The organism is Paenibacillus sp. FSL F4-0100 (assembly GCF_037993005.1).
GTDB lineage: Bacteria > Bacillota > Bacilli > Paenibacillales > Paenibacillaceae > Paenibacillus_AQ.
The window spans coordinates 3,163,600-3,278,942 of record NZ_CP150303.1; the positions used below are offsets into that span (position 1 = coordinate 3,163,600).

Annotated in this window: 111 protein-coding genes and 9 pseudogenes (1 of these 120 running past the window's edge); 97 read left to right on the top strand and 23 right to left on the bottom strand. The window is 45.5% G+C overall.

The window, feature by feature from the left end; translation table 11 throughout:
* Positions 1 to 1,448: 1,448 nt before the first annotated feature.
* The 4 genes from MHH48_RS14305 to MHH48_RS14320 all read right to left on the bottom strand — a co-directional run bounded on the left by MHH48_RS14305 (position 1,449) and on the right by MHH48_RS14320 (position 3,619).
* On the bottom strand, positions 1,449 to 2,267 hold the full coding sequence (locus MHH48_RS14305) for an SDR family oxidoreductase (RefSeq protein WP_076326328.1): 819 nt from the start codon (positions 2,265 to 2,267) through the stop codon (positions 1,449 to 1,451).
* A 14-nt stretch (positions 2,268 to 2,281) separates the two neighbouring features.
* Positions 2,282 to 2,656 (bottom strand): MerR family transcriptional regulator, encoded by a 375-nt coding sequence (locus tag MHH48_RS14310; RefSeq protein ID WP_256720859.1) that lies wholly within the window; start codon positions 2,654 to 2,656, stop codon positions 2,282 to 2,284.
* Between the two features lie 238 nt (positions 2,657 to 2,894).
* Positions 2,895 to 3,236: a hypothetical protein gene (locus MHH48_RS14315; protein WP_256720860.1), complete on the bottom strand. Its 342-nt coding sequence runs from the start codon at positions 3,234 to 3,236 to the stop codon at positions 2,895 to 2,897.
* A gap of 191 nt (positions 3,237 to 3,427) precedes the next feature.
* On the bottom strand, positions 3,428 to 3,619 hold the full coding sequence (locus MHH48_RS14320) for a hypothetical protein (RefSeq protein ID WP_179090745.1): 192 nt from the start codon (positions 3,617 to 3,619) through the stop codon (positions 3,428 to 3,430).
* Positions 3,620 to 4,044: 425 nt separating this feature from the next.
* Between MHH48_RS14320 and MHH48_RS14325 the strand changes: the two genes are divergently transcribed.
* The 8 genes and pseudogenes from MHH48_RS14325 (at position 4,045) to MHH48_RS14360 (ending at position 14,923) form a co-directional block, all read left to right on the top strand.
* Positions 4,045 to 5,781, top strand: a complete 1,737-nt coding sequence (locus MHH48_RS14325; protein ID WP_076326329.1) for a sensor histidine kinase — start codon at positions 4,045 to 4,047, stop codon at positions 5,779 to 5,781.
* A gap of 19 nt (positions 5,782 to 5,800) precedes the next feature.
* Positions 5,801 to 7,372: a response regulator gene (locus MHH48_RS14330; RefSeq protein ID WP_076326330.1), complete on the top strand. Its 1,572-nt coding sequence runs from the start codon at positions 5,801 to 5,803 to the stop codon at positions 7,370 to 7,372.
* A gap of 205 nt (positions 7,373 to 7,577) precedes the next feature.
* Positions 7,578 to 8,465 (top strand): sugar ABC transporter permease, encoded by an 888-nt coding sequence (locus MHH48_RS14335; RefSeq protein ID WP_256720861.1) that lies wholly within the window; start codon positions 7,578 to 7,580, stop codon positions 8,463 to 8,465.
* A 106-nt stretch (positions 8,466 to 8,571) separates the two neighbouring features.
* A complete protein-coding gene (locus MHH48_RS14340; RefSeq protein ID WP_256720862.1) occupies positions 8,572 to 9,336 on the top strand; it encodes a carbohydrate ABC transporter permease in 765 nt (254 codons plus the stop codon).
* A gap of 30 nt (positions 9,337 to 9,366) precedes the next feature.
* Positions 9,367 to 10,761: a sugar ABC transporter substrate-binding protein gene (locus MHH48_RS14345; RefSeq protein ID WP_076326331.1), complete on the top strand. Its 1,395-nt coding sequence runs from the start codon at positions 9,367 to 9,369 to the stop codon at positions 10,759 to 10,761.
* Positions 10,736 to 12,607 carry a beta-L-arabinofuranosidase domain-containing protein gene (locus tag MHH48_RS14350; protein WP_256720863.1) on the top strand — a complete coding sequence of 624 codons (1,872 nt, stop codon included), beginning with the start codon at positions 10,736 to 10,738 and terminating at the stop codon, positions 12,605 to 12,607. The genes MHH48_RS14345 and MHH48_RS14350 overlap by 26 nt, the downstream gene beginning before the upstream one ends.
* A gap of 502 nt (positions 12,608 to 13,109) precedes the next feature.
* Positions 13,110 to 13,280, top strand: a pseudogene (locus MHH48_RS14355) (helix-turn-helix transcriptional regulator); the annotation flags it as partial.
* A gap of 1,424 nt (positions 13,281 to 14,704) precedes the next feature.
* Positions 14,705 to 14,923 (top strand): hypothetical protein, encoded by a 219-nt coding sequence (locus MHH48_RS14360; RefSeq protein WP_076326332.1) that lies wholly within the window; start codon positions 14,705 to 14,707, stop codon positions 14,921 to 14,923.
* An 11-nt stretch (positions 14,924 to 14,934) separates the two neighbouring features.
* Here the strand turns inward: MHH48_RS14360 and MHH48_RS14365 are convergent, their stop codons facing one another.
* From MHH48_RS14365 to MHH48_RS14380, 4 genes and pseudogenes are all read right to left on the bottom strand, one after another.
* Complete coding sequence (locus tag MHH48_RS14365) at positions 14,935 to 15,834, bottom strand: SDR family oxidoreductase (RefSeq protein ID WP_076326356.1); 900 nt, start codon at positions 15,832 to 15,834, stop codon at positions 14,935 to 14,937.
* Positions 15,835 to 15,989: 155 nt separating this feature from the next.
* Complete coding sequence (locus MHH48_RS14370) at positions 15,990 to 16,943, bottom strand: AraC family transcriptional regulator (RefSeq protein WP_076326333.1); 954 nt, start codon at positions 16,941 to 16,943, stop codon at positions 15,990 to 15,992.
* A gap of 203 nt (positions 16,944 to 17,146) precedes the next feature.
* Positions 17,147 to 19,684, bottom strand: a pseudogene (locus MHH48_RS14375) (Tn3 family transposase).
* Between the two features lie 5 nt (positions 19,685 to 19,689).
* Complete coding sequence (locus tag MHH48_RS14380; RefSeq protein WP_076326334.1) at positions 19,690 to 20,616, bottom strand: tyrosine-type recombinase/integrase; 927 nt, start codon at positions 20,614 to 20,616, stop codon at positions 19,690 to 19,692.
* A 146-nt stretch (positions 20,617 to 20,762) separates the two neighbouring features.
* Here MHH48_RS14380 and MHH48_RS14385 point away from each other — a divergent pair, with 146 nt between their 5' ends.
* Complete coding sequence (locus tag MHH48_RS14385; protein ID WP_076326335.1) at positions 20,763 to 21,014, top strand: hypothetical protein; 252 nt, start codon at positions 20,763 to 20,765, stop codon at positions 21,012 to 21,014.
* Complete coding sequence (locus tag MHH48_RS14390; protein WP_076326336.1) at positions 20,980 to 21,240, top strand: type II toxin-antitoxin system RelE/ParE family toxin; 261 nt, start codon at positions 20,980 to 20,982, stop codon at positions 21,238 to 21,240. The genes MHH48_RS14385 and MHH48_RS14390 overlap by 35 nt, the downstream gene beginning before the upstream one ends.
* Positions 21,241 to 21,794: 554 nt before the next feature.
* Here the strand turns inward: MHH48_RS14390 and MHH48_RS14395 are convergent.
* Positions 21,795 to 22,685, bottom strand: a complete 891-nt coding sequence (locus MHH48_RS14395; RefSeq protein ID WP_076326338.1) for a LysR family transcriptional regulator — start codon at positions 22,683 to 22,685, stop codon at positions 21,795 to 21,797.
* 202 nt (positions 22,686 to 22,887) lie between these two features.
* Between MHH48_RS14395 and MHH48_RS14400 the strand changes: the two genes are divergently transcribed.
* The 6 genes from MHH48_RS14400 to MHH48_RS14425 all read left to right on the top strand — a co-directional run bounded on the left by MHH48_RS14400 (position 22,888) and on the right by MHH48_RS14425 (position 29,492).
* On the top strand, positions 22,888 to 23,997 hold the full coding sequence (locus MHH48_RS14400) for an extracellular solute-binding protein (protein ID WP_076326339.1): 1,110 nt from the start codon (positions 22,888 to 22,890) through the stop codon (positions 23,995 to 23,997).
* A gap of 15 nt (positions 23,998 to 24,012) precedes the next feature.
* Positions 24,013 to 25,800, top strand: a complete 1,788-nt coding sequence (locus MHH48_RS14405) for an ABC transporter permease subunit (RefSeq protein ID WP_076326340.1) — start codon at positions 24,013 to 24,015, stop codon at positions 25,798 to 25,800.
* A complete protein-coding gene (locus tag MHH48_RS14410; RefSeq protein ID WP_144023529.1) occupies positions 25,736 to 26,824 on the top strand; it encodes an ABC transporter ATP-binding protein in 1,089 nt (362 codons plus the stop codon). Before MHH48_RS14405 ends, MHH48_RS14410 begins: the two co-directional genes overlap by 65 nt.
* On the top strand, positions 26,821 to 27,447 hold the full coding sequence (locus tag MHH48_RS14415) for a metallophosphoesterase (RefSeq protein WP_076326342.1): 627 nt from the start codon (positions 26,821 to 26,823) through the stop codon (positions 27,445 to 27,447). The genes MHH48_RS14410 and MHH48_RS14415 overlap by 4 nt, the downstream gene beginning before the upstream one ends.
* Positions 27,448 to 27,906: 459 nt before the next feature.
* Entirely contained in the window at positions 27,907 to 28,194 is a 288-nt protein-coding gene (locus tag MHH48_RS14420; RefSeq protein WP_218641292.1) for a hypothetical protein, read from the top strand.
* 230 nt (positions 28,195 to 28,424) lie between these two features.
* The gene (locus tag MHH48_RS14425; RefSeq protein WP_076326343.1) at positions 28,425 to 29,492 is read left to right on the top strand and encodes a nitronate monooxygenase; all 1,068 of its coding nucleotides are present in this window, start codon (positions 28,425 to 28,427) and stop codon (positions 29,490 to 29,492) included.
* A 449-nt stretch (positions 29,493 to 29,941) separates the two neighbouring features.
* On the opposite strand, the gene MHH48_RS14430 is transcribed toward MHH48_RS14425, so the two are convergent.
* Both MHH48_RS14430 and MHH48_RS14435 read right to left on the bottom strand, forming a co-directional pair.
* Complete coding sequence (locus MHH48_RS14430) at positions 29,942 to 31,258, bottom strand: HAMP domain-containing sensor histidine kinase (RefSeq protein ID WP_076326344.1); 1,317 nt, start codon at positions 31,256 to 31,258, stop codon at positions 29,942 to 29,944.
* The gene (locus MHH48_RS14435; RefSeq protein ID WP_256720864.1) at positions 31,251 to 31,952 is read right to left on the bottom strand and encodes a response regulator transcription factor; all 702 of its coding nucleotides are present in this window, start codon (positions 31,950 to 31,952) and stop codon (positions 31,251 to 31,253) included. The genes MHH48_RS14430 and MHH48_RS14435 overlap by 8 nt, the downstream gene beginning before the upstream one ends.
* Before the next feature lie 173 nt (positions 31,953 to 32,125).
* On the opposite strand from MHH48_RS14435, the gene MHH48_RS14440 reads away from it, so the two are divergent.
* On the top strand, positions 32,126 to 32,830 hold the full coding sequence (locus MHH48_RS14440) for a VTT domain-containing protein (protein WP_076326346.1): 705 nt from the start codon (positions 32,126 to 32,128) through the stop codon (positions 32,828 to 32,830).
* A gap of 25 nt (positions 32,831 to 32,855) precedes the next feature.
* Positions 32,856 to 33,377 carry a CDP-diacylglycerol--serine O-phosphatidyltransferase gene (gene pssA / locus MHH48_RS14445; RefSeq protein ID WP_076326347.1) on the top strand — a complete coding sequence of 174 codons (522 nt, stop codon included), beginning with the start codon at positions 32,856 to 32,858 and terminating at the stop codon, positions 33,375 to 33,377.
* A 414-nt stretch (positions 33,378 to 33,791) separates the two neighbouring features.
* On the opposite strand, the gene MHH48_RS14450 is transcribed toward pssA, so the two are convergent.
* A complete protein-coding gene (locus MHH48_RS14450; protein WP_256720865.1) occupies positions 33,792 to 33,932 on the bottom strand; it encodes a hypothetical protein in 141 nt (46 codons plus the stop codon).
* An 840-nt stretch (positions 33,933 to 34,772) separates the two neighbouring features.
* Between MHH48_RS14450 and MHH48_RS14455 the strand changes: the two genes are divergently transcribed.
* The 5 genes from MHH48_RS14455 to MHH48_RS14475 all read left to right on the top strand — a co-directional run bounded on the left by MHH48_RS14455 (position 34,773) and on the right by MHH48_RS14475 (position 41,918).
* Positions 34,773 to 35,849 (top strand): AAA family ATPase, encoded by a 1,077-nt coding sequence (locus MHH48_RS14455; protein ID WP_256720866.1) that lies wholly within the window; start codon positions 34,773 to 34,775, stop codon positions 35,847 to 35,849.
* Between the two features lie 270 nt (positions 35,850 to 36,119).
* Positions 36,120 to 38,180 carry a serine hydrolase domain-containing protein gene (locus tag MHH48_RS14460; protein ID WP_076326348.1) on the top strand — a complete coding sequence of 687 codons (2,061 nt, stop codon included), beginning with the start codon at positions 36,120 to 36,122 and terminating at the stop codon, positions 38,178 to 38,180.
* Between the two features lie 361 nt (positions 38,181 to 38,541).
* Positions 38,542 to 39,207, top strand: coding sequence for an EAL domain-containing protein (locus MHH48_RS14465; RefSeq protein ID WP_076326349.1), 666 nt, complete (start codon positions 38,542 to 38,544; stop codon positions 39,205 to 39,207).
* 728 nt (positions 39,208 to 39,935) lie between these two features.
* Positions 39,936 to 41,384, top strand: coding sequence for an N-acetylmuramoyl-L-alanine amidase family protein (locus MHH48_RS14470; RefSeq protein WP_076326350.1), 1,449 nt, complete (start codon positions 39,936 to 39,938; stop codon positions 41,382 to 41,384).
* Positions 41,385 to 41,402: 18 nt separating this feature from the next.
* The gene (locus tag MHH48_RS14475; protein ID WP_076326351.1) at positions 41,403 to 41,918 is read left to right on the top strand and encodes a GerMN domain-containing protein; all 516 of its coding nucleotides are present in this window, start codon (positions 41,403 to 41,405) and stop codon (positions 41,916 to 41,918) included.
* 404 nt (positions 41,919 to 42,322) lie between these two features.
* Here the strand turns inward: MHH48_RS14475 and MHH48_RS14480 are convergent, their stop codons facing one another.
* The gene (locus tag MHH48_RS14480) at positions 42,323 to 43,177 is read right to left on the bottom strand and encodes an alpha/beta hydrolase (RefSeq protein ID WP_340390685.1); all 855 of its coding nucleotides are present in this window, start codon (positions 43,175 to 43,177) and stop codon (positions 42,323 to 42,325) included.
* A 201-nt stretch (positions 43,178 to 43,378) separates the two neighbouring features.
* Here MHH48_RS14480 and MHH48_RS14485 point away from each other — a divergent pair, with 201 nt between their 5' ends.
* The 3 genes from MHH48_RS14485 to MHH48_RS14495 all read left to right on the top strand — a co-directional run bounded on the left by MHH48_RS14485 (position 43,379) and on the right by MHH48_RS14495 (position 46,512).
* Positions 43,379 to 44,278, top strand: a complete 900-nt coding sequence (locus MHH48_RS14485; protein WP_340390686.1) for a LysR family transcriptional regulator — start codon at positions 43,379 to 43,381, stop codon at positions 44,276 to 44,278.
* A gap of 177 nt (positions 44,279 to 44,455) precedes the next feature.
* Positions 44,456 to 44,923 carry a MarR family transcriptional regulator gene (locus MHH48_RS14490; protein WP_076326587.1) on the top strand — a complete coding sequence of 156 codons (468 nt, stop codon included), beginning with the start codon at positions 44,456 to 44,458 and terminating at the stop codon, positions 44,921 to 44,923.
* Between the two features lie 161 nt (positions 44,924 to 45,084).
* Positions 45,085 to 46,512, top strand: coding sequence for an MDR family MFS transporter (locus MHH48_RS14495; protein WP_076326586.1), 1,428 nt, complete (start codon positions 45,085 to 45,087; stop codon positions 46,510 to 46,512).
* 146 nt (positions 46,513 to 46,658) lie between these two features.
* On the opposite strand, the pseudogene MHH48_RS14500 reads toward MHH48_RS14495, so the two are convergent.
* Positions 46,659 to 46,960, bottom strand: a pseudogene (locus MHH48_RS14500) (transposase); the annotation flags it as partial.
* An 84-nt stretch (positions 46,961 to 47,044) separates the two neighbouring features.
* Between MHH48_RS14500 and MHH48_RS14505 the strand changes: the two are divergent.
* Entirely contained in the window at positions 47,045 to 47,266 is a 222-nt protein-coding gene (locus MHH48_RS14505) for a hypothetical protein (RefSeq protein ID WP_076326585.1), read from the top strand.
* A 575-nt stretch (positions 47,267 to 47,841) separates the two neighbouring features.
* Here the strand turns inward: MHH48_RS14505 and MHH48_RS14510 are convergent.
* Complete coding sequence (locus MHH48_RS14510; RefSeq protein WP_076326584.1) at positions 47,842 to 48,633, bottom strand: AraC family transcriptional regulator; 792 nt, start codon at positions 48,631 to 48,633, stop codon at positions 47,842 to 47,844.
* Positions 48,634 to 48,768: 135 nt separating this feature from the next.
* On the opposite strand from MHH48_RS14510, the gene MHH48_RS14515 reads away from it, so the two are divergent.
* Together MHH48_RS14515 and MHH48_RS14520 are read left to right on the top strand one after the other, a co-directional pair.
* Entirely contained in the window at positions 48,769 to 50,538 is a 1,770-nt protein-coding gene (locus MHH48_RS14515; RefSeq protein ID WP_076326583.1) for a glycoside hydrolase family 2, read from the top strand.
* A gap of 374 nt (positions 50,539 to 50,912) precedes the next feature.
* Positions 50,913 to 52,001 (top strand): alpha/beta hydrolase, encoded by a 1,089-nt coding sequence (locus MHH48_RS14520; RefSeq protein ID WP_083659870.1) that lies wholly within the window; start codon positions 50,913 to 50,915, stop codon positions 51,999 to 52,001.
* A gap of 889 nt (positions 52,002 to 52,890) precedes the next feature.
* Here the strand turns inward: MHH48_RS14520 and MHH48_RS14525 are convergent.
* The gene (locus tag MHH48_RS14525) at positions 52,891 to 53,031 is read right to left on the bottom strand and encodes a hypothetical protein (RefSeq protein WP_179090753.1); all 141 of its coding nucleotides are present in this window, start codon (positions 53,029 to 53,031) and stop codon (positions 52,891 to 52,893) included.
* A 251-nt stretch (positions 53,032 to 53,282) separates the two neighbouring features.
* Between MHH48_RS14525 and MHH48_RS14530 the strand changes: the two genes are divergently transcribed.
* The 23 genes and pseudogenes from MHH48_RS14530 to MHH48_RS14640 all read left to right on the top strand — a co-directional run bounded on the left by MHH48_RS14530 (position 53,283) and on the right by MHH48_RS14640 (position 73,522).
* Positions 53,283 to 53,708 carry a Fur family transcriptional regulator gene (locus MHH48_RS14530; RefSeq protein WP_076326582.1) on the top strand — a complete coding sequence of 142 codons (426 nt, stop codon included), beginning with the start codon at positions 53,283 to 53,285 and terminating at the stop codon, positions 53,706 to 53,708.
* Positions 53,709 to 53,931: 223 nt separating this feature from the next.
* Positions 53,932 to 54,174 (top strand): type B 50S ribosomal protein L31, encoded by a 243-nt coding sequence (locus tag MHH48_RS14535; protein WP_076326581.1) that lies wholly within the window; start codon positions 53,932 to 53,934, stop codon positions 54,172 to 54,174.
* Positions 54,175 to 54,302: 128 nt separating this feature from the next.
* Positions 54,303 to 54,734, top strand: coding sequence for an NAD(P)-binding domain-containing protein (locus MHH48_RS14540; RefSeq protein WP_256720875.1), 432 nt, complete (start codon positions 54,303 to 54,305; stop codon positions 54,732 to 54,734).
* A complete protein-coding gene (locus MHH48_RS14545) occupies positions 54,700 to 55,062 on the top strand; it encodes an NAD(P)-binding domain-containing protein (protein ID WP_256720874.1) in 363 nt (120 codons plus the stop codon). Before MHH48_RS14540 ends, MHH48_RS14545 begins: the two co-directional genes overlap by 35 nt.
* Before the next feature lie 372 nt (positions 55,063 to 55,434).
* Positions 55,435 to 55,767, top strand: a complete 333-nt coding sequence (locus MHH48_RS14550; protein ID WP_076326580.1) for a DUF3024 domain-containing protein — start codon at positions 55,435 to 55,437, stop codon at positions 55,765 to 55,767.
* Between the two features lie 44 nt (positions 55,768 to 55,811).
* Positions 55,812 to 56,624: an ATP-binding protein gene (locus MHH48_RS14555; RefSeq protein WP_076326579.1), complete on the top strand. Its 813-nt coding sequence runs from the start codon at positions 55,812 to 55,814 to the stop codon at positions 56,622 to 56,624.
* Between the two features lie 94 nt (positions 56,625 to 56,718).
* On the top strand, positions 56,719 to 56,868 hold the full coding sequence (gene rpmG, locus MHH48_RS14560) for a 50S ribosomal protein L33 (protein WP_076326578.1): 150 nt from the start codon (positions 56,719 to 56,721) through the stop codon (positions 56,866 to 56,868).
* 139 nt (positions 56,869 to 57,007) lie between these two features.
* Positions 57,008 to 57,715, top strand: coding sequence for a metal ABC transporter ATP-binding protein (locus tag MHH48_RS14565; RefSeq protein WP_076326577.1), 708 nt, complete (start codon positions 57,008 to 57,010; stop codon positions 57,713 to 57,715).
* Positions 57,661 to 58,527, top strand: coding sequence for a metal ABC transporter permease (locus MHH48_RS14570; RefSeq protein ID WP_076326576.1), 867 nt, complete (start codon positions 57,661 to 57,663; stop codon positions 58,525 to 58,527). Before MHH48_RS14565 ends, MHH48_RS14570 begins: the two co-directional genes overlap by 55 nt.
* Complete coding sequence (locus tag MHH48_RS14575; protein WP_076326575.1) at positions 58,514 to 59,698, top strand: metal ABC transporter substrate-binding protein; 1,185 nt, start codon at positions 58,514 to 58,516, stop codon at positions 59,696 to 59,698. The genes MHH48_RS14570 and MHH48_RS14575 overlap by 14 nt, the downstream gene beginning before the upstream one ends.
* 29 nt (positions 59,699 to 59,727) lie before the next feature.
* Positions 59,728 to 59,997, top strand: a complete 270-nt coding sequence (gene rpsN / locus MHH48_RS14580; protein WP_076326574.1) for a 30S ribosomal protein S14 — start codon at positions 59,728 to 59,730, stop codon at positions 59,995 to 59,997.
* Between the two features lie 243 nt (positions 59,998 to 60,240).
* Positions 60,241 to 60,678: a Fur family transcriptional regulator gene (locus tag MHH48_RS14585; RefSeq protein WP_076326573.1), complete on the top strand. Its 438-nt coding sequence runs from the start codon at positions 60,241 to 60,243 to the stop codon at positions 60,676 to 60,678.
* Between the two features lie 64 nt (positions 60,679 to 60,742).
* Positions 60,743 to 61,830: pseudogene (locus MHH48_RS14590) on the top strand (GTP-binding protein); the annotation flags it as partial.
* A 98-nt stretch (positions 61,831 to 61,928) separates the two neighbouring features.
* Positions 61,929 to 62,978, top strand: coding sequence for an ABC transporter substrate-binding protein (locus MHH48_RS14595; RefSeq protein ID WP_076326572.1), 1,050 nt, complete (start codon positions 61,929 to 61,931; stop codon positions 62,976 to 62,978).
* Positions 62,968 to 63,957, top strand: coding sequence for an iron ABC transporter permease (locus tag MHH48_RS14600; protein WP_076326571.1), 990 nt, complete (start codon positions 62,968 to 62,970; stop codon positions 63,955 to 63,957). Before MHH48_RS14595 ends, MHH48_RS14600 begins: the two co-directional genes overlap by 11 nt.
* Positions 63,954 to 64,739, top strand: a complete 786-nt coding sequence (locus MHH48_RS14605) for an ABC transporter ATP-binding protein (RefSeq protein WP_076326570.1) — start codon at positions 63,954 to 63,956, stop codon at positions 64,737 to 64,739. The genes MHH48_RS14600 and MHH48_RS14605 overlap by 4 nt, the downstream gene beginning before the upstream one ends.
* A 14-nt stretch (positions 64,740 to 64,753) precedes the next feature.
* Positions 64,754 to 65,677 carry an AAA family ATPase gene (locus MHH48_RS14610; protein ID WP_076326569.1) on the top strand — a complete coding sequence of 308 codons (924 nt, stop codon included), beginning with the start codon at positions 64,754 to 64,756 and terminating at the stop codon, positions 65,675 to 65,677.
* Positions 65,678 to 65,685: 8 nt separating this feature from the next.
* Positions 65,686 to 67,638, top strand: a complete 1,953-nt coding sequence (locus tag MHH48_RS14615) for a VWA domain-containing protein (protein WP_179090752.1) — start codon at positions 65,686 to 65,688, stop codon at positions 67,636 to 67,638.
* 39 nt (positions 67,639 to 67,677) lie between these two features.
* Positions 67,678 to 71,379, top strand: a complete 3,702-nt coding sequence (locus MHH48_RS14620; protein WP_076326568.1) for a cobaltochelatase subunit CobN — start codon at positions 67,678 to 67,680, stop codon at positions 71,377 to 71,379.
* A gap of 561 nt (positions 71,380 to 71,940) precedes the next feature.
* On the top strand, positions 71,941 to 72,183 hold the full coding sequence (locus tag MHH48_RS14625; protein ID WP_256720876.1) for a tyrosine-type recombinase/integrase: 243 nt from the start codon (positions 71,941 to 71,943) through the stop codon (positions 72,181 to 72,183).
* Between the two features lie 17 nt (positions 72,184 to 72,200).
* Entirely contained in the window at positions 72,201 to 72,311 is a 111-nt protein-coding gene (locus MHH48_RS14630) for a hypothetical protein (protein WP_144023536.1), read from the top strand.
* A 238-nt stretch (positions 72,312 to 72,549) separates the two neighbouring features.
* Positions 72,550 to 73,095 (top strand): hypothetical protein, encoded by a 546-nt coding sequence (locus MHH48_RS14635; protein WP_076326567.1) that lies wholly within the window; start codon positions 72,550 to 72,552, stop codon positions 73,093 to 73,095.
* Between the two features lie 16 nt (positions 73,096 to 73,111).
* A complete protein-coding gene (locus tag MHH48_RS14640) occupies positions 73,112 to 73,522 on the top strand; it encodes a hypothetical protein (protein WP_076326566.1) in 411 nt (136 codons plus the stop codon).
* 242 nt (positions 73,523 to 73,764) lie between these two features.
* On the opposite strand, the gene MHH48_RS14645 is transcribed toward MHH48_RS14640, so the two are convergent.
* A complete protein-coding gene (locus tag MHH48_RS14645) occupies positions 73,765 to 74,787 on the bottom strand; it encodes a hypothetical protein (RefSeq protein ID WP_076326565.1) in 1,023 nt (340 codons plus the stop codon).
* A gap of 415 nt (positions 74,788 to 75,202) precedes the next feature.
* Between MHH48_RS14645 and MHH48_RS14650 the strand changes: the two genes are divergently transcribed.
* Positions 75,203 to 75,367 carry a hypothetical protein gene (locus tag MHH48_RS14650; protein ID WP_179090751.1) on the top strand — a complete coding sequence of 55 codons (165 nt, stop codon included), beginning with the start codon at positions 75,203 to 75,205 and terminating at the stop codon, positions 75,365 to 75,367.
* 302 nt (positions 75,368 to 75,669) lie between these two features.
* Positions 75,670 to 77,466: an AAA family ATPase gene (locus MHH48_RS14655; RefSeq protein WP_076326564.1), complete on the top strand. Its 1,797-nt coding sequence runs from the start codon at positions 75,670 to 75,672 to the stop codon at positions 77,464 to 77,466.
* Positions 77,467 to 79,161: 1,695 nt separating this feature from the next.
* On the opposite strand, the pseudogene MHH48_RS14660 reads toward MHH48_RS14655, so the two are convergent.
* A pseudogene (locus MHH48_RS14660) lies at positions 79,162 to 79,541 on the bottom strand (helix-turn-helix domain-containing protein).
* 179 nt (positions 79,542 to 79,720) lie between these two features.
* On the opposite strand from MHH48_RS14660, the pseudogene MHH48_RS14665 reads away from it, so the two are divergent.
* The 8 genes and pseudogenes from MHH48_RS14665 (at position 79,721) to MHH48_RS14700 (ending at position 87,253) form a co-directional block, all read left to right on the top strand.
* Positions 79,721 to 80,745 (top strand): annotated as a pseudogene (locus MHH48_RS14665) (zinc-binding alcohol dehydrogenase family protein).
* Positions 80,746 to 81,053: 308 nt separating this feature from the next.
* A pseudogene (locus MHH48_RS14670) lies at positions 81,054 to 81,802 on the top strand (DUF3363 domain-containing protein).
* A 186-nt stretch (positions 81,803 to 81,988) separates the two neighbouring features.
* Positions 81,989 to 82,291 carry a metalloregulator ArsR/SmtB family transcription factor gene (locus MHH48_RS14675; protein WP_076326753.1) on the top strand — a complete coding sequence of 101 codons (303 nt, stop codon included), beginning with the start codon at positions 81,989 to 81,991 and terminating at the stop codon, positions 82,289 to 82,291.
* Positions 82,292 to 82,354: 63 nt separating this feature from the next.
* Positions 82,355 to 83,341, top strand: a complete 987-nt coding sequence (locus tag MHH48_RS14680) for a zinc-dependent alcohol dehydrogenase family protein (protein ID WP_340390687.1) — start codon at positions 82,355 to 82,357, stop codon at positions 83,339 to 83,341.
* Positions 83,338 to 83,706 (top strand): antibiotic biosynthesis monooxygenase, encoded by a 369-nt coding sequence (locus MHH48_RS14685; protein ID WP_340390688.1) that lies wholly within the window; start codon positions 83,338 to 83,340, stop codon positions 83,704 to 83,706. Before MHH48_RS14680 ends, MHH48_RS14685 begins: the two co-directional genes overlap by 4 nt.
* A gap of 986 nt (positions 83,707 to 84,692) precedes the next feature.
* Positions 84,693 to 85,529 (top strand): carbohydrate ABC transporter permease, encoded by an 837-nt coding sequence (locus MHH48_RS14690; protein ID WP_340390689.1) that lies wholly within the window; start codon positions 84,693 to 84,695, stop codon positions 85,527 to 85,529.
* A gap of 973 nt (positions 85,530 to 86,502) precedes the next feature.
* Positions 86,503 to 86,685, top strand: coding sequence for a hypothetical protein (locus MHH48_RS14695; protein WP_256720870.1), 183 nt, complete (start codon positions 86,503 to 86,505; stop codon positions 86,683 to 86,685).
* Between the two features lie 247 nt (positions 86,686 to 86,932).
* Entirely contained in the window at positions 86,933 to 87,253 is a 321-nt protein-coding gene (locus MHH48_RS14700; protein WP_076326402.1) for a hypothetical protein, read from the top strand.
* Positions 87,254 to 87,569: 316 nt separating this feature from the next.
* Here MHH48_RS14700 and MHH48_RS14705 read toward each other — a convergent pair whose 3' ends face one another.
* The 3 genes from MHH48_RS14705 to MHH48_RS14715 all read right to left on the bottom strand — a co-directional run bounded on the left by MHH48_RS14705 (position 87,570) and on the right by MHH48_RS14715 (position 89,777).
* Positions 87,570 to 88,841, bottom strand: a complete 1,272-nt coding sequence (locus MHH48_RS14705; protein ID WP_076326403.1) for a site-specific integrase — start codon at positions 88,839 to 88,841, stop codon at positions 87,570 to 87,572.
* Positions 88,842 to 88,919: 78 nt separating this feature from the next.
* Entirely contained in the window at positions 88,920 to 89,333 is a 414-nt protein-coding gene (locus tag MHH48_RS14710; protein ID WP_076326404.1) for an ImmA/IrrE family metallo-endopeptidase, read from the bottom strand.
* A gap of 18 nt (positions 89,334 to 89,351) precedes the next feature.
* Positions 89,352 to 89,777 (bottom strand): helix-turn-helix transcriptional regulator, encoded by a 426-nt coding sequence (locus MHH48_RS14715; RefSeq protein ID WP_076326405.1) that lies wholly within the window; start codon positions 89,775 to 89,777, stop codon positions 89,352 to 89,354.
* Positions 89,778 to 89,877: 100 nt separating this feature from the next.
* On the opposite strand from MHH48_RS14715, the gene MHH48_RS14720 reads away from it, so the two are divergent.
* The 11 genes from MHH48_RS14720 to MHH48_RS14770 all read left to right on the top strand — a co-directional run bounded on the left by MHH48_RS14720 (position 89,878) and on the right by MHH48_RS14770 (position 97,039).
* The gene (locus MHH48_RS14720; RefSeq protein WP_179090747.1) at positions 89,878 to 90,078 is read left to right on the top strand and encodes a helix-turn-helix transcriptional regulator; all 201 of its coding nucleotides are present in this window, start codon (positions 89,878 to 89,880) and stop codon (positions 90,076 to 90,078) included.
* Between the two features lie 309 nt (positions 90,079 to 90,387).
* Positions 90,388 to 90,576: a hypothetical protein gene (locus MHH48_RS14725; protein ID WP_218641294.1), complete on the top strand. Its 189-nt coding sequence runs from the start codon at positions 90,388 to 90,390 to the stop codon at positions 90,574 to 90,576.
* A gap of 2 nt (positions 90,577 to 90,578) precedes the next feature.
* Positions 90,579 to 90,935 carry a helix-turn-helix domain-containing protein gene (locus MHH48_RS14730; protein ID WP_076326407.1) on the top strand — a complete coding sequence of 119 codons (357 nt, stop codon included), beginning with the start codon at positions 90,579 to 90,581 and terminating at the stop codon, positions 90,933 to 90,935.
* Complete coding sequence (locus MHH48_RS14735; protein ID WP_076326408.1) at positions 90,932 to 91,153, top strand: hypothetical protein; 222 nt, start codon at positions 90,932 to 90,934, stop codon at positions 91,151 to 91,153. Before MHH48_RS14730 ends, MHH48_RS14735 begins: the two co-directional genes overlap by 4 nt.
* Before the next feature lie 186 nt (positions 91,154 to 91,339).
* A complete protein-coding gene (locus tag MHH48_RS14740) occupies positions 91,340 to 92,236 on the top strand; it encodes a hypothetical protein (protein ID WP_076326409.1) in 897 nt (298 codons plus the stop codon).
* Positions 92,237 to 92,242: 6 nt separating this feature from the next.
* Positions 92,243 to 92,536: an AbrB/MazE/SpoVT family DNA-binding domain-containing protein gene (locus MHH48_RS14745; RefSeq protein ID WP_076326410.1), complete on the top strand. Its 294-nt coding sequence runs from the start codon at positions 92,243 to 92,245 to the stop codon at positions 92,534 to 92,536.
* 13 nt (positions 92,537 to 92,549) lie between these two features.
* Positions 92,550 to 92,951 (top strand): hypothetical protein, encoded by a 402-nt coding sequence (locus MHH48_RS14750; protein WP_076326411.1) that lies wholly within the window; start codon positions 92,550 to 92,552, stop codon positions 92,949 to 92,951.
* Positions 92,948 to 94,156 (top strand): DUF2800 domain-containing protein, encoded by a 1,209-nt coding sequence (locus MHH48_RS14755; protein WP_076326412.1) that lies wholly within the window; start codon positions 92,948 to 92,950, stop codon positions 94,154 to 94,156. The genes MHH48_RS14750 and MHH48_RS14755 overlap by 4 nt, the downstream gene beginning before the upstream one ends.
* A 94-nt stretch (positions 94,157 to 94,250) precedes the next feature.
* Positions 94,251 to 94,850, top strand: a complete 600-nt coding sequence (locus MHH48_RS14760) for a DUF2815 family protein (protein ID WP_076326413.1) — start codon at positions 94,251 to 94,253, stop codon at positions 94,848 to 94,850.
* 73 nt (positions 94,851 to 94,923) lie between these two features.
* On the top strand, positions 94,924 to 95,091 hold the full coding sequence (locus MHH48_RS14765) for a hypothetical protein (protein ID WP_179090748.1): 168 nt from the start codon (positions 94,924 to 94,926) through the stop codon (positions 95,089 to 95,091).
* Between the two features lies 1 nt (position 95,092).
* Positions 95,093 to 97,039 (top strand): DNA polymerase, encoded by a 1,947-nt coding sequence (locus tag MHH48_RS14770; RefSeq protein WP_076326414.1) that lies wholly within the window; start codon positions 95,093 to 95,095, stop codon positions 97,037 to 97,039.
* 40 nt (positions 97,040 to 97,079) lie between these two features.
* On the opposite strand, the gene MHH48_RS14775 is transcribed toward MHH48_RS14770, so the two are convergent.
* Positions 97,080 to 97,943 (bottom strand): hypothetical protein, encoded by an 864-nt coding sequence (locus MHH48_RS14775; RefSeq protein WP_076326415.1) that lies wholly within the window; start codon positions 97,941 to 97,943, stop codon positions 97,080 to 97,082.
* Between the two features lie 112 nt (positions 97,944 to 98,055).
* Between MHH48_RS14775 and MHH48_RS14780 the strand changes: the two genes are divergently transcribed.
* The 7 genes and pseudogenes from MHH48_RS14780 to MHH48_RS14810 all read left to right on the top strand — a co-directional run bounded on the left by MHH48_RS14780 (position 98,056) and on the right by MHH48_RS14810 (position 104,039).
* Complete coding sequence (locus tag MHH48_RS14780) at positions 98,056 to 100,404, top strand: virulence-associated E family protein (protein ID WP_076326416.1); 2,349 nt, start codon at positions 98,056 to 98,058, stop codon at positions 100,402 to 100,404.
* A gap of 276 nt (positions 100,405 to 100,680) precedes the next feature.
* Complete coding sequence (locus MHH48_RS14785) at positions 100,681 to 100,944, top strand: hypothetical protein (protein ID WP_076326417.1); 264 nt, start codon at positions 100,681 to 100,683, stop codon at positions 100,942 to 100,944.
* Positions 100,941 to 101,222: a VRR-NUC domain-containing protein gene (locus MHH48_RS14790; RefSeq protein ID WP_076326418.1), complete on the top strand. Its 282-nt coding sequence runs from the start codon at positions 100,941 to 100,943 to the stop codon at positions 101,220 to 101,222. The genes MHH48_RS14785 and MHH48_RS14790 overlap by 4 nt, the downstream gene beginning before the upstream one ends.
* Positions 101,219 to 102,599 (top strand): annotated as a pseudogene (locus MHH48_RS14795) (DEAD/DEAH box helicase). Before MHH48_RS14790 ends, MHH48_RS14795 begins: the two are co-directional and overlap by 4 nt.
* Complete coding sequence (locus tag MHH48_RS14800) at positions 102,596 to 103,204, top strand: RNA polymerase subunit sigma-24 (RefSeq protein WP_076326420.1); 609 nt, start codon at positions 102,596 to 102,598, stop codon at positions 103,202 to 103,204. The pseudogene MHH48_RS14795 and the gene MHH48_RS14800 overlap by 4 nt, the downstream one beginning before the upstream one ends.
* A 145-nt stretch (positions 103,205 to 103,349) precedes the next feature.
* Positions 103,350 to 103,433: pseudogene (locus MHH48_RS14805) on the top strand.
* 111 nt (positions 103,434 to 103,544) lie between these two features.
* Positions 103,545 to 104,039 carry a hypothetical protein gene (locus MHH48_RS14810; protein ID WP_076326421.1) on the top strand — a complete coding sequence of 165 codons (495 nt, stop codon included), beginning with the start codon at positions 103,545 to 103,547 and terminating at the stop codon, positions 104,037 to 104,039.
* A 32-nt stretch (positions 104,040 to 104,071) separates the two neighbouring features.
* Here MHH48_RS14810 and MHH48_RS14815 read toward each other — a convergent pair whose 3' ends face one another.
* Positions 104,072 to 104,653, bottom strand: a complete 582-nt coding sequence (locus tag MHH48_RS14815) for a hypothetical protein (protein WP_076326422.1) — start codon at positions 104,651 to 104,653, stop codon at positions 104,072 to 104,074.
* A 148-nt stretch (positions 104,654 to 104,801) separates the two neighbouring features.
* Here MHH48_RS14815 and MHH48_RS14820 point away from each other — a divergent pair, with 148 nt between their 5' ends.
* From MHH48_RS14820 to MHH48_RS14900, 17 genes are all read left to right on the top strand, one after another.
* Positions 104,802 to 105,302, top strand: a complete 501-nt coding sequence (locus tag MHH48_RS14820) for a transposase (RefSeq protein ID WP_076326423.1) — start codon at positions 104,802 to 104,804, stop codon at positions 105,300 to 105,302.
* Complete coding sequence (gene terL, locus MHH48_RS14825; RefSeq protein WP_083659855.1) at positions 105,295 to 106,671, top strand: phage terminase large subunit; 1,377 nt, start codon at positions 105,295 to 105,297, stop codon at positions 106,669 to 106,671. Before MHH48_RS14820 ends, terL begins: the two co-directional genes overlap by 8 nt.
* Positions 106,672 to 106,675: 4 nt before the next feature.
* Complete coding sequence (locus MHH48_RS14830) at positions 106,676 to 108,184, top strand: capsid protein (RefSeq protein ID WP_076326424.1); 1,509 nt, start codon at positions 106,676 to 106,678, stop codon at positions 108,182 to 108,184.
* Positions 108,184 to 109,896: a phage minor capsid protein gene (locus tag MHH48_RS14835; protein WP_076326425.1), complete on the top strand. Its 1,713-nt coding sequence runs from the start codon at positions 108,184 to 108,186 to the stop codon at positions 109,894 to 109,896. The genes MHH48_RS14830 and MHH48_RS14835 overlap by 1 nt, the downstream gene beginning before the upstream one ends.
* Before the next feature lie 26 nt (positions 109,897 to 109,922).
* Positions 109,923 to 110,099, top strand: coding sequence for a hypothetical protein (locus MHH48_RS14840; RefSeq protein WP_179090749.1), 177 nt, complete (start codon positions 109,923 to 109,925; stop codon positions 110,097 to 110,099).
* Positions 110,100 to 110,223: 124 nt separating this feature from the next.
* The gene (locus MHH48_RS14845; protein WP_076326426.1) at positions 110,224 to 110,802 is read left to right on the top strand and encodes a phage scaffolding protein; all 579 of its coding nucleotides are present in this window, start codon (positions 110,224 to 110,226) and stop codon (positions 110,800 to 110,802) included.
* 17 nt (positions 110,803 to 110,819) lie between these two features.
* The gene (locus MHH48_RS14850) at positions 110,820 to 111,773 is read left to right on the top strand and encodes a major capsid protein (protein WP_076326427.1); all 954 of its coding nucleotides are present in this window, start codon (positions 110,820 to 110,822) and stop codon (positions 111,771 to 111,773) included.
* Positions 111,774 to 111,785: 12 nt separating this feature from the next.
* Positions 111,786 to 111,989 (top strand): hypothetical protein, encoded by a 204-nt coding sequence (locus tag MHH48_RS14855; protein WP_076326428.1) that lies wholly within the window; start codon positions 111,786 to 111,788, stop codon positions 111,987 to 111,989.
* A gap of 15 nt (positions 111,990 to 112,004) precedes the next feature.
* Positions 112,005 to 112,256, top strand: coding sequence for a hypothetical protein (locus MHH48_RS14860; protein ID WP_076326429.1), 252 nt, complete (start codon positions 112,005 to 112,007; stop codon positions 112,254 to 112,256).
* Between the two features lie 5 nt (positions 112,257 to 112,261).
* Positions 112,262 to 112,627, top strand: coding sequence for a hypothetical protein (locus MHH48_RS14865; RefSeq protein ID WP_076326454.1), 366 nt, complete (start codon positions 112,262 to 112,264; stop codon positions 112,625 to 112,627).
* Positions 112,627 to 112,947 carry a hypothetical protein gene (locus tag MHH48_RS14870; RefSeq protein WP_218641295.1) on the top strand — a complete coding sequence of 107 codons (321 nt, stop codon included), beginning with the start codon at positions 112,627 to 112,629 and terminating at the stop codon, positions 112,945 to 112,947. Before MHH48_RS14865 ends, MHH48_RS14870 begins: the two co-directional genes overlap by 1 nt.
* A gap of 2 nt (positions 112,948 to 112,949) precedes the next feature.
* Positions 112,950 to 113,333 (top strand): hypothetical protein, encoded by a 384-nt coding sequence (locus MHH48_RS14875; RefSeq protein WP_076326431.1) that lies wholly within the window; start codon positions 112,950 to 112,952, stop codon positions 113,331 to 113,333.
* Positions 113,330 to 113,716 (top strand): minor capsid protein, encoded by a 387-nt coding sequence (locus MHH48_RS14880; protein ID WP_076326432.1) that lies wholly within the window; start codon positions 113,330 to 113,332, stop codon positions 113,714 to 113,716. The genes MHH48_RS14875 and MHH48_RS14880 overlap by 4 nt, the downstream gene beginning before the upstream one ends.
* Positions 113,717 to 113,725: 9 nt before the next feature.
* The gene (locus MHH48_RS14885) at positions 113,726 to 114,172 is read left to right on the top strand and encodes a hypothetical protein (protein WP_076326433.1); all 447 of its coding nucleotides are present in this window, start codon (positions 113,726 to 113,728) and stop codon (positions 114,170 to 114,172) included.
* 54 nt (positions 114,173 to 114,226) lie between these two features.
* Positions 114,227 to 114,544: a hypothetical protein gene (locus MHH48_RS14890; RefSeq protein WP_076326434.1), complete on the top strand. Its 318-nt coding sequence runs from the start codon at positions 114,227 to 114,229 to the stop codon at positions 114,542 to 114,544.
* A 22-nt stretch (positions 114,545 to 114,566) separates the two neighbouring features.
* The gene (locus MHH48_RS14895; RefSeq protein ID WP_076326435.1) at positions 114,567 to 114,893 is read left to right on the top strand and encodes a Gp15 family bacteriophage protein; all 327 of its coding nucleotides are present in this window, start codon (positions 114,567 to 114,569) and stop codon (positions 114,891 to 114,893) included.
* Between the two features lie 40 nt (positions 114,894 to 114,933).
* Positions 114,934 to 115,343: the 5' portion of a hypothetical protein gene (locus MHH48_RS14900; RefSeq protein ID WP_076326436.1), read on the top strand. The gene runs 2,512 nt beyond the window's last position; only the first 410 of its 2,922 coding nucleotides appear in the window; it begins with the start codon at positions 114,934 to 114,936; its stop codon lies off the right edge, out of view.

Sequence of the window (115,343 nt, forward strand, 5' to 3'; positions counted from 1 at the left end):
TCTTCAGTTTAATGTAATCCATCCCTCGGTAATGTCCCCAAGTTCTTGTCAAATCAAAATGACAAGAACTTGGGGACATAAAAAAAACCGCGTTTTCACTAAAAAGCCATCTTTGTGTGGGGACGAGTATACGGCGTCGTTGGCCGAATGCCATCATTAACAATATTTTACTAATGTAGGGTGTCTTGTAGACCGCATCCACGGCTACGGCTGATGGTTTTCGTAGGAACATCTAATAGCTGTGGGCTCTAATGTGCATATCTTAATGAAACACGCCATAGGGGACAGAGTTCGATACCAGCGGAAGCTAACCCTAGCGTTTATGTCTCACCTACGTATTTTCAAAACCAACTTTATTATTTAAAAACGCACGGCTTCACCCCGATACGGGTTAATGCTATTTCAAAACCAGTTTTAATTACTCTTGATGATGGTTATAAATCGGTTGAAACATATGCGTTGGAGCTAATATTTATGAAAAAAATTATGCATCAACCATAATTATATCAGGAGTGTCAGTGCTAGCTTTTAGATTCGGATTGATTTACAAAGATAAGTTGATCAACAAACTTTCTGAATTTAAAAAAAGTGCTGATAAATCATCATGAGTTTTATGTGTGGTAGGAGGAATTTATGTTAAAAAAGTCTATACCTAGTTTGCTTACATTCGCGAACCTGTCATTTGGAGTGATTTCAATACTCGAGATTATAAAACAAAATTACATTGCAAGTGCTGCATATATTATGATTGCCGTTTTAATAGATGATATGACGGGAGAATTGCCAAGCGTTTAAATGTTTGCAGTGAATTTGGAAAGGAATTGGATTCCTTGGCCGATTTGGTCTCATTTGGAGTTGCTCCAGCTTTATTAATATATTACTCAACTTTCGCAGCTCAAATATCCAAACAAACCCATGATATAACTAGGGGAACTAGAGACCCCATCATGGAGTTGACAAAAAACTACTGTTTTGCTCTTCTTAGTTTTGGCCTCTGACATTTCGAGAAATAAATTCATGACTTGTTGAAGCGCGGTCTGGTAATCCAGAGCGCGGAATTCCTCGGCAAAGAGAAGAAAGAGTCCTCCCAGTGTCCGGTCATTGGTAGTATAAATCTTCAGTGCAATACCATACTGACCTACTTACAATAACTCAATCGAAATTCCACATAGTTTAGGTCTGTGAATATGGTCAATGTAAAGCCTTTCTATAATGCTATTCCTTTCATTCGGAATGAGATTTTGTCCTTCAACGTAATTTTTACCAGTAGAGCATATGGAAACATAGGGGGCATCACGCTCCGTACGGAGCAGAGGAATAGCTGGAGGTCACATCAAATGCTTACCTAGTACCACTTTAATTGCAAAGACGAACAGAACTATTTACAAGAAACTGTTCGTCTTTATCCTTGCTACCATGTGATGTACGTCGACATCTTTGCTGCAATATTATGGAATATCAATACCAAAGTTTTGTGCCATATTGCTAATAAATTCATCTTCGTTCAGTTCTTCACGTGCCTTCATTAAGTCTTCGCCGGTATGATATCTCAATTGGCTGGAAGGATCGGTTGCCGCCTTGTAAATCAATTCGGCAACAAGATTCGGAGAATCGACTTGTTGAGGGTCAAACAAGCCTTGATACACTGATCCGATTTTTTGCTCGATTTCACTATAATCCGTCAATTGGGTATCCTGCAGCGGGTCCATAGATCTACCTGCAAAATCGGTATTAGTGCGTCCCGGCTCCACGATCTTTACCCGAATATTGAGTGGGGCTAACTCGTACAATAGAGCTTCCGTAAGTCCGTTTAGGGCAAATTTGGAAGAATTATAAAGAGAAAACAACGGAAGTGCGATTCTTCCTCCCCCGGAGCTAATGTTGATAATAAGTCCCTGACGATTCTTTCTGAAATGAGGCAGGATCGATTTTATTACCTGCATCGGGCCAAAAACATTGACGTTAAACTGTCTTTGGATTTGTTCTTCTGTTGCAGCTTCAAAGATACCAAATGAACCGTAACCTGCATTGTTTACAATCACATCAATATTCCCGAATTTCGTGATCCCTTGCTCAATCGCGTTGTGGATGGATTCTTTGATTTCAACGTCGAGATGGGTGACAAAAATGTTCTCGACCTTGGTAAATTCCGATTCTTTTTCAGGAGAACGCATAGTTGCAATTACATTCCATCCTTTGCGCGCGAATTGTAAGGCCGTTGCTCTCCCGATTCCTGCCGATGCACCAGTAATCAATATAGTTTTCATCCTTAGTTCCTCCTCTAATCCCCTTGTGGGGAAGAATACAACTCGATTTTGTGATTTATGAGTTCCATGCAGCGCGTTAATTGCTCCATTTGGTTTTTGATTCGTGTGTTTTGTTGACGAAGCAGTTTAATCCGCTCGTTTTTAGATTCGTCTCCCTGAATGACGAGTTGCGCGAATTTCTTCATTTCGGCAATACTCATTCCCGTTTCGCGAAGGCGGCAAGCGAATTTGATCCATTCAATGTCTTCGGAATCATAAATGCGAATACCGTTTTCACTACGCTTTACGGGCGGAAAAATACCTTCCTTTTCATAGTAACGAAGCGTGTGAATTGATAATCCAGTCTCGTTGGCGAGTTGACTAATTTGCAGACTCATAAGAAGATCCACATCGGACATTTCTCCTTTCCAATGAAATTAGTTTAAAGCTTACTACCTAGAGCGCACTCTATGTCAAGGCTTTCAGTGGGATAAGACAGAAAGATATTTTCCGAGAGGATTATCCCTAACCGGCCGTCACTACTTGCTCCCATTTGTCATGCTCATTTAAATACCGAGAACAAGGTGAGTTTGGTCTTTTAGATCAATGAGGACGGCGAAAGGAATACATAGACTAAGAACGGTAAGTTCAGTAGTTGAACCGGGAGAACGCCATGCTAAAAAAGTGTTTGGAAATCTGGATGCAGGAGGTAAGGAAGAGCGCTTCAAGCTCATCGAGCAAGCAGCGGAAATAAGACGAATAACCGAACTTTGTCAACACTTTGGTGTTTCTAGAAGCGGCTACTACGCATATTTGAAGTGGAAGAAGAACGACCGGGATGCCGAGGCAAAGCGACTCATCCGAACAGTTTACAAACGCTACGAAGGAAAGTACGGCTACCGGCAACTCCAATTGTTCTTGAGGCAGGATGACCGCGTATGGATGAACCACAAGAAGGTACTGCGCCTCATGCAAAAGCTTGGCATTCAAGCCAGCATTCGCCAAAAACGCCGGTTTAAGATACCAGGCAGCAGAGCGTGTTGCGGGGAATCTGCTTAAGCGTGATTTGCGGCCGGAAAACAAAACCAGAAATGGGCGACGGATGTGACCCAATACCGGGTAGGCGAGCGCTGGATTTATCTTTCGGCGGTGAAAGACTTATTCAATAATGAGATTGTGGCCTACCGACTCAGCGAACGTATGACAACGAGCTGGTTCTCCGAGCGTTCGCCAAAGCATTTGCGAAATAAAAGGACATGACTGGACTGGTCGTACAACAGCGACCAGGGATTCCAATACACGCCCCATGCATACCACGACATGTTGCCTAAGGTTGGTGCCCGAATCAGCATGTCTCGTGGGGGCAATTGCATAGACAACGCCTCCATCGAGAGCTTCTTCTCGCATCTCAAAACGAAGGACCCTACCCTTATAATATCCGAACTCTAGCAGAGGCACAAAGAAAAATTGAGATATACATACGATTTTATAATCGAAGACGACCGCAACGAAAATAAAACAAACTGACGCCGGTACAGTGATATTACCGACGCCAGTTTGCAGCCTAGGTGTTTCTTTTATTATCTCTAAATGGGGTCTTGACCACATTAATAAAAGTGGACATGGGGCATTGGCTTTCAAGAGTGAACAGCCCATAATACAATTACAGACGGAAGTACATTTTGGCATAAGAGGTTTTATTATAGACGGATAATCCAAATCCATGCATAATCAGTTGAAAAGATAATGCATTCATCAACTAAAACGATTTTACTAACATCAGAAGGTGTGATTCTCATTGAGAAGGCTCCGATTTTCCGGAAGAGGCATTAGTCTCACTTATATATTAATCTTTAGTTTTGTATTCATTTCGACCGTTCCTGTCCTATCCACCTCACTCGTAACGTATTACAAAGGCAAGGATATCATAAACAGTAATACATCACAGTACATCATCCAGATGCTAAAGCAAACCAACCGAGAAATTGATCTAATTTTGCAGCAGTTTAACAATGATGCTACATTTTTAATTAATCCCCTAGTTCAAAAAGTGTTAAACGATCAGATGCATAAGGAAATTTTATACCAACAAAAGAAAGCGCTATCAAAGGAGGTTGCTCAGTATAACGTGGCTTCACCCAAAATGTCGGATCTTGGAGTATACTCAATCCAAGGTGTTTTCCTTGTTGGGCTTTCGGACGATTACATGCCTTTGAGCAGGGAACTTATGCATAAAGTTCATGAGCTTGACGGACAAATCAACTGGAGCTTTGCAGGATATAACAACCTTCATGAAGTCCATATTCGAGGGGTCCGATTAATCAAAAATATGCTGGGACCTGAAATCATTCCGATAGGATATTTCACTTTCAAAATGCCTGAGGAGATCATTTATGACTCAATCAAGCAGTTGCAGCTCGGACAAACCGGACAAGCCATTATCGTAGATACCGGTGGTATTGTTCTATCCGGGCAAAATCGGGATTGGGTAGGGCGCCAGCTCGAAGGGAATATTTTGGAGGAGTTGTACGCAGATAGTGAAGGATCATTCATTAGTGAGATTGATGGCCAGACTTACTTTATGGCTTTCCATACATCTGAAGCCACCGGCTGGAAGACCATGGGACTAGTTCCGTTTTATGAAATGACTCCTGGTCTTCAAGGTATTTATAAGAGCACGGTTCTCTATCTTGGAGGATGGATCTTAATCAGTGTCCTGTTGTCCCTGCTTATCACACGTACGGTTGTCACACCGATCAAGCAGCTGATTCGTGCAATGCGCAGTGTAGAGAGTGGTGATTTTAGCATACAGACTCATTTGACTGGTAACAAAGAAGCGCTAATATTAAGCAGCAATTTTAATAAAATGACATCCAGGCTTAAAGAACTGATCAGCCGTGTGTACGAAGGAGAAATTAAAGAGAAGAATGCTCAGCTTCGTGCTCTACAAGCACAAATTAATCCGCATTTTTTATACAACACATTAGACACCATTTATTGGATGCTTTATGTACGGGGACAAGAAAAAATTGGTGATATTGTAGTTGCTATGTCCAATATGCTAAGGTATAGCATCGGAAAAAACGGCCCTACAGTTACATTAAAAGAGGAACTGGACAACCTCTCCAATTATATTCATATTCAATCCACTCGTTATCAAGATCGAATTACATTTAGTTTTGATGTTGATCATTCGCTCGAACAAACTCCAGTTCTCAAATTAATGTTGCAACCGACTGTAGAGAATGCCATAAGCCATGGTCTGGAGCCTAGCATCCGCCAGGGGATCATTCGTACTTGCGTCTACCGATCCGGTAATGAATGTCTAATTGAAATATCAGATAACGGTGTGGGGATTCCCGCTGAGAAGCTTGTCCATTTAATGGAACCGGGATATTTCAGAGAGGGACATGGTATTCAAAATGTTTGCGAGCGCATACGACTCACCTTTGGGGAAGCGTATGGTCTAACCATTACAAGCGTAGAGGGCGAGGGGACGAAGGTCCTTTATAAGTTGCCGCTAAATGAATATTAATGGTAAAGGAGAAAATCTGATGTACTATGACATATTAATTGTTGATGATGAAAGTGCGGCTAGGGAAGGATTGAAAATGATGGTTAGCACCCTGGAACAATGGGTCTGGGCAGGAGAAGCTTCCAACGGAGTTACGGCGATGGAACAAATCAAGCTTTATAAACCCGACCTGATATTATTGGATATCCGTATGCCGGAAATGGATGGCATAACGCTCCTTGAGAACATTAGGGAGCTTGGTCTCGATTCGCTGGTTGTATTGTTAACCGGATATACCGATTTTGAATATACCCAAAAAGCAATTCGCTACGGTGCATTTGACTATTTGCTAAAGCCAACACGGGTACCGGATATCGTCGAGGTCATGAAGAAAGCCCAGCTCCACATCGATCAGCAACGCATTGTAAAACGAGAACATGACATTTCACTTCGTATGGCCGAGGACTACGAGCTAGGGCTATTCGAGAGAAACATGCGGGAAATTATCTATGGAGGGAACTTTGAAGAGATTTCTGATTTTCATTTCTTTTCCTTTTCAGCCTGTGATCGGTTGAAGGTCATTAGCCTTGTTTTGAATTCACCTAATCCTTCCGATCGGGAGTATTGCGATCATGTCCTAAGAAGTGGCCTACACACAAAATTTCATTCCCCTTACTTGGTCTTAAAGGATGGGACGAGCGATTGGGTGATCATTCTGGGGAAGATTGGTGATGAGGACTTTTCTATGGAACTAAATCAGTTTACCGCTATTCTTGAAAGTGAGTTTCAATCCGTAGGGATTTCTAACTGGAGAATGGGGGTGGGCAGGACCTCCGAGTTTAAACAAGTCAACCATTCTTATGAGCAAAGCAAATTTGCTGCTTATTTTACCAGCAAGGATAAACAGGTCGTTTATTATGAAAAGATTTTGGAATCCAATGCCTCGCTGTTTCAACTTCCAATTGAGCTTGAATATATGATGTTACAGCATGTAAGGAAGGGAGAAACGGAAGGGGCGCTTCGCGTATTCTCTGAACTTGAGATCCATTATCGAAACATGACAGTGCGTGAACTTGACAAACGTGCAGCTCTTCTACTGATCCAACTGCATCATGGGCAATCGCAACCTGAGGTCGAATGTCTGACCGCAAACGGTGCTGCCCAAGACGCTTCTGGTGATCATCAGGCTATCCTGAAGCGGCTAAAACTAGGGGTGGAATATTGTGCAGAGCGTGCACGGAGTTATCTCAGTATTCAAATGAATCATGTGATCCAGCGGGTAATCGAGATGATTCATGAACAGTATGCGGAAAATATCAAACTCGGTGACATTGCATGGAAGTTGGGGGTGAATCCAAGCTATCTCAGCACATTGTTCAAACAGGAGATGGGAGTATCCTTCAGCGATTATTTAAGTCACTACCGTATCGAAAAATCCCTGACCCTCCTAAAAGAATCAACGCTAAAGATTTATGAAGTTGCGCAAAAAGTCGGTTATACAGACGGGAGGCATTTTAGCCAGCTGTTTCGAAAAAGCAAGGGAATGACGCCTTTTGAATTTCGCAATCGCAATGGGATATTAATCGAACATAAGGAAAAGATTAATATGTAAATCTTGGGGACCGCTGCATCCAGCAGGGGTCTTGTTTTTTTGTAATTTCATCAAACATAATCCAAGAATCACCTTATTTTTAGACTTTGTCTTCGTTGGTACAATTACTCTCGTAAGGGCTTTCAAAACGATGAGGGTAGGCTTAGCTTCGGTTTGTGGGTCACTTAGACATTTTAAAATGGTTTAATACAAGGGGGGTTGAAATTTGAGTACATGGACACAACGGAGAATCAGAGACAACGCATGGGCGTACCTGTTTATCGCTCCACAGATTTTGGGCTTGCTGATATTTGTTATTGGTCCGGTTGTTTTTGCCTTTGTAATCAGTTTCATGAATTGGGACATCGGTTCTACTCAGGAGTGGGTTGGTATCGACAATTATAGTAAGCAGGTCTCTGATCCGGTATTCTGGAAAGTACTAAAAAACACATCGGTCTTTGCGCTGCTGAACATTCCGCTAACTGTGGTGGGAGCACTGATCATAGCACTTATGCTGAATCAAAATTTGAAGGGGAAAACACTGCTGCGAGCCGCTTACTTCATCCCTGTAGTAACCTCCTCCGTTGCTGTTGCGCTGGTATGGACTTGGTTATACAACCCAAACTACGGGTTAATTAACTCCATTTTAGCTTCAATCGGCATCCAGGGCCCCGGCTGGTTGTCGGACTTGAAATGGGCATTGCCTTCCATTGTCATTATGACGGTGTGGCAAGGCTTGGGGTATAACATGATTTTGTTTTTGGCTGGCTTGCAAGGGGTGCCTTCACAGCTCCACGAAGCTGCAAAGATGGATGGGGCTGGAAGCTGGCAAAGATTCTGGAGAATCACCATTCCCATGATCTCGCCAACAACTTTTTTTGTTGTCATCATGCTTCTAATCGGGTCTATGCAAGTATTCTCCGAACCGTACATGATGACCCGCGGAGGTCCGGCGGATGCGACGAATGTGTTGGTTCTTCATATCTACAATACGGCATTTCAGTTTTTCCGTATGGGAGAGGCATCAGCGATCTCGTTTATCCTCTTCGTCATTATTCTCATTGTGACGCTGATCCAATTCAAATTCGACAAGTGGGTGAATTACGATGTCTGACATTATGCGGGAAAAGCCTATTGAGGCTCCGAGATGGAACGGAGGAAAAAACGAGCTGTTAAAAAGAGCTCTCCTGTATCTCATATTGATCATTGGAGCAATACTCATGGTTATTCCCTTTGTATGGATGGTTTCTACATCACTCAAAGGAGAGGGGGCTGTATTCGAATACCCTCCGAAAGTTATTCCAAATCCCCTTTATTTTGACAATTACAAGCAAGCATGGAGTACACTGCCGATTGGGCTGGCTTATTTGAATAGTTTAAAAATTGCCATTATTGTTACCGCAGGTTCGTTGCTTACCTGTTCGATGGCTGGCTACGCATTTGCCAAAATGCAGTTCGCCGGTCAAAAGTTTCTGTTTATGTTGTTGCTGGCTACCATGATGATCCCGGGGCAAGTGACCTTGATCCCGATGTTTATGTGGTTTAGCAAAATTCATTGGGTCAATACGCATTGGCCGCTTATTATTCCTCCTGTGCTCAGTAATGCGTTTGGTGTGTTTTTGCTGCGACAGTATATGAGCACGATCCCGAAAGAACTGGAGGATGCTGGTAGGGTGGATGGGCTTAATCCATGGGAGATTTACTGGAAAATCGTACTTCCAAATTGCAAGCCGGCATTGGCCGCACTCGGCATTTTTACGTTTATGGGCAACTGGAATAACTTTCTTACGCCATTGATTTATTTGGATGATCAGGAAAAATTCACACTGCCGCTCATCATTTCCTCATTTCAGGGGCTCTACTCAACCGATTGGTCGCTCCTGATGGCAGCATCCTGCATTTCCCTAATTCCGGTGCTTGTAGTGTATATATTTGCCCAGCGCTATTTTATTGAAGGCATTACCCTCAGTGGGATGAAAGGTTAATTCAATTCAGATTAGGAGTGACAATGTCCAATGAATAAAGTGATATCTAAGCTTACACTCATCAGCATGATTGCACTGCTTCTCTTGTCAGGCTGTTCATCTGGCGGATCGTCAGGTAAAGAAAGAACCGGTGAGGAGACGGATAGCGCCGAAAAAATAACGCTTCGAATGTCTATCGTTTCAGGTACAGATGAAATGAAGGCCTGGCAGAGCATTGTAGATGCTTTTAACCAATCCCACCCCCATACAGAAATTAAACTGGAGAGACTCCCTGGCGGTTGGAACGAATATAACCAGAAGATTACAGCCCAGATTGCCGCGGGGAATCCTCCGGATATCGGAAGGGTTGGGGCAGCGTATATGCCCATGTTTTCTTCCAAGGGACAGCTCGAGGACCTGGCACCATATTTAGGCGACTTAAACATGGACGATTATTTCAGCTCTGCATTCGATCAATATAACCAGGATGGCAAGATGTATGGTGTGCCGGTAGGCATCTACACCATGGCCATGTACTACAACAAAGATATGTTCGAAGCAGCAGGTATTCCCCAACCTTCAACTGATTGGAATAAGGCATGGACATTTGAGGATTTAAAAATTGCCGCATCGAAACTTACAAACGGAGAGGGAGCCAACAAGCAGTATGGCGTCTATGTTAATCTCAATCCGGAACGTGCAACCCAATATCTCTGGACAAACGGCGGCGATTTGTTTAATGATGATAAGTCCAAATCAATGGTCAACAGCCCGGAATCCAAGGAAGCTCTAGCCTATCTTCAAGGACTTATCAAAGATGGATATTCTCCAACTCCTGCAGACGCCCAAACGATGCCACCGGACCAATTGTTTCTATCCGGAAAGCTTGGCATGTTAGTTGAAGGACAATGGATGATGCCTGGTTTCAGTGAAATTGACAAATTTAAATGGGGCGTCGCACCGATCCCAATGGGGTCCAGTGGAAAGGCGTGTACACCGAATTTTGTGGATACTTATGTTGTTTACAAAGGGTCGAAGTATGTGAGGGAAGCTGCCGAAGCCATCCAATTTTTTATATCTGAGAAATCTGAAAATATATTGGTGGATAACAATGTCGGTGGAATGCCTGTACTGAAATCTGTTGCAGAGTCGCGGAAGGCAGATATGTTTAATCCGCTGTCGCCCGATGAAAAGGAAGTATGGTTCCAATCCGTTGATTTCTCCAAAGCTATACCATTTACGACGAATTGGCAAGAGGTTGTGGATACGATGATGAAGAAGATGGATTTGGTCGGATTTAACGAGTTAGATGCATCCAAAGCTGCAGATGATTTGGCGCCTGAGCTGGATAAGTTATTGAAAAAAATTAAAAAACAAATTAAAAAACGAACATCATGTATCGGGAAGGAGGGTTTTGGCTGTGCAACGTACATCTATAAATCGTGAACCGCTTGCAGCGACACCATTCATGGAGCTGCCGCTTGGATCCATTCGGCCTTCGGGGTGGCTTAAAGATCAGCTTGAGATTCAAAGTAACGGTTTATCTGGACATCTGGATGAATTTTGGAGCTATGTGGGACCGGAAAATGGTTGGCTGGGAGGTACAGGGGATAGCTGGGAAAGGGGACCGTATTACTTGGACGGGCTCCTCCCGCTAGCCTATCTTCTCAGTGACGAGAAGTTAATTGCCAAAGTTCAGCCGTGGATTGAATGGACTCTTTCCAGCGCCAAAGAGAATGGGCAATTTGGGCCGGAAGGAAATGAAGATTGGTGGAGTCGGATGATTATGCTGAAGGTTCTGATGCAGCACACAGAATATACAAAGGATCCGAGAGTGGAACCATTTATGATTGCTTTTTTTCATTATCAATTACAGGAATTACCTAAACGTCCTCTTTCTGACTGGTCCAAAGCCAGAGGGGGAGAAAATTTGATGTGCGTCCAATGGCTGTACAACCGGACCGGCGAAGCCTTTCTGCTCGAATTAATGGATTTGATCCGTAAACAGACGACCGATTGGACAGGCTTGTATAGAGATTACCCTTATTGGAACCGTCAGACCGCTTTCGACCATCGTGTCCATGTGGTGAACGTCGCCATGTCTTTCAAAGAACCGGCCCTGTCCTATCTCCTTACGAAAGACCCAGAGGAACTAGAGGCAGTCTACCAGGGGATTGAAAGCGTTATGAGGTTTCATGGACAAGTCAATGGCATGTTCTCCGGTGATGAATGGCTGGCGGGAACCCACCCGAGTCAGGGGACAGAGCTGTGTGCCGTGGTGGAGTACATGTTCACGCTGGAGCATCTAATACGGATTACCGGTAACGGAAAGTTTGGAGACATACTGGAGAAAGTTGCGTTTAATGCATTGCCTGCGGCGATCAGTCCTGACTGGAAATCTCACCAATATGATCAACAGGCGAACCAAATCATGTGCACACATGCCAAGCGCTCTTGGACTGAAAACAACAATGAAGCCAATTTATTCGGCATTGAGCCTCACTTTGGTTGTTGCACGGCAAATATGCATCAAGGTTGGCCGAAATATGCCGCAAGATTATGGATGGCGACAGAGGATAACGGTCTGGCTGCGATATCTTATGCCCCCTGTGTGGTCAAGGCTTACGTGGCAGACTGCCAGCAAGTTTCAATTGTTGTGAAGACCGAGTATCCATTTAAGGAGCATATTTCGATGGTCATGGCCATGGACCGTACAGCAGAGTTTTCCGTGAAATTAAGAATACCGGAGTGGTGCACCGCCCCTGTAGTTAATATCAACGGCGAGGAGGTGGAGTCAAACCTGGATCAAGGATTTATGACCCTTCGGCGGAGTTGGTGTGATGGTGATTCGATTACACTTGAATTACCGATGGAAGTCAGAACGGTTACCCGGGCAAACCATGCGATCGGACTTCAAAGAGGGCCACTGATGTATGTGATCCCTATTAAGGAGCGTTGGCAGTTGCATCGCATTTACGAGCCCTATCATGATTGGGAAGTATATCCAGGTTCGCCTTGGAACTATGGATTGAACCTGAATCTCCAGAACCCGGAAAGCTCGATACAGGTCATCATGGACAACGTTGAACGGCAACCTTTTACTGCTAAATTTGCTCCAATTCGGCTAAAGGTGTATGGAAAGCGCATACTGCAGTGGACCATGGAAATGAATTCGGCAGGAACTGTTCCGGTTGGACCCGTGCTAAGCAAGGAACCGAATGAGCTGTTGGAGCTGATTCCCTATGGATGCGCCCGGCTGCGAATCGCCGAATTTCCAGTCTTATCAGAATAAGAGTATGTTATAGGACTATGATCTGTTTAGAGAACAAACTGACAGTGCAGATAATATGTCATGCCTCTCTCTCACCTGCTGCTGCTGCTCTGGGACCTCCTTGTAAGCAAGTGAAATTTGATAGGTATGTTTAAAGAATCAACAGCAATAAGGAAACAACCCTGAGTATTTCTGAAGTGCACCCCCTATAATAGACATTGGAAAAACCCTGGTTTAACCGATGAATTATAGGGGGTGCATTTTTAATAGCGATTAAAGGTCAAAAGTTTAAGACTTATTCAGAGGAATCAAAAATGGAGGCTCTCCGCCTGCATATCGAGGAGTAGTGGACGTATCGGTAGATTACTGAACTCTTAGAGATTCATGACAAGGATCGCGTCAAGAGGTGAAGGCAAAGGAATAAGCGTTAGGTGAGTTTGGACTTCTGGATCAACGAGGAGGTCGCGAGGAATTCATCAAGGACAGCGAAAGCACGGACAACGATCGTTCAACAATTTGTCCAGAACGGAAGCTCGAGATTTTGCCGTTGATCACCAAAGGGGACGGAAACAAAGAGATTCCGAAAAAGCTGTTAGTCTCCGTGAAAACGATGGAGGCCCATAAGACTAAAATAATGGAGAAGCTGAATTTGAAGACCCGTCCGGAGTTCGTGGAGTATGCGCTGGATTTCTGAAGCTCTCTATAGGGGAATTAGCGGTCCTTACTGCTTCATATAGGAAAGTTCCCTGATGAGTTTCAGGGAACTTTCCTATTATATTTGTAAATGATGTTACGTACAATATGACATGGGGATCAATGAAATCAGACATTCATTAGGTTCAGAAAAGGTGATAGAATGATCTAAAAATGCAGCTGCCTCTTCACTGGTGTGGGTCATTATTTCCGCACTGCCGTCGTTTATTCGGAAGGATATTTCCATCCCGGCGGATTGGCTGGCGATACTAACCACAATTCCCGTGGTGCTGGGTTCCATCCTGCGATTGCCACTGGGATATTACACCAGCATCATTGGCACGAATTGTTTTTATCGCCAACTTCATTTTCGTGCTCTTGCCGGTCTATTTTTATGAGCGCAGCCTTGCCCGAAGGAAACAAAGGTCAAGACGCCTCTCATGGAACAAATCAAAAGTGTCTATAAAAAACTGTGGTTTTTCTCATTGTTTTTATTTCATCACGTTCGGTTCATTCGTCACCTTTCCGGTTTATCTGACCAATTTCCTAGTATCGAATTTCGAGCTGGTGAAGGTGGATGCTGGGATGCGGACAGTCGGATGGCTCGCGGATAAGTTCGAACCGTTGTTCCTGTTAATGGGGCGTATTTGTTTGACTTACGAATCGTAGCTATCATATTGGCATTTTCGCCGTCCTTTGGCCTCTTTATACCGTTGAATGCTTAACCATAGCGGTTTGCACCTGACTTGGCAACGGGATCATTTTCAAACTCGTTCCTTATTATTTCAATACGCAGGTGGGAATCGTTGAACGGGTATCGTGTCTATGATGGGCGGCGGTCTTATGCGGTTTCTTCCCGCCTCTGATGCTATCCTTCATTCATTCGGTTACGGGACAGTATTCGATCGGCTTCACGGCGCTTTCCCAAGTAGCGCTGGCAAGCCTTGTGATTATCGTGTGGATTTTTTTTAGGATAAACTTGTCATTTCTTCGGAGGTGTTTAGCTTTACGGGTCAAGGCATCCTCGGTACAGAACTGAGCGGAAAGATTCTTGTCGTGAATCCAGCGTTCACAAGCTAATGGGTTATACGGAGGAAGAAGTGATTGGAAAAAATCCGAGTGTACTGAAATCCGGTCATCAATCAACCAATTTCAATAATAGGATGTGGGTCGAAATCAAGGAGCAGGAAAGCTGGCAGGGGAGATCTGGAGCCGGAGGAAAAGTGGCAGGAATACTTAGAGATGTTAACGATTAATGCGGTAAAAGATGACTCAGGTGAAATTATCCAATGTGTCGGCTCGTTTAGCGATATTACTTATAAGCCTGTGAGCAGCCACCCGGGGGGCGGAGGCCAGAGGCTTAAACATGCATCTCAGTTGCAGGGATAGAGTGGCTATCAGCCGGTTAGAAGGAGGAAAGAACAGATGGTGTTGAATTCCATGATGGACTTGGCTAACGGTAGGCGCTCGGCAGCCCCCGCTCGGGACTTTTACCCTAAAGATGACACCCATGCTGGGTGTACCACGACAAAGACGGCACCGGCGCGCTTGCCCGGTGTCGTCTTTTGGTTCATCAATCGGCTTACGATCTTCCGTAATACCGCCAGCATCTTCAGTAAGGACGGCGGAGCCGGGTTTACTTGACAATCCTCCGTTTACTGGTTGAAGTGCTGACCTTGCTCAAGATCCGCGATGAGTCCAAGGTGTGTGGGCTCCCAGCCTACACGTTCCCGAGTCAGTGCGTTGGAGGACGTGTTGTCGGTCGTCGCGAAGGCGCCGAGGAAGCCGAAGTGGGCGTCTGCCTCCTCGCGGGAAATACTGGCCGTCGGCACGTTCAAGCGGCGGCCGATGACCTCCGCGATGTCGCGTAGCGGCACCCCCTCCTCGCCGACCCCATGGAGGATCGATCCCGCCGGGGCGGACTCCAGCGCTAAGCGGAACAGCCGCGCCGCATCGAGGAGATGGACGGCCGGCCAATGGTTCGACCCGTCTCCGACGTAGGTAGAGACGCCCTTCTTACGGGCAATGCCGATGAGGAACGTGGCGAATCCGGCCAACGTCTCGTTGTGCACGCAGGTGGAGAGGCGAACGATCGAGGACCGCACGCCGCGTCCAGCCAGTGCAAGCGCCACGTTCTCTGCGGCGCCCCGAGGTTCGCTATCGGTAACCGTATCCTGCTCCGTCCCGACCTGACCGGACGGGAGCGCAAAGGAGAGCGTCGCGGTTCCAGAGGTGATCACGAACGGCTTGCCGGTCCCCTCGAGCTCGGCACCCATGGCCTTAACGGCTTGCAGATCGGTCGCGACCCCGCCGGCATAGTCTGAGAAATCATGGACGAAGGCCAGATGAATCACCCCGTCCGCAGCAGCTGCGCCTTCACGCAGGCTGTCGAGATCGTCGAGCGCGCCGCGATGGACCTCGGCTCCGGCCGCCGTCAATGCGGCGGCAGACTTATCCGAGCGGGCGAGGCCGAGCACCTGATGTCCGGCTTCAAGCAGCTCGCGGACCACCGCCTTTCCGATGAAACCTGTTGCACCTGTAACAAAAATTCGCATCTTCAATTCCTCCTTCATGTGGATACCCCCATTATAGGGTCCCCGCCGTCTGACAAGTTGCCTGTTTCGCCCGACTTCTTGCCTGTTTCGCCGGAATAAGAAATAACCCCCCAGCCTGCGGCTGCGGGGGCGAGCGGGTGATTAGCCGATTCGAGTCATTCCTCGAACAATTCCTGTTGACGCAGGCGGGCGATGTCTCGGCCGGGCGGGCTGCCGAAAAAGCGGCTGTAGTCCCGGCTGAATTGGGAAGCGCTCGCGTACCCGACCAGCTGACAGGCGGCCACCGCATCCAGATGGCTCACGGCCATCAAGCGCCTTGCTTCCTGAAGGCGCAGCGTCTTTTGGTATTGCAGCGGGCTCATCGCCGTAACGGATTTAAAATGCTCGCGGAACCTCGATACGCTCATATGGACCAGTCCGGCCAGATCTTCGACCTTTATGGCTTCCGCGAAGTTGCGGCGCAGCCATTCGATGGCCTTGGACACGCGCCGCACCCCCGAGTCGGCGAAGCCCATCTCCGCCACGTAAACCCCAATGGGGCTGCGCAGCAGCCGGATCAACAGTTCCTCCATCGCAAGCGGCGCGAGCCACTCGGCATCGTCTGGATTCCCCAGATAGTCTATCAATCTGATCATCGCGCTTACGAAGTCCAGATCGGCCTCGAACCCATAACCCACGCTGCGCTGCCGAATGGGCGGCAGCCCGCGAGGAAACATCTTCAGCGCCAGCTCGCCGATTCGCTTCGGATCGAGACTCAGTCCGGCTTTGAGAAAAGGCTCGGAAGGACTGCCTTGCAGAACCCGTACCGTGAGGGGAAGGGCAACGGGGAGCATGAAGATGCGCGGCCTGGCGGATACGTAGACTTCCTGCCCGACTGTGAAGGAGATCGCCCCCTGCGCCACGATGCCGAATGAAGGCGTATAGAACGTTTTTGAGCCGGTGCTTGTTGAAGAGTAGCGTACAAGCGTCAAGTCGGGAATGCGCTGGCGAAAGATTCCGTCATGCGGGGTGTAGGTATCGATCAGACGAGCCAATCGGGCCGTTTCCGTTTCAAGACCTTTTTTGTTTTGGGACTCCGTTGGAAGCGAATACGTCTTCGGCATGCTCATACGTTCGAATACATCTCCTTCTGGTAACCGTATCGTTTTGTGATCGTTATCGCGCGGCAGTTTGTTCTTTATTCTGATTGTTCAAATAAGGGGTCGCGCCAACATTTTAACGAAAATATACGTTAAGCCTTCGGACGTGACCGACTTAGCGTTTTTTCTTACTCTAAGCCAAATAGTCCGGTCGGTATTACCCGAACCACCGGTCATTCAACTTCTTGTTGTTTCAGCGGTCGTAATGAATTGAGAGACGTATTCTGCTTGAAATTGAAATTGTATTCGCCCAAGAAATTGATATGCTCCCACCCAAGGGGAGAAATATGGTTTAATAGTTCTTCCTGAAGCTTGCCTTGCTTTTTACGGTGTTCAGTTGCTTGCTGGAGATATACAGTGTTCCAAACGCTAATCGCATTGATGATAATGTTCAATGCACTTGCCCGCTGGAGCTGGTCTTGTAGCGCACGTTCTCGCAACTCACCATGCTTGCCGAAGAAGATGGCTCTGGCCAATGCGTTCATAGCTTCTCCTTTGTTCAACCCCCGATGGATTTTCCGCCGCAGTGCCTCACTCGAAAGGTAATCCAGGATGAAGATCGTTTTCCCAATACGCCCCATTTCACGCAGCGCGGTAGCCAATCTGTTTTGTCTTGCATAGGAACCGATTTTCCCCATTATGAGTGATGCTGAAACGATTCCTTCCCGGATGGAGTGAGCCAGCCGGAGAACATCGTCGTAGTTCTCCTGAATGATTTTTGTATTATACTGTCCGCGAAGCAGTTTCTCCAATTTAGGAAAGTCGGAAGGCTTTCCGATAGCGTACAACTTGTCAGCCAAGTCACGTAATCGCGGCGCAAAGCGAAATCCAAGTAAATGCGTTAAACCAAAGACTTGATCGGTGTAACCGGCCGCATCTGTATAATGCTCCTCGATGGCCAAATCCGTTTCATGATGGAGCAAACCGTCGATGACGTGTACAGCATCCCGAGAGTTCGTATTGATGACTTTCGTGTAGAACGTGGAAAATTGGTCGCTCACGAACCGGTAAATCGTAGCTCCTTTTCCGGTACCATAGTGGGGATTGGCATCTGCGTGAAGTGCCGAAACTCCGATTTGGACGCGCATTCCATCAGATGATGAGGTCGTGCCGTTTCCCCAACATGAGGGCAGCGCCAGTTTGTGGTGAAAATTAACAAGAACAGCCTGTGCTTTGTTCATCCCGTCTTCGTACAGCCGCCATTGTGCTGCATTGGCCATCTGCCGATATGTAATACTTGGCGTGGCTTCGGCCATTTTCGTTAGCCCAATATTCGGCCCCATTGCCATAAGGGTTGCCATAAGGATTGTCGTTTCTTCTTCGTTCGGAGCGCGGTTGCTGGAAGCGTGAATAAATCGCTCATGAAAATTCGTCCAGTTGGCTACTTCCATGAGTAGATCCGTTAGCTTGATTCGTGGCAGCAGCTCGTAGAGGGAAAGGCTGAAATTCTGGGATTCTTCGGGAACATCTTTCTCCAATCGATCGATGTGCAATTTCCCGTTCTCCAAATTAACGCCGTCCAGCTCGTCGATATGGTCCGAAACCCAGTTTAATCTTTGAAGAAGTGATTCAGTCCGTTCTTCAAGATATGCGCCCGACGTTTAGCTTCCTCCACGGATGCGACGAGCTGATCCCACGGCATGATGGCATCAAGCGCAACAAACGGATCAATGCCTTCACTTCGGGCCTTAATAAGAGCTGCCCCAGATCGGCAAAGTGAACAACCTTTTCGTTGATCGATTTACCGTTTTGTTTTTGAAGTTCCTCTTGGGCCTTTCTCCCTTTGGAAAACAGTATCATGATCTGCCGATCATGTATTTCGAAAGCCAGGTCTGTCAAATCCTGAATCAGCTCCAATAGGTACGCTACTAAAATCGCGTACTTTTTCGGATCATTAAAGCGGCGAAAGGAATGAGGTTCGTAACGCGAGCCGATTTTAGAAAACTGCCGCAGCCGGTTCGGATGGATGTCTTTTGTATCCACTTGCAGCTGCAAATCCCGTATGTATTCAAGCTTTTCAATAACCTTCAAAAAAGAATCCGGGGAACCGGTACCAGGAATTTCCCTTAACCATGCCAAATAGGTTTTGCTGCTTTCCGGCATGGAGGTCAAGACGCGATCCAGCTTAGCAATTTGTAATTCTGTCAGTGAGCTGCTGAGCAGCTTGAATATTTTTTCTTCTGTTCGTTTGCGAGTTTCCCAAACTGCTCTTTCAATCGTGGCCATTGAAGGAAGAATGATTTTACGCTTACGTAAATCTTCGAGTGCGAGCTGAATCAGGTGCAAGGGATTGCCGTTTGCCATTGCATGGCTAAAAAGATGTTTACACAATGAACGATACTCGCTCAAGGTAAATGTCTGGTAGCTATACTCCTTCCGGATTTCCTCCAGATGCTCGTATTTCGTGGCTTCTCGTTCGCCGTAAGAAGCAAACGACTCTTCACCGGCGTTGATTGCTTAGCAATATAACGAAGTACTTGAACCGGCACTTCTTTTACGTCATAAAGCGTCCAGCCGAGATAGCGAAGCACGCACAGCTGTACAGCAAAGCCGAGTCGATTATAATCTCTTCGCCGCCGCTGGATGATTTCAAGGTCAAGCTGGGTAAATGTGAAATAGGTGCCCAATTCCCATTAGCCCAGATCAGGCGGTATTTGCAAATATTGCAGCCGTTCCTCCGGAGTTAGCAGTTCCCTTACTCTCGCGTACATCGTTCTCATCTCCTTATTGCCAAGCTATTTTTTTCAACTTCCGATTGCAGATCCGCACGAGTCGCCTTGACGTAAATCATCGTTGTGTCCAGACTATCGTGTCCCATTATTTGCGCCAATCGGTGCAACGGAGTGTTTTCTGCCATCACGTACCCGAACCGGTGCCGTAGATCGTGGGCGCTCAATCCTTCGAGTCGAGCTGCTTTCATGTATTTTTGAATCAAATGGCGTAAAGCACGTTCTGTTAATCGATCGCCCGTTTTCTCAGAAGGAAATAGATAAGGACTGTCAGGAGGAAGGACTACCAGATATTTTTCCAAAGCAGCTCTGCACGTTGCGTTCAAAGGTATTTCCCGTTGTTTATTTCGTTTTCCGGACCGCACCGTAAGCTGACCGCTGCGTTTACCGATTTGAATATCACCAGGAGCCAGGTCGCATACTTCCATAGTTCGTAAACCGGTGTGAAACATCACGATTAGAATCGTCTGATCCCGAAGGGAACCGTCGTGCTCAGCCGCAGCGATCAATGCAGCTTCTTCTTTGTCTGTCATTTGTCGAGGGCTTACCTTTTCTTCGGGAACCAACTTAACCGGCTTTGAAGGGTCGCGGCGAATCCTAGATTCCGACACAGCCCACTCGAAAAAACGTTTTAGGGTTATAAGCCGCCGGTTAATGGTCGCCGGTTTCAATTCCATTACTTTTTGCGCGGCTTCCCGGTATCGTGTTAATGTTGGAGTAGCTACATCTTCAATTCGAAATATAACCTCTTCCTCCTGGTGGTCGGCTGTCTCGAACCAACCGATAAAATGTTTCAAGTCGCTTGCGTACTCTTTTAGTGTTTTGGGATTTAAATCTTCGTGGGTGGTGAGAGCGTGAATGAAGTCTTCAATCATCTGCTCGCCCTGTTTCGAAATCCCGGTCGTCTCTCTCATTAGCAAAGCCTCCAAATCTTGACTTACATTAGCGGACATGGTATTCTCATCTTAATCGAAACATTAGCGGACATCAAGTATATGCTTTGAAAATACCTAACGACCGCTAATCTTTATTAGCGGACATTGCTTAGAGGAGGGTTTCAATGGCAATCAGCAAACGGGAGTTAATAAAATTAATTGAACTTCTTCCAGATGACGCTAACCAATCAGCATATGACTATTTAAAGTATCTATCGATACGCCACCGACCAGACTGGGACGAGATTGCGCAGATGGAACCAGATGATGTTCCTTTATGCGAAGAAGAAGAACGACAACTGAAAGGCAGCTCCGAATTTATGTCATGGGAGGAAGCAATGCGTGAGCTCAACTTACCAACTGACATTAAGTCGTGATGCTGTTAAGTTTATAGCCAAACAGGAAAGAGCAATACAAGAGCGCATTAGAAAAGCGTTAATAGGTCTATCTGTCCGTCCGCCGATAGGTGATATAAAACCACTCAAGGGAAGAGAAAAGCTTTTGCGCCTAAGAGTGGGTACATACAGGGTGATTTTTGAAGTCAATCATACGGAACAAGTGGTTTACATATTGACTATCGATAATCGCGGTGATGTCTATTGACCAACATGATCTGATAAAAAGTGAAGCCGGTTAATCCTTAGAGTAGGAGAAACCGGCTTTTTCATGATCATTATTCGCTTAGCGTATATTTTCGTTAAAATGTTGGCGGGACCCCCAATAGGAATTAAATCTGTTTTAAATGTATTTGAGTATTGTCATAACAATCCGATTGTTTTTAATGACAGAGATGTGGTTCAATGTGCAGCGAACATTCTTCTACTGAACATACAACACATCACTCTGGAGGCTTGGAAGGATGAAAAGAACAGCGATAGATATGGATGAGATCATTGCGGATACCACCGGCGCAGATCATGTAAATTGCTGCCTTGTATATCGTCCCAAATATTTTGGCAAATGAATCATAGGGTTTCTATTAGAACCCACTTTTTTCGCGATAAAGGTCGTGTGAACAACTGGAAAGAAGTGCAGAATTATTTTCTGAAGTAAAGTTAATGAATTGGAAAGGGCTAAAACGATAAGCACGGGAGACAGTTCTGATATTGTCTACCGTGCTTTTTTTGAATCATCCGCTCCCACCCAGAATTAATGATTTAAGACAGTCTGGACGCTATAACCTCCATAAAGCTTTGCATGATAGGACTGACAAGCTTGTTTTTTTCACGAATCATATAGAAACGGCGGCGATAAGACCAATTCGGAATACGATGGACACCCAGCAGCCCATCTGCAGTCTCGCGCTGGACGGAGCTGCCGGATAATATGGCAAAGCCCAGCTGCTGTCTGACGAGCGATTTCATGGCTTCGGACCCTGACACCTCCATGGCGACATCCAGTGTAATAATATGCTCTGCGGCCCACTGCTCAAAAATTTTCCTGCTGACCGATCCCTCCTCATGAGAAATGAAAGGGTAAGCCGACAAGTCATAGGGGGACAAAGTTGCCATGCGGGCGAAGGGATGATCTGGATGAAAGATCACGACGAGATCATCCTCCATAAGAGGCTCCGCAATCAGGTCAGGGTCATCGATTTGAACTTGGGTAACCAGACCAAAATCAAGCTCAAAGCTTTTAATTTTCCCGATAATGACCGGGGCCGGTTTTACGTCCAGCAAGATAGACAGCTGCGGGTTTTGGCTTTTAAGCTCAGCCAGCAGCGGCGGCAAAATGTAGGTAGCCGGGGAATGGGTGCTGCCAATCGTCAGTCTTGCACCCCGCAGATGGCGGAACTCTCCCATTAAGGCTTCAATTTCTTCCGTCTGGGCAATGATGTTAGCTGCATAGTGGTAGAGTGCTTTTCCCGCTGGAGTCAGCTTGATCACATGATAGGACTTGGTAACGAACAGGGGAACTCCTTGTTCTTCTTGAAGCTTGTTCAGATGAAAGGTGACCGTAGGCTGGCGAATGTTCAGCTTTTCTGCAACCAGATAGAGCTTTTGGAGCTTGACTGCCAGTACAAATACTTTCAATTGCTGCAAGTTCATCGTTATATCCCTCCATATCTAAACTCATGAAATAGATTATATCTATCTTTATTTAAGTTTAATAGATTTAATTTAATTAAGAATTGATACTCGCTTAATCCAGGATTGATTTTGAAAGGTTAAATTAGAAGCGTGGCAGGAACATAAAAGAATCGGAGAGAGGAGTCATCTAAATTTTCAGCACAGAAACGGGAGGCTAACCATGACAGCTAATAGAAAGATAGGAATCACATTGGCATTCATATTGTTGATCATTAGCACGATCGCGGCAGGCTGCGGGAATTCAGCCAGCAACGCAACTTCATCAAGTTCCGGATCGGAACAAGGAAATGCGAGTGGACAGCAGTCCGATCCATCCGTCAAAGGAGGGGCGAACGGGGACACAGGAGTAACGATCAAGCTCTATGGCAATGATTTCGTGGATGAAGTTGCGCCGCGATTCACCGAGGATACCGGCTACAAGATGGAGGCCGTTCACTATGGAGGCGGTGAAGCGCTGGCCAAGATCGAAGCCGAGCAGGGAAATCCACAGTGGGACGTTCTTATGATGGACGGACATGGCTCCGTACAAAACCTGGCGGACCGCGGGTTTCTGATGACTGGCTGGGTACCTGACAACATCGGCAATTTGAATGACTTTGGTGCATCGATGGTCCCTAGCAATGATGCTTATTTCCCAATCGGCATGCATGCTTCGGCAGTTATCGCTTACAATAAGAACCTTGTCTCAGAAGCGGACGCTCCGAAAGCATGGGAGGAATTCTTCAATTACAAGGGGCCGGTCGGCCATGCTGATCCGGCGGTTGCCGCACCTGCATACCCGCTCGTATCCTCTTTCTTCTACAAGTGGGGCGTAGAAGAGGCTAAAGCCAAGTATGAGAAACGCTTCAAGGATGGACTGTTTGTTTATCCGAAGAATGGCCCGGTCGGCAAGGCATTATTGAGCGGAGAGATACAAGTAGCGGCGCTGCAGGAAGGTAATGCCTATCAGATGCAGCTTGACGGAGAGCCGGTAGGCGTCATCTGGCCGGATGAGGGAGCACCGGGCAGCCTGCGTGTCATTGCCATTAACAAAGAGACCAAAAACCCGGCAGCCGCAAAAGCCTTTGTCGAATATATGCTTAAGCCTGAGACTCAAAATTATCTGACCTCCTTGTCCAGCAACGAGAGCTTTTTCACTCCGCTTAGCAAAGGCGCAAAGATGCGTAAGGAGAGAAGACAGGATGGAACCTTCCTGTTACCTCCGGCGAGTTGGGCAGGCGAGCATGAGACGGAGATCAAAACCTGGTTTGCCGACCGCAATGTCAATTAGAGAAGGGATAGGCTGATGAGATCGTTAGAGACACGGTTAGGCGGGGGCGTTACCGCCCTCCTCTTTGTTTTTATTTTTCTGCCGCTGTTGGCGGTTATCGTGAATGTCGTCTTTCCGGGTCTGTTTTTCGGACATCTGGAATTTAATAATGTGAGTATTGTACTGGAAATGTTTCACCGACCGCTTTGGAAGCAGTCACTGCTGAATTCGCTGCTGCTTGGGGTCGGAACAGCTACGCTTGGCACACTGATCGGCGGAGCGCTGGCGGTTATGCGGTCGCAGTGGAGCTTTGCGCTCGGACGTTATCTGGACGTGGCGGCTTGGATCTTGCTCATTGCTCCGTCATTTCTGTTGGCACAGGGATGGGTGCTGTTTGCGGGCCAAGGCGGCCTGGCTGCTCAATCGCTTGGGTGGTCATGGGTTCCAGCTATGGTATTTCAGCCTTCAGGGTTGATTGTTATTATGGCGCTAAGCAAGTTTCCGATGGCTTATCTTACGGTGGGGGCGGCTCTGGATTGGAGCGTATCGCAATACGGGAATGCGGCCCGACTGTGCGGGGCAAGACCTTTCACGGTCTGGCGGACGGTGAACCTGCCCTTGTCCGCTCCGGCGTATTTTGCGGGTTGGATACTTGTGTTTATTGATACGATTGGAGATTTTGGTCTGCCTGCGGCTCTGTCTACGACATACCGTTTTCCGACTCTTCCCTATTCGATTTATACGGCGATTTATCAATCGCCTGTACGTTTTGACATGGCAGGCGTGATGGCATTTTATCTGGTCATGATTCTCGGCGCGGCCATGGGTCTGCTTGTACTGGCAATCCGTAAATCCCGCTTCGATTTTCTGAACAACCGAGCGGTTCGGACGATGCCGCGCAAGCCGCGCCATGCCTGGCTACTCAATCTGTCTTCCGGACTTCTGCTTTTGTGCTGCCTCGGTATTCCGGTAGGGACAAGCGTCGCCGTATCCTTTATAAAACGGCTTGGGGAAGGCATTACCCTCTCCAATTTGACACTATCCCACTACGTGGCTGTTCTCGGAGGAGGGGGAAGCGATCATTCGCTGCTGCCGCTTTTAAAGGGTTTTGTTCACTCCCTTACCATTGCCGGGCTGGCAGCGTTATTCAGCATGATCATCGGATTTTTCATTGCGTATGTATTAACCTTTACGTCTTTTAAATTCAAGGGAGCGATTCAAATATTCTCGATCGTATCCCTCGCCGTACCGGGTGTCGTTCTCGGGATCGGATACATCTTCATCTGGAACCAGAAGTGGCTGGAGCCGGTCGGGCTCAACCTATATGGCAAGCCCGCATTACTGGTTATCGCTGCGGTCGCCGGAGCCATACCTTATGCAGTTCGGGTACAGCTTGGTTCATTCGCCAGCCTGTCCTCCTCCATGCTGCGGGCAGCTTCCGTACAAGGTGCTTCTGCTTGGGTGAGGATGGGGACAATCGTTCTGCCGATGGTTAGGCAATCGCTGCTCATTGCAACGTTGGCTGCTTTCGGGACAAGCGTGTTTGACTTGGCGCTGGCTTCCATGCTCCAGCCGTCCAATTATGTGCTGATGTCACTTGTGGTCGACCGTGCTTTTGAATTTTCGCAATACGGCTATGCAACGGCCGCTACGGTGCTGGGCGGAGGGATGACCGTAGTTATTATCGTTACCCTCCAGTGGTTGGGGAAAGCCTTATTTAAGCGCCAGGATGAACGAAAACGAAAAGGAGCTGCATCATTTGAGACCGATTCTGGAATTAACACATATAAGCAAGCAGTTCGGAGCAATAAAGGCTATTCATAAAATTTCGTTTCAAATGAGGGAAGGGGAGCGCATCTGCTTGCTCGGACCGTCAGGCTGCGGCAAGTCCACATTGCTGCAAATGGTGGCCGGTCTGCTGCCAGTAGATGAGGGAGATATCATGATGGATGGACAGAAGGTATCTTCTGCCGTCCGAAACGTACCACCCGAGAAGCGGCCGGTGAATATGGTGTTTCAGGATTACGCGTTATGGCCGCATATGACGATTAAAGAAAATATTGAATACGGTTTGCGCCGCAATAAGGTTCCAACGGTGGAGCGTGCTGCACGCATCACCTCCCTGGCCCGGCTGCTGCATCTGGAGGGGTTGCTAGGCCGGCTGCCTTCGGAACTGTCCGGAGGGCAGCAGCAGCGGGTTGGAATTGCCCGCGCACTGGCTACGCAGCCTCGTATTCTGCTTATGGACGAACCCTTGTCCAATCTCGATGTGAAGCTCCGTACGGAGATGCGTCAGGAACTGGCGCTGCTGCTGCGCGAGATGATGGTAACGACACTCTATGTCACCCATGATGTGATGGAGGCGTTCGCGCTGGCGGATCGAATTCTTGTGCTTCGAGGCGGACAAATCGAGCAACTGGCTGAGCCCCGCGAACTGTTTGAGAATCCGGCAACCCCTTGGGTAGCGGAGCTAATGGGTTATCAGAACAAGCTGAATGCGACGCTGATTCATGCCGATGAAGAGTCCGTGTCCGTACAATTGGCAGGGCAGACCATCCACGGAATTCCCGCTGCGATGCCTCCTGGCGAACAGGTTGGAGACGAGAATGTCCTGGTTATGCTGCATGCTGATGTGCTGGAGACCGGCGCCAGCGATCAGCAGGAGCGTTCTGACGTCAACAGCCTGATAGCCGTAGTCAAACAGTCCATCTATGAGGGCAGCCGCTGGCGGCTACTGCTGGAGACGGCAGACGGGCAGCATATTCATGCCTTGTCTTCGCAGCCGACAGAGAAAGGCAGCCAGCAGCGTATTTCATTTCCTGTCTCGCGGACGCGGATTTTCATATGAAGCCAGGCGGTAGAATACTGGCGGTCGCAGATATTCACGGGCACGGTCTGCTGCTGGAGCAGCTGCTTGAGCACGCAGGGTACCGTCCAGACCAGGACCGCCTCTTTTTACTGGGCGATTACGTGAATAAAGGGCCCGATTCGGAAGGAACGCTTGCTCTTATTGAATCGCTGTGCAAGGAAGGGGCTGTAGCCTTGTCAGGCAACAATGAGCAAAAATGGCTGAACAATGGGATCTCTACCCAATGGACGCCATTTTTACGCGCTCTTCCGTTCTGGAGCAGGTTCGGAGGATACCTGTTTGTTCATGCGGGCATTCGGCCTGGCGTTCCAATCGAACATCAGACCGTCCAGGATTTGACGGAAATCCGTGATCCGTTTTTTGCAGGAAGACTGACAGGCAGAGAAACGGTAGTCTTTGGCCACACACCGGCTTCCAGGCTAGGAGCCTCTCACGGACAGATTTGGCTTGGAGACCGTAGAATTGGCATCGATACGGGTGCGGGGCATGGTGAATATTTGACACTGGTAGACTTAAGCGGCGAGATAGCATATAGCATGCTGGTAACATCCGGTTCCAATAACATTAAGATGTACACTTACAGGAATAGGGAAATTTCCTGACTCATTTGAAAAGGTTAGACGAGTAACGAGACTCATTTAGGGCTGTTTCGAAAGTCATGAATAATGGCTTGGGGACAGCCCTGCTTCTTCTTTAAACATGATCAAACACAAAGAAATTGTTCAAGTGAAATGGATGTGAGACCGGCCGATGTACAAAAGGAACGGCGTCGCTTACTGTGTCACTAGCTACAGTCATCGGATAAAAAGAAGTTGATTGAAATCGGTGCCGGTACGGGCATTGACAGCCTTTTCTTCAAAAACAATGGCATGGAGGTAACAAGGCGTTGATTTGTCCATCGAAATGATTCGATATTGTTAGGAAAGAGGACTTAATGCATTTGTAATGGACTTTTACAATTTAGATTTTGCTGATAGCAATGGAAAACGGCTGATGGACGATGGTTCTTGCCACACTTCAACCTCCCTCATCTTGAACAACGGGTTTTGGATGTATTGAAATTGAAATGTGAACCTACACCGGAATCTGTTGCCAAAGCCGTAAGTGAGTGGAATGCCGACGATCTTGAAGAAACTATAGCAGCAGCAAATGCCTGTGGAGGAATTGTGCGTACTCCAGAGGAATGGCTTAAGCATCCTCACGGTGCATATTTGGCTACACGCCCTGTGGTCGAAATCACCAAAATTACTGATGGGGAACCGGAATCACTTCCCCAATATGGCTCTGAGCCGTTATCTGGAACCTCTAGAGGATGCGGTACCATCATCAGTTCTCTGGTCGGTGGATAAGTAAATTGGGTTATATCAAATCATTGATTACTGCGTTTATTCTTCTAGCTCTCGGGGTCATAATGCCTGTATGGTTTCCAAATATAGTAGGGTTATGTTAGGGTCCATCCTTTTTGGCGGAAAGTTCATGAGGATATCCTTGGCTGAAGCTCATTGATAACCGGTGCAGTCATTTCTTAATAAAAAGGGAATCATTTTAATCAAAACACATTAACAGGAGGCGTTCATCCGTGTTTGAAACTGACTTAACACGTACGCTAAAAATTCGATATCCAATATTCCAAGCGCCGATGGCAGGTGGTGTCACAACTCCTGACTTAGTAGCAGCTGTTTCAAATGCTGGAGGCTTAGGCAATCTAGGAGCTGGATACTTAACGCCCGAGCAGCTCCGAAGTGCGATCCAAAAGATCAGGGAACTTACAGATAAGCCTTTCGGAGTAAATTTGTTTGTGCCTGAGCAACCGGAAGAATCGGAAGAAGTAGTCGTTCAAATGATGGACCATCTCCATAAATACCATGTCAGGTATGGAATTACTCAAAATCGATCGGCTCTTAAGTCTTTGGAATCGTTTGAGGATCAAGTGCAAGTATTGCGTGAAGAGGAGGTTCCGGTATTTAGTTTTACTTTTGGTATACCACCACAAGAAGTGATTCAATCCATGAAGCAGCATGGTACAGTCGTAATAGGAACTGCAACAACTGTTGAAGAAGCTATCCATTTAGACATGGCTGGTGTAAACGCAATTGTGGCTCAAGGATGTGAGGCAGGAGGTCACCGAGGCACATTTTTAAAAAGTGTTTCTGAATCTCTGATCGGCACCATGTCACTTGTTCCACAGATTGTTGATCACGTGTCGATTGCTGTCATCGCATCGGGGGGCATCATGGATGGAAGGGGACTTGTTGCAAGCCTTGCATTAGGCGCTGGAGCTGTACAGATGGGCACTGCATTTTTGGCGTGTTCGGAGAGCGGTGCCCATCAAACGTACAAACAGAAAATCCTCTCATCAAATGAGGACTCCACTGAACTTACATGTGCATACTCGGGAAAAGCAGCAAGAGGTATTCGAACAAAATTTATGAGAGATATGCAACAGTATTCCGGAACAATCCCTGCCTATCCAATACAAAACGCTTTGACGCGTGATATTCGACAGGCAGCTGCAAAAGGGAACGACCCTGAGTATATGTCTCTGTGGGCAGGGCAGGGTCTTAGGTTAGCTAAGGATCAATCTGCAGAAGCAATTGTCAAGCAAACTATCGAACAAGCAAATAGAGTACAAAAGAGTTTCCTCTAGTCGGGAACGACTCTTGTTAGAGCACTCGTATCAGCAAAGGATAGCTCGCAAATAACACAGCGTGTAAAGAAGGAGATAACATATATGCCGTTACTTCGTTTTGATCTTATTGAAGGGCGCGATAAAGGGCCCCAATAGGCAAAGAGTAAAATGAAGTAAAAAGTAATCCGTTTCATGGATAGCCTGGACTGTAGATCTTAAGATGAAAGCTATTGAAATGAGTGTAGCCGGAATACATCTGAACTGTGGCCCGTGGGAGCACACTATTTTTCAAGGTGTACATCCAACGGGTCACAGTGCACTCTTTTTACCTTCGTTTATTTACTTATTGCTTTTCTCCAGAAGTAGCCTTTTGATTTCTTTGCCGGTATGGCCGGTATTATCCGAAACAAGCGCAGGACCCGAGCGAGCCGCAGCACGCCGCTCATCTACACCGAAATATAGTGACTTTAGGTTACTATAACGAAACTAATGTGGACAGCATAAATATCCTCGGTTCTTGTAACAGTTATGTTCCCCTTATGCTTTTCGATGATTTTTTCGCATGTTTTCATACCAATTCCTGTGCTATGTATCTGTTCCAATTTAGTGTTTATATGGTTTTCGAGATCAATAAATAACAATCGATCTTTTATATAGCATTTAATTTTAACCGGTTTGGACTTATCCGCATACTTGGTGATATTAGAAAAAATATTATCAAAAACTCTACGGATAGATATTACGTGTACCTCAATATGAAAAGGGGTGCTGCATGGGATAAATTCAAAATGAAAACCATTATTTTGTAAAATCAAAAGTTGCTCATCGATCAGTTGGTCTATTAGTTGATTTCCATCGAATGCTTCCAGTTCTAGTTCGTCCTCCTCGGTATTAAATACCGTAAAGTACTCAAATAGTTTGTCAGAAAGATGCTTAATTTGATATGCTTTTTCTCTACTATTATGGATATACTGCGTCAAATTTTCATCTGTCTTATATTTCTTATATTCAATAATATCCAAATATCCCACCAGTGCTGTTAGAGGTGTCCTTAAATCATGAGACATGGCTGTGACCAGTTCACTGTTTGCTAACCGGGCTTTTTCTTCACTTTCCAGTCTTTCAATAAACGATTTTCTCATCTCATTAATACTTTGAGCTAATGAAGAAAGCTCATCTTTCCCTTTTAACGTAATTGAATAATTTAAGTTGCCTCCTTCTAATATTTTTATTTCTTTTTCAAGTATTCCAATATAAGATGTCTTTTTATTTATAAAAAATAACATACTGAAAATAAAGAATAAAAAAGATATTGCTGAATCTATAATGATGACAATGTAATAGTACTTGTATTCAAAAAAGTACTCTATATATACTTGGGCATCCGTGTCAAAAAAATCAATATTATGCAACGGTTCATCTTTTAAAATTGTACTTCGAAGGTATTTTCCACTTCCAGTAGTAGATTTATAACCATCCGTAGCGTATACCAGCTCATTGTCTTTGTAGACGTAGATATTTACATATTTAGTTTCTCGTACCCAGCTTGTTATTTTATCTTGATCCTTTATTGTCAAATGGTTTTCCGATACATATTCTTTTAAATTAGAAATCGTTTGATTCTTTTGATTTTCAATAAACGATGTTTTATTTAAATAGTTATATAATATGTCTTCACCTGTTGTTTGTAATAATAAAAACAAGCCTACAGAAATAGGAAATGAAAAGATCAGGCACAGTATTAATCTCATTTTCAGTTTGTTCAATAAAAAAAATTTATTCAATTCGATACCCCTTTCCCCAAACTGTTTTGATGTACTTGGGGGTTTGTGGGTCTTTCTCCAATTTGCTTCTTAAATTCCTGATATGAACCATAACCGTATTATTACAACTATAAAAATAAGGTTCTTCCCAAATGCTTTCATATAAATTTTGGGCTGAAAATATTTTTTTTCTATTCTGTGCCATTAACAATAGAATCTTGTACTCGATTTCAGTAAGTGTAATTTCTTCCTCACCTATAAAAATTTCATTTGTAGTGGCATTCAGTGCCAGCTCATTGATATGGATCGTATCGGGAGGGTTAACCTTGTCTTTTCCTTTATAAACATAATACCTTCTAAGCAAGGCTTTCACTCTTGAAACCAGTTCTGTATATGAAAACGGCTTCGACAGGTAATCATCACTTCCTGCAGAAAATGCCATGTATTTATCTGAGTCTTGAGTTTTAGCAGTCAAAAACAAAATAGGAGCACTTGTTTTTTCACGAATTTCAACACAAGCCTTAAATCCGGATTTTCTAGGCATCATAATATCAAGTATGATTATATCTATATTTTCATCCACTTTGTTTACAGCATCTTCACCATCTATAGCCTCAATTACGTTATAGTGTTCACTCTCCAGTAATACACGGATAATCTCTCTAATCTCGTTATTATCATCGGCTATCAATATATTCTTTGTGTTGTCCATCATTCTCCCTCCATCTCTCTCTCCCTCTGTCATGCTTTCAGTATATTATGCAATTTTACGATAAACTACGTTTATTACACGACTTAAGAATTCTTAAGATTCCTTATGTCCCAATCTTAAGATCTTTCTCGTAAACTGCTATTTATATAGAAAAGTAAGTGAGAGAGGATAATACTGTGCATAAATCAAAGAAACGATTAGCCGGTAAAATAATTTTAGCCTTCCTGGGTGTTATGGCAGTTATCCCTGTACTAAAATATTTACCTGAAATTCTTAAAGTGACGGTATCCATTGATCGATTTCGAGACTACATCCTTTCAATGGGAGAGTTGGGACCTATAGGATTTATTTTTTTTCAAATACTCCAAACCGTAATTGCTCCGATTCCAGGCGAAGTCGTTCAAATTGCAGGAGGATATATTTATGGGGTTCCTTTAGGAACGCTTTATACTACAGCAGGAATGATGCTAGGCGCTATCATAGCTTTCTTTTTTACCAGGTTTTTGGGAGGTGCCTTTGTCGAGAATTTATTAAAAAAGAACAGTTCTCAATGGATGGCAAGAATGATGGACAATAAAAAAATTTCTGTTTTCTTGTTCATATTTTTTATTATTCCTGGGCTACCAAAGGATTTATTAATATACGTTGCAGGACTGACGTCTATAAAGCCAATAAGGTTTTTTACGATTTTACTTATTGGCAGATTCCCATGGCTATTAGCATCCGTAAGCGTTGGAGCTAATATTTATGAAAAAAATTATGTTTCAACCATAATCATATCAGGAGTATCAGTGCTAGCTTTTATATTCGGATTGATTTACAAAGATAAGTTGATCAACAAACTTTCTGGATTTAAAAAAAGTGCTGATAAATCATCATGAGCTTTATGTGAGGCAGGAGGAGTTTATGTTAAAAAAGTCTATACCTAATTTGCTTACATTCGCGAACCTTTCATTTGGAGTGCTTTCAATACTCGAGATTATAAAACAAAATTACATTGCAAGTGCTGCATATATTATGATTGCGGTTTTTATAGATAGATATGACGGGAGAATTGCCAAGCGTTTAAATGTTTGCAGTGAATTCGGAAAGGAATTGGATTCCTTGGCCGATTTGGTCTCATTCGGAGTCGCTCCAGCTTTATTAATATTTTATAAGTTCAATTTTGTTGACTTAGGCATTCCAAAATGGGTGGGTGTATGTTTCCTGTTGTTATACATCATTAGTGGTTCTTATAGATTGGCGAACTATAATATCAGAAAATTTGAAGGATCTTTTTTGGGAGTGCCGATAACCGTTGCCGGATTTGTTCTCTCCACATACTCGTTGGTTGCACCTAGTAATAGAATTTCAACGCTTGGATCATTTATTTTACTACTGGTTCTTTCCCTTTTGATGGTGTCAAAATTTAATTTCAAGAAAATTTAATCGATTAATTTGGGCAGACATCTGTCTCAATATAAGGTTTGAGGCTTTCTTTCAGCGTTGTCACCAGTGGCTAGAAGTTGAAGCCGTATCGATTTTACTTAAAAACTCAATTTTCGCAGCAACGAATTAACCTAAACACCTTGCGGCTGTAGGTATTGAATCAATCTATTTACTCCTTTTGACAAAAAACACCTTCTTCGTTGGGTATCATGGATATGTTGGCAACCATGCAAACAAAGAGAGGTGTGTAACTTATGGTACACCATCGTTCCTATCTGACCAGTCTCGTTTTTCATCTGTATTCATCGCCATTGCGATACAGCCCCAGACCGTTCATTACATAGGGACGAACATGTCTACAAGCACATCGATTCGATCTTTTTCCTCGACATTTAACCAATAATGCGCAGCGCCCTAGATCGCTGAACCTGTCATGACCGCCATGATTTTTATATAGATGCCTGTCCGCCCTTGGTAGGTATCCCCTTTCAGAAAAATGCTTTCTAGGGTTTGCGGAGGCATTTTCTTTATTTTTTCATCAACAAGTGTAGCCATCGATAAAAATCCACGATGTATTTGTGCGTCAGCAAGATCAACTGGTTACATATTTCATCCGTAAACTCCTGCGCACTCGCCACTTGCTTAAGAAACATCTCATGAAAAGCCTGTTCTGTGACTTCGTCAAACAAAGCATATTTATCTTCAAAACGGGCATAAAAGGTGGCGCGGTTAATTCTATGAAATGAGGGATCATATTGAACACCAAACCAGATAGACTTTTGATATTTGGCGCCGATCTCCCAATGTCGTTGTCGCGGTCCGCACGTCAACAGGCCCTCTCATCATCGCCATCATAGCGTCACAATCGTCAATTGCTCATGAGGAAACTACTTGAGCGAGTAGCAAAAAACCCATTGACATAGTGTCTAAACATTGATAGATTTTAATCGTAATTATTACGTATAAAATGATGATCGTGAGGGAAAGTGGTTGATTTTTTGTTGAGAGAAAAATAACAGTCCACGGATGGCTAAGATGAAGGTTAAACTGAAACGAAAATATGCAAAAAAACCTTTAGAACGTATTTGATGTTGGTATTGGTTGGATGTGAACCTGCTCCTCTGTACAGCAAAACTAAAGTAGTACACCAGATGCATCGGCATTTAAGAAGGGTTGGCTCTAGCGGTAGGAAAAAAAGACACTGTGATGATTGACCCAAAAAAAGGGTTGGGGAAACCATACTTAAAATCGATTAACCCATAGCAAGGTCGGGTCGTGAGACGACGATCTAGATTCAAATGTAATCCGGTTCCAGTGACTTTCGCGCGCGAGACTGTGGAGCAAGGTCTTGTAAACGCGGAACGGAATAGAAGTTAGGAATGGGAGGGGAAATGGATGAATGTAAAACAGGATGTATTTTCGGCTGAGGCGATCGTCGGGCGTCAGACTTTGATGAAGGGTCTGTTCCTGAATCTTGTCGATCCGTGGCTCGGCGGGGTGCTGATTCGCGGGGAGAAGAGCAAGGCCAAATTGACGGCTATCTGTGCGCTTGCCAAACTAATACCCGGATTTCAGGTTGTTAACCTGCCGATCAGCGCCCGTGAGGATCGCATCGTTGGCACACTGGATATCGAGCATGTGATCCGCGAAGGAGAGAAGTGGTTCGAGTCGGATCTGCTGGATGCGGTGCATGGGCATATTTTGTATGTGGATGAGATTAATTTGCTGGATAATGTAATCGTAGATGCATTGCTCGAAGCCACCACCATGGGGGTGAATACGGTCAAATGGAAGGGGGGACATTCGCATCCTACCCGTTTCAATTTGATTGGTGCTATGAATCCGGAGGAAGGAGATTTGCCCCCGCAATCGCTGGATCGGTTTGCGCTGTCCGTGGAAGTGTTCGATGAACTCTATTGCTCCAGCCATATGGAGGCCGTCAAGCGCCGCCTAGCGGACCCTAGGGAATTCCAGAGGCAGTATGAGCGTGTGCAGTCGGAGATTTACGAACTGATCCTGCATGCCCGAGAACGGCTTACCCGAATGCTCCCTTCCGAGCGGATGCTAGAATGGATCGCCGAAATTAGGATTCGGCTGGACGTGGACGGCCACCGGGCAGATATCATCCTACTGAAGACCGCTATGGCGCTCGCTGCGTTTGCCGGTAGAACCGATGTGCTGCCTAAGGATCTAGCGGCAGGCCGTTTCGCTGGTCATGCCACACCGGATGCGCAGAAGACCGTTCGAAGATGGGGGGGACGAGATGGAGACGATTCGGAGGCTGCTTGGAGAACTGCTACCGAAGGTCACGAATGTTTGCTGAGGCTTCCGTTTACCTTTTCTGCGCCGTCATCGATCAGGAGCGGGTTAATAACCCGTCTTTATAAGGCGTCCTGCTGGCCAGAGAGCCGGGAACGTAAAAGACGACGATTGTTCCTGGCTTTATCGAGCTGCTTCCGGAACATAAGCTGAAGTCCTCTCTGCTTGCTCGCTGGGGATTGTATGTCTGCGCCAGTACGTCAACGGATCTGGCTGAACGGGCCAAACCGTGTGCTGCAGGATAGCTTTTGAGCTGGTTTATAGTTGGTTTTGACGCTGATTGGAAGAAGGGACTTCTCCTGACTCCACTAACGGAGATATCACTGAGTGAATCAGTTAAGCAGAAAATAGTACTGAAACTTTTGCAGCATACGAAAATTTTATTAATTTTGTCTAAATAATCATCTATCAGGAGGAATATTTATGAAGAAAAGACAATCTTGGGTGCTATCCACTATACTTGCACTGACTATGATTCTACCAATACCAACCGGAGTAATGGCTGCAAACGTCGCCCCTGAGGTCACCGATAGCCAAGAATTGGCGAAAATCGCTGCTGAGAAGGCTGAGTTGCTTATCGAATCTACGGAAACGTTTAGCGTTCAGTATGCGTTGATTGACAAAGGAGAAATCACTGTATCTGGGCAGATGGGTAAGAACAATATGCCACTGACCGAGGATACATTGTACGGTATCGCATCGGTCAGTAAAGTATTTGGTGCCGCAGCCGTCATGAAATTGGTAGACGAAGGGAAAATCGATCTGGATACTCCTGTTGTCGAGTACATAGACGATTTCAAGATGAAGGACGAACGTTATAAGCGCATTACTCCGCGCATGCTGTTGAATCACTCCTCCGGTCTGCGAGGAGCTGAATCTACGAGCGATTCTTTATTCGAGGATTATGATACCTATAACCATGATACATTTCTGAATGCATTGTCCGACCAGACCTTGAAAGCGGACCCCGGAGCATTCTCGGTGTATTCCAATAGCGGCTTTTCGCTTGCCGAGATTCTAGTTGAAAGAGTCAGCGGCATGAGCTTTACAGCTTTTATTCATCAATCTTTCACAGAACCATTGCAGATTCATCATACGAAGACACCACAGGACGATTTGAAAGGCAGCAAAATTGCCGGTTTGTATGCCCCGGGTTATCCAAATCAACTTCCGAATGCTTTTGTTAATGTGATTGCTAGCGGGGGGATTCATTCCACAGCAGAAGATATGGTGCGGTTCTCGCAAATTTTTATGGGACAGGCAAACAATATTCTTTCTGACAAGTCGGTTCGGGCGATGGAACAGGAGGAATACAAGAAAGGTATTTGGCCAGAAGATGCGGATGATAATAGTAGCAGTTACGGTCTGGGATGGGACAGTGTGAAACTATACCCTTTCAATGATTATGGAATAAAAGGCTTGGCCAAGGGCGGAGACTTGTCTGTGTATGCTGCTTCTCTCGTCGTGCTTCCTGAGAAAAAGATGGCAGCTGCTGTGTTAACATCCGGCGGTAACAGTGGAACAAATCAACTGTTGGCAAGCGAATTGCTGCTGCAAGCCCTCAAGGAAAAGGGCGAAATCAAGAGCTTCAAGCCGGACAAATCATTCGCAAAGCCCGTAAAGGCCAGGGTACCGCAAGCTGTAATGAAGCAAGCAGGCTATTACGCCAGCAGTGATTCACAGTTCCGAGTAGAGATTAGCGAGGACGGAGAGCTGAGCATTCCAGCCGATAATGGAACGAAATATTTATACACTTCGGATGGAAGCTTTATCAACAAGTACGGAACCTCCAAGATCAACTTCGTCACCGAGAAGAATGGGCGCACATATTTGTGGAAGAGAAGTTATGAGTCGTTGCCTGGATTGGGACAGCTAGCCACGTCAGAATATGTGGCGGAGAAGCTAGAAGACAACGTTCTGCCGAAGGAGGTTGTTGAAGCTTGGGCGAAACGGGAGGGTATGGAGTACTATCTCGTGAACGAGAAATTCAACTCCGAAACCTATTTCTTTGGGAAACCATCCATCCAAATTAGCCTCGTCGACGGTATGCCGGGTTATTGGCAGGACAAAAAGATTACAGGTCCTAATACGGCAACGAGTCAGATCCAGATTCCAGGATTAGCAGGACGGGATACATTGGAAGCTCAGTTTTACAAGGAAAACGGCATCGAATATTTGAAGCTAAACGGGTCCTTGCTTGTGAGCGAGGCATATGTAATACCAATCTCTCTTGGAAATTATTCAAAGGTCACGGTGCCAGCGAACGGCCATGCCCAATGGTTTACCATCCCGGCAGAAGCAGTCGGCAGAACATTGACGGTCGACCTTCCAAAGAAGGGTTCTTTCACAGTATATGATGAGGAAGGGGAATACCCTCTCAACTATTCCATCGTCAGCGGCAACAACAAAGTGACTCTACCTGAGGGCGGAACGATCGTATTTTCCGGTACGCCAGGATCCGAATTTACAATAACAATGAAATAAGATGTATTCAAAACTATGTTGTTGGTATTGGCGTTGATTCTGCTCTAAAAACTTTTCCAGTATCCCATAGTTCTAACCTCATATGCGTGCTAAATGAGGTTAGAACTGAAAAGACGAGCATAATGGCCATGGGGGCCTCTTAGTCAATTTAGAACAGACATGACAAAATCCAATAATAGTAAAGACAATTCCGGATCTTCACTTTGGTAAACGCTTCGTTGCCATTCATAGCTTAAGTTGTATGATATCCTTCAAATTCAAGTGCTTTTTTTGAATAAATGGACAATGTTCTACAATTAGTATTTTATCTTTTTAACCAACAAAATAAGATGTGATCAAGTTGATGGAGTTTGGAAGGAATATGGAGACAAGACTTTGGAAAGCATGGGGAAATCATGAATTAACGATACATTATCAACCGCAAGTCGATATCTTGACAGGTTCGATAGAAAAGTTCGAAGCGCTGCTTCGTTGGAATTGTGAGGGGAATGACATCTCTCCCGAAGTGTTTATACCTATTGCGGAGGAAAATGGCCTGATTGTGCCATTGGGAATGTGGGTTTTGCAAAAAGTTTGTGAGCAACTTAAGAAGTGGGAGACGGCATATCCGGACTTCTGTGGTGTCAGTATTAACTTCTCCGCTCGCCAACTACAGGAACAGGATGTCGTTCAGAGAATCATACATGTGGTTGAAGAGAGTGGAGTAGACCCGAGTAAGCTGGTAATTGAGCTGACGGAGCGCACATTTATGTTTCATGTGGAAGACGCTGTAATGATTTTGGAGCAATTAAAACATACTGGAATAACCGTCGCTATCGACGATTTCGGAATCGGGTTTTCGCCACTCAGTTACATACAGAATATTCCATTTGACACGCTCAAATTGGATAGGTCCTTTATCAAGAACGTGAAGAACGATGACAAAAGTCAAGCCATTGTCAAAGCAATCATCACACTTGCGCAGAATTTGAAGGTACGAGTTGTCGCTGAGGGAGTGGAATACAAACAAAATCACTGCGGCTTATAGACTATTTCCGCGCAAACTGACGAGAGCTTAATGCAGTATACAGACAATGGTCGTCCATGATTCAACTCCTAAACGGGCTTGTTTTCGGAATTCGAGAGGCTTCAATTTGCAGAGTTTCTTCTCCGTTAATCCATGTAACCTGACCCGATCCATGGAGGTTCGGTCAGGTTACATGGATCATCTGTGAAGAAGAGGCGTTTTCACTTGAACAATTAGACCATATGGAGTCGCATTTGTTGGAAAGCACATTATTAGGCTTATGCGTCCATTCTCTCTTCCCGAATAACAAAGCATTGCAGGGTAATATTTATATTCTGAAATGGTTGTTTTACATAGCGATTGCACTAATCGTCTCTAAGAAAATTGACGAATCGACTCGGATTTGTTAACGGGATGCAGCTTTACCGATATGGAACAAAACTTTCTTAAGCCAAAACGAAAGGCAATTATTGAATGCTACGTTGGACATATATTGAAGATGCTTATTCGGAATACAAGCTGTTAGTGCTTTGATCGATAAAACTATTTGAGAGCGAGTGGTTGGCAGCCGAATACATCTCGATACTAACATTAAACAAGCTGAGTGGTTGAAATAAGCATGGCCTTCTGACTAGGGAAGAGGAAAAAACTGTGAATTCCTGAATGGAGATTAAGTCCGGAAAACAGACAGTCCAATTCTATTATAAGATAATCATAATATTTATAATTAATGAGTGGGAGATATGGGTATGAAAAAGCAACTTGGTGGATTTCTGGCGATCTTTGTTATATTATTATTGTTTTTTTCAAAGGCTACCAATGCTAGTGCGGATGTGGACTCTCCTAAGCTTTATTTGGATGGCCGGCCGTTATCGGTACAAACGGGACCTGTCATTATTCAGGACAGTACAATGATTCCACTGCGGGTCATAGTGGAACAGTTAGAATTCAAGGTATCGTGGTCCAAAACAACCAAAGAGGTTCGTATTGAAAAGGGAAATAATCATTTGCTTTTAACTATTAATGATCGCAAAGTTCTTGTAAACGACGAAGAAGAAACATTGGAAGTGCCGCCAATGCTTATTCATGACACGACCATGATCCCGCTTCGTTTTGTGGCCGAGCAGTTCGGACTGAAGGTCGTTTGGGCAAAGCAAGACCGCTCTATTTATTTGACGAACAGTAACAATTCGGAGATTCCGGACTATGAAAATATGAAACATACAGGTACCAATTTTAGTGAACCATCGTTTGATAAGACGATTGCAAAAGGCGAATTGCAGTCCATTACATATGATGGTCAAGAAAAAATTGTTCATGTCAAGTTTAAAGGGACGATTGCTCCAGTTTCATCGTTTCTTCTGGACCAGCCGGATCGCGTGGTTATTGATTTGCCGAATGCTGTGTTAGCAGCGAATGCTAATCGGGCCGCCGATCAACCGGAAATGCAGGACGAATCTGCTGTACAAGCGAACGGCAAGCTGCTTAATATTCGTTATTCTCAATTTTCGGACAAACCATCGGTTGTGCGAATTGTGCTGGATATTGCTCCACATGTGAAATACGAGTTAACTCAAAACGCAGAAGAAATTCAAATCAAGTTGTTGGAACAAGATGAATCTTCCTCTGCGGTGATTAATGAAACGGATGAGAGAAATAAGATCTTTAAAGTCGTGATTGATTCTGGTCATGGAGCCAAGGATTCTGGCGCTGTGGGTATAACTGGTTATCTGGAAAAAGATTATAATCTTTCACTGGCGCTAAAGGTTAAGAGTCTTTTGGAAAAAGAGGAACATATAGAAGTTTATTTGACACGAACTGATGATACCTTTGTGGAATTGGCTGATCGGGCGGCCTTTGCCAATAATCTTGAGGCCGATTTGTTTATTTCCCTGCATGCCAACTCCCTTCCAGGCTCAGGCGCTTCAGGTACGGAGACATTCTATTACAGCCCTCAAAGCAAAAAGCTTGGGGAAATCATTCAAAAGCACATCGTGGCTGTTATCGGTTTGCCGGATCGTGGAGTTAAATCTGCAGGCTATGTGGTGATTAAACGAACCAAAATGCCTGCCGTGTTAATAGAATCCGCTTTTTTATCCAATAAAAAAGACGAAGCCATTCTTAGGGACGGTAAAAAACAGCAGGAAATTGCAGAAGCGATTGTAATGGGGATCAAAGAATATCTACACCTTTCATAGGAAGGAGATTGAACTGCCATGAGAAAAAAAAGAAATCGAGTTGCTTTTGTGGTACTAATTATATTATTTATTTTCATTATTTCGTCTTGCGGTTCGAATTCAGATATGGAAACCGCTCTTTCCAACCATTCTGGGGACAGTTCGCTGGAAGAGGAAATTAAGGTATATGTAACTGACGACGAGATGACGACATTGTATCCATTAAATGTAGAGATTCGCTATAATTCCGCAGAGGAGAAAATTAGCGAAGCGCTTAAAGCTTTGGCTGTAGCGAAAGCTGAAGGCAAAACGGGGCTCTGGAGCGGAGTTACATTTAGGAATATGGTGTTAAGCGGCGGAGATCTTACTGTGGATCTTCAAGATATGTCATATCTTGGTTCATCCGGTGAGGCGTTGGCTTTGGAAGCCATAAAAAAAACGGTATTTCAATTTGAAGAGGTAGAATATCTTGATCTTCACGTGGATGGAGAGGCGGTGTCAAGTCTTATGGGCCATTTGGATCTGGAGCACCCGATCAAAAAAAACAAGGAATAAGGAAGGAATATCAACAGCAATTGGTGACAATACCAGGTGATTGTCGTCCACCTTGTCCTTAGGGACTCTGTTCAGAGTGGAACATATTGCATATTGGGGACGGACCTAAAGAGGCAGTATCGTCCGATACGGAGCATGCACTTGAGCTTTGGAAGTGGAGTTATGAAAAGCTTGACTTAAAAATACAGGTCTAGTCTGGGTAAAGAAGCTAATGAATAAAAGTTAGCTCAACAACCAGGATGGCAGATCGCCGCAACAAATGCTTCCTATATGTTCTCCGATGACCATTTTGAGATGTAACAAAGAGATTCTTAATCGAGGAATAAAGTGTAGTGCTTCAACTAACGGAGAACATTAGCATAAACGGCAACAGGCTTCCGAAGAATCGGAAGCCTGTTGAAATTTTAGTTTGTTTTTAAGAATTGTTGAATTAGCTCACTGATCTCTTTAGCATGTGTTTCGAGAGCAAAATGCCCTGTATCAAGTAAATGGACTTCCGCAGATGGAATATCACGCTTATATGCTTCAGCTCCAGCAGGGAGGAAGGCAGGATCATTTTCACCCCATACGGCTAAAAGTTTAGGTTGATGCTTACGGAAATAAGCTTGAAAATCAGGATAACGATCCACATTTGTTCTATAATCAAGAATCAAGTCCAGTTGGATTTCTTCAGCTTCTGGGCGCGACATGAAAGCAATATCTAAGGAATAACCGTCTGGTGAAACAAGGCTGGCATCAGCTCCATGTAGATACTGAAAATTACGAATGGTCTCGGGGGCCAAGGAATCGCGGCATGCTTCACGATTTTCAGGTGTTGGAGAGTGCCAATACGTCTCCCAGGATCCCCATGCGTCACTAAATCCTTCAATATAAGCGTTACCATTCTGACTAATAATTGCTTGTACTCTTTGCGGGTGAGCCACTGCCAAACGATAACCAACAGGTGCACCGTAATCAAACACATAAAGTACATACTGTTTAAGACCTAATGCTTCAGTAAAACCTTCAATAACTTGGAACAGGCTGTCAAATGTGAAGTTAAATTGACTGCGCGGCGGAGTTATTGTATGACCGAATCCAGGGAGATCAGGGGCAATGACACGGTATTGTTCTGCCAGTTTGGGAATTAGGTCGCGAAACATATGACTTGAAGATGGAAACCCGTGTAATAATAAAATAACTTGACCGTCTTTAGGGCCAGCTTCACGATAAAAAACTTCGACATCTCCAACCTTTTGCTGATGATAACTAATCTTCATTTTTACATCTCCTTTTAGGTATTTTTATTAGGATGTACAAAACAGTTTCTTTCATAATCAACATTATTATGTTTCCGTGATTTGATAATGTTACGGTAATTGGTTTTGAACTAAGGTTATCGTATAATAAAAATATATATTTAACTAACGAATAAATAGAATGTCTGCTATTTCAATTTGGAATATAGAAGGGTGATCGATGTGATAGATTTACTAGAAGGTCGTTTTTTTCTGGCGTTTATTGCCTTGCTTGAAGAAAAAAGTTTCAGTCGAGCTGCGGATCGTTTAGGTTATGTTCAGTCCACAGTAACCACTCATATCCAACAGTTGGAAAAAATTAGCGGGCAAAAATTGTTTCACCGATATCCACGAGGGATAGAACTTACGGAAGCGGGAAAGGTATTTTCTAAATATGCTTATCAGTATGTTCACTTAAGTCAATCCCTTAAAGAAAGTATGAATGAACTGGATCAGCCATGCGGAACGATACGTATTAGAACACAGGAATCTTTTTTTCTTACACGGATGCTTCCCTTTGTTCAGGAATACACAAGAAATTATCCAAGCGTAAATTTGCGTATTGAACAAGGATCGCATCAAGACATCCTAAAAGGTATACTGGATTATGAGCTAGATTTTGGAATTGTTCCTCAAAATCCGAATCGGCATGATATTCTTTTTTATCCAATTATGGATGAGACCATCGTTTTTGCTGCATCTGAGGATATAGCTCGGAAAATGGAAAATGCGGGAGTCCAGATTCTAAATGACGAACTTTTTATAAGTAGCGGTACATCTTGTTTGTATCATACGACTGCTGTAGATGTTTTAAAAAACGCCGGGATTATGGTTAAAGATGCGTTAGAGCTACCAAGTCTTGAGATGATAAAACAATATGTAAGCTGTGGAAAAGGTTTTGCCTTAGTCCCTGAAATAGCTATCAACAACGAGCTAAAGACTGGTACACTAAAGATCCTTCCGTTTAATTCCAAAATGAGTTTTTCCCATGGTCTAATTGTTCATCAAAATCGTGAGCTTAGTTTTACTGCAAAAAGTTTTCAATCTGAACTCCTGTGTTTTTTTAATAGGTATATGAGTTAGTTAAAAAGCCCTTAATATTGAGGGACGGATACGTATCTGGCAGTGAGAATCGCGAACTACAGGATAATTAGACAACAAACAGCCGTTTCGGAAGGGGAGTAGCAAGTCGTCAACGATTCTCTCTAAGATTAATGCGGTTGTATACCGTTAATACTCCAACGGGTCGGAGGACAAGCCATGAACAAACAAGAACAGGTCATGATGGATTTCAGGAACTTATTTAACAAGATGGCTTGGCTTAATAAGATGAAGATGGAAGACAGTCTTAAGGGTTATAAACCTTCTGAAGTACATTGCATCGAAGCCATTGAAAAAAATGCAGATCCCAACGTGACAAAACTTGCGGAGTCCCTTTATATGACGAGAGGTGCCATAAGCAAATTAACGAAGAAGCTTATAGATAAAGGCCTTATCGAAAGCTATCAGAAACCGGATAACAAGAAAGAAATGTATTTTATTCTTACTGAGCAAGGGAAAGTCATTTATCACATCCACGAGGAACTGCACAAAGAGTTTCAAGTGCGGGATAAAGCCGTATTCGAGCAGGTAACCGAGGAACAATTTGATAGTATGCTTAACTTCATCGAAATGTATAGCAGGCATTTGGATGCAGAAATAAAGAAACAGGGTATAGGTATTCATTAAGGAATAAATTTGAATAATGAAAATGAAACCACAGGCAGCCGGGCTCTATGGAGAACGGGCTGCATTTTTATTGCTGTTATTTTGTTGACACGGAAACAAATATACAATACGATAATTATGTTTCCATGGAATCAAAATAATAGCTTCTGAGAGGAGATAACATGGCAAAAGACAAAGTAAAGAAACCTGGATTACCCAAAGAAATTCTCATGGCTGCTTGGGCTATTGCACTTGGAGCCATTGCCCCAATGCTTGACTCAACTATGGTGAACATCGCCATCGACAAACTAACTAAGGATTTCAACACGACATTGGATATCATTCAATGGTCCATTACAGGTTATGTTTTAGCCCTTGCGATTGCAGTTCCAATATCCGGATGGCTTATGAACAAATTTAACGGAAAGAAAATTTTCATCGGCGCAGTCATCGCCTTTGGTGTAATTTCTGTTTTCGCCGGAATTAGTTGGGACATTTCCAGCTTCATCTTCTTCCGTTTGCTTCAAGGGTTTAGCGCCGGAATTATTACCACGCTTATGTTTACACTCTTGGTTAAAACAGCAGGTCAAGAAAATCTAGGCAGAGTCATGGCAATAGTCAGCACACCTATGATTTTCGGTCCAATCTTAGGACCTGTAATCGGGGGATTCATCGTTCAAGGCTCATCATGGCATTGGATTTTCTTCATCAACGTGTTCATCGTATTGATTGCTGCCCCTCTTATGAAGAAAAAGATTCCAGACTTTGAACCGTTCAACAGAGACAGTAAGCTCGATGTATTCGGGATTGTTGATTTATCCCTCATGAGCGCGTCATTGATTTACGGCATTACGAAAGCAGCGGACCATGCATCATTTAATAATAGCGAAACAATCCTATGGGTGGGCATTGGTCTTGTTTTAGCCGTAATTTACTTCGTTTATAATCGAATCAGAAAGAATCAAACCGTGCTTCCAATGAATTTGTTTGCACACAAGAGCTTCACAGCATCAAGCATTGGTTTGTTCTTAGCGAATATTGCCATCATGGGACCTATGTTAATTCTGCCGTTGTTCTTTCAAAACTTCCGTCATTTCACGGCAATCGAAGCAGCGCTTGCGTTAATTCCTCAGGGAGTTGGGATGCTCGTTACTCGGCCAATGATCGGAAAAATGATTGACAAGATCGGTGCGAAATACGTGGTTATGGTCAGTCTTGCTCTTTCGCTTATTGGATCTATTCCGCTGATATTTATCACCGATAAAACAAGTATGATTTGGATTTCCATCGTATTGTTCATCCGTGGTACCAGTTTTGGAGGAATTATGCTTCCGTTAACGAGTGACGCTTATACAGGACTTGACAGTAAACAACTTCCAGAAGCAGGTGTCGGTATTAATATTATTGAAAATCTTGGTTCAAGCTTTGGTTCAGCTGTTATCGCCACCGTTGTCGCAACAGTCATACAAGGATTGCAACCCACGATTGCCAATAGTTTAAAAGGTTACCATGCGGGATTCTTAGTTTCCACTATCGTCCTTGCGGTAATCTTCATCCCAAGTCTATTCCTCACACACAAAAGATTGTATAAAAAAGAATCTGTGCTTTGAGATTGTCGAAAATTTCAAGAACAGTAGGGCGAAATTTATAAATCCTCGCTCTCCCTACCTTTCAACAATGCAATCTTCTCACGAAGAGATTTCTGTTTCGTCGCTATTTGCTATTGGTATGCTAAGTTAAAAATCAGACCATACTTGTCTGCAATGACAAGAGCATCTTTGCGGTCACTTTTAGATGGCGAGTTGTCACGGTTCTCCTTATTCTTTTTACGAGATGGGTATTAACGAGAACAGCCTCAATGTGCTGAGAAGAGAGCCGGCGTGCAAGATTCAGCCAGTAATGACCTGTAGGTTCCATGCCTATAATGACTTTATCAAGCTTGCAGGTTTGGATTAGATCCTGGATCCAGCGTCCAAATATCTTGAAACTCTCAAGACGGTTACCGAATTCAAGCGGTGCACCAAAAGCAATCCCGTGAAAGCTGACCGCCCGCAACATGAAGAGCGACCTCCTGGATGGGCTTTTTGTGGCTATGACCTCGTGTGCACCCCTCAAAAATAAATTAGAAACGCGGCTGCCGGCATGGATATCGGCAGTTTAGCTGGAAATATATCATCCATCGGACTCGAAGAATCGTGCCGCTGCGCATTTGTCCGAAGGATTAATGGAAGATTTGTGAAAAATGAGCAAGAGAATTTATTGGATCGTATCGCTATCTTGCCTGATCAATATGGAAATTTCAAAATCGTTTCAGAATTGTCTATCAATTCAGGTGAAATTAACGAAATTCTTAAGGATGCTTAACGCGAAATTTTGTTATGAAAAGACAGCTTACACAGAATCACAACCCGATTTATTTATTTATTTATTTATTTATTTATTCGTGATCTTTACTTGGCTTGCATCAAAATCCAAGCACGCAAGCTTTATGTGAATGCTACAGAAGATGAGCGTAATGACTTTATTACAAATTTACTGGAAACAAACGGATACCGTATAAAAGACCAAACTCGACGCGGAAGTTCTGTCAGTGGGAAATTTCCCATCTTGCCAAAATACACTCGTATGTTTCAGCGGGAAATTTGCTCAATGTATGTTTGTCATATGTCAAAGTTCAAGATTTTAGTTCTTTTTTAGAATAAGTATTGCAACTACGTTAAACGACATGAATACCCAGTACATCCTGGTCAAGTATCCAATGACACAAAGTTACCTACAAATATAAATTAAAAGATACCTGATAATTCAGGCATCTTTTAATTTATATTTGTAAAGAGTGTCACTTAAAAATTGAAAAAACACTAATCTAAACTACCAAAACACGTACGATATGCGTAGGTTGATTACTTTCTAAAGTTATGAGAGAGGAAAAGATAGAATTATTGATTAACATCAGACCTCGCTCTGTATTCACTTGGAGTTAGTCCTATGAACTTTTTGAATTGCCGCATAAAATGTACATCGTTCTCATAACCACAAATTCCAGAAATATGGCTGATCGTATACGATGTGTTCTTCAGTAAATAGGATGCATACCCTAGTCTGTTAAGGATGATATCATTAATTACCGATATGCCAAAGATTTGTTTGTACATATGCTGAAAATAAGACCGACTCATATTCATCTTATCCGCCAAGAACTCGACAGTATACCAAGAAGATGGTGAACTGAAAACTTCATTTCTCAGGTTCAGGAACTGATCATAGTGTTTACTGATCTGATGGTGTGGCTCCAGATGATTTCGAATATCGCTAAGCTTCATGAACAGGCAACGAATGGTATAATCGATGATCTCATTTCGGAAGGTTCCGTTCTGTAGATTCTCCCAATGAATATCATTCACTTTTCTGGAAATATAGAAGGGGTCGTATGCTTTGATTAAGGTATCTAGAGGGAGATTTAGCCGATCAAAAAAAGCATCTGTGGCCTTCATATCAAAATGGAACCAGTCATGTACCAGAGGTTGTTCAGCATCCCGGTAGAAATACGGGCTTTTTTTGTTGAAAATAATAAAGGTATTAGGTTCAACAAACACAGTCTGCGATTGAATCCTAAGCTCCATTTTGCTCCGAAAGAATAAAAATACGTAATCCCCAGAGCCTTCCGGACGATCGACCGTAAAGCCTTCCGGATGAATCACATTATAACCACATCGCTTTAGATGTATCAATGAATTCCACTCCTTAAAAGGATTATAGATCAGTCATTAAATAGGATAAGTCATTTTCTTTCTCTAAACAAGATAGTAATCTGTTATAAGAAAACAGAGTATACTTCAGTGATCAGAGAGAGGATAGGTGCTAAGATGCCCACAGCAGCTACGAAATTTTATATAAAAAACTATCCAAGACCCCAATTTGTACGGAGCCAGTGGCTGGATCTGAACGGGGAGTGGGATTTCAGTTTCGACGATGAGAAAGCCGGTGTTGCAGAACGTTGGATGGACCATTTTCCGGCTGCACAAAAAATAAACGTTCCGTTTACCTATGAAACCCTGGCAAGCGGGATCGGCGAGGAGAAATTCCATGCGCAGATCTGGTATCGCAGAAAACTGACCCTTTCCCCAGAGGCAGAAGGAAAACAAACGATCCTTCATTTCGAGGGTGTGGATTATAAAGCCACCTGTTGGGTAAACGGTCATTTTGCGGGGGAGCATGAAGGGGCGTATGCTCGGTTTTCCTTTGATATTACCGACTTGCTGGAGCAACACGCCGAAAATGAAATTGTGCTGAAAGTGGAAGACAGCGATAGCTGTCTACAGCCTCGGGGCAAACAGCGCTGGTCCGGACGGAATCATGATTCATTTTATGTGCAGACAACAGGCATTTGGAAAAGCGTATGGCTTGAGCATGTCCATGATACCCGCTTGGATACGGTGAAAATGACACCAGATATTGACCGCCAAATGATTCGGTTTGACTTTCGTTTTAATGGTATGAAAAACAAAAGTGATCTTCGGCTTGAGATGGAAATTACATTTAAAGGCGAAACGATAAGAAAACTGAGCATTTCGGTGGACAGAGCCTGGCTGATTACAGAAACCGGCATGGTGAGCGGTATTAACGGACCTTGGCTGCAAAACTTGTGGTCTCCGGACCATCCAAATCTGTTTGATGTGGAGTTCGTGCTGTATGAAGGAGAACGGGAGATTGACCGGGTGGGCTCTTATTTCGGTATGCGCAAAATCTCGATCCGAGACGGCCAAATCCTGCTGAACAATATTCCCCTTTACCAAAGATTGATTCTGGATCAGGGTTACTGGAGTGAAAGTCATCTGACACCTCCGTCCGAAGAAGCGCTGCTAGAAGATATCGAGGCGATCGCCGAGATGGGCTACAACGGTTTGCGCAAGCATATGAAAATTGAAGATGCTCGTTTCCTATACTGGTGTGATGTCAAAGGTATGCTGGTGTGGTCCGAAATGGCGGCTGCTTTTGAATTTAACGATGAGGCCGTGGAGCGTTTTACCAAGGAATGGATTGAGGTTGTGCAGCAGCAATACAATCATCCCTGCATTATTACCTGGGTGCCTTTTAACGAATCCTGGGGCATTCAGAATATTATCCGTGACGAGCGGCAGCAAAAATTTACGGAAGGCATTTATTATTTGACCAAATCCATCGATCCTTATCGTCCGGTCATCACCAATGACGGATGGGAGCACACCGTTTCCGATATTTTGACCCTTCATGATTATGTGGAGCGGGGCGAAGATTTGTACGAAACCTACAAGGATAAAGACCACATTACGGGCAGCGGCGGTACGTACAACGAATGGAAGTTTGCGTTCGCCCAAGGCTACAGTTATAAAGGCCAGCCGATTATCATCAGCGAGTTTGGAGGGATTGCTTTCAAGAGCGAGCATGGCTGGGGTTATGGCAATCAGGTGGATAATGAGGAAGCTTTCCTGGAGCGATTCGGCAGCATAACAAGAGCGATTAAGGCCATCCCGTTTATTTCCGGCTACTGTTATACGCAGATTACGGACGTGCAGCATGAGGTAAACGGACTGGTTACCGAAGACCGAAAACCGAAAGTGGCGCTGGAAAAGATCCGGAAGATTAATTTGGGTTAGAGAGGCGAGGAATAAATGAGAACAAAACGGATAAAGGAAAACTGATTTTTCTTTAGTCTGATAATTACCCCGAAGGGGCATGCTTCCTTGTGGAAGCATGCTTTTTTTAATAGGATTGATAAAATCTTATTTGTTAATGAAATTTCACGAAGTTCATTGACAAAGAGAAACTGAGATTAATCTTCGGATTTCTATAGACAAGCGGCGCTAACCTCAGACGAGTCCATTACCGAATGAGAGTAGACAAACGCCGATAATGCATTTTAGCAAAAGGGAAAATTTATAAATATGGATATGCATTATAAAATGCCCGGCGCATATATGAATATAGTGATTGTTTACTGGTGAGCCAGGAAAATACGGGAGGGGACGCCATGATACCAAACGAAACGAAGCGTCAGACGCCTATCGGAAGCTATAGGAATGCTCCGCTTACTTTCACGGAAAATGTCGGCCAAACGCGAGGGGATATCTGCTATTTATCTCAGAAGCCTGGTATTAATATCGGGTTCTCCTCGACGGAGATTCAGTTTATTCTTACGAAGAAGACGCCGGATCGGCAGGAGTGGATGGCGCTCTTCCTGCAATTTCTCGGCGCGAACGAGGCCGTGCAAATCGAAGGTCGTCGCCAAGACACGGGGAAAGTCAATTATTTTATCGGCAACGATCCGGCGAAGTGGCATACCGATGTTCCAACTAAGTTTGTCAAAATGTTATTGCGAATGATCAGATTAAATAGGATGTGGAAATTAACTGGTGACGACTTAAGAAAGAGGATAGAGAAAAAGCAATTATCAGACAGTTATGAACCATCAAAACAACTTCAAAAAAGCTTTAATATTAGGAAAGAAGTAATAAATGGCCATTTTTATTACGTAATCCAGCCCTTGGAGCATGTAGGAAATAAGCATATTCTTTATCTTCACGGAGGAGGATATGTTTACACGATAATGAGCCTTCATTGGGAATTTTTAAGCAGATTAGTAGATACTTTGCAATGTACAATAACTGTCCCTATTTATCCTCTAGCACCGAAATATTATTATCAAGACGTCTTTGACATGATAGTCCCTATTTATCAGAAAATTATTTTTGAGGTAAAACCAGAAAATGTATCTGTTATGGGTGATTCAGCAGGTGGAGGATTAAGTTTGGCTTTAGTACAGCTGTTAAAAGAAAAGAATTTGCCACAGCCTGGGAACATCATTCTTATTTCTCCTGCTTTGGATTATTCGTTTAGCAACCCAGAAATAAAAGCAGTAGAAAAATATGATCCCATATCTGCGGTTCCTGCACTCTTTGATATTGGCAAGTGGTATGGTAGAGAAACAAGTTTAACGCATTATTTGATCAGCCCAATATACGGGAGTTTTGCTGGGCTTGGGAAGATAAGTCTATTCACTGGAACACATGATATTACAAATCCTGATTCTAGAAGGTTCAAAGCGAACCTGATGAAATAGGGGTTGATATAAACTATTATGAATATCCTTCCATGTTGCATGTTTGGCCATTGTTTTCATTTCCAGAATCTAAAAAAGCAACAGAACAAATCGTTCAGTTAATAATGGATTCATAAAGAAACCGGAATAAATACCTTATATTATTGATGATCGTGAATTATCTTTTTACTAATCGGAAATTTGGATTTTAATTGTGGGATTACCTTAAAGTTGTAAATCTGCATTTTCCTGACGGTACCCCTGATACAAATATGATACTTTATTACCTAGGTGTTCAAAACTCATGGATGAATGAACCGTTTTATGGCATCCAAAGTGAACGGTCGCTAAGTTGGTTACGCGGTTGACGAGGGTTATTGGGAGACTTGGGTTGATATGGTGAATATGTACGTTGGTTGACAGTACAGGTTCACTACATATAAGACACTTTCCCTTATCACGGTTAAACGCATATGGTCGGTTTAGGTATTCGAAATTGTACTTAGGATCGGTCGATTTTCGACTGATCAGCTCGGACAGTGTAGGGCTTAGAAGTTCATCAGCTCTTACTGCTAAGGGCTTCTTTTGTGTACGATCGAAATACTTTTGCTACCTTGAGGCGAATATGGTGTTACATCTTGATTCTTAAACGGTGCTCTTTTCCACTTTACTAAACTGAGTCTGGTGATACCAATAATCAGATCGTTATAATTGATGATTGGTACCTTAGTCGTGTGTAAGGAATGCACCGTGTGAGATTGTTAACCATATTTGCTGGTGTAATGGTGCCACCCAGCTTCCATAACGTTCTATACTCTCTCTGATGGATAAGATAAGCGTAGTCCCCAAGGTCTTTATTAACCCAGGTTGCAATTTGATAGTATTGGATAATTCCCCGTGAAATATTTCGTTAGAGGTCCATTAATACCCGCATAGCAAATAGTGCACTTAAGTTTGAGATGACGTCCGGAAATAGGGCCACATAGATGATGCTAAGGATGATTACGACAAATGCCAGATTGAGTCCGGACTTTGTAAGCCACTTGCGCAAAACGGCACCTCCTATATGTAGACAGCTGCAGGGTAACTGAGACGGGCGAATAATGAACCGGGTTCAGGTATACATCCCTTAATGCGTAATAATAACTATTAAATCATGAGTAAAAGTCAATTGACAACATCCTTCATTCCATACGATTTCATTTCGATTTATAGTATAATAGATTTTGTTTTTTGTCGGTCAGCGCCGTTTTATGTAGGATAAAATGGATGCGACTTACGGGGAGAAGAGGGGTATAGCGAATGGTTAATTCAAAGCGTATCAATCAAATCATGGACATCATGTCAAAAAACGGCCTTCGCATTACAGATCAGCGGAGAACACTTGCGCAAATTTTTACCGAGGATGAAGGATACCTGTCACCTAAAGATGTATACGATCAAATGAAGTCATATTACCCGAGTGTAAGTTTTGATACGGTATATCGGAATTTGCGCCTGTTAAGCGAGATGGGAGTATTAGAACAGTATTATTTTCTGGACGGCGGGCTGAAATTCAAAGGCTGTTGTTCTTCCCATCACCATCATCATGTAATCTGTTTGAATTGTGAGAAAACCATGCCGTTTGATTATTGTCCAATGGACCAATCGATGGATTTGCCTTCGAATTTCAAAATTTCCAATCACCGCTTTGAGATTTACGGATTATGTGAAGATTGTCAGAATTGAATAAAGGCTCATTATATATTTGAGTGCAAGATCAACCGCGTACCATGAACTATGGTGTGCGGTTTTTCTTTATGCTCCGGATTTACAACGCGATGGATAGCCATGAGTCGGAAAGTTGACAGATATGAAATTATATTTTAATATGCATCTAAGGATTTATTCGTAATTATTACGAATAATAATCGCGAAGAGCCAAATGGCTCGGAAAGAAGAGGATATCACCATGCAGAAAGGGATACATCCAACCTTTCAGAAAGTCATATTTTTGGATGCAAGTGTCGGCTATTCATTTCTTAGCGCCTCTACAAAGACTTCCTCAGAATCCCTGGAATGGGAGGACGGATATCCTGTGATCCGCGTAGATTCGAGTTCTTCGTCACACCCATTCTTCACAGGCAAGCAGAAAAATAGTGAAATCGGCGGACGTGTCGATAAGTTTAAGAAACGATTAAGTTATAAAAAGTAGTCGTAAAGGGCTGCCCTATATGTGACAGCGTAAAGCGCATTATGCACGCTGTCTTTTTGTACTGAAAACGTACGAAATGAAAACAATTCGTGTTTGTTGCGAAATAAAAACGAGGTGGAATCTTTAAAATGATTGTTTGTTTGATTGTAGGCGCGGGGGCAGCCGGAATTGGAATGGGCTGCGTTCTGCAAGACTTGAATATATCCAGCTTCAGTATTCTGGAAAGAGGAGCAATCAGTACATCCTTTTTGATGTGGCCTAAAGAAATGCGGATGATCACTCCCTCTTTTACCAACAATGCCTACGGAAAGCTTGATCTGAACGCAATTTCGCTTCGAACTTCTCCAGCATATACGCTTGGAACGGAATATCCATCTGGCGAACAGTATGCGGATTATTTACAGGCAGTAGCCGATTTCAGAAAACTCCTGGTGCAAACAGGGATCGATGTCACTGCTATTCAATTGCATAAGGATGGAATATACGAGCTGGATACGAATCAAGGCGCAATGTACAGCCAGCTTCGTGATTTGGGCAGCAGGCGAAGTCCAATACCATAAACTTGAGAGCTTTCCGGGAGCAAAGTATGGAATTCACAGCAGTCTGATCCGCGATTGGAGCTGTGTTGAAGGGGAAGACATTACGATTATTGGCGGTTATGAAAGCGGGGCGGATGCCGACATTCATTTAGCCCGTCTCGGGAAAAAGGTAACGCTTATTGATTGGAGCGGACGTTGGACGGATAAGGGAAGCAGCGATCCAAGCACGGAGCTTTCACCGTTTACGAAAGATCGACAGTCTGACATTGAGGATGGTCTGATTCGGTTGCTTGCTGGTCATGAGGTTTATTGGATGGAACCGACCAACGATGGTTTTCTGTTATATTGAGAGGATGCGTCCGGGAAAGAGCGTTTTTTTCAAACGACGCAGCCCCCGATTCTGGCTACGGGTTTCCAAGGTAGCTTGAAGCTCATTGAACCCATGTTTGCCTACGGGGCTCAAGGCGAAGGTTGCATACCCCATACGATGAGTCAACGATCAGCCCTGGAACATTCCTGTCAGGCCCCAGCATAAATCACGGGAATCTAAAGTTTTGTTTTATCTATAAATTCCGTCAACGGTTTGGAATCATTGGCGAAGAAATAGCAAGACGCTTACAGCTGGATACGTTAAAGCTGAGGAACACAAAAAACAAGGCATGAAACTTACCGATCTATCTTGTTGTGTTGAAGACTGTACATGTTGATGGGAGGTTGCATCGTGGACAGCTTTACCCTAAAAAGAATCAGTGCCGTTTTGGAAGGTTATATCGCTCTGAAGGTTCCCTCCGATTTACGGGGAGAAGTGCGTTTAACGTACCGACTCAAGGAAAGAACGGTCACCTTGTCAGAGGAAAGGCCGGATTGGACTCAGCGAGCCTGGATCCCGACGGAATTTGTTCAATTTCGTCTTGAGGATCATGTATGGCGTGTGTATGGCAAACCCGACGATGACGAATGGGCTCTATTATCCGCAATCGCACCCAGCAGAAATTTTGAAGAGGTGCTGAAGCTGGTTGAGATGGATACCCATGAAGTCATTTGGGTCACATAACCCTGTAAATTTCGATTTATGTAGTGAAGGAGCAGCAGTTGACCATGAGCAAAAGCAATGCAAGCCAGCGCATTCCTCGTGCCAAAGGAATCGATATGGCAACCGTGTATTCACCTAAAGAGTGCGGCAGAAAGGCCAGGCATCTGATATTGCCTGAATTCAATCAGAGAATTGTGGATGAATTTATCGCTATTTTGGGGATGAGGGAGGAATTTGAGGAGCATCACGTTCCGATTCCTAACCGGATTGTCATGTACGGTCCCCCCGGAACAGGGAAAACCTTAACGGCCTTTTATATGGCCAACATACTACAGCTTCCCTTAGTCCTGGTTCGACTGGATGCCATCATTCATAGTCACCTGGGCGAAACAGGCAGCAACATTCGCAAAATATTCGATTATGCAACCACATTTCCCTGTGTTCTTTTTCTTGATGAGTTTGATGCCATTGCCAGAACGAGGGACAGCAACGATGAAGTGAAGGAGATGGCCCGTGCCGTAAATACATTGCTGCAATGTCTGGATGACTTCGGGGACAAAAGCATCATTATGGCTGCCACCAATTTGGAGAAGGATTTGGATCAGGCCATATGGCGCAGGTTCGACACAAAGATGACGTATTCGTTGCCGGACTATAGCAGAAGGCAGCATTATATTGAAGTCCTCCTCGGAGATTTTCAGTGCGAGGAGACAGCATGGACTGAGGCCTGCGCCCAGCTTGAAGGGTGCAGTTTTGCCGACATTGAGCAAATTGTGTTGAAAGCGAAACGAAAAGCCATTATTGAACGTCAACCGCTGCAGAGAAGACATATACAAGATGCTTGTGACGAATATAAGCCTGAGGCGGTGACGACTTAACTGGTTTGATATTCTGCGGACGGGTTGACAAATGTGAAATCGTAGGGTTAGAATTGCTTAATCGTAATAATTACTATTAAAGGAGATGGAGGATATGCGGGTCGTTGTTACTTTAGCTTGCACCGAGACAGGTGATCGCAACTACACCACAACAAAAAATAAGAGAAACCACCCTGAACGGTTGGAAATGCGTAAATACTGTCCCCGATTAAAAAGATACACCTTGCATCGCGAGACACGATAAGCTGGTTAGAAGATCGCCCTAATAGAGAAAGAAACAAGCGGAAAAGTGATTAGAAATAAGAGACAGCGGGTTCTTAAATCGTAATTTTTACACTGAATCAAGGCGGTTTTTCTGTCACAAGGAAGGAAGAGATGGGGATATGTTATTGTCTTCTATGCGCGACGTCATTTTTGGATACGGGGATCAGGCTGTAATTGAACATTTGTCGCTGGATATCCATAGCGGACAATTTATCGGTTTATCCGGTCCCAATGGTGCCGCAAAATCAACTTTGCTGAAATTAATGCTCGGGTTGGCAAAGCCATGGAGCGGGTCCATCGTATTCAAGCGAGTGCTGGAGGATGGATCCAAAATATCGGTTGGTTATGTTCCCCAGCAAGTGGCCTCGTTCAATGCGGGATTTCCCAGCAAGGTGATTGAGCTTGTTCGATCGGGCCGTTACGGTCGCCTCGGATTGTTCAAGCGTTTCACGTCCAGAGATCATGAGATCGTTGAACGGAGCCTGAAGGAAGTGGGGATGTGGGAATATCGCAACCGGAAGGTCGGCGAATTGTCGGGAGGTCAGAAGCAGCGGATATGCATTGCAAGAGCCTTGGCTCAGGAGCCGCAGGTGTTGATCCTTGACGAGCCTACGACAGGGATGGATGTTACGAGTCGTACGGATCTGTACCGACTATTAAACGATTATGTCAAACAGAAAGGTTATACGGTCATTATGGTCACCCATTCGCTCGAAGAAATCGGTCCATTTCTGGACCGTGTCGTGCAATTGGAGCGAGAGGAGAATGAGGGATGGCGATGCTCAGTTACGAGTTCATGCAGCGCGCTTTTTGGGCCGGAGGTCTGATCGGCATTATCGGTCCTGTTCTGGGTGTGTTTTTAATGCTGAGGCGGCAGGTTCTTATGGCGGATACACTCTCTCATGTTTCCTTGGCTGGAGTGGCGTTAGGCTCTTTTGTGAAACTCAATCCCGCGCTCAGCGGTTTTGCCATTGCTATCATCGGGGCACTCGTAATTGAACAGCTTCGACGAGTGTATCGCACCTACAGCGAGGTTCCGGTAGCCATTATTATGACTTCCGGGCTTGCTCTGGCTGTCGTTCTCATGAGCTTGAATCAAAATCTGAGCAAGAGTTTTAGCTCTTATTTGTTTGGATCGATTGTCGCCGTTAGCGATACGCAGCTTCGTCTGATTGCCGCGGTAGCGGCAGTGGGGATATTGTTTTTTGTCGGTCTGCGCCGACCGCTCTATAACTTTGCTTTTGATGAGGAAACCGCTGCGGTATCCGGTACTCGAGTCTCGCTCCTTTCCTTTTTATTTGCGGTGTTCACGGGGATGACGGTTGCCGCTGCAATGCCAATTGTCGGCGTGCTGCTGGTTTCAGCGTTGATTGTGCTGCCTGCCTCGATTGCGCTTCGGATTGCACCGGGGTTTATAGCGGCCATGGGGATCGCCGTCGTTGTGGGCTTGAGCGGTGTTTTTTCGGGACTTACCGCCTCCTACTATCTCAACACGCCGCCGGGAGGCACGATTGCCCTCATTCTATTAGGTTTTTTAATGATTGCTGTAACCTTTCAGAAATTACTGCGATTACAGAGTCGAAGATGGATAAAAAAAATAAATAGAAATAGGAGTTATAAGAATTATGAAGAGATTTAAGCGTTTATTAACCCTACTATCCCTATCCGCAGTATTGGCTATTGCAGGATGCGGTTCGGGAAATTCGCCGGCTGCCAATGAAGGAAGCGCACCTCCCGCAGATAACCAAGCGTCGGATGCTTCTACAACGGAAACGGCAAAACTTAAAGTTAAAACCAGTTTCTATCCTATGTATGAGTTCACTAAACAGGTAGCGGGCGATTTAGCGGAAGTGGACAATCTAATTCCTCCGGGTGTTGAAGCGCATGATTGGGAGCCGACACCGCAGGATATGGCGGGGATAACCGAAGCCGATGTGCTGGTGTATAACGGCGCCGGTATGGAAGGCTGGGTCGAACAGGTTCTGGAGAGCATTCAGGGCACCGGGCTGACGGCAATTGAGGCCAGTAAGGGAATCGAGATTATGGAGGGATCGGGCCATTCTCATGATCATGACGAAGAAGGCGATCACAGCCATGACGAACATGCCCATGAGCATGAAGAAGAAGGCGATCACAGCCATGACGAGCATGCCCATGAACATGAAGAGGAAGGCGATCACAGCCATGACGAGCATGCCCATGAGCATGAAGAGGCAGGCGACCATAGCCATGACGAGCATGCCGCCCATGAGCATGATGAAGATGGGCATCACCATGACCATGGTGGACTCGATCCGCATGTGTGGCTCTCCCCTGCCATGGCTGTTCAGCAGGTTCGCAACATCGAAGCGGGTTTGGCCGAAGCAGCTCCGGAACATAAAGAGGCATTCAAGGCAAACGCGGATGCTTATGTAAGTAAATTGGAGGCATTGGACCAGGAGTTTAGAGATGGGCTGAAGGACGCCAAACGGAAAGATTTCATAACCCAGCATGCCGCGTTCGGGTATTTGGCCAGAGAGTACGGATTGACTCAAGTGCCGATTGCAGGTTTATCACCGGACCAGGAACCGTCAGCGGCACAAATGGCCGAGGTTATTGATTTTGCCAAAGAGCACGATGTGAAAACCATATTCTTCGAAACGCTTGTGTCTTCAAACGTTGCGGAAACCATTGCTTCCGAGATCGGTGCTTCCACGTCCGTGCTTAATCCGATCGAAGGCCTAACCGAGGAAGATACTGCCGCTAACCTTGACTATATTGCCATCATGCGCCAGAATCTCGAAGCCTTGCAAAAAGCCTTGAATGAATAGTTAACGACAGAAGGGAGGTGTGTTTGCAAATGGCAAAGAAATCAAAAGTAGTGAAAGAACTGAAAAGACAACAGATAGTCGCTAAATATGCGCAGAAACGCAAGGAATTGAAAGAAAAGGGCGACTATGAAGCCCTCCAAAAACTGCCCCGCGACTCTTCTGCGACCAGACTCCATAATCGCTGTGCGGTCAGCGGAAGACCAAGAGGTTATATCAGTAAATTTGGCGTATCGCGGATCGTGTTTCGGGAACTGGCCCATAAGGGACAAATTCCGGGCATAACGAAGTCCAGCTGGTAATCGCCCCCAGTAAACCATCGCGGACAGAAGAGAAATGACTCCTTATAGATTAAGGGGTCATTTCTTATCATGTGCGAGTTACCGCATGGAACAGAGCAGTAGAAGATAACATGGTTGACAATTGATACAACCGGAAGTATTATTAATCGTAATTATTACGATTAATCGAGATGTGTTTGAACGTTTAATGATCATCGGGTGTTATTTAACGACTTCATGTTTTCAGCAGGGCAGGTGTTTAGTGTGGAGGATAGCAGGCAGCTTGATAAGTTGATCGATTATCTGGTCGATCGGGGGATTCGAATAACCACGCAGCGGAGATTCATGCTGGATCTGGTGGTAAGCCTAAACCGCCCGTTCTCTGCGATGGAGTTATATCAAGCAATGGAGCAGATCTTTCATGGATTGAGTTATGGCACGGTTTATCGGAATCTTGAACTGTATAAAAACCTGCGCATCATCGAAACATTTGCGCTGGACAATGAACTTCGTTACCGCTTGATTGATCATGTGCAGCCGCAGCTTCATTTTATTTGTATGGATTGCAAGCGAACGACTCCCATGAATTTTGATCCTGAACGAATGCTGCTGCCCGAGCCCCAGCGTTTTCGATCATTGAATTACAAAATTGATGTGTTTGGCTTCTGCATGGATTGTGGATCTTCATCCGAGAAGGTTTAGAGCAGCTTAATCAAAAATCCGTTTGGAGTTCCTGCTTGATCCAAAGATTGAGCCTAAAGGAGCAATCGGGGTTGCCGTTATAGTGAACGATTTGAGCGAGATCAACTTTGACGCCGATCTGATCAGGGATGGCGGTAGGTAAGTAGAACAGAAGAGAAGCTGGTAGAGTTGTCCTACGGCTGTATTTGCTGCATACTCCGCGATGATCTGCTGCTGGTAGGTGAGCGATTGGCCAGGGAGGGCAAATTCGATTACATACTTATCGAATCCACCGGAATCGGAGAGCCTGTACCGGTTGCCCAAACGTTTACATACGTTGATGAAGAACAGCAAATCGATCTGTCGAAACTGACACGTTTGGATTGCATGGTTACCGTGGTGGATGCGTATCATTTCTGGCAGGATTACAATACGAAGGAAACTTTGCAGGATCGTAATCAGGAAGCGGGAGATGGCGATACAAGAGGTGTCGTTCATCTACTGACAAATCAGGTGGAGTTCTGTGATGTGTTGATCATCAACAAGTGCGATATGGTCAGTGAGGAAAAACTGGTTGACTTGGAAGCTGTTCTTAAAGGATTGCAGCCGCGCGCGAAGATGATTCGCACCGCGCACGGAAGAATCGATCCCAAGGAAATTTTGAACAACCGCTTGTTTGATTTTGAAGCAGCAAGCCAATCCGCCGGATGGATTCAGGAGCTGCAGAACGAACATCATACGCCTGAAACCGAGGAATATGGGATCTCATCTTTTGTGTATTCGCGGAAGGTGCCGTTTCATCCGGAACGCTTGCTGCAGTGGATGGGGAAATGGCCTAAGGAAGTAGTTCGCTCAAAGGGAGTTTTATGGTTAGCCACGCGAAACAATATGGCAATGACCTTCAGCCAGGCAGGGGTATCACGTCAATTGTCACCGGCAGGCTTATGGGTTGCCGCGTTGTCGGAAGAAGAAAGATTTGCGTATTTTGGCAGTGAATTCGAGAAAACTCCGGACTGGGATGATGTCTGGGGAGACCGCGTGAACAAACTGGTGTTTATCGGGGTCAACCTTGATAAGGAAGCCATCATTCGGTCATTGGACGAGGCGCTGCTTACAGACGCGGAGATGGAAAGCGATTGGCGTTCATTATCTGATCCGTTACCGGCATTTTAGATCGGATAACAGAAAACATCATCTGGCCAATAACGGTTTTTAATCGTAAAAATTACAGATTTAAACAAAGGAATTCAACTAAGAAGGAGAGCAAATCCATGTACTTAACATCCAAGCAACGCAAGAGTTTATCACGGTTTGTGGCATTAAGTTCAGGCATTATCCTGTGTGCATTCATTCTGTCAGCCTGTGGGGGAAATGATTCCACAAGCAAAGAGGCAACTCCTGCAAGCAGTGAAACTTCTCAGACGGGGCAGGCGGATTCAAACCTTACACCGGTTAAAGGGGATTACATAACGTTCCAGGATTCAACGGGGCGAACCATAACCCTTAAGGAACAACCTAAACGTGTAGTGGTGTTATCGCCTGAATTCCTCGAGCTGCTCTACGCCGTGGGGGGAGAGGCGGCCGGGCGAATGGAAGCCTCGGGGGTTTCCATCCCTGAACAGGCGGAGCCCGTGTCATCCGTCGGTACGGTCAGTCAGATTAACCTGGAGCAGGTTGTCGCTTTAAGCCCAGATTTGGTGATCGGACAGCCCCGTTTCCACAAGGAACTTGTCCAGTCTCTCGAGAGCAGCGGAATTCCTACAGCCTTGATGAGCCTATCCGATTATGAGGACATGAAATCCAAAGCCGAGTGGATGTCCAAGATTGCCGGAACGGAAGCGCAATTGCCGGCGAAGCTGCAGGCATTGGATGACCGCGTGAATGACATCTTGGCTAAACTGCCCGGTGAATCACCTACTTTTATCAACCTGAACGTAACACCTGGCGGGATTTCGATTCAGAAAAACGGCACATCGGGGCTTGAGATCGCCAAAATGCTGGGACTTACCAATGCAGCCGAGGAACTGGAACCTTCGCCTAACAGTCCGACGACCTCGCCATACAGCATGGAGACGCTTGTGAAGCAAAATCCGGATTATGTTTTTATGATTATCCACGGACAAAAGGCGGTTGGCGACAAGAAGATCCAAGAAGAATTGGAAAGCAACCCGGCATGGGCCTCTCTGGGGGCTGTTAAGAATCAAAAGGTGATTGTAGTGCCGTCAGATCTGTTTCTTACGAATCCCGGACTGCATTACGATGAAGCACTAGCGTATTTAGCGAAGCTAATCTACCCGGAGATCTTCGGTGATGTTCAATAAAACAACCCGCCCTGTGTGGATCCTTCTGATCTTTCTGACAGCTGCGATTGCAGCGTGTCTGTTCAGTATTGCCACAGGAGCGGTAATGATCTCCCTGCAAGATATCGTAAACGTAATTCTGTATCCTGATCTTTCAGGCATGAACCGGGACATTATTTGGAACATTCGGCTTCCGAGGACGCTTGTTGCCATGCTGGTAGGCGCCAATCTTGCAGTCTCCGGCGCGCTGCTGCAGGGAGTCATGCGGAATCCGCTTGCGGATCCCCATCTTATAGGCGTCTCCAGCGGAGCCGGTTTGTTTGGTATTTTTCTGCTGGTCGTTGTGCCTCAATATGATCATTTCCTGACACCTGCCGCATTTATCGGAGCCACCCTGGCTGCCTTCATCATCTACCTGTTGTCCTGGAAAGACGGGGTTAGTCCGCTGAGGATTGTTCTTGCTGGAGTTGCGGTTTCGGCATTTTTGGGATCAGGGATATCCGCGATGCTGACCTTTTACAGTGACCGAGTGCACGGCGCCTTAATCTTTATGGTTGGCGGGCTGGCTGCCAAGAGTTGGCCCGAACTGTCAACGATACTGCCCTATTCGATCGTTGGTCTTCTTCTTGCGCTCGCCGGTTCGAAGCAGATGAACATTATGATGCTGGGAGATTCCAACGCACGAAACCTGGGCACTCGGGTGGAGCTGTCGCGGGTCTTGATAACGGCTACGGCTACGCTGCTGGCGGCAAGCGCGGTAAGCATCGCAGGTTTGTTGGGGTTTGTGGGTCTGATTATTCCCCATATCGCGAGATTACTGATCGGGGCAGATTATCGGCTTCTTATACCGGCATCCTCACTGTTGGGAGCAGCCGTGCTGACGATTTGCGATACGCTTGCCAGAATCATGTTTACACCCATTGAGCTTCCGGTAGGAATCATAATGGGTGTGTTAGGTGCTCCCTTTTTCCTGTATCTCCTAAGGAGGAAACAAGTTTGAACAGTATCGAGACGGAACAGCTATCACTCAGATATCATGACAAGTTCATAATTGAGCAGCTGAATATATCCTTTGCTGCAGGAGCTGTTCACAGCATTATAGGCCCGAATGGTTGCGGAAAAAGCACGCTTCTGAAATCGCTGGCCCGCCAACTGAAGCCGGCCGCAGGTCAAGTTCTGTTGGACGGCAAAGCGCTATCCGACTTGAATAGTCGGGATGTGGCCAGGAAATTATCCTACATGGCGCAATCCCAGGACCCGGTGGAGGTAACGGTAAAAGAATTGGTCGGATATGGCAGGACGCCTCATCAGCCTTACTGGCACCAAACCAGCCAGAAAGATCGCGAGATTACGGAGTGGGCTATCAACGCCACAGGGCTTGCCTCATATCAGGATCGGATGCTCCACACGCTATCGGGCGGTGAACGACAGAGAGCCTGGATAGCGATGGCACTGGCCCAACAGCCCGGCGTGCTGCTGCTGGATGAGCCGACAACCTATCTGGACATCGCCCACCAGCTGGAAATATTGGAGATGGTTAGGGAGCTTAATCAAGCGCTGAAAATGACCATCATTATGGTGATGCATGACATCAACCATGCTGCCGCGTATTCCGACTTTATTCTGGCCATGAAATCCGGAGCGATCGAAGGATACGGTTCCCCCTCGGAAGTGCTGACACCGGAACTGCTTAGCCGCGTATTCGGCGTGGTAGCCTCCGTGGAACCCGGCTCCGTATATGACAAGCCATTTTGCCGGATCACCGGATTAATACAGAAATAAAGGAGTTGAAAGCATTGGAGGCATTCAATACGCTGTATCCCTTTACAGCTATCGTCGGTCAATCCCATTTAAAGCTTGCGTTAATCCTGAACGTTGTCAATCCCAAGCTTGGAGGCGTATTGATCCACGGCGAGAAGGGGACGGCCAAATCGACAGCCGTTCGTGCATTGTCCGGACTTGTTCCCGAATTGAAAGTGGTCAATCTGCCGGTAAGTGCAACTGAAGATCGGGTTGTTGGCGCTCTGGACATCGAGCATGCAATCAAAACAGGCGAGAAGAAATTTGAGCCGGGATTGCTTGCGGCGGCGCACGGGCACATTCTATATGTCGATGAAATCAATTTGCTGGATGACCACATTGTGGATGTGCTGCTGGATGCAGCAGCCATGGGGGTGAACACGGTGGAGAGGGAAGGCATATCCCATTCCCATCCTTCCCGGTTCCTTCTGGTGGGGACGATGAATCCTGAAGAGGGCGATCTGCGCCCTCAGCTTCTGGACCGTTTTGCATTATCGGTGGAGGTAGGCGGTGAGCGGGATGTGCGGGAACGTGCGGCCGTCATTCGCAGACGGCTGGAATACGAACAGAACCCGGCCTTCTTCATAGAGCAGTATCAGTCGGAACAGAAGGAAATGCTGGAGCAAATTCTGCAAGCCCGCAAACGGCTAAACGGTATACGGATCGCTGATGACATGCTGGAGCTGGCGGCAAAAATCGGCATTGCCCTTGAGGTTGACGGACACCGCTCCGATATAACCCTGATCAAAACAGCAGCAACTTTGGCGGCATGGCATGAGCAGGAAGCTGTTGGCCTGGAACATATACAACATGCGGCGCGCTTTGTTTTGCCTCATCGCATGAGGCGGCAACCGTTTGAAGAAACCGGCGGTATGGAGCAGCGCCTGCAGGCCGTGCTGGAATCCGCCTTGACGGTATGACGCGAGCGATGAATATACATCATCATGAGCTTTTGACCACACCGTATCCGTTTAGTGCAATATGGGGACAGGAGCGGGCGAAGCGAGCGCTTCTGCTGTATCTTATTAATCCCGCTATCGGCGGGGTTCTCATCAGCGGTCCTTCCGGATCAGGCAAAAGTCTATTATTGCACGCGACTTCGTCTCTGGCTCGGGGACGCCGGAAGTTATCCGTACCGGCCAATCTCACCGTGGACCGGCTGCTGGGCTCATTAAACATCCAATCGACCATGGAAAGCGGGAGAATAGTCCATGCGCCAGGGCTGCTTGAAGAAGCTGACGGACAATTGGTGCTTGCAGACCATATGAACCTATTGCCGCAGCCAATGATGAAGGAGATCGTCAACGCCCTGTCAACGGGCAGGATTTATGTACAGAGGGAGGGGTTATCCGCCGTGCGGAACAGCAGGTTTATGCTGCTTGCCGCCATGGACCCCGAAGAAGGGATTCCTACTCCTCCACTGCTGGACCACTTTGGATTTTATGTGACGATGGACCGTATCGGCGAACCCGAAGCCAGAGCAGAGGTTATTCGAAGAGCACTTCAGTTTGAGGGAGATCGGTCAGCGTTTAGGGACCGCTATTTGCCTGATGAGGAAACGCTGTGCATTCGTTTGGAAGAAGCCTCCAGGTCGCTTTCCGATGTGGCGGTGAGTGAAGAGATGATTCAGTTATCAGCATCCATCGCACACCAATCGGGAAGCGGCAGTTCTCGGGCCGAACTTTGTTTGATTGAAGGCGCAAAAGCGGCAGCTGCATGGGAGGGGCGCAAGGAAGTGAACGCCGCTGATGTTCGTGAAGCCGCAGAGTATGCCTTGCCTCACCGAATGCGAAGTGCGGTGGAGAACCGCAGCACTCCCCAGAGCACCTCTGACAAAGGTGAGGGGGAGAAGTCCCCTATTTCTTCAAAGGAAGAGGAGGGCATCAGATCGTCTGCTTCGGCCCAGGCGCATGATGACCATGAACTGAATCAGCAGCATAATTCGAGCGGGGACTTTTCACTCGATTCGGATTCGCCGACAGGCAACGGTGCGGCTGACGGGCAAGCCGATGGCCGTGAGGAACAAGTGCTGCCGCCGGACGAGGCGTTCACTATCGAGCCTCTAGAACTGGACTTGAAACGGAAGATCGATCACGAAGGGCCCGGCAAGCGCAATAAAACCCGTTCGATTCAGCAGAAGGGCCGATCGATCGGTTCCATGAATCCGACCAACAAGCATAAAACGGATGTCGCTTTTGATGCAACCATTCGAGCGGCTGCCCCTTTTCAGAGCTTCAGGCCCAAAAGAAAGGGAATGGCATTTGTCATTGAACCTGACGACATACGTCAGAAGAAAAAGGAGAGCCGGGTTGGCGCCACGCTGCTGTTTGTGGTGGACGCCAGCGGTTCCATGGCCGCTCGAAAGCGCATGAAAGCTGTGAAAGGCGCAATCCTGTCTCTTCTGCAGGAAGCATACGTGAAACGAGATCAGATCGGCATGATTGCTTTCAGAAAGGGACAGGCGGAGCTTATTCTGCCTGTTACCCGCAGTGTGGATGCCGCTTCCAAACATCTGAGGGAGATCCCTACAGGCGGGAAAACCCCGTTGGCAGCCGGGCTTGTTAAAGGCTATGAGACCATTCTTTCCGAAAAACGAAGAAACAAAGGGACATGGCCTGTGATAATTGTGGTGTCGGACGGCAGAGCCAACGAAAGTTTCACAGGCTTGTCCGCTTCTCCTGATATTTGGGACGAATGTCTGGCCATCGCAAGGCAGATAAGCGCTGAAGGAATCCCGAGTCTGGTACTGGATACGGAGCAGGGCTATGTTAGATTGGGGCGCGCTAAACAGCTGGCGGAAGCGCTTGGAGCGGAATACAGAATGCTGGACCATACCGATGATCAGAGAATGCTGAGTACCCTTCGCTCCACTTTGAGCTGAATCAGTCGGTATGTAAATAAGTTGGGAGGGGGAGATCCGATGAATATCGTTGTTTTAACAACATCGCATACCGCGATGAAAGATCTGTCACAGGTCTATAGGAATTTGGGGCCTGTTCTGCGCAGCCATGTATCGTTATCCGTATTTAATATTGAAGGAACGCTCTCGGAAGAGGAATGGCAATCGCTTGAAGTCGGTGTGGCAAGGGCAGGGTTTATCATCCATGATCCTCATGGAACACCGGCTCCAACGCTTGCCCGTATCCATGAATGGTGTGCTGAAGCGGAGGCCGAGCAGGTGATCCTGGGCGGAAGTGCCGAAGGGATTCAAGATCTGTTTCGATTAGGTCTATTGCAGTACGAGGATATTGCGGGGGTTCGGTTGCAGGGGGGACCTCCGATTTCCCATGAGGAGCCGGGCAAATCCAACGATTTGCGACATTATCGCACGCTCCTTGAATATTGGAGGAATGCAGGGGCTCGCAATCTGCACCACATGCTGGGGTATATTGTAACGCATTACGGAAATGTAGCGAGCTGGCCGTCGGTCGAGCTGCCATTTGTCCTGGAATCCTTGAGCATTTATGACCCGTATAAGAAACAGAAGTATGAATCGCTGGAAACTTATCAGGCCATGACCGATATCCGGGAAGAACTGCCAACTGTAGCTGTTTTGTTCATGGGACACAGTTATCCGCTCCACACGGGGGATATGATCGGCGAAATCATTGAGGAGATTCGGAAATTCGCCCATGTGCTGCCCATCGCCATGACTTCTTTGGTCCACGTGGATTCGAAAAAGTTGAGAAATTTCCTGATGTTTGGCGGCACACGTGGAGGGAAAGTGAACCTGATCGTCAATTTTATCCCGTTTCGGTTGGGTGCCGGTCCGACCGGCGGCAAAAGCGAAGAGATTCTGGCATTGCTGAGGGAAGTGGAGGCGCCGATGTTTCATCCATTTTTCCTGACCAGAAGGGAAAAAGAGGAATGGGAACACTCGCGTCAGGGATTGTCTCCTTCGGAATTTCTTGTGCAAATGATGCTGCCTGAGCTGGATGGGAGCATTGAAATGCTTCCGGTTGCTGCATTATCCGCCCGGGACTATGATGAAGAAATGCAGCTTCATATCAAGGAGCTGCAGTTAATCGAAGAGCGTGCGCAGCAGCTTGTGAGTCGAGTCCGGCGGTATCTGGAACTTCAAACCAAACCGCCAGCCGAGAAGAGAATTGCCATCATTGGCTACAATTATCCACCAGGAGAGGGGCATCTGTTCCAGGCTTCCTTCCTGGATACCTTCGAATCCGTCTCCCGAATCTTGAAAGCGATGAATCAACATGGCTACATGACGGAAACGTATTCCGGAACAGAGCTGCGAGAGCGATTTATCCAGGAGGGAATTGTGAATTCCGGCATCTGGACAGACGAACGCGAGTCTGACTCTTTACTGAAATACGACAGCGATGACTACGTTCGGAATAACGAAGTGTTTGCCAAACGCCGGGAAGAGTACGTTCATCAGTGGGGAGAACCCCCTGGCGATATCATGACAACAGAGTCCGGCGCGTTCCGAATTCCGGGTCTGAAGAGCGGCAACCTGTTTATCGGAGTGCAGCCCAGCCGCGGGATTCATGAGAATCCCGAAGCGGCCTATCATGATAAAAGCCTGCTTCCACATCATCAGTATCTGGCTTTTTATCAATACATTCGGGACGAATTCAAGGCCGATGCCATCCTGCATGTAGGAACTCACGGGACCCTTGAGTTTCTGGAGGGCAAAGAGAGCGGAATGTCCGGCGACTGCCTGCCGGATGCGCTGATTCAGGATCTTCCGCATGTTTATGCCTATTATGTCGGCAATCCACCCGAAGCCATGATTGCCAAGCGAAGAACGCACGCAACCCTGATAGGATATCAATCACCGCCCTTCACGGTAAGTGGTCTATATGGCGAATACGCCAAACTTGAAGCGCTGCTGCATCAGTACCGGGCTGAGGAACAGCTGAATCCGGCACGAGTGGCCGAAGCGTGGAAATTGCTGCAGGAGCAAGCAGCTGCCTTGTTTCTTGAAGCCGAGGGACCTGAAGAGATCGAGAAGGAGTTATACCGCATCGGAAGATCCTTTATCCCCGACGGTTTACATGTTTTAGGGGAAGGTTATGAGCATGAACAGGCTGCCAGGCATATGAAAATGATTCTCTGTCATGATCGCGGTTCACATGCCTCGCTCCAGAGATTGTATGCCGCCTCGCTGACTTGGGATTATGACAACCTGCTGGAAAGCCAGAGTATTGACAAGCTCCAACAGCTGGACAAGTATGTAGAGGACGCTGTCTTGTTTTTTATTCACAACGGTGAAATTCCCGACCCTCCGCATCTGCCGGAGGAACTGCAGATCAACTGGCAGGAAACATGGAATCATGGATTGGCTGCATACCATTCAACCAAAGCTGATGCGGAGCTGAACCATCTTCTCAAAGCGTTGGATGGCAAATATATTCCTGTTTCTCTGGCAGGCGACTGTATTCGCAATCCGGAGGTGCTGCCCTCGGGCAATAATTTGGTACAGTTCGATCCCAGAGCTGTTCCGAGCCGTACGGCCGTGATAAGCGGGTTACAGATCGCGGAGAATACGCTGAAGCTGTATCATGATGCCCATCAGAAATTTCCGGAAACTACCGCACTTGTCATGTGGGGACTGGAGACCTCGCGCACCCAGGGAGAAACGCTGGGACAGATCCTGGCTTATCTCGGAGTCAGAGTCAAGGAACGGGAAGGCTCCATGCATAGGGAGTTTGAAATTATTCCGGCACAAGAGCTTGGCAGACCCCGGCTGAATGTGGTCGTACATATCTGCGGTTTCTTCCGGGATATGTTTCCGGATCTGCTGGTGGAGCTTCATCAACTGTTTAGAGCTGTCTCGGAACTCGATGAACCGGCAGAGCAGAACGTATTCAAACAGCGTTCCGAGCAGTTGTATGAACAATTGCGCAAGGCCGGAGCTGAGCACGATGAGGCATGGGATTTGGCATGCGCGCGTATTTTCGGCCCTGCGGAAGGAGAATACGGGACGTCTGTGACCAAACTGGTGGAGACCAAAAAATGGGAAGACGAAAGCCGTCTGGGAGAAGCCTTTATGCACAGCCTGAAACATGTGTACAGCTCGAATTACCGAGGCAGGGAGATGTATGAGCTGTACAAGGCCAATCTGGCGGCAGTGGATATCGTTTCGCAAATCCGGAGCAACCATGAGCACGAAATTATCGATCTGGATCATTATTACGAATTTTTTGGCGGTTTAGCCAAGTCGGTTGAGATTTCCAGGGGGGAGAAGGCGGATATATATATTACCGATACAACGCGTGAACATGTTCTGACGGAAGAACTTCATCATTCAGTTCAACGAGGAGTTCGCACTCGTATGCTTAATCCTAAGTGGATCGAGGGATTGTTAAAGCATGATTATCATGGTGCACAGAAGGTAGCGGACCGAATGGAGAACCTGCTGGGGCTGGCGGCGACGACCAACCAGGTGGATTCTTGGATCTTCTCTGCCATTCACAAGGAGTATGTTGCTGATGAACATCGCAGCAGGCAAATGCAGGATAACAACCGCTTGGCTTATCATGGCATGCTGGAAACCTTGCTGGAGAGCTATCAGCGGAACTATTGGAATGCTTCTGAGGAGGAATTGGACGTATTGCGAAATCGTTATTTAGAGCTTGAGGGAGATTTGGAAGGCTAGTCAATCAAATAACTTATAATTCTCTGGCTCTTTTGAAATAGATTATACTTTCTGAGATTATGTGTGGTATTCGAACAACTACATGGAATTCATTCAAATTAAAATTTCAATAAAAAGGGAGCTTCTTATGGTAGCTTCCCAGGCTGTCGGGAAAGTCCCGACAGCTATTTTTGTACAAGAAAACCCCCAGTCGACAAGGTTTTTTTGTTTTTAATCTTCAGTTTGGCTTCATTAAATTTGAAGTTGGGGACGAATTTGGGACAAATGTTTATTATTACCTCTTTAATCCCTTAAAGTTACAATATATAAAAAAGCGCCCGAACTAAGCGCTTGGAATTTTTAAATAAACCTAACTTACTGATCAATTTTTTGTGTCATTACTTTGATGAAAAATAATTGTATTAAAAGCATTTGCTGCAAGCAGGAGAATTGGAGCGGAAGAAACTATTACGTGATGTCGAGAAGGATGGGAATCTAAGGGACATCGCAATCATTTACACTCTTGTTCATTGTGGTCTCAGGGTATCCGAGTTAGTGGCCTTGGATTGAACGGACATTACCATATATGAGAGAAGCGGCAGTCTAACCGTTAGAAACAGTAAGAGTGGTGAATCAAGAGTTGTCCCGCTTGCTGTTAATGTAAGATATCATCTAAATCGTTACCTTGATACACGGACAGATTGCAAGGACTCACTATTCATAAGCAATGAGCGCAAACGGATATCGGTTCGTACTGTTCAGCATATGTTGAGTAAGTACAATACTCATCACATGCATTATGACACACCTTCGTTAGACAACTAGTCAAGTCAGGCAATGACATTTCGACTGTTGCTGAACTAGCTGGTCATAAGGATGTTAACGTAACTAGACGTTATTCTAAAGCTGATGAACTTGAGAAGATATCAGCGAATGAAAAGGCGTTCTCCTAATACTCAAGCCCTTAATCCAAGGGCTTTTTACTTTGTCTTGAGTAGGGTAGGGGAGGGGAGGGAGGGTATAGGTACAGGAGGATTATAAATTTAAAATTAACATTAATTTACATAAACTATGCATAGCAAATCTACACCCACGGCATGTCATAAATTTGCGATTGGGTTTACCTAACCAAAAGGAAAGATTTAGGATATAATTATAATATACCTATATTGCCAAAGGGGAGTTGGTAAATTGAATAACCGTTTAGATACATTAGAAAAGATACAAGAGTTTCTGTACTCTTATGAAAAAGGGTTGCTTTTAACTGGAACCCACCAATTTGAAAAACATCCAATAGTTCTAAAGGCAATTTCAAATTTTACTGACAAACCATCCAGTATTCTGTTCCGGGCTAACTCAATGCAAAACTTAGGAAGTTTTTTCGAAAAGCCTTCAAAAAAATTTAAGACAGGATACGGATACAATTTAGGCAACCATAAAGTGTTCTTTGATTCATTTGCAAAGACATCATGGAATAGCACAATGTACTCATATGATTTTGCCATACTCTATCCAGTTGATGCATTAATGAGAAATGATAAACTTTATAACGATTTGCTAAAAGATCTATACGAAGAACGAAATATAAACAAGATATTCCTAGTATCATGGACTGACAGATCAGAATATGATTATCAAAAACTACATAGTCAGGGGTATGTAAGTCATCAAGTCGTTTTTGATGCGCTTGAAGAAAACCCACAGTACCATAACAGAATGCTAGAAAACGATAATTAAAGTGGATGGTGATTAAGTGCTAATTGAAAAGGCTAAATCGTTGATTCCTGTCATTGATGAACTTGTAAACATATTTGACAATGGGAAGATATTAAACTCGGAATACATTTGGGACATTGTTAAGAAAACTGAGTATGAGGATATCTTGATACTTCAATCGATAATGTACATAGGTCAAAACGAGCATAAGCCAGATCCAAAAGATTACAGTAATTATAATGCATATGAAGCAGAACTGGAAAGGTATCAACCTGAAAGAATGTTGAAGGATTATGTTAGAATGTTTCGTTCCGACAATGATAGTGGTTTTAATCGACTATATAGCATGCTGGCTAAGATGCCGCTATTGGATTACTTACAAGACGGCTTAGACTTGCTTCGGATACGACATGTCATTGAGAAGCGGGATACACGGGCAGTAAATTAACTTAATTGGACGGTGTGGCTTGAAGCTACATCGTCTTTTTTTGATACAGGCATACGAACAGTTTAAGATCGGATGATATCGTCCGTTTAAACCAACCGGAAATTGGCTTACGTTGCGATGTCATATCAAAGGGATGGGGGTATATTTACACCAAATAACAAGTCATTTTTACCAAATATTGCAGTAGCACTTATATCTACCCTTGAAGTTATTTTTTGAAGTGTGCAAAAAAGTCTAAACACTCAGAAATTAGAATGTTTAGACTTTTGTTTAGAACGCCATTCTTTAACTAAATCATTAAATTCCTCTTCAGATACATTTTTAGGGTTAACGATATTTGCTCTACTTCGCTTCTCTCCAAAAGAATAGCCGACACGATTAAATGTAACCATCTCTATATTTGTTTTGGGGATCAACCTCTTATTCTCTGCAGACTTTCCATAAGTATCCCCGATCATTATCCCACCATCAATATTGGGATTAATGATAAACTTGTCTTCAATTATTCCACCGTTTTTTAAGTGAATGTTGACCGTAACTCTGTCGAGATAAATATTGAGGAGAAACACACGTACAAGAGATATAAGAAATGAATAAATTATCATTAAGAAAACCAATACAAAAAGATAGAATGGGTCATCAACTTTACCCAAGTCAAATAGAACAAGCACGGTATGGTCCACGCCTAACATGTAAAACTTATTTATCTCATCTAAAGTTAAGTTTACACCTATGCCAAAATAAAAAGAAACTAAGACACTAAATGCAGTAAATACAATCGTAAAGACTATACCGTATGCAATACTAGTTTTAATTCTAGAAAAAACTAACTTTCTTTTGAGGAAATTTCTGAATTTTGAAGATAGTGAAATTAAGATAAATATCAGTAAAGCTAATGATATTAATGGAGTTATAGGATTTATGAAAATGAAATTAATAATCTTTAAGCTCGCACCTGTCCCATTTGTATCAAACCCAGTGGCAACAGTAAAATAGACTAACATGACAGAAGTGAATAGAAACCAGTGAACAATTCCTCTGAAACCTCGGTTAACACTGTTCATAAATTGTTGTTCTTCTTTTGAGTATTTACCCAGAGTAGAAATAAGCCCTATTATTCCTGTAACCAGAACTGTGGATTTAAGAATGATGTCAATTAATGCTATCCTAATCACCCCTTTTGGATAAATATCGGTTATAAGCGGGGAGGTTTTTATATCGAAAGCAGGGGCGAAGCAGAAAGTGATCCAATTAAGAAAGGGCAAATTGCTGGATTCTTAAAGGAGTATTGGGGAGTCAAAAGAGGATGAGTAAGAGGACAAAATGTCTATTTGAACACATTGAATGATATATCAGAGTTTGTCGGAGAAGACAGTAAGACAACTCAACGCCTTCTCAAACTTAATTGCCTAATACCTCAACTGCAGTCTCTGGTGTCTTCTGGTTCACTTGGAATCACAGCTGCAGAACAATTAGCATGAAAAAAGAGAAGGTCAAATGACCCTCTCTTACGTAATCTAGACATCTTCTTCATAATCGACAGTAGCGGGATTAAATCCCATATCCTCAATTACCTCTTCAAGGCTTGAGTAGTGCTTCCCAGGATTAATTTTATATTGGTCAGTCACATCATTATCGTCACCATCTTTAATGGGGATATTTATGTTGGAGGGGAGTCCCATGAGGGAAGAAGAAACGCTTCGAATAAACATGTTAACGACCTTATTGGAATGGGAAGAAATGAAGTTGGCAGAAAAAGAACGTGAAGATAAAGAGATAAATACAATTACAAAACCGATGATAGAATTAAAACACCAACGGGGAAATATTGGTATATGTATGTAGCTTTCGGGATGCTATATAAGTAGCATCACTCTAAACTGCTCAAACTGGGTGATATTTTTGTTTTATGACCTCGATAGAGTGAAGTGGCCACGATTTGACTTGATCAGACAATTCACATTTAAAGGGACCGAAATAAAAGATGTTTTTTGTTACTATCAATTTAATGGTATATTATTACTAGGACAATAGAACTGTAAGCTGCGCTTACTTTGCTCTATTGTTTTTAATGTCGAAATTTGCTTGATAAACTTGGGAGGTATTTTAGGAAGATTAAAGAATCACGTAACAAGGAGGGAATGAAAATGAAATTAAGGAAATTTACTATTCGGAATTATAAAGGTATAAAAGAACTTTCAATTGACATAGAGAATATCTCTGTCATTATTGGGCCAAACAATTGCAGTAAAAGTACCATTCTGCAAGCGCTGAATCAATTTGGAAGTAAAGAACTTCAGTTAAGTAAAAATTTTTATCATAAACATGATATGTCTCAGCCTATTAGTTTTCATGCTACCTTCTCAAATTTGACAGAAGACGAGATCGAGATGCACGGAATTCGAAACTCTATACATAGAGAATCAGGTAATTTCATTGTAAGAGCTATATATAAGGAAGGTTCAAATGTTGAACGTGCTGCCAAAATTTCTGGACCTCAAACCCATGACTTAGGACAAGAAGGCTGGGAAGGAAGACTTGGAGGTGGTAGAAACGGAACTCACTTCCTAAATGTTTTTCCAGAAGTTATATACATACCTGCAGTTAAGGATGCCAATGATGAGTTAACCAATAAGTCTGCTCACATGAAAACGCTGTATAGTCTATATAAAAATGTTGTAGCAGGGTTGCCCGAGTACATAGAAGCATATGAGAAAACTCAGTTGCTCCAGCAAAAAATCAATGAACATAATGATGAAAAGATAAGGTACTTTGAAACTGAAGTGAGGGAATTTCTAAATGAAGTTACTTCAACAGATGTTAAGTTTAAAGTGAATGTTAGTCCTTTAGATGAAATAGTAAGCACTTCCCTCTCAACAAATTTTAATTATAATGGTTTAGATACAGAGTTAAACCATCAAGGGAATGGCGTACAAAGGACGTTTATTTTGTCCGTTTTCAAAGGATTTAGGAAATACAAACGACGGTTTGAATCAGACAATATTGAAAACAGTAGACCTTTAATTATTGCACTTGAAGAACCAGAATTATACTTACATCCACATTTGGCACGAGTATTTAAAGATACCCTATATAGCTTAGCAGATGATGGTTTTTTTCAAGTAATTGCTACCTCACATTCTCCTAATTTTGTGGATTTATCAAAGCCAAATAGAACATTATCAAAAGTTTATATAAATCAGAAGAATGAAGTTGGTCTAAATCAAGTTAATTCAGACGTTTATGGCTTACCAGGACACGAAAAAGAGAGGCTTCAAGCTCTTCTAAGGTTTAATCCTTATGTAAACGAAGTCTTTTTTGCTGATAGAGTAATATTAGTTGAGGGGGATACGGAAGTAATCGCTCTAAAAGTCATAGGGGAAAAGTTAGTTGAAAACGGTCAGCTAAACTCAGAAGATTATTATAAAACTAGTGTAGTTAACTGTAACGGAAAAGGAACAATGTATGTTTTGTTGAACATCTTAAATAATTTTGGTATTACCTATACGATTATACATGATTACGACATAACTGAACTAGATAGAAAAGGTAGCAGAAGAAGTAGTGTTTCATTAAAGTCGACCTTGACTTTGAATCACAAATTAGAAAAACTAGCATTTGCGCGAGGAAATAAAAAGTTTGTTCTCCGTCATACATTTGAGGCTGAGATGCCACATGATTATGAAAAGGGGTCATCAAAGTCTTTCTCGGCATATGAGTATCTAAACACAAAAGAACTCGATGAGTTGCCGATCGGACTTCTAGACATAGTAAAGGCTTCTTATGGAGTGGCTGAAATTGTACCAGACCATAGGAACGAAATTTTAGTACAGCAGTACGATTGGAGTGAGATGAAAGAGGCTAAAGAACAATGGAATAAACCAAAAGAAACAGATTTCTTAATACGATTGTGGGATGAAGTGCCGGAAGTAACAACTACGTAGACTTTAATAACGTAACAAATATAGAATCCAAGAGATAAAATTGGAAAGTAACAGCAAACGATTAAGTTGTTCAAAAATGTTGGATGTTTATTACAAAACTAGGGAAGCGTCTGACGGACGTTGGGGGCGGATTGGGGACCAAATTCGTCCCCAATAGTCATTAAGCCACCAATTGTGGCATAAGCAAATTCGAAAATGCCCATTAATAAAGGATTCTTCAGGCTGTAGCCCATTAGCTCCTACCCCATACAGGTCGCGTAGCCAGTTCTTGTGTTCTAAAGGAATGCATTTCTGTAGGGTCAGAAACACGGGTACCATCTGCGTAATAGATAATGACCATTTTTTCGCTTCAGCTATGCTTAGTAACCGCTTCTAAAAACACCGAAAACTTGGCAAAGATCAGGATCAGTCACTCGGCCTAGATCCATTGCATGTTCGATGAGGTTGAAATGCTCTGGAACAACTACCACCAGGATATGTAACCCTGTAGAGAGTAAACAAACTAAGTATGGCTAACGGCTACTCTGTGGCAGGAGGATGAATTTCAAGGAGGTACTGGACCTCATGCAAAAGCGTGGACTTCAAGCATCATTCTCCGGAACTCAGGTTGGGCCCTCGAGGGGCGATTACCTGTCAAGCCTAAGGCTATAATATGCCGTACCAGGCAGCAGAACTTGTGGCGGAGAATCTTCTAAGTGGAATCACATGAAAGGAAAGTCAATCCAGAATGGGTGAAGCATATGACCAATACCGGGTTGGCGAACGACCAGTGGATTTGTCGAAGTAGTTGGCACCCACAGCCCGCCCTTCTTAACGCAAGCGATATCGCGCATTGTGTTCGGTATCGGTAAGATATCGAAGGTGATATTGGATTTACTCAAACTTACAGTACCAACTGCAGCATGGTGGCAAACAACCGGGAAAGAAACCTAAATCAAAAGAAAAAGACAGCCAGTCTTTGTGATCGGCTGTCTTTGAATAACTAACGTACTGATTAGCGTATTTCGACTTGAGTGTACATAGGATGCATTGAGTGTTTGTATTTAATTTATAATGAAAATTTTTGATATGGGAAGTACGCATGATTTTAGCCGATCTGGATTGTGTTGCCGTAGAGAAGATTAACGGGAGCGTTCTTGACTCTGGTAAGTTTGGTATTAACGGAACATTCTTTAACTCTACTGGCGGGAATCTTCTTGGTGTAGCGCGTCAACAATGGTGGGTGTCACTCGCGCCTTGAAGAGCCCCGGCCACCACCAGACCTATCGCCAAAAATGGTTGAGCGAAAGCGTCAATTCGAGGTGCTGTCGTCATCATTTGAATAATATCAGCTTGGTCGGTAAACTAGGAAGCCGCCAAGGGGGAAAATACAAACAATAGAATACCGACAAAAGACATGAAAATGACGGCGACCCCGGCGGTCAACATTCCGTAACGATAGGCGTCCTCAACTGGTTCGTGTGACGAATCCTGTTTCTTTGGCTAGTTGGGTGAGAGCAAGAGGAGACAAATGTCGTTCCAGTTCTTGTGAAAACAAATGAAGGTCGTCTGCATCATAAAACGCTATTCTTTCATTAATCAGTCTAATGAAAGAATAGCGTTTTTTCGTTTTGGGGAGGGAGTATTTTCCTTAGCTTGATGGGCATGTGGCGGGACCCCGGTAACTCTGTAACCAGGTCGAATGACGTAAATAATTTAAGACTCCACTTGTTCCGAAATATTCTTACTTGATGGCGATCTCTTTGTTATACCTTTCCCCCAGTCTCTCATAAGCATAATAATTGGTTCTAATGTAAGGCCGAACTCAGTTAACGAATATTCTACCTTTGGCGGAACTTCTCTATAGATTTCCCTGTGTACTACTCCATCTTTTTCTAATTCACGAAGCTGAAGGGTCAACATCCGCTGTGTGATGTCAGGCATTAGCCCGCGAAATTCATTAAAACGCTTTGTTCCTGAAAGTAAATGATATAAAATAACACCTTTCCATTTCCCCCGATTACTTCTAGCGTTGCTTCCACGGGGCATCCGTAGGGGTTAGGACAAGCTGAGTATTGGTTATAGTGATTTTTCATTTGTATACCTCCATCAAGCATTAGTATAAAAAAGAATACTATACAACAAAATTGTGCGTACTTACGAAAAATAATTCTTTGTACTATTATAACAAATATAAAGGCATGAAAAAACCATTGACTCTCTTTTTGATGCCGGTTATAAAATTTACAGAACTATACGAAAGGATGAAATAATCATGTCAACTATAAAAGCTGTAGGTTTGTATCGTTATCTACCTATTGATAATTCAGAAAGCTTGTTAGATTTACAGCTGGAAAAGCCAAGTGCTACGGGGCGGGATTTACTCGTTCGCGTAAAAGCTGTGGCAGTTAATCCAGTTGATTATAAGGTTCGATCACCCAAAGAAAAGGTAGAGAACAACCCTAAAATTTTAGGCTGGGACGTGGCAGGAATTGTTGAAGAAGTGGGACCAGATTGCACGTTATTTCAACCAGGTGATGAGGTCTATTACGCTGGTGACATCACTCGGCAAGGTGGTAATAGTGAATTTCATCTTGTTGACGAAAGGATCGTAGGAAAAAAACCAAGATCTTTGGACTTTGCACAAGCTGCTGCTCTACCATTAACAACAATTACTGCCTATGAAGCACTATTTGATCGTATGAATATTAGTCGTGATTCAAACGAAAATAAGAATAAAACGCTTTTAATTATTGGTGCTGCAGGGGGGTTGGCTCCATAGCTATTCAATTAGCGAAAAAGGTGGGGTTGACTGTTATTGGTACTGCCTCCAGACCTGAATCGATTGCTTGGGCAAAAGAACAAGGGGCTGACCATACCATTAATCATTTTGAGGAGTTCGTTCCACAATTAAAACAGGTGGGATTTGAAACAGTTCATTACATTCTCTGTCTTAACGCAACAGAGAAGCATTGGGTAAATATGGCAAAGGCTATTGCTCCCCAAGGAAAAATTTGCTCGATTGTCGAAACAGACGTGCCTCTTCATCTAACATTACTAAAAAACAAAAGTGTAACCTTTGTTTGGGAGTTGATGTTTACAAGACCCATGTTTCAGACGGAAGATATGATCGAACAACATAAGCTCTTAAACGAGGTTGCTGATTTAATTGACAGTAAAATAATAAAAACTACACTAAACAAACGACTCTCACCTATCAATGCTGAGAATTTGCGAAAGGCTCATTCATTACTAGAGACTGGCAAATCTATTGGAAAAATTGTCGTAGAAGATTTTTAATGTAAGGGGAATCGCCAGCCAAACGCGGATTTTGTACGTCAAGCCTTTTTAAACCATAAAAAGGCCGGAATCCCGTAAGCTAAGGATTACCGGCTTCAATTTTTCTTGTGGTAAGTGGCAATAGTGAATCTAGGTTTGCACTCTGTTTCTGATCGAATGTGTACTCACCAAGGAAGTTGATGTGCTCCCATCACAATGGAGAAATATGACTTATCAGATTTTCCCAAAGCAATTCCGCGAACGTGGCGAAATCATACGTACCATGCAGAGGACCATGAGGCAAGCAGCGTGAATTGGCTGTGTTCTTGATGGACAAGACCGTCGCGGCACTGGCCACCGATGGTATCTATCGGACTGACCATCATCCGGCAATCGCCAAGGTCCAGCCGTATGCCAACTGCGATCCGCGTGAAGTGGTCGATGCCCATGTACGGCGGCTGGAAGCGTTGCGCCGTGCGGGCATCGTCGAGCGGCTGAGCGAAGGTGTCTGGCAAGTGCCGGAGGACTTTCCCGAGCGCGGCCGTCAGTACGGTGCGCAGCGACTGGGCGGCGGCGTGGCGGTGGAACCGCGTTCGTACCTGCCTATTGAGCGACAAGCCCGCGTAATCAACCTGGCTGGACAAGCAATTGATCGGCGGTGGCAAGGGCTTGGGCAGTATGGGGGTTGGCAGCGCGAGGTAAAAGACGCGCTGCGAGAGCGTGCTGATTTCCTGGTCGAACAAGGTCTGGCCGAACGGCGCGGTCAACACGTAATCCTGGCGGCAACCTGTTGGCGACGCTGCGCAAGCGGGAGTTGGTGACAGCAACTCAAGGCATCGTAGCGGAAACTGGGTTGAAGCATAGTCCATGGACGAGGGCGAGCATGTCAGTCATCTACCAGCGCAGCGTGATGCTTGCCAGCAGGCGTTACGCCATGCTCGATGATGGCAAGGAATTTAGCCTAGTGCCGTTGAAGCCGTTGATCGAGCAGCGGCTTGGACAGAACATCGCCGTGACGGTGCGTGGTTCAGCGGTATCTTGTGAGATCGGGCGCCAGCCTGGGCTGTCTGTCGGTTAGGCAGGGCCTTCGGCATCAGATCGCCAGGGTTTCGGACAGAGGCAGGGATGCATGTCCTCCCCTTCGGGAGGCTTGCAAATTTGAGAGTTGCTCCAGAAAAGGGCTGACTCTTCATAACGGCGGTTGGCTCTCGTTTGACATATCGGTAAATTTCGATATAATCAGGTGAAGGAGGTCATGGAGGTTATGGAATTGCTCGAAATATTCAAAGCTCTCTCAAACCATACACGCCTTGAAATCTTGAAAGGTTTGAAGGATCCCGCGAATAACTTCCCTCCGCAGGATGAAGGTGACGTTCTTACGGTGGGAGTCTGCGTCAGTAGTATTCAAGAAGGTGTCGGACTGTCGCAGTCAACGGTGTCTGATTATCTTGCGATTCTGCAACGAGCGGGCTTGGTCGAAGTCAGGCGCATCGGTCAGTGGACCTACTACAAGCGGAACGAAGCAACCATCAGTGCTCTAGCCGATATCATAGGGAGAGAATTGTGATTCTTTCCCTATGATATCGAAAATTCCCGATATTTCTTTTTATCGAAAAGAGGAGGATTTACAATGAAAGCGATAATACTTAAATCATTTGGTGGCCCGGAATCGTTCGAACTTTGCGACGTGCCCAAGCCTGTGCCGCACACGGGACAAGTCCTGGTCCGGGTACATGCAACCTCCATCAATCCGTTGGATTACCAGGTCCGACGTGGCGATTATCCCGATTTGGTGCAACTGCCGGCCATTACCGGACACGACGTATCTGGCGTTGTCGAAGAAGTCGGGCCGGGTGTGACGAACTTTTCTCCAGGAGACGAAGTCTGGTACACCCCGCAAATATTTGACGGACCAGGAAGTTATGCCGAGTACCACGTTGCTGCCGAAAGCATTATTGGGAAGAAGCCTACCTCGCTGAGCCATCTTGAGGCGGCAAGCCTGTCCTTGGTTGGCGGGACGGTGTGGGAAGCACTGATCGAGCGTGCGGCGCTAAGAGTGGGGGAAAGCATTCTAGTACACGGCGGAGCGGGCGGAGTCGGTCATGTGGCGATCCAGCTCGCAAAAGCCATGGGAGCAAGGGTGTTCACGACCGTGCGCGAAGTAAACTTTGAGTTCGCACGAAGTTTGGGTGCCGATGTGGTCATCGACTACGAAAAGGAGGATTATGTCGACGCTATCATGAGGGAAACGGGTGGCCGCGGAGTCGATGTCGTGTTCGACACCATCGGCGGCAACACATTGTCGCGCAGCCCCGACACGCTCGCACAACTTGGCCGCGTTGTCACGATCGTGGACATTGCACAGCCACAAAACGTCATTGAGGCCTGGGGCAAGAACGCGAGTTATCACTTCGTTTTCACAAGACAAAACCGCGGCAAGCTTGATGAGTTGAGCGCATTGATAGAGCGTGGCCAGCTGCGGCCACACGTTGGCGCCGTCTATTCGCTTGCCGACATTCCGCTCGCCCATGCCCGGCTGGAGAGCCCTAACAACGGTGTTCAAGGAAAAATCGCGATTGCAGTCGGGCCGTCGGCTCATTTTAAAGGAACGCCATGATTTATGAGATCGCTCTACTCCCCGTTCACAATGAACACATTGAAACGTTCAGACGTGCATTTGCCGAGGTCGCTCCTTTGCTCAGCCGTGCAAAGGGTTACGGCGGTCACTTCCTCGCGCAAGGGATCGAAACACCCCAGCTATTCCATCTAATCGTGCGATGGCAAACACTCGAGGATCACACGCCGGGCTTCGAAGCGAGTGAAGACCATCGGATGTTCATGATGGGCTTACAGGAATATTTTTCGGAAGAACCAAGGGTCTATCATATTGAAGGGGCAGCTTTTGCTACAGGCGAACATGATGATCCGAACAGCGCCGTTGGCATGGGTAATGCTAGTACCTTAAGGAGCTTTTGGCTTTAAAGCAATTGGGCCGTTGTTGGGTTGTTCTTCGCGCCTAATGGAATCTGTGCCGACATCGTTCATTGTCAAGCTAGTTTTCGCAGACATCTTCATGCGGCGCGTCAGTGGATGCCCGCAGCGGTTGTTGACAGTCAGAAGGCACTCGATCGTACGACCCGGCCTCAATCGGGTTGGCCTGAGCTCATATCTCCCGGTACTCAACTCCCAGCGCACCGCCAATCAGGCTATTGATGCGCTGGAGCTGAGTCAATGGGGCGTACTCGGCGCTGGTTGCAGGAAGTGTCCCTTGCGCAGCTGAGTTGTTAGATGGCGTATCGTTCCGACGCTGTTGGGAGATAGAGGTCATCATACTGGATTACTTTATGAAATGCTTGATGAGTAATAAGCATAACAGAGAGAAAACCAAAAAAATGGTTATTTGATATACAAAAATCAGATGGTGAATTTATTAATGAACTTATCGAATTATTGAAGAGATAATTAGAAGTTTTTTATTACGAGTGTTATATACTTGTTTTTGACTAGTCGCGTTAATCGCGGCTATTTTTTATATCTAATGAAAAAGTTGCTTATGCAGTAATAAGTATGAAAGTTATTGGGAACTAGGAAGGCAATTTTGTGGATGATCATTTTATAAATACTGATCATTATATATATTAGTATATTATTCTTTTAAATAAATAATTGATATTTCTGCCTTTGCTCACTCCCGTTATTTTCTACAACCTGGTCATGGGAATGATCGGTGCATTCCAACAGTTCACTCTTCCCTATACGTTGACCAAAGGGCAAGGAACTCCTGCAAATTCCATGACTTTTTACGTCATGTATTTATATGAGAACGGATTCAGGTATTTCAAAATGGGGTATGCCTCCGCAATGGCCTGGATCTTATTTATTATAGTCATGGTATTAACCGGAATTATTTTTATTACGTCTAAACGCTGGGTTCATTATCAAGGGAAATAAGGAGGAGGAAGTAAGGGATGAATCCTATCGCTATCAAAAGAATCAATCGTGCGTTAGCCTATTTATGTCTAATTGTTGCTTCTGCATTTTTCATTATTCCGTTCATTTGGCTGCTTTCGACTTCTCTTAAACCACTCACACAAGTCTTTACATTCCCACCAGAGTGGATTCCGCATCCAATTCTGTGGAGTAATTATTCCCGTGCCGTTGAGTATATCCCTTTCTGGACATATCTGAAAAACACGGCGATTATAACAATCGTTAGTACGCTTGGTGTGATCATACCCTGTCCCTTGGTTGCATATAGTTTTGCCAAGTTAGAGTACCGTGGGAGAGGCATACTTTTCTTTGTTACCCTCGCTGTTATGATGATTCCCGGACAGGTGACGATGATTCCTCTATTCCTGTTGTTTACTAAATTAGGTTGGGTAGGAACATCTCTTCCACTGATTGTACCCCAATTTTTTGGAGTGCCAATTTACATTTTTCTATTGAGACAGTTTTTCATGGGACTGCCTGATGCCCTGCGCGAAGCGGCCCGCTTAGACGGCGCTAGTGAGTTCCGCATATATTTACAGATCATGTTTCCACTAGCCAAATCCGCCGTTTTAGCCGTGGCATTGTTTCAATTTATGGGGAGCTGGACTGATTTCATGGGCCCCTTGCTCTATTTAACCAATGAACCATCTTACACGGTTTCGCTTGGATTGCAGCAATTTCAGAGTCAAAAGGGATCCGAATGGGGTCTATTAATGGCCGTATCCACCTTGATGACATTACCTATTATTGTTTTGTTCTTTTTTCTTCAAAAGACGTTTATTAGCGGCATTACATTTAGCGGTATAAAAGGTTGAACATCATTTGTATGAATTAAGCTCCAGCGATGCGGAACTCTGGGGATGTTAGGACGGACCAAAGGCAGAAATGGGAGGCTGAATTTGATTAAACGTAAGGGTGTGGGGCGTAGGCGGCGCGGGAACATACAGCATTTCCGGAAATACGATTACGCTCAAATTTGCGGACGGCAAAACGGAGCGGTTCGTATTCTTCGTCCAACCCGGAAAAGATGGAAAGCCGATTTCGCAGTATATCCAAATCGGCGACCGCAATTTTTATGTAGATAACGATCGATAGGTCCGTTGGAAAAAAGTTAATAAGCAAAAAGGCAGCGATGTGTAAAGCAGAAGCTGCCTTTTTTGCGTACCAATGCGTTCTGCATAATAATGAGGCTCGCAAGGCAGATGGAACGATAGTTTGTGGATTTGATACAATTGTAAACTAATTACGAAAAATAGGTTTTCAATAATGTGACTTAAACTCAAGGAGAATTCCAATCTGACACTTGCATTACTAAGTATTATTTAATGAAGCCAAGAGGAAGAATTACAAACAATAATAAGGAGATTCAGGAACTCCTCGGCCACTCAAGCCTGAAGACAACCGAGATTTACACACATGTCGGCCTTAAACAGCTCCAACGTATTCAAGCCCTCTGGACCGACTCATGAGAAGCAACCTGCCGGAGATGGAGGATTAGCCCTCTCTTCGTCTAATAATATATATGGGAACATAAAGCGAATTCGTATATTTTCTCCTACGATGGAAATGGGTGAATTCGTATTAGCTAATCGAAGAAGTCAGCAGAATCGGATAACATTATATCCACGCATCGGGCATACGCGGCTGGTCCGGAGAAGGATTTTGGGGAGCAGAGGCTGCCGAACACATGAGACTACGTCGAACGTCGTTAATGTGGTTGTCGATTTCAGTTTTTGGCAACGAAAGAGACGAAATGATTATAAGAAGTTAATTGAAGATGGAGGAGGAGTGTGGAAACTTATATATTTGAAAGTTCATCCTAATGAATTATGTGAACGACTTCGTATTCGGAGCCAGCGATTCGATGCAAATGCAGCATTTACAATAACAGAAGAAATATTATCTTCATTCCTAGAGGGTTTTGAAATACCTTCTGGAGAAGGGGGAATTATCATAGAAGCAAAAGTATAATCAAAATGAACTAATGGTGTAGGAGGTTCGATGAAGGCGCTGACATCCTATAACACCATATTCATGCATCGGGCATTAGCCCTTGGTCCGGCACGAAGTTAGATGTGATTCGGAGAGGGATTTCAGCAGCAGGAAGTGGATTCAGCCGGACATATCGATCCCCCTAAGATAGGAGCTATCTAAGGGGGATCGACGTCGTGTGAACATTATGCGAAACCAGCAATAGAAACAGAACGAGGCGATTATTTTGTCTATAGCAGCAATTATCATTAAGCCAGAAGATACAAACTTCTATGTACCTGTTTCAACTGAGGCTTTTTTTCAGAGATGTTGGTTGCCAGCCATCAAAGAGCTGAATCTGAAAATAATTTCCTTATTTAATCCTGGATTAGATCTTACTAAAAATGACCTTTTTCCTCTAGTAGAAGAATTAGAAGTAATAAAAAAATGGGCTGAGGTAAATTTAAATAATGATGATTTTAATTATCTGAAAAGAAGGATTGATTTTCTCATTGTTAACTTAATAGAAGTATTCAATAGTGATGAAGCTATAGTGTTCATTGGATAACATCATGAAGACTCACCCAATGGAGAATTATGATAAAAATGGTATGAAAGTGAAGTATATTAAGAACGATTTAAGAAGTACAGAATCTAATGAATAGATGGAATGAAATAATTAATTCCAGCAAGTTCATAGATGTCGTTGTCATCGATAACAACGTATTAGCGCTGCAGAGATATCGTCCTTTGGTTGTCCAGATGTATAATCACGGAAGTAGCTCACACAACAAACGACTCAGCCTAAGATAAGAGCTATCTAAGTTTGAACCCTTGATACTACAGGCTTTATAGGGGGTATTGCCCACAATTTGCCCACAAAGTTAGAGCAAATCCCCTATAAAGCTATCCAGCTTATCGACGTTCGCGCGTCTACGAGCTTCGGTTACATGGCGGTATACAAGCGTGGTTAATTCATCTTTCGAGTGGCCTAGCTGTTTTCGTATGTCATCGAGTGGCACACCGACTTCTGCGCTAAGGCTCGTGTATGTGTGTCTTAAACCGTGAGCGGTAATAAATTTGCTTGGAAATCCAGATGCTACAAGTACTTTATCTAACATCTCATTTACTCTAGCTGGTCTCATAGGGTATCCTGGCAACTGTTCGGTAGGATTCACAAAAATGAATTCTCTACCTTCTTTATTTCTGTGGTATTCGGGACCGATCATTAAACGAAAGGCTTTCACATCTTTTATTTGTGCTTCGATAACTGCTGCGACTCTTTTGCTAATATCAACTAATCGGCGTGATCCTTTAGTTTTAGGTGGGCCAATTTGATAATTGCTTAGTCCCTCTTTGTCATACAATGTAGCGCTAATTCTGATCTTTAACTTAGCATTACTAATCTTTCTTGGTTCTAATACGCTAAGCTCTCCGATACGTACGCCCGTATGAGCCATAATATAAATAGCCCTTACGAATTGTCGCCATTCGAATGCATCTCTTGGAGTGGCGGCTTGCTCAGCATTTTGTTTAGCTGCTGCTATTACTTTAGTCAGTTGATCTTTTTCTAGAAAGTTGGGAACTTCCGCTTCTTCGTCAAAATCCAAATCCAGATCTTCCTGATCTTCATCCCTTGGGATCGTAGCCCCTATACAAGGAGATGTTTTGATCTGTCCACGTTGCACGGCATGGCGGAACAATGCATTTAGCAGGCCGTGTATACTCTGTATTGACTTCACGGCAAGTTTGCGTTCTTCTTGCAGCCATAGCAGAAAGTCTTGATATCGATCAGGAGTAATGTCTTTAATCTTGTCTCCATTAAAATAGGTGCACGGATGCACTAGCAGGTGCTTGTAAGTGTGAACCGTGTTTAGGTGAAGCTTATTAATCCTTGAGTGATAAACCAACATGTGTGGAGCCCAGAGATTAAATATGGTTTTATCCTCATCAATATAAGTCCCCTGTACTAGCTGTGCTTCGATTAAAATACCCGCTTTATAAGCTTCTTCAGGTGTTGGGAAAGAGGGTGTATCTGTCTGCTTCCTATCCTTTTTACCGTCCTCGTTAATTATTGGGATGTCATATCGATACGTGTACCCTTTTCCGCGCTTACGCACTTTAGGTGGTAATTCGTTTTTCTTCCTTTTTGCCACTAAATCACCTCCTAATATATCGAACATATGTTCTGTTTTTATGTATAATGAACAGCCTTGCAGCTGGAAAGCGCAAAGTTAATAGAAAACATGAAATATTTCAGGAATACCACACCGAAGCAAAAACTGTTGTTTTGTCTCACCATGCTCTGGCTCATTAAGGCCTATAAGTAAATGGACAGACAATCTATGCGCCTGCCGTTCCAGCTTATCTACAGAGAAAAAAGTGCTGCTTCTTAGGAACGGCGTATTAATACCTGGGTGAAGTATCGCGTGGCCAAGTTCATGGCCGCAGGTATATGTGGCTTGTTCTTGATTAAGTCGGTTGTTGATGTGGATAACAGGAATACGATTAGAATGTGAATAGTATCCCCATGTTTGTTTACCCAAATCTTCGAACAGAACCATGATATTAGTCTTAGCTGTGATCTCAAAAGGTGAATTGGTTCCGTGGGTTTGTATGAGTTCTCGAGCTTTCCTCATTTCTGTCATATCAACGCCCCCGGATGCTTATTTTCGATATTTCTTCGGCGTGAATTTTTTCTTAGCCATCTCCCGCGACATGCGAAGTGTATTTTCTAGGGATATACGCAGCAACTCTCGATCTTCATCATCCATTGGTTCGCCCATAAAGGATAGTGACGAGTCAGAATCTAGGTCGTTCATCATTGCTTCAAGTTTTTTTGCGATGTCTCGTTCGTCTTTATCTGTCAACTCAAAATACTGTCGATCCTTCTCGATAGACCGTCCTAATAGATAGTCAGTGGTCGTATCGAGTATATCTGCTATTTTTTGTAGATCGGAACTTGACGGTGTTACTCTATCATTCTCGATGTGACCGAAGTTTGAACTACCCATACCCAGATGGTCTGCAACTTGCTTCTGTGTAAGTTTTGCCTTTTTACGCAACGTTTTGATCCTTAATCCCATAGACATTGAAGTCGCTCCCCTAAAAAAAAGTGTATTAGAAATACAATTAGGTGTTGACTGTATTTAAAATACGATTTATACTAGGGTCATATCGGAGGTGATGCGCATGAAACGAGCGGCACTCAAGGAAGCCAGGAAATCTCTTGGCCTTACTCAAATTAAAGCCGCTGAGTCTTTAGGCGTGCATGTTGAACATGTGCGAAGTCTTGAATATGGTCGTGTAAACCCAAGCTTGAGATTAATGTTCAAGATATGCCAACTTTACAAAGACTCCCCCGAAAAATTATTCCCTGATTTAAATAAATAGTATTATCAATACGACAATTGTATAATACCGTATTTTAATTAGGGTGTCAATTAATATCGGGAATTTTTTTTGGGTGAAAACTGTATTTTAAATACGATTTTATTGAGCAGGTGAAAATATTGTATATACAGACTTCTAAGCCGACTCTAATCCGCCTTGCAAATTCGATCGGAGTTCATTTGGAGTTCAACGCCTCGTATGTTCGCGAACTTGGCGATCACAATTGGGTAAGACGGAAATCCATGTACCATAGGCTGTACCAGCGGGCCTCGTGAGGAGAGCTACCGTTTACTGGATGAGCGGTTAGGAGTGAAATTATCAACGCGCTTAACCAATAAACGTCGTCGTATGGCGGATGAAGGAGTTTGTAAGTCCAAACGGGATAAGCTGAATTACCTTGATGTAATCGCTGACGACAAGAAGTTCATCGAAGGTTACGTGGCTATCGTGAAAGATTTAGCTGTTAAGTATGTTAAGGGACGTGAAAGCGAGGTATAAAAATGTCTGATCAAATTCAAATGGCTACAACGATTATCAATCAAATCATTACAATGCAGCCAGCAGACAACCAGCGTAAGATTCTAAGCGATCTATTCAGTCGTTTCGGCTGGCCTGACAAAGAAGAGTACAGAATTATGACTGATCAAGAAGTTGCAGATCGATTTGGGGTCACGGTGCGAACAGTTCAAGATTGGTTGTTATCTGGTGAACTGAGAGGGTTTAAAGAAGCGCGTAAATGGTATTCGCGAACTGACTGGGTGCGAGAATTTGAAAACGCCAAGTCGAATGATCCGAGGATCAAGGCAATCCTTCCGAGAACGAGAAACTATCGTCCTGGGGAGGTGTCATCCAAATGAGCAAAGTCACGGATCTGATATCCGATGAGGTTATCGACTACTGTGCAAATGAGTTATGTGGTAAGGAAATTTATTTCGGACAGCCGGTTTCAAAGATCGGCCACGAGCTGGTTTGCTCGGGTAAATGCCTGATCGAGAAGATCGGCGGCGTAACGGTGATTGCTGGAAGGGAGGTGAGAAACCAAAGTGAACACGAGGTTACAGATCCGCAGCTGTAAAAACTTGATGGAGCTAATCGAGACAACAAAATCTTCGCTGCTCCGGGAAGTGTATCGCCGGCAATACGTCAGCCTGGCTTCAAGGCTTAAAAAGAAAAATGCAGCTTGAACGGGGTAGGAGCCGTCAAACTGCACACAAATTCACTAAGTTAAGGCCAGTTTATCACTGGTTGAGAGGAGAAGCAAATGAAAATCTGTTATCGGGAAATCAATTTTCGACCTGGCAGCCTTCATCTGATTGAGCAAGTTAACGGCATTATACATGAGTATCAAGAAATGGGTTATTCTTTGACTCTTCGTCAGGTGTATTACCAGCTGGTTGCAAGAGATGTAATTCCAAACAATGAAAGGTCATACAAGAACCTCGGTAGCTTGATATCTGATGGCCGAATGTCGGGGCTTATTGATTGGGAAGCAATCGAGGATCGGACAAGAAACCTAAAGAAGAATAGCCATTGGTCTTCCCCTGGATCGATCATTTATTCAGCTGCCCGTTCATTTGCTTATGACAAATGGGAGGATCAGGACAATTACGTCGAGGTATGGGTCGAGAAGGACGCGCTGGTGGGTATCGTCGGGCAAGTCTGTGACGAATTGGACATTCCTTATTTCTCTTGTCGTGGTTACGTGAGCCAATCCGAAATGTGGGCAGCAGCTCAGAGACTTGAAGATATGGCAGGCAATAAAAATATTCACATTCTTCATTTAGGCGATCATGACCCGAGCGGTAAAGACATGAGTAGAGATATCTGTGATCGCTTAGAACTGTTTGGTGTATCTGTGGAGTTTGATCGGATCGCCCTTAACTACGACCAGATCGAGGAGTACGGCCCGCCGCCCAACCCCACGAAGCTATCTGATAGTCGTGCGACCGGCTACATAGCAGAGTATGGTTATGAATGCTGGGAGCTTGATGCACTCCGTCCTGATGTCATTGACGCACTTATTCGGGATAAAGTAACTGACCTATGTGATCTGGACTTGCTGCAAGCTGCGAGAGATCGGGAAGAAAAGTCTCGAGAAACCCTGAACACAGTGGCACGAAACTGGTCGAAAATTGAATCAGAATATGGGGAGGCTTAATGCACTATGAGTACATTAAAAGCTACCGGAATTGTTCGTCGAGTCGATGATTTAGGACGCGTCGTGATCCCCAAGGAGCTACGCCGCACGCTGGGAATCGCTGAAGGTGACCCAGTTGAGTTTTACACCGAAGGTGACAAAGTTATCATTAATCGCTATGCCCCTGGATGTGTCTTGTGCGGTCACTCACGCGATGAATTGGTTTCACTTTACCCGGAAAAGTTGGTTTGCAAACCATGTATCAAAATTATCAGCTCAAATGAAGAGAAATTATTAAGCAGCCTAATTCAAAAACCTTAAGGAGGACTTATACATGCCCGTACAAATCACGATCAACGGCGAGAACGCTGTTCAAGCTATAGAGGAATTCGCTACATTATCCGCTGCATTCGGCGGAGCCACTCCCTCAACTGCACCTGTAAAGGAAGAAGTTAAGCCGCGTCAGCGGAGGGCTACAGAGACTAAAAAAGAAGAAGCGAAGGTTGAGGCAGACCTGGACACTTCCCCTGATGAGGGAACTGAGGGTAGCCAACCGAATGAAGATGAAGACATTCCAACTGTAGTTGAGCTTCGTGCTAAGGCCCAGGAAGTCGGAAAGGACGCAAAGAAGAAGCCGGCCATCAAGAAACTGCTTGGCGAGTTTGAAAGCGCGTCGATCTCGGATGTCCCAGAAGAGAAACGGATCGCATTCATGGCTGAGCTGGAGGCGCTATGACGCAGTCAGCACATGCTGAACGGGCTCATGCCTTATTGGGTGCGTCCAAGGCGGACCAGTGGATAAACTGTCCACCTAGTGCTCGACAACAGGAGAACGTGCCGGATAAGCGCAGCGAGTTTTCCGATGAGGGAACGGCGGCCCATGAGCTGTCCGAGTTGATTCTTCGGCGCAGGCTAACACCTTGTAATGCGGCTGAGCGAAAAAAGCTTGATAAGGCAATCGCAGATTTCAAGAAAACCAATACATTTTACGGTCCAGAAATGGAGAACGCCGTGGCTGCCTATGTGGAGGTGGTTGAGGAGCGCTTCATGGCAGCCAAGGCTCGATCCAAGGACGCTGTGATACTTTTCGAAGAGCGTGTGGATTTCTCAGAATGGGTCCCAGATGGTTATGGCACCGGAGACGTTGTGATCATCTCGGACTGGATGCTTGATGTCATTGATCTCAAATACGGGAAAGGTGTGCCGGTCAGCGCAATCGGTAATCCTCAGCTCCGGTTGTACGGTCTGGGTGCATGGTCGAATTGGAATTATCTCTATTCGATCAAAGAAGTCAGTATGACGATTGTTCAGCCACGATTGGACAGCGTCAGTACCGATACTCTTCCGCTTGGTGAGCTAATCGAATGGGCTGAGAACGTTGTTACGCCTGCAGCTGCACTGGCAGACGCTGGCGTAGGTGAATATCAGCCGGGTAGTCATTGCCGCTGGTGCAAAGTGAAGGGGAACTGCCGTGCTCGGGCTGATGAGAATATGAAGGCTTTGGCGTATGAGTTTCAAGATCCAGCTCTTCTATCCATGGATGAGATTGGTTCAGTTCTATTCGTAGCTGAGCAGTTGAAAGTATGGGCCAAGGACGTCGAGGAATATGCCTTCGACCAGGCTAAAGCCGGAGCAACAATCCCATCATGGAAACTTGTGGAGGGTCGAAGCAATCGGGTTATTACCGATAAGGCTGCCGCTCGTAAGGCCTTAGAGACTGCTGAGCTTGAGGAGCTTGAGGAGGATTGGTATCTCAAGCCGCAGGAGCTGCTTGGCATTGGAGATCTGGAGAAGAAGGTCGGCAAGAAAGAGCTTGCTTCCTTGCTGGACGGTTTGATTGTGAAGCCGCCAGGTAAACCGGTACTGGTGCCGGAGACGGACAAGCGGTCAGAGCTGAATAGCGTGGATCAGGACTTTGCTGGAGAGGACTTCGAGGTGTAGTCATGGGTGATATAGCTGATTACCACGTAGACAGAATGACTTCCGGTGCTTGGTCAGTAGGAAGACTAATTCAAATAAAAGGAGAAATGAACATATGGCAATCGATAATCAATCAACCAAAGTAATCACTGGAAAGGTACGTCTTAGTTACGCCAATGTATGGGAGGCCACTCCTGATGATAACGGGGTTCTCTGGTATAACTCGTCCATTTTAATCCCTAAAGATGATAAGGAAACTCTGCGCAAGATTAAAGCTGCCGTTGATGTGTTGAAAGAGCAGGCGAAGGCTAAGTATGGGGGTAAAATTCCTCCTAAGTTCCATACTCCTCTGCGAGATGGTGATGAAGAAAGACCGGATGATGAAGCCTATGAGGGTCACTATTTCTTCAATGCCAAAAGCAAAAACAGACCTGGTATCGCGAAGCCGATCGGTAAGGACAACAACGGAAAAACCAAATTTCAAGAGATCACAGACACAACCGAAGTATATTCCGGCTGCTATGCCAAAGTCAGCATTAACTTCTATCTATTTGACACTAAAGGAAACAAAGGTATTGCAGCAGGCCTCAATAACATCGTTAAAGTACAGGATGGCGATTTCCTGGGTGGTCGCAGTAGTCTGAATGATGACTTCGCAAGTGAAGACTTCGACGACATTGTAGATATCAGTGACGATGACGATTACTTGAACTAATTTTACTTCTTTGGAGGGGCTTGGTATCAGGCCCCTTTTTATAACCGCAAAATCGTAATTTGGAGGGGACATCATGGATCTTCAAGTGAAATATCAGACTGAGTACGGAAAGTGGTTGTGTTTTAAACATGCTGTAAAAAGAGCGCTGGCTGAAGAAGATATTCACACCATGGTTGATGAATTTGGATCTGAGTATGACATGCGTGATACAGGTTGTGTCGATTGTAACGAGGGCGAGTGATATGACTCTACTGCAGATCGACCTTGAAACATACAGCAGTGTAGACATCAAAAAATCGGGCGTTTATCCCTATGTTGAGGCTCCTGAATTTGAAATTCTGTTGTTCGGGTTTGCTTTCGATGATGACCCAGTGACGGTTATTGATCTTCTTGATTTTGAAGAGATACCTGGGGATGTAATCAAGGCCCTCAAGATGGACGTCACCAAAACAGCTTTTAACGCTAATTTCGAACGGACCGCGCTGGCGAAACACTTAGGCGTGCCGATGCCTCCGGAACAATGGCGTTGCTCAAGCGTTCATGCCCTTACCTTGGGGTTACCCGGTGATCTGGCCGGAGTTGCCAAGGTACTGAAAGTGGATGAACAGAAAGACAGTTCTGGTAAGGGGCTGATCAAATACTTCTCTATGCCTTGCAAGCCGACCAAGGTCAACGGTGGGCGAACTCGAAACCTTCCGTACCATGATCCGGAGAAGTGGCAGCAGTACAAGGAATATAACCGGCAGGACGTGGAGGCAGAACGGGCCGTTCGTAAGATGATCGAGAAATACGAGATTTCCGAATTTGAACATAAGCTCTGGACGTTGGATCAAAAGATCAACGACAACGGGGTTCCGCTTCATCCAGAACTAGATACTCGGGCCATCGAATGCGATGAAGCCTTTAAGATACGAACGGTTCAGGAGGCTAAGGAGATAACAGGACTGGACAACCCCAATAGTGTTGCACAGCTAAAGGCTTGGGTGGAGGAAGAGGAAGGGATCCAGATCGACGGCTTAACTAAAGACACTATTCCCGGACTGATCAAGGAAGCGAAGAGCCAAAAAGTTAAAACGATGCTGAAGCTCCGACAGCAGCTGTCTAAAACATCCGTGAAGAAGTTCGAAGCCATGCAGCGCGCACGCTGCCAGGATGGTCGGGTTAGGGGGCTACTGCAATTCTACGGAGCAAACCGGACGGGGCGCTGGGCGGGAAGGCTGGTGCAGGTGCAGAACCTTCCGCAAAACAAACTGCCGGACTTGGAGCTTGCAAGGGATCTCCTGATTTCCGGAGATTATGAGCTGCTTGAAATGTTGTTCGGCGCTCCACCATTTGTCCTGTCTCAACTAATCCGTACGGCCTTCGTGCCTTCGCCGGGATGTCGGTTTATCGTTTCAGACTTCGCAGCGATCGAGGCACGGGTGATAGCCTGGCTGGCGGATGAGACTTGGAGACTGGAGGTATTCAAGACCCATGGCAAGATTTATGAAGCCTCGGCTGCGCAGATGTTCAATCTTAGTCTTGAAAACATCACCAAGGACTTACGCCAAAAAGGGAAGATCGCGGAGCTAGCACTGGGTTACGGCGGGGCTGTGGGAGCACTGGAGCAGATGGGGGCCCTTAAAATGGGACTAACTCCGGACGAGCTGCCGCCACTTGTTAAGACTTGGCGTGCAGCTAACCCGAAGATAACAAAGCTTTGGTGGGATGTGGATAGGGCCGCAATGACGGCCGTCCAGGAACGAAGAACGATCAAGCTGCAGTATGGTCTGACATTCTACTGCGAAGGCGGCTATCTGTTTATTCGGTTACCATCTGGTCGGCGTTTGTCGTACGTAAACCCCCGGATCGTTGATGGGAAGTTTGATAAGCCGGCTTTGATCTATGACGGCGTGGACCAGACAAAGAAGACATGGGGCAAGATCGACACTTACGGCCCTAAGCTGGTCGAGAACATTGTGCAGGCGATCAGCCGGGACTGCCTGGCCGTGAGCATGCTTCGTTTGGACGCTGCAGGCTTTGAGACTAGAATGCATGTCCACGATGAGGTCATTGTCGATGAGCCTTACGACAATGGCAGGGACTCGTTAAACGAGATAACTGAAATTATGGGGCAGCCGATCGAATGGGCGCCGGGGCTTCCGCTTCGTGCCGAAGCCTTTGAGACGGACTTTTATAAGAAGGATTGATGGGGAGGATCAAGTGGCGCCGGGCACCAAATAACAGAGTTTAAGCATCCTTGAGAATTTTATTTCCGTATTCATCCAAGATGTTTTTTAAGGCAGCCCGAATCTCATGATCTTTTGCCATAAACCCCATTTTATTAAGCTCGTTCTTTACAATTGGTATTAACTCATTCGTTGAGAGATTTACAAAAGTATCTTCTAGTATAAGATTGTCAATGACTTCTAACATCGCATCGAACATTCTTGATGATGTAAGACTAGATACTCTCTTTTTAAAAGGGTTCGAATCATAATTTTGATTGCCTTTTCGAAGATTTGAGGTTTTAAGTTCATTAATTTCAACTTGGATATCTTGCAGAGTCCTAATGATAAACTCATTCGGAGTTACTTCATCTTCTTTTAAAGAAGACACCCTAAAAGTACCAAAGCTTTTTAAGAATGGAGAATAGTTAGAATCTTTAATTGATTCTTCGTAAGTTGATTTTACTTTTTCGGCAAGGCGTTCTTTAAACTCCACGATTTCATTGTAGCGAAGATCCCTCGGATAATTGAGGTGTTCTATAACTCCAGTATCAAAGGAATAGTCTGTCTTGTCATCTTTTATAATTACAGTTGGCCTATCAAAGGCTAGTCGCATTCCTAATTCAAACATAACGTTAGGGTTCTTGCAACTAACATCACAAATTACAATCTCTGAAGTGTAAAGCCCTTCAACAATACGTTTATGTATGAGCCCAGTACTGTCTCCTTCGCTTACAATTTTAGGGTTAGTATCGTAATCTGTGATATCGGCAAGTGATTCAGTGATGATTCTTTTTACATCAATCCAGTGTTCAGTAGTGCAGCCGTCGATTGGTGCAATTGGCATGACAAGTCCAACGTTCAGGAACTTTTTTTCTTCAGTCATAGTACCTCCTAGTTTATAAGAACTAGGAATATTATACCATTCATAGAGTCTATTAATCTTTGAGATTTCGATTTTTGCAGAAACTATTTTTTTAGTTAATTGAGGTGGCATCATGCAGGAACTGGACATTAGCTTCGGCAAGCACCGGGCTGATACGAACTGGAAAACTGAATATTTGACCTGGGATGAGTTCGTGGACCGGCTGCGGAAGGTCCGGCGGACAGCAGAGACGATGGCCCAGTATGACAAGATGAACAACAATGCCCGCGGTAAATTGAAGGATGGGCCCGCTTTTGTTGGCGGGCTTGTCCGCACAGGGCGCCGGAAAAAGGAGAATGTCGATAGCCGGAGCTTGATCACCCTGGATGTCGATCGCGGAGACGATGATTTTTTATTTTCCGCTGAGCTTGTGCTGGGTGGGACGGCTTACGTTATATACTCCACTCACAGCCATCGGCCGGAGAAACCGAAATACCGCCTGATCGTTCCGGTGGATCGCAACATGAGCCCGGACGAGTATGCAGCTGTCAGCCGTAAACTGTCGGAACATATCGGGATGGAGTATTTCGACAAGACCACGTTTGACGTCCACCGACTTATGTACCTGCCGAGCTGTAGCAAGGACGCAGATCCGGTCTTGGAAGTCTTCGAAGGGGAGCCGCTCTATGTGGATCGTATCCTGGACGAGTATACCGATTGGCATGACGTCATGGCCTGGCCGCGGCATCCAGAAGATAAATCACCTGCTCAACTGGCAGCCAAGAGAGCGCAGGATCCTCGGGAGAAGTTCGGGACGATCGGCCTCTTCTGTAGGGCATTCACCATTGAAGAAGGGATAGAAACCTTTTTATCGGATGTTTACGAAAAGGGTTCAATGCCGGATCGGTACACATACACCAAGGGGTCCAGCGGTAATGGCCTGGAAGTCTATCCGGATCAGGATCTTGCATTCTCACATCAAGACAGTGATCCGATTGCAGACGGTCGCACTTATAACCTTTTTGATCTAGTACGAGTTCATAAATTCGGTCATTTAGACGAACGGGTGAAAGAGCATACACCAGATGCGAAGAAGCCGAGTCACCTGGCTATGGAGCAGTGGGCGGCGCAGCGGCCGGAGGTAAAGAAGCTTGTCTTCGCTGAGCGCCAGGCGGATTTCGCCGAGATGGCAGACGAGTTTCCCGATGATGAGGACGATCCGGATGAAGTGGATTGGGAGGATCAACTGGAGATCCATCATAAGACAGGTGAGCCACTGCCCACGGCGGGAAACGTAGAGCTCATGCTGTCACATGGGCCGTGGAAGAACGTCCTGGCTTATGACGCTTTTGGGAACACGGAGGTTATCCGGCGGTCGCTGCCATGGCGTGAACAGGAACGTCTGGGACGCTCCTATGAGCCATGGTTGGGTGCCGATGATAAACGGCTACAGCATTGGTTTGCCAAGGTGCACGGTATCAATTCGGCTAAGACGATCCAAAACGCCTTCACTGAGGTCGTCCACCGGAATACATTTCATCCGATCAGGTCTTATGTCGAGAGTGCCGATTGGGACGGCCAGCCGCGGGCAGAACGCATATTTATTGATTACCTGGGTGCAGCTGACATCCATTACACCAGACAGGCGACACGGAAGATGCTGCTGGCTGCCGTTGCAAGGCTATATCGTCCAGGGTGTAAGTTTGACCAGATGTTGGTCCTTGTCGGGCCCCAGGGTGCTGGGAAGAGCTCTTTGCTGGCGAAGCTAGGCCGTGAATGGTTCTCTGACTCTTTACGAACTTTTGAGAACAAGGAAGCCGGAGAACACCTGCAGAGTGGCTGGATCTTCGAGATCGGTGAGCTGTCGGCCATGAAAAAGACCGAGGTTGAAGAAGTCAAAGCGTTTTTATCCAAGACCGAAGACCGTTATCGGGTGGCCTATGATCGCCAGGTATCTGAGTTCCCACGGAAGTGTGTATTCTTCGGGACAACGAATACCCGTGATTTTCTTCGGGACGCAACTGGTAACCGGCGCTTCTGGCCCATCGAGATATTCCCCGATCGAGCAATAAAGAGTCACTGGGAGGAATTGACCGAGGAAGAAGTGAGCCAAATATGGGCTGAGGTTTTGAGCTGGTTTAAGGCGGGGGAAACCTTGGAGCTGGACAGCGAAGCCCGCATGGAAGCGGAGCGACAACAAGCTGCACATATGGAGACGGATCCACGGGAAGGCATTATCCAAGAGTGGCTTGATATGCCATTAGAGGATGAGATGGGACGCCCTACCGATGACCTTCGTGATCGAGTGTGTGCTGCCCAAATCTGGACGGAATGCCTTGGTAAAAAGCGTGGAGATATGAAGACATGGGACGCAAAGGATATCATGGATATTCTTCGCCGCTTACCAGAGTGGAACGAGAGAAAGGGGAAAGCGAAGGTTCCAGGATACGGTGTTCAAAGGGTATTTGAGCGGTTGCCGTAGACGGTTGCCGAAGGGTTGCCGTGGTTGCCGTAAATGGTTGCCACAGTTGCCGTAAGTTGCCGAGAAATCGGTTTTGCGGCAACCGCAACTACCCTAGACATACCAAGGGTTTACGACGGCTGGTTGCCAAGGTTGCCGTAAAATCTACTATTTTAGTATAGGGGGTAAATTAACCCGTAATCGCAGAGGGCATATATAGGTTAAACGCACATCCTTGCAGTACGCGTACGTAGAAGGCAAATCGGCAACCCAAGGAAGTGAAAAGAGGGAGTAGAAATGAAGAGCAGACATGTAACGTTAAGGCATTGGATTGAGTCAAATTTCGACCCATCGGCAAGGCTTCACATTAACCAGTACCTTCCTGATTTTATGATTAGAAGATTGTTCGAGGAATTACCGGGAGGATTTACTGTGAGTAAAGACGAGTTTGCCGCAACCATGCTAGATATTGGATTCTGCGGCCGTCAAACTCGTAACCTTGATTGGGTTTTTAATATAAGCGATGCCGAATACAAGAAAGTTCTTAGGAGGTTGAGATGAGAGAGTCTACACTGGAACGCCGCTTGGTTCGTAAGGTAAAAGCGATAGGTGGCGAAGCGCCTAAGTGGGTAAGCCCTGGGGAGCGAGGGGTGCCTGATCGGATTGTAATCTTACCGAACGGGCAAACGATTTATGTTGAGATGAAAGCGCCGGGCAAGCCATTAGCCCCTCTACAGGAGCGCTGGAAGAGAAAGCTACTTGGTATGGGGCATATGCATTATAAAATTGATTCGGTTGAGGATATTGACCGGTTTATACAGGAGGTGATGCCGAAATGAAGTTCATCCCACACCAATATCAGGAATATGCGACTCAGCGAATTCTGGACACCCCGTATATAGCACTACTGTTGGAGATGGGCTTGGGTTAGCAAAACCGTAAGCACACTGACAGCCATGGACTTATTGCTGAACGATTATTTCGATGCTGGCCGTGTTTTAGTTATCGCACCGCTGCGGGTTGCAGATGACACTTGGGCCCGAGAGATTGAGAAGTGGGACCACCTGAGACATCTCCGGATCAGTAAGGTTTTAGGGAGCGCCGCTGTTCGACGCAAAGCCTTGAAAGCAGAGGCGGACATCTACGTAATCAACCGGGAGAATGTAGAGTGGCTTGTCAGCGAGTACGGCAGCCAGTGGCCGTTTGATACTGTGGTGATCGATGAGCTTTCCGGCTTCAAAAATCCACGGGCTAAACGCTTCAAAGCCCTTCGCCGGGTCCGGCCAATGATTAAGCGCGTGGTCGGCCTGACTGGTACTCCGGCACCGAACAGCCTTATGGATCTATGGGCCCCGATGTATCTGATCGATCAAGGGGAACGACTTGGTAAGACGATAACAGGTTATCGCGATCGTTATTTTACACCAGGCAGCCGTAGCGGCCATGTGGTTTACGAATGGAAGGCCAAGCAGGAAGCAGAGGGACGGGTATACGAGGCTATTTCTGATATTGCCGTCAGTATGAAAGCCGAAGACTGGCTGGAGCTGCCTGAACGGATTGATAGGACTATCCCGGTATCTCTGAGCCCAAAAGTCAGAGAGCAATACGAGAAACTGGAGAAGGAGCTGTTGCTTCCGTTTCTGGACGCTGATGTCGTGGCTAATACTGCGGCCGTCCTGTCGAACAAGCTTCTGCAGATGGCCAGCGGCGCGGTGTATGACGAGGAAAAGGGCGTTAAGTTGATTCATGAGGCCAAGCTGGATGCCCTAGAGGACGTGATCGAGGCAGCCAACGGCAAACCGGTTATGGTGTTCTACAATTTTAAGCATAGCCTGTCGCGGATCCAAGAGCGATTCCCACAAGCGCGGATCCTACGGAAAGGCAAAGACGGGAATGAAGATATCCGCGCCTGGAATAATGACGAGATCCCGCTGTTGCTTTTGCATCCTAAGTCAGCAGGCCATGGCCTGAATCTTCAAGATTCAAGCTGCCGGACGGTTGTCTGGTTTGATCAGATATGGAGCTTGGAAGAAGATCAGCAGGCTAATGCAAGGGTTCACCGTCAAGGAGTAAGGCATAACATTGTGGTTATCCGTTTGGTAGCCGAGGGGACTATGGACGAAGACGCTGTGGCAGCATTGGAGCGTAAAGCTGCAGGGCAAGATGCCTTGATGGAAGCCGTTAAAGCCAGAATAGAGAGGATGAAGGCATCATGACAATAGAACAACAGGTGATAGAGCAGCTTTCTAATTACCGACAAAAGAAAGCACGCATAATGGCGCTATCAACCTATAGCGTTGGCGCTGGCATTACGGTCAGCCGTTTGAACGAGGATGATCACCTGCAGGAGCTCCACCGTAAACTTAGAGGGCTGACGCCATACATGTACCTGTCGAAGCATGAGCAGAAACTGGAGAGTGTAGCCCACGTTTATATAACCGGTTACCCTGCTGGAGTAAAAGCCCAGAAGCAAGCTGTACCGGTTCAAGTGATGGATCCGGAAGACACAGAGCTGCTGCAAGAGCTACGGCGAAAGATTCAGAAAGTGATCGAGGCGCGCGGGTATGATATCCGGAATGGGATCGAAGCAATCATAGAGCGACTAACCGAGTTGCAGGACTTACAGGCCGAGATTGACCGGATTGATTTTATCCTATCGACCCTCGAAGAGTATAAGCCTTATGCTGCTACGCTGATGCGATGGATATACGTTGAGGGGATGGAACTTCAGGAGCTTACTGAAAAACTTGAGATATCTGAAAGCACAGTTAGACGAAGAATCCGAGCAGCTGAAAGGGAATACGTAAACTTGGCACGATAATGACAGAAAATTGACCGCAAAATGACAAACATATGTTCTTGTTTTCCGTGTCAACCCCTGTTAAAATGATATTGTGCCCTTCATGTAAGGAGGCGGTCGGCAATGGACCAAACGAGCCGTTAGGCGGCCGTCTCTTTTTATTTTCACCGGCATAGCTCAATTGGCAGAGTGCTGCGGGGCCCTGTAATAACAGAGAGCAGCGGTTCGGGTTCAAATCCTGATGTCGGTTATTCGTAGCTTTTTCATCTCCCCCTTTTTGCCGTCTCGGGTCGAGGCGGTATTTCTTTGCAGGAAATATATCCCTTTATGTCGAAGTTTGATGTCAGGGGGGTTATTGACGTTGCAACTATTTTTAGAAATATTAAAAGATGAAAAGTTTCAATCTGGATTTATAGGTATTGCAGGTAGTTTAATCGGCGGTGCATTCACCATGTTAAGTGTGAGTTGGACTCAAAAGAAAGCGGAACAAAGCAAAAAGAGGGACCAACTCCCCGAGAGGCTTAGTAATTTATTTGAAATTAGCGTAATAGCATCGAACATGTACACCTTGTTCAGTAACTTAGCTACAACTGTTACTAGTAAAGGTAAGTTTGAAAGAGAAATACTTGATAATTATTTTGAGATGTATAAACTAGCTGCAAAAGTAGATAACGATACTTTTATGAGGGTCTATGAACTTGAAATTAAAATAAGGTCTGCCCTTATTAATATGTCTGTACCACAAATCGATCAATTAAAGTGTTTTGAGATTGCGCAACGGATAAAAGACGAACTTTTAGCCTGTTCGGATTTCGCAGAAGAACGTAGAAAAGAACTTAGCAAATCGTATGATTAGAGCTAAATATTTAAAGCATCCTTCGGGGTGCTTTAAATATTTTTACGTAATCTAGATTCACGTATTTTTTTGCTTTCTTGTTTTCTTAATTCTTCAAGCTGTAATTCTTTTTCTTTTTCTTGAATAACTATTCGAATTACGATTAAATGACGGTCCATTAAATTAGCGTTATATGTTTTAGTTGTTAAATCTGCCATGAAATAAGCAGCTAGACTCACAACTAAGACACTTGTAAAAATAACTAAAGATATCGTTTGATCAGAGTTTATAATGCTTGAAATTGTTGCAAATGCCGCGATGATTAAGCTTAATATAGTTACTAAGGAAATAAAATAACTTGAAAGTTGATTGTTTTCCACATACCTAGAACTTTTTAATAAGATTTCTTTTTCGAAGTTTCGTAATGATTCTAGTTTGTACTGATGGTAGTACTTGAAAAAATCAGAGTTTATTTTGGATAATTCGTATTCTTCATGTGTGAAAGGAATCCCTTTAACGAACTTTTTAGAGGGTCTTCGTAATTTAAGATGAACCCACTTAAAGTTCGAGAGATCAATCAGTGTGAAAATAAGGAAAATTACAATGGGTGGTCCGAAAAATAAAAATGATGACACTGAATCATCCCCTTTTTTGTTTTATTACAACGTTATACGAAGTGATAGTGTTTTAGGTTCAAGTTAAGATCCTATCAGACATCTAGTATGATTAATAGCACTTTAACTGAATTTCTGTTAACAAAATTAGATAAAGGAGCTGACTGCGATGGCAGGAGGACGGAAAAGTAAATATCAGACACACGTAGAACCTAAACTCCTGCTGATTGAGGCGTGGGCTCGCGATGGGATGATTCAGGAGGATATTGCCAAGAAGTTAGGCGTGGCGATGTCCTCTTTTTCTGATTACAAAAATAAGTTTCCGGAATTATCGGAGGCCCTAAAAAGGGGCCAAGAGGTTGTTGACGTTGAGGTTGAGAATGCCTTGTTTAAAAGGGCACTGGGCTATCGATACGACGAGGTAACTAAAGAGGCTGCTAGGGAGCTGGACGAAGAGACTGGAGAGTATAAGACGATTATGGTCGAAACCAAGCGAGTGACCAAAGAGGTGCAGCCCGAGACGGCAGCCGCTATATTCTGGCTTAAGAATCGTCGGCCAGACAAGTGGCGCGATAAACAGGAGATTGGTCATAGCGGCCAGGTGGAAGTAAATAACCCGCTTCAAGGTCTTACGACCGATGAGCTGAGGAAGCTGATCCGCGATGATTGATATTGAGACAATCAAGCGTTACGCCCGGATCGAACTAGCAAGGCGTGAGTTCTTCGGCTTCTGCCAGGCGATGGCCCCAGACTTTTACAGGGACAATCGGCAATACCTTATCGACTTGTGCAATGAGATGCAAGACTTCTATGAGTCAGACGACGATATCCTAATCGTCAACGAGCCCCCACGCCATGGTAAGTCCAGGTCGGCCTCCATGTTCGCGCAATGGGTGTTTGGGCAAGATCAGTCGGCCAAGATCATGACAGGCTCCTACAACGAGACACTATCCACAACGTTTTCCAAAGCGGTGCGTAACGGGATCAGCACCGCCAAGGCGGATCCAGAAGTTATCGTATACAGCGACATCTTCCCACATGTTAAGATTCAGCGCGGGGATGGTGCTATGAACCTATGGAGCCTAGAGGGTGGCTATAACAACTATCTGGCAACGTCTCCTACCGGTACGGCTACTGGCTTCGGCGCAACGTTGTTAATCATTGACGACTTGATTAAGAATGCGGAAGAGGCCAACAACGAGGCAACGCTTGAGAAGCATTGGGATTGGTTCACGAATACGATGCTGAGCCGCTTGGAAGAAGGCGGCAAGATTATCATCATCATGACTCGCTGGGCTACAGGTGACCTGGCTGGTCGGGCGCTGGAGCACTTCGCTGAAGAGAAAAAGAAGGTTCGGCTTCTGACGATGAAGGCGCTACAGGACGATGGCACGATGCTTTGCGATGAAGTCCTTTCCCGTGAATCCTATGACATGAAGGTACGGGCCATGGGTGAGGACATCGCCAGCGCGAACTATCAGCAGATCCCAATCGACATCAAGGGTAAGCTATACAGCAGCTTCAAGACGTATACGGAACTGCCTAAAGACTTTACGGGCATTTACTCTTATTGTGATACCGCCGATCAGGGTGATGATTACCTATGCAATATCATCTGGGGCGTGTACAACAAGGAAGCGTACGTCCTGGATGTTATATATACGAAGCAGCCTATGGAGATTACGGAGCCCGCCGTCGCGCAGGCTCTTTTTACGTTTGAGGTCAATCGAGAAAGGATTGAGTCTAACAGCGGTGGTCGATCATTTGCGCGGAACGTGAAACGGATCCTGGAGCAAGAGTTGAAAAGCAACCGGACGGACGTTAGCTGGTTCCATCAATCGAAAAATAAGATAGCGCGCATAACTTCTAACGCCACGTGGGTTATGAATCATGTCTATTTACCGGCCAACTGGCGTGACAAATGGCCGGAGTATTACAAGGCTATGACGAGTTATCAACGTGAAGGCAAGAATGCGCATGATGACGCACCAGACGCCACGACGGGCGTAGCTGAAACGATGTACCTGTTAGGAGGTTAAGAGAGTGGGGGGGTTTAAAAATATGGTCATGAAAATGTTGAGGATTAACCCGGCACCTGAAAACCAGATCATCACGATCACGGAGCCATTTAGCTACCGCACCAATGTGCTTCGTAATCAGCTGTGGTATCGCGGCGATCCGTCCGAGCTGGACCAGTTTTATAAGCAGGCCGTTACGGACAGCGTGGGGAAATCCCGCTTCTGGGCAGCGGTACCGAGTGCCGATCTGCAGATTAGGAAGATTCACTCCGGATTACCGGCTATGATCGTGGAGCGATTGTCCGACATCGTAATAGCCGACCTGGACGGCATCGACCTGGGGAAGAAGGAGCCAACGGACCTTTGGGAAGAAATCGCCAAGGATAATGACTTTGACGAGCTTCTGGGCGATAGCATAACCGAAGCTTTGGTCACCGGGGACGGAGCATTTAAGATTACCACGGATCCAGATGTAACCGAGTATCCAATCCTTGAGTTTTACAGCGGGGACCGTGTGGAGTATCGGAGGGATCGGGGCCGACTCAAGGAGGTTCTGTTCTTCACCGATTACCGTCATAAGGATAAGGACTACCGGCTAGAGGAAACCTTCGGCGTTGGCTTTGTACGCTGTAGGCTTCTGAATGCAGATGGCAAAGAAGTTCCGCTGACCACTGTTCCGGAAACAGCTGAGCTTGCACCGGAGGTTACCTTTGATGGTGATTTCATGATGGCACTTCCGCTCATGTTCTTCAGGTCAAAGAAATGGAAAGGCCGCGGCAAATCGCTTTTTGATTCCAAGGCCGATAGCTTTGATGCACTGGACGAGGTCATCAGTCAATGGATCGATGCGATTCGCGCGGGCCGGGTGCAAAAGTATATTCCAGAAGACCTTATCCCGCGTAACCCTCAGTCCGGCGTACCGATGAAGCCGAATCCGTTCGATAACCAGTTTATCAAGATTGGTTCCATGCTGGCCGAGGATGCGAAAGGTCAAATCGATATGGTTCAGCCGCAGATTTTGTATGAGGCGTTCCTGGGCAGCTATGCCTCCGCCTTGGACATGTGCTTGCAGGGAATCATCTCCCCGGCCACATTAGGCATTGATCTGAAGAAGACAGACAATGCAGAGGCGCAGCGCGAGAAGGAAAAGGCCACGCTATATACTCGCGGTAAAATCATCGAGAGGCTGAACGAGATCATTCCTGCTTTGGTAACCACCGTCATGAAGGTGTATGACACCATGCAGTCCCGCTCCGCTGGTGAGTACAAAGCCAGTGTTACCTTCGGGGAATATGCCTCCCCTTCATTTGACAGTGTGGTGGAGACGGTCGGCAAGGCCAGGACATACGGGATCATGAGCATTGAGCGAACAGTCGAAGAGTTATACGGTGATACCTGGACCGATGAAGAAAAGGCCGAAGAGGTAAGGCGGCTTAAGGAAGAACAGGGCATGTCATCTACGGACGAAGACCCGGACGGTGAGTATGATGATCCGCCAGGCGAGGATGACGAGGATCCGGACGGTGAGGAATAATGTCCAACAAGGATCCGTATAGCCTCCGGGACGTCTTCGAAGAGATGACGTTGAACCTGATTGCCAGCATGAAACGGAATCTATCCCGTCATGAAAGGGAAGAGGAGAACGTCGGCTTTCGATTTGATCAGTGGCAGCTGGCTAAGCTTCGCAGCTTGAATAAGTTTAGGCGGGAGAATAAGAAGCTTATTGGAGATGCGGGCACGGCGGCTAATAAGATCATTGATGACGTGACTCAGCAGAGCTTTGTAGAAGGTCAGAACCGGTTCCGGCGTGCTTGGGATCGTGTGGTTAATGCGGTACTAAAGCCTTTTGGCCGACAGCGCGCACAAGTCGAAACGGAAATCACCTTCCCCGAAGATTTCAAGGAGCAGCTTTCCCCGGATCCTACAGAGCTTGAGCAACCGAAACCCAAGCCGAAAAATGGCAAGAAGAAGCCGGCACCTACGAGGCCCTTACCGAAGGCTCCACCGGAGAAGGACTTTTTCGGGGTTAACGCGAAGAAGCTGAAGGCGCTCCAGGATGCAGCCAAGAAGGATTTACACAAAGGCAGTGAAGCTGTCCTGCGTAAGATGGATGATGTCTATCGGCAAGTGATTTACAAGGCTGAGGCTCATATGACCCTGGGCGGCATGACACTGGACCAGGCTATCGATAAGGCGACCAAGGATTTTTTATCTCGTGGTATTGATGTCTTCACCTTCAGTGATGGCCGTAAAATGACCATATCCGCCTATGCGGAGATGGCCCTGCGCACGGTTAGCCAGCGGGCTACGTTTTTAGGCGAAGGTAAAAAGCGAGACGAATGGGGCGTCTATACCGTAGTCATGAGTAGCCATGATAACTGTTCCCCGTGGTGTCTACCGTTCCAAGGTACCGTCCTGATCGATGACGTCTACACGTCGATTACCCGGGAGCAAGCGGAGCAGCTATCCAGGGATACCGGTTATCTGCTTCTGTCCTATGCGATGTCGGAAGGGGCCTTCCATCCGAACTGCCGACACACCTTGGCAACGTTCTTTCCTGGCATAACTCGGCTTCCGGGTCCCGTTGACTCGGCTCTTGCCCTCAAGCGGTATAAAGCTGAGCAGTGGCAACGATATCTGGAGCGCGGGATCCGCAAATATAAGCGGCTGGAAGTCGGGTCCATTGATGCGGGCAACCAAGTCAAATACGGTAAGAAGGTTATGGAATGGAATGAGAAGCTAAAACAGCACTTAGAGGAGAACCCTTCTCTGCGTCGTGATTATAAGCGGGACCAGGTGGAAGGTGAGATGCCGGCAAGTGAACGCATTGAGCGCTTGAAAAATGCTGAGCTGAATGCCAAGATAGAGGAAACACGGCAACTCATACGGTCCAACCAGATACCTAAGACGGTCTTAACCGGTCAGCAGAATAAGCATATCCCCGGCACGCATGAATATAGGCAGTACGTGGATAAGCTAAAGGCCAAGGGGCAATATGGTCCATCCCGATTGAGCGTATCTCAGGAAGAGGCCGAAGCCTTAATCAAGGAATACGCTGGGTCTGGTAAGATTACATTCAGCGCCAAGGGCTGGAACAATAAAGAGCTTATCCTGACTAATGACCGGGTTATCGGAACGGCAGTCAACAACTTGACCGGCGAAGAAGCTGAGACAACCGTATTCAAAATCCATTATGGTAAAAAGGGTGCTCATATTGTGCCTGACTATCCAAGTAAAAAGAGGTGAGAAAACTGGATCCATTAACGTCATACATGCATAAGCGGTTACGCATCGTAACCAAAGAGGGTGAGACCGTTGAGGGTGTCGCGATCTCCTACGATGTAGGTATCATGGAGGATCGGGATTATGATTCCATCGGTCTTGACCAGGGTTCGCATATTGAAATGATTGACGAACCCGATATTAAAAGTATAGAAGTGATTGACTGAGCACTCCCGCATTGTAGCGAGGGTGCTTTTGTTTTGCCGTCTTTTTGGTATTGCAGACGTTAAAGAACAAGACATCACCGGACACGACCGGGATAAAAAGTGAAGATGAAAGGATGGACCATATATGACGAAAGAGGAATTTATCGCATTAGGGTTGACGGAGGAGCAGGCCACGAAAGCGGCTGCAGCATCTGCTGAAGAGTTGAAAGGCTTCATTCCAAAGGCTCGCTTCGACGAGCTAAACGAGATCAAGAAGAAAGCTGAGAAGGATGTCTCCGATAGGGACACCCAAATTGCGGAGTTTGGTAAAACAGCCGGCTTATCAGAGGAGCTGAAAAAGCAGATAGAGACCCTGCAGGCTGAGAACAAAACAGCCAAGGAGAAATACGAGTCTGATTTGCAGGAGCTGAAGCTCAGCAACGCTATTTCGGCTGCGCTCAACGGTAAGGTTCACAACGAAAAGGTCGTAACCGGGCTGATCAATAAAGAGAAGCTGGTCATCGGGGATGAGGGAAAGGTTGTGGGGCTAGAGGAACAGCTCGCGGCTCTGAAAGCCTCCGACACGTATTTATTCAAGGATGACAGCCAACAACAGCAAACACCACCGGGATTCCGGGTAGGTGGCGGCGGTAATCCAACTCCACCGGGAAATGAAGTATCACTGAAAGACGCCCTAGCAGCGCACTTTCAGGCAAAATCATAATTAGGAGGTAATACCTTATGGCAGTAACATTGAGTGAAGCAAAGAAAAATGTACAAGATCACATCGTAGCAGGAGTTATTGATGAGTTTCGTAAGAACAACTTCTTGTTACAGAATCTGACTTTTGATGATGTTGTATCCCCGACGGGCGGTGGCGCGACGCTGACCTACGGATACACCCGGCTAATTACGCAGCCTACCGCTGCATTCCGGGCCGTCAACAGCGAGTATACGGCACAGGAAGTTAAGAAGCAGCGGCATACCGTTGATCTGAAGGTATTCGGCGGCACATTCCAAATTGACCGTATCATTGCGGGGATGGATGGCATCGTATCCGAAGTGCAATTGCAACTGGAGCAAAAGGTTAAAGCGGCACAGGCATTGTTCAACGATACGGTTATCAATGGTGATTCCGCTGTTGATGCTTTGGCATTTGACGGTTTGGACAAAGCCTTGACCGGTTCCAGCACGGAATATGTACCTGGTTCGGTAATTGACCTGTCTACATCTGCGGCGGTGGATGCTAACTACAAGGTATTCTTAGATGATTTGGATGAATTCTTGATGGGCTTGGACGGCGTACCATCTGTAATTATGGGTAATCTTAAGCTTATTGCTAAGATTAGAGCTTGTGCCCGTCGTGCAGGTACTTATACGACCACTAAAGATGACTTTGGTCGTCAAATAGAAGCATATAATGGCATTCCTCTTGAAGATTTGGGCGCTAAATCCGGTACTAACGATCCGGTCGTATCAACTAATGCGGATGGTGAAACTAGCTTGTATGTGGCCCGTCTTGCTCTTGATGGCTTTCACGGCGTAAGTATGGCTGGTCAACCGCCTGTACGCACATGGTTACCTGACTATACAACAAGCGGTGCAGTAAAGACGGGTGAAGTGGAAATGGTTTCTGCAGTAGCGCTGAAAGCCACCAAAGCAGCCGGAGCTATGCGTAAGATCAAAGTTCAATAAGGAGGGGCATATATGAAGTACAAAGACGACTTGCCTAATGGTTATGTCAATGGTTACTATGTCGGCCTACGTCAAGGTGGGCCGACACAGGATAAGCTGGAACCAACCGCAGACGGATTTGAGGTACAACGTGATACTCAGCGCCAAGGAACAGTGACGCAGGATAAGCTCGAGCCGGGCTATCCTGAACCGGTTGACGACAATACCAATCCGTAATGGGAGGAAACGAGTATGACAAAAGTATATGCACCAAACAAGCAATACACCGGGCTGTCGGCCAACGTCATGTTTATAAATGGCGTAGGCGAAACGGACGACCCGCATTTGCTCGCTTGGTTTGAAAGCAAAGGTTATACGGTGGAACATTCAGAACCTGAGGCTGAACAAGTGCCCCAAGAGCTAGAAAAACCAGCTGACGACCTGCCGCAAGAACCTGAGGCTCCTGAAACGGAACCTCAAAAGCCGACCAAGAAAGGTAAGTGATCGGTATGCCTTACGCAACGGCAGCCGATTACGATCGGTACGGTGAGGGCCTGATCCCTTCCGAGCAATCGGAGAAAGCACTGGACCGGGCATCCGATCAGATCGACCGGCTAACCAATAACCGCATTGTGGCGTGGGGGTTTGATAATCTCACGCCTTTTCAGCGTACCAACGTGATTAAGGCTGTCTGTCAGCAGGCGGATTTTGTATTCAAATATGGTGACTACCTGACCATGCCGTTATCGGGTTACAGTGCAGGAAGCACCAGCATGACGTTTAAAGCTACTACTGGAGCCGGAGGGGTACAAACTACGGATGCCGTGATTGACTTGCTTATGCCCACTGGATTGGCTAATAGGGGGTTATGCTGATGAAATTCCCGTTTCCGAGCTGGAATCAGGTCACGCCCATCAAGGTCTATCAGACGGAGTTGTCGGAGGACGGGGAGCCGGTTGAGGATCTGATTTATGACAACAAGTGTTTCTATGATGAGAAGAGCCGCCAAGTCCTAAACGCTGATCGGCAGCTGGTGCTTCTCTCCGGTCTGATCATCATTGAGGGCGACATCAACCCCGGTAAGGCCATTCAAGGCTTTGTCCGGGTCGGCGATGAGCGCAAAAACATCTACCGGGCCAAACGGCCACGTAATCCAGATGGATCCATATTCAGTACCGAATTGGAGCTGAGCTGATTATGAAGCTAACTGCTAAAGTCATCCTGAAAACAGATGCCTTGAAGAATTTGGAGAAGAACGCGTTACAGGCGTTTGAGATGACGGGCGAGGCAGTCAAAACGGATATCGTTACGTCCGCCGTCGTGCCAAAGCAAACGGGGGAACTGGAGCGTAGCGGCTTTGTTGATACCTCCGGTCTGAGCCAGGGTAAGATCAAGATTGTCTACGATACCCCGTATGCCCGGCGTTTGTATTGGCATCCTGAGTTTGATTTTCGGACTGACAAGAACGCCAATGCGCAAGGCAAATGGATGGAAGCTTACAAGTCGGGTGAGAAGCAGGCCTTTGTCCGGAAAACCTTTGTCACACTGCTGAAACAGATGTCCAAGGGGATGATTAAATGACACTGTCCGAGATACGGAACTGGCTCAAAACATGGATCGATTGCCCGCAGTGGTATATCGGCAAGATCGATGGCAAAAAGGAACAGTGCATCGGCTTGTACAACACGACCGGTGCCCCGGTTCGAATGGCCGTAGGGGGTCCTAATGCAACCGGATTCCAGGTCAAGGCGGTGTCCATCCTGGTCCATTGGGGACGCAATGCCGATGTGGCAGAGCGTAAGGCATTAGAGGTTTACGAAGCCCTTTATGGTCATTCGGCTGAGATCAGCGGCAAGAGGGTTATTCAATTTCGCATGGTCACATCGCAGCCGGTGAACGTCGGTACCGACGATGAAGGTATATATGAGTACGTCATTGAAACACACATTTATCATGAAAGGTAGGTTAGAGGAATGGCGATAGTGAGTAGCGGTGTATTTCCCGTTTTTAATATCGGTTTTAAAATCGGGACAGCAGGCCGAGCAAGCACGGCGTCAGAAATGGCGATTATCAAGGATATGGAAACCTTTCAGATTGCCATCGACGGTAACGTAGAAGAATGGACCTCAATGGATACAGAAGGTTGGGTGCGGCGTCTGATGACCGGGAAAGGGTTCAGCATTACCCTAAACGGTAAGCGCCATGTCGGCGATCCGGGGAATGATTATGTGGCCGACACAGCCTGGAAGTCTGGTCTGGACTGCTCCAGTAAAGCGGAAATCGATTTCCCGGACGGCTCCAAATTGGAGTTTGATTGCATTGTGAACGTCAGCGCTCCGAACGGTGGCGACAGCACAGCGGTCTCTGCACTGGAATGCGAATTGATGTCAGACGGTAAACCAAAGTATACAGCAATCTAAAATAAGGACGGACCTTTTCAGGTTCGTCTACTTCATTTGAGAGGATGAATCAAAGTGGCAAAAATAATTGATATTACGTCCAAGTTAACGAACGAACGCCCGAAGCTCAAGCTAGGTGAAGGCAAAGAATATGAGATCGACAACCGGAAAAATACCGTGCTTGCGATCCAGGCAAAAATCGATAAAGGGGCAGAAGGCTCTGAGTATCTTGACGAAGTGCTGGAGATGGCTCTGGGCAAATCGGCTGTTAAGGAAATTAATGAATCGGATATCTCCTTTGCGGATTATCAGATTATCTTCGTGGCCGTATTAGCGGGGGCTCTTGGTGAGGACTACGAAGCCGTAGAAGCCCGATTTCTCGCAGCCAAGTAATAGGCCGGAACAGTGGTATGACTTGTACGAGGATTGGGGACTAATCGAATCCTCTATCGCCGCGCAGTACGGCATCCGGCTGCGGGCCGAGCCAGACATGACTTGGGATGAGTTTTGCACGCTGCTGGCCGGGATTATGCCGGAGACACCGCTCGGACAGATTGTTTCCATAAGGAGCGAGAACGATAAAGAGCGTCTGAAGAACTTCACGTCAGAGCAAAAACGGATCCGGAACGAGTGGCGTACACGTAGTTTGAAAACGGCTCAGTGGACGGATGCCGAAGCAGCTCAAGCTGTCCAGCAGTTCCAAAACATGATTAAGCAAGCATTCGGGGCATCTCCACAATAGGAAGATGCCTTTTTGCGTTGTCTGGCAAGGGGGTGAACAGATGTCAGACGAAGTCGGCAAGGTAAGTCTAGGGCTGGAGCTTGTCGGCGGTACAGATCTAAGCAAGCAGATTACCATGGCCGCAGGCACGATCGGGCAGCAATTGACCAAGTCGCTTCAATCCACATTCGGAGGATTTAGTCTTAAGGGGTTCGCTTCGAACATCTCCCAGACGCTGAAGACAACAACAGAGACCGCCATGAAGGGGATCGTCTCGGGTATGGAGGATTCCGTATCCGCTGTCGAAGGTCGGCTGTTGAAGATGGTCGGCACCGCAGATCAGGCTATGAAAGATTCGATCAAGAGCAGCACAGCCGCTGCTGAATCAGCTATCGACGGAATCCAAGGAAAGCTTGGCAATATGAAGTTGCCCTTGTTTACCCCAACGGATCCCGTACCCCAGCAAGCAGC

What these genes read in the sequence shown, in the direction of transcription:
- terL (WP_083659855.1), top strand. Translation starts at nt 105,295, where the DNA reads ATGATTGATATTGAGACAATCAAGCGTTACGCCCGGATCGAACTAGCA.
- MHH48_RS14575 (WP_076326575.1), top strand. Translation starts at nt 58,514, where the DNA reads ATGAAGAGATTTAAGCGTTTATTAACCCTACTATCCCTATCCGCAGTA.
- MHH48_RS14495 (WP_076326586.1), top strand. Translation starts at nt 45,085, where the DNA reads ATGGCAAAAGACAAAGTAAAGAAACCTGGATTACCCAAAGAAATTCTC.
- MHH48_RS14505 (WP_076326585.1), top strand. Translation starts at nt 47,045, where the DNA reads ATGGATATCGGCAGTTTAGCTGGAAATATATCATCCATCGGACTCGAA.
- MHH48_RS14480 (WP_340390685.1), bottom strand. Translation starts at nt 43,177, where the DNA reads ATGAAGATTAGTTATCATCAGCAAAAGGTTGGAGATGTCGAAGTTTTT.
- MHH48_RS14520 (WP_083659870.1), top strand. Translation starts at nt 50,913, where the DNA reads ATGATACCAAACGAAACGAAGCGTCAGACGCCTATCGGAAGCTATAGG.
- MHH48_RS14570 (WP_076326576.1), top strand. Translation starts at nt 57,661, where the DNA reads ATGGCGATGCTCAGTTACGAGTTCATGCAGCGCGCTTTTTGGGCCGGA.
- MHH48_RS14650 (WP_179090751.1), top strand. Translation starts at nt 75,203, where the DNA reads ATGAGGGAAGAAGAAACGCTTCGAATAAACATGTTAACGACCTTATTG.
- MHH48_RS14885 (WP_076326433.1), top strand. Translation starts at nt 113,726, where the DNA reads ATGGCGATAGTGAGTAGCGGTGTATTTCCCGTTTTTAATATCGGTTTT.
- MHH48_RS14775 (WP_076326415.1), bottom strand. Translation starts at nt 97,943, where the DNA reads ATGACTGAAGAAAAAAAGTTCCTGAACGTTGGACTTGTCATGCCAATT.
- MHH48_RS14845 (WP_076326426.1), top strand. Translation starts at nt 110,224, where the DNA reads ATGACGAAAGAGGAATTTATCGCATTAGGGTTGACGGAGGAGCAGGCC.
- MHH48_RS14415 (WP_076326342.1), top strand. Translation starts at nt 26,821, where the DNA reads ATGAAGCCAGGCGGTAGAATACTGGCGGTCGCAGATATTCACGGGCAC.
- MHH48_RS14750 (WP_076326411.1), top strand. Translation starts at nt 92,550, where the DNA reads ATGCCCGTACAAATCACGATCAACGGCGAGAACGCTGTTCAAGCTATA.
- MHH48_RS14685 (WP_340390688.1), top strand. Translation starts at nt 83,338, where the DNA reads ATGATTTATGAGATCGCTCTACTCCCCGTTCACAATGAACACATTGAA.
- MHH48_RS14820 (WP_076326423.1), top strand. Translation starts at nt 104,802, where the DNA reads ATGGCAGGAGGACGGAAAAGTAAATATCAGACACACGTAGAACCTAAA.
- MHH48_RS14675 (WP_076326753.1), top strand. Translation starts at nt 81,989, where the DNA reads ATGGAATTGCTCGAAATATTCAAAGCTCTCTCAAACCATACACGCCTT.
- MHH48_RS14710 (WP_076326404.1), bottom strand. Translation starts at nt 89,333, where the DNA reads ATGACAGAAATGAGGAAAGCTCGAGAACTCATACAAACCCACGGAACC.
- MHH48_RS14455 (WP_256720866.1), top strand. Translation starts at nt 34,773, where the DNA reads ATGAATGTAAAACAGGATGTATTTTCGGCTGAGGCGATCGTCGGGCGT.
- MHH48_RS14600 (WP_076326571.1), top strand. Translation starts at nt 62,968, where the DNA reads ATGTTCAATAAAACAACCCGCCCTGTGTGGATCCTTCTGATCTTTCTG.
- MHH48_RS14345 (WP_076326331.1), top strand. Translation starts at nt 9,367, where the DNA reads ATGAATAAAGTGATATCTAAGCTTACACTCATCAGCATGATTGCACTG.
- MHH48_RS14515 (WP_076326583.1), top strand. Translation starts at nt 48,769, where the DNA reads ATGCCCACAGCAGCTACGAAATTTTATATAAAAAACTATCCAAGACCC.
- MHH48_RS14555 (WP_076326579.1), top strand. Translation starts at nt 55,812, where the DNA reads ATGAGCAAAAGCAATGCAAGCCAGCGCATTCCTCGTGCCAAAGGAATC.
- MHH48_RS14690 (WP_340390689.1), top strand. Translation starts at nt 84,693, where the DNA reads ATGAATCCTATCGCTATCAAAAGAATCAATCGTGCGTTAGCCTATTTA.
- MHH48_RS14595 (WP_076326572.1), top strand. Translation starts at nt 61,929, where the DNA reads ATGTACTTAACATCCAAGCAACGCAAGAGTTTATCACGGTTTGTGGCA.
- MHH48_RS14365 (WP_076326356.1), bottom strand. Translation starts at nt 15,834, where the DNA reads ATGCGAATTTTTGTTACAGGTGCAACAGGTTTCATCGGAAAGGCGGTG.
- MHH48_RS14620 (WP_076326568.1), top strand. Translation starts at nt 67,678, where the DNA reads ATGAATATCGTTGTTTTAACAACATCGCATACCGCGATGAAAGATCTG.
- MHH48_RS14535 (WP_076326581.1), top strand. Translation starts at nt 53,932, where the DNA reads ATGCAGAAAGGGATACATCCAACCTTTCAGAAAGTCATATTTTTGGAT.
- MHH48_RS14875 (WP_076326431.1), top strand. Translation starts at nt 112,950, where the DNA reads ATGAAGCTAACTGCTAAAGTCATCCTGAAAACAGATGCCTTGAAGAAT.
- MHH48_RS14655 (WP_076326564.1), top strand. Translation starts at nt 75,670, where the DNA reads ATGAAATTAAGGAAATTTACTATTCGGAATTATAAAGGTATAAAAGAA.
- MHH48_RS14720 (WP_179090747.1), top strand. Translation starts at nt 89,878, where the DNA reads ATGAAACGAGCGGCACTCAAGGAAGCCAGGAAATCTCTTGGCCTTACT.
- MHH48_RS14730 (WP_076326407.1), top strand. Translation starts at nt 90,579, where the DNA reads ATGTCTGATCAAATTCAAATGGCTACAACGATTATCAATCAAATCATT.
- MHH48_RS14860 (WP_076326429.1), top strand. Translation starts at nt 112,005, where the DNA reads ATGACAAAAGTATATGCACCAAACAAGCAATACACCGGGCTGTCGGCC.
- MHH48_RS14870 (WP_218641295.1), top strand. Translation starts at nt 112,627, where the DNA reads ATGAAATTCCCGTTTCCGAGCTGGAATCAGGTCACGCCCATCAAGGTC.
- MHH48_RS14745 (WP_076326410.1), top strand. Translation starts at nt 92,243, where the DNA reads ATGAGTACATTAAAAGCTACCGGAATTGTTCGTCGAGTCGATGATTTA.
- MHH48_RS14330 (WP_076326330.1), top strand. Translation starts at nt 5,801, where the DNA reads ATGTACTATGACATATTAATTGTTGATGATGAAAGTGCGGCTAGGGAA.
- MHH48_RS14405 (WP_076326340.1), top strand. Translation starts at nt 24,013, where the DNA reads ATGAGATCGTTAGAGACACGGTTAGGCGGGGGCGTTACCGCCCTCCTC.
- MHH48_RS14735 (WP_076326408.1), top strand. Translation starts at nt 90,932, where the DNA reads ATGAGCAAAGTCACGGATCTGATATCCGATGAGGTTATCGACTACTGT.
- MHH48_RS14395 (WP_076326338.1), bottom strand. Translation starts at nt 22,685, where the DNA reads ATGAACTTGCAGCAATTGAAAGTATTTGTACTGGCAGTCAAGCTCCAA.
- pssA (WP_076326347.1), top strand. Translation starts at nt 32,856, where the DNA reads ATGTTAAAAAAGTCTATACCTAATTTGCTTACATTCGCGAACCTTTCA.
- MHH48_RS14770 (WP_076326414.1), top strand. Translation starts at nt 95,093, where the DNA reads ATGACTCTACTGCAGATCGACCTTGAAACATACAGCAGTGTAGACATC.
- MHH48_RS14475 (WP_076326351.1), top strand. Translation starts at nt 41,403, where the DNA reads ATGAGAAAAAAAAGAAATCGAGTTGCTTTTGTGGTACTAATTATATTA.
- MHH48_RS14800 (WP_076326420.1), top strand. Translation starts at nt 102,596, where the DNA reads ATGACAATAGAACAACAGGTGATAGAGCAGCTTTCTAATTACCGACAA.
- MHH48_RS14865 (WP_076326454.1), top strand. Translation starts at nt 112,262, where the DNA reads ATGCCTTACGCAACGGCAGCCGATTACGATCGGTACGGTGAGGGCCTG.
- MHH48_RS14780 (WP_076326416.1), top strand. Translation starts at nt 98,056, where the DNA reads ATGCAGGAACTGGACATTAGCTTCGGCAAGCACCGGGCTGATACGAAC.
- MHH48_RS14760 (WP_076326413.1), top strand. Translation starts at nt 94,251, where the DNA reads ATGGCAATCGATAATCAATCAACCAAAGTAATCACTGGAAAGGTACGT.
- MHH48_RS14370 (WP_076326333.1), bottom strand. Translation starts at nt 16,943, where the DNA reads ATGAGCATGCCGAAGACGTATTCGCTTCCAACGGAGTCCCAAAACAAA.
- MHH48_RS14460 (WP_076326348.1), top strand. Translation starts at nt 36,120, where the DNA reads ATGAAGAAAAGACAATCTTGGGTGCTATCCACTATACTTGCACTGACT.
- MHH48_RS14855 (WP_076326428.1), top strand. Translation starts at nt 111,786, where the DNA reads ATGAAGTACAAAGACGACTTGCCTAATGGTTATGTCAATGGTTACTAT.
- MHH48_RS14320 (WP_179090745.1), bottom strand. Translation starts at nt 3,619, where the DNA reads ATGCAATTGCCCCCACGAGACATGCTGATTCGGGCACCAACCTTAGGC.
- MHH48_RS14565 (WP_076326577.1), top strand. Translation starts at nt 57,008, where the DNA reads ATGTTATTGTCTTCTATGCGCGACGTCATTTTTGGATACGGGGATCAG.
- MHH48_RS14880 (WP_076326432.1), top strand. Translation starts at nt 113,330, where the DNA reads ATGACACTGTCCGAGATACGGAACTGGCTCAAAACATGGATCGATTGC.
- rpsN (WP_076326574.1), top strand. Translation starts at nt 59,728, where the DNA reads ATGGCAAAGAAATCAAAAGTAGTGAAAGAACTGAAAAGACAACAGATA.
- MHH48_RS14850 (WP_076326427.1), top strand. Translation starts at nt 110,820, where the DNA reads ATGGCAGTAACATTGAGTGAAGCAAAGAAAAATGTACAAGATCACATC.
- MHH48_RS14835 (WP_076326425.1), top strand. Translation starts at nt 108,184, where the DNA reads ATGTCCAACAAGGATCCGTATAGCCTCCGGGACGTCTTCGAAGAGATG.
- MHH48_RS14740 (WP_076326409.1), top strand. Translation starts at nt 91,340, where the DNA reads ATGAAAATCTGTTATCGGGAAATCAATTTTCGACCTGGCAGCCTTCAT.
- MHH48_RS14400 (WP_076326339.1), top strand. Translation starts at nt 22,888, where the DNA reads ATGACAGCTAATAGAAAGATAGGAATCACATTGGCATTCATATTGTTG.
- MHH48_RS14360 (WP_076326332.1), top strand. Translation starts at nt 14,705, where the DNA reads ATGGTGTTGAATTCCATGATGGACTTGGCTAACGGTAGGCGCTCGGCA.
- MHH48_RS14385 (WP_076326335.1), top strand. Translation starts at nt 20,763, where the DNA reads ATGGCAATCAGCAAACGGGAGTTAATAAAATTAATTGAACTTCTTCCA.
- MHH48_RS14755 (WP_076326412.1), top strand. Translation starts at nt 92,948, where the DNA reads ATGACGCAGTCAGCACATGCTGAACGGGCTCATGCCTTATTGGGTGCG.
- MHH48_RS14785 (WP_076326417.1), top strand. Translation starts at nt 100,681, where the DNA reads ATGAAGAGCAGACATGTAACGTTAAGGCATTGGATTGAGTCAAATTTC.
- MHH48_RS14340 (WP_256720862.1), top strand. Translation starts at nt 8,572, where the DNA reads ATGGTTATTCCCTTTGTATGGATGGTTTCTACATCACTCAAAGGAGAG.
- MHH48_RS14305 (WP_076326328.1), bottom strand. Translation starts at nt 2,267, where the DNA reads ATGAAAACTATATTGATTACTGGTGCATCGGCAGGAATCGGGAGAGCA.
- MHH48_RS14715 (WP_076326405.1), bottom strand. Translation starts at nt 89,777, where the DNA reads ATGTCTATGGGATTAAGGATCAAAACGTTGCGTAAAAAGGCAAAACTT.
- MHH48_RS14490 (WP_076326587.1), top strand. Translation starts at nt 44,456, where the DNA reads ATGAACAAACAAGAACAGGTCATGATGGATTTCAGGAACTTATTTAAC.
- rpmG (WP_076326578.1), top strand. Translation starts at nt 56,719, where the DNA reads ATGCGGGTCGTTGTTACTTTAGCTTGCACCGAGACAGGTGATCGCAAC.
- MHH48_RS14790 (WP_076326418.1), top strand. Translation starts at nt 100,941, where the DNA reads ATGAGAGAGTCTACACTGGAACGCCGCTTGGTTCGTAAGGTAAAAGCG.
- MHH48_RS14765 (WP_179090748.1), top strand. Translation starts at nt 94,924, where the DNA reads ATGGATCTTCAAGTGAAATATCAGACTGAGTACGGAAAGTGGTTGTGT.
- MHH48_RS14840 (WP_179090749.1), top strand. Translation starts at nt 109,923, where the DNA reads ATGCATAAGCGGTTACGCATCGTAACCAAAGAGGGTGAGACCGTTGAG.
- MHH48_RS14680 (WP_340390687.1), top strand. Translation starts at nt 82,355, where the DNA reads ATGAAAGCGATAATACTTAAATCATTTGGTGGCCCGGAATCGTTCGAA.
- MHH48_RS14470 (WP_076326350.1), top strand. Translation starts at nt 39,936, where the DNA reads ATGAAAAAGCAACTTGGTGGATTTCTGGCGATCTTTGTTATATTATTA.
- MHH48_RS14380 (WP_076326334.1), bottom strand. Translation starts at nt 20,616, where the DNA reads ATGAGAGAGACGACCGGGATTTCGAAACAGGGCGAGCAGATGATTGAA.
- MHH48_RS14465 (WP_076326349.1), top strand. Translation starts at nt 38,542, where the DNA reads ATGGAGACAAGACTTTGGAAAGCATGGGGAAATCATGAATTAACGATA.
- MHH48_RS14450 (WP_256720865.1), bottom strand. Translation starts at nt 33,932, where the DNA reads ATGGCTACACTTGTTGATGAAAAAATAAAGAAAATGCCTCCGCAAACC.
- MHH48_RS14435 (WP_256720864.1), bottom strand. Translation starts at nt 31,952, where the DNA reads ATGATGGACAACACAAAGAATATATTGATAGCCGATGATAATAACGAG.
- MHH48_RS14530 (WP_076326582.1), top strand. Translation starts at nt 53,283, where the DNA reads ATGGTTAATTCAAAGCGTATCAATCAAATCATGGACATCATGTCAAAA.
- MHH48_RS14615 (WP_179090752.1), top strand. Translation starts at nt 65,686, where the DNA reads ATGAATATACATCATCATGAGCTTTTGACCACACCGTATCCGTTTAGT.
- MHH48_RS14540 (WP_256720875.1), top strand. Translation starts at nt 54,303, where the DNA reads ATGATTGTTTGTTTGATTGTAGGCGCGGGGGCAGCCGGAATTGGAATG.